The sequence below is a fragment of the Mycoplasmopsis bovigenitalium genome (genome assembly GCF_002356075.1).
Taxonomy (GTDB): Bacteria; Bacillota_I; Bacilli_A; order Mycoplasmatales; family Metamycoplasmataceae; genus Mycoplasmopsis; species Mycoplasmopsis bovigenitalium_A.
In genome coordinates this window covers 519043-634385 of record NZ_AP017902.1, presented here as the reverse complement: position 1 = coordinate 634385, position 115343 = coordinate 519043, and the positions used below count along the sequence as shown (strand labels likewise).

The 115343-nt window shown below is 28.0% G+C and carries 90 protein-coding genes, 3 tRNA genes, 2 rRNA genes and 2 pseudogenes (2 of these 97 only partly in view); 57 read left to right on the top strand and 40 right to left on the bottom strand.

The features are described 5' to 3' along the window. Positions 1-94, bottom strand: a pseudogene (locus MBVG596_RS02765) (ATP-dependent Clp protease ATP-binding subunit) (it extends 2077 nt beyond the left edge of the window). Positions 95-413: 319 nt separating this feature from the next. Between MBVG596_RS02765 and trmB the strand changes: the two are divergent. Then, the gene (trmB, locus tag MBVG596_RS02760) at positions 414-1037 is read left to right on the top strand and encodes a tRNA (guanosine(46)-N7)-methyltransferase TrmB (RefSeq protein WP_096386935.1); all 624 of its coding nucleotides are present in this window, start codon (positions 414-416) and stop codon (positions 1035-1037) included. 34 nt (positions 1038-1071) lie between these two features. Here the strand turns inward: trmB and MBVG596_RS02755 are convergent, their stop codons facing one another. Together MBVG596_RS02755 and MBVG596_RS02750 are read right to left on the bottom strand one after the other, a co-directional pair. Continuing rightward, positions 1072-2910, bottom strand: coding sequence for a ribonuclease J (locus MBVG596_RS02755; RefSeq protein WP_096386933.1), 1839 nt, complete (start codon positions 2908-2910; stop codon positions 1072-1074). A gap of 105 nt (positions 2911-3015) precedes the next feature. After that, a tRNA-Ser gene (locus tag MBVG596_RS02750) sits at positions 3016-3105 on the bottom strand. 136 nt (positions 3106-3241) lie between these two features. Here MBVG596_RS02750 and lgt point away from each other — a divergent pair. The 11 genes from lgt (at position 3242) to MBVG596_RS02690 (ending at position 18021) form a co-directional block, all read left to right on the top strand. Further along, positions 3242-4213 (top strand): prolipoprotein diacylglyceryl transferase, encoded by a 972-nt coding sequence (gene lgt / locus MBVG596_RS02745; RefSeq protein WP_096386930.1) that lies wholly within the window; start codon positions 3242-3244, stop codon positions 4211-4213. 88 nt (positions 4214-4301) lie between these two features. Continuing rightward, positions 4302-4493 carry a 50S ribosomal protein L28 gene (rpmB, locus tag MBVG596_RS02740; RefSeq protein ID WP_004421448.1) on the top strand — a complete coding sequence of 64 codons (192 nt, stop codon included), beginning with the start codon at positions 4302-4304 and terminating at the stop codon, positions 4491-4493. A 287-nt stretch (positions 4494-4780) separates the two neighbouring features. Then, positions 4781-7024, top strand: a complete 2244-nt coding sequence (locus MBVG596_RS02730) for a putative immunoglobulin-blocking virulence protein (protein ID WP_172412431.1) — start codon at positions 4781-4783, stop codon at positions 7022-7024. A gap of 8 nt (positions 7025-7032) precedes the next feature. Further along, positions 7033-9642, top strand: coding sequence for an Ig-specific serine endopeptidase MIP (mip, locus tag MBVG596_RS02725; RefSeq protein WP_096386921.1), 2610 nt, complete (start codon positions 7033-7035; stop codon positions 9640-9642). Between the two features lie 2 nt (positions 9643-9644). Then, a complete protein-coding gene (locus MBVG596_RS02720) occupies positions 9645-11099 on the top strand; it encodes an MSC_0624 family F1-like ATPase-associated membrane protein (RefSeq protein ID WP_096386918.1) in 1455 nt (484 codons plus the stop codon). Then, positions 11092-11619 carry an MSC_0623 family F1-like ATPase-associated protein gene (locus MBVG596_RS02715; protein WP_096386915.1) on the top strand — a complete coding sequence of 176 codons (528 nt, stop codon included), beginning with the start codon at positions 11092-11094 and terminating at the stop codon, positions 11617-11619. Before MBVG596_RS02720 ends, MBVG596_RS02715 begins: the two co-directional genes overlap by 8 nt. A 1-nt stretch (position 11620) precedes the next feature. Then, complete coding sequence (locus tag MBVG596_RS02710) at positions 11621-12526, top strand: MSC_0622 family F1-like ATPase gamma subunit (RefSeq protein WP_096386912.1); 906 nt, start codon at positions 11621-11623, stop codon at positions 12524-12526. Further along, a complete protein-coding gene (locus MBVG596_RS02705; protein WP_096386909.1) occupies positions 12526-13002 on the top strand; it encodes an MSC_0621 family F1-like ATPase epsilon subunit in 477 nt (158 codons plus the stop codon). The genes MBVG596_RS02710 and MBVG596_RS02705 overlap by 1 nt, the downstream gene beginning before the upstream one ends. Continuing rightward, the gene (locus MBVG596_RS02700; RefSeq protein WP_096386906.1) at positions 12995-15085 is read left to right on the top strand and encodes an MSC_0620 family F1-like ATPase-associated subunit; all 2091 of its coding nucleotides are present in this window, start codon (positions 12995-12997) and stop codon (positions 15083-15085) included. Before MBVG596_RS02705 ends, MBVG596_RS02700 begins: the two co-directional genes overlap by 8 nt. A gap of 9 nt (positions 15086-15094) precedes the next feature. After that, the gene (locus tag MBVG596_RS02695) at positions 15095-16645 is read left to right on the top strand and encodes an MSC_0619 family F1-like ATPase alpha subunit (RefSeq protein WP_096386903.1); all 1551 of its coding nucleotides are present in this window, start codon (positions 15095-15097) and stop codon (positions 16643-16645) included. Then, positions 16645-18021: an MSC_0618 family F1-like ATPase beta subunit gene (locus MBVG596_RS02690; protein WP_096386902.1), complete on the top strand. Its 1377-nt coding sequence runs from the start codon at positions 16645-16647 to the stop codon at positions 18019-18021. Before MBVG596_RS02695 ends, MBVG596_RS02690 begins: the two co-directional genes overlap by 1 nt. A gap of 104 nt (positions 18022-18125) precedes the next feature. Here MBVG596_RS02690 and rrf (MBVG596_RS02685) read toward each other — a convergent pair. From rrf (MBVG596_RS02685) to rpsL, 10 genes are all read right to left on the bottom strand, one after another. After that, positions 18126-18231, bottom strand: a 5S ribosomal RNA gene (rrf, locus tag MBVG596_RS02685). A 38-nt stretch (positions 18232-18269) separates the two neighbouring features. Then, positions 18270-18947, bottom strand: coding sequence for a pseudouridine synthase (locus MBVG596_RS02680; RefSeq protein ID WP_225247164.1), 678 nt, complete (start codon positions 18945-18947; stop codon positions 18270-18272). Positions 18948-18949: 2 nt separating this feature from the next. Next, positions 18950-19606, bottom strand: a complete 657-nt coding sequence (locus MBVG596_RS02675; protein ID WP_096386896.1) for a hypothetical protein — start codon at positions 19604-19606, stop codon at positions 18950-18952. 54 nt (positions 19607-19660) lie between these two features. After that, a 5S ribosomal RNA gene (gene rrf, locus MBVG596_RS02670) occupies positions 19661-19766 on the bottom strand. 259 nt (positions 19767-20025) lie between these two features. Continuing rightward, complete coding sequence (locus tag MBVG596_RS02665) at positions 20026-22551, bottom strand: MAG2960 family serine endopeptidase lipoprotein (protein ID WP_172412430.1); 2526 nt, start codon at positions 22549-22551, stop codon at positions 20026-20028. Positions 22552-22633: 82 nt separating this feature from the next. Continuing rightward, a tRNA-Lys gene (locus tag MBVG596_RS02660) sits at positions 22634-22709 on the bottom strand. Between the two features lie 22 nt (positions 22710-22731). Then, positions 22732-22818 (bottom strand) — tRNA-Leu (locus MBVG596_RS02655). A 379-nt stretch (positions 22819-23197) separates the two neighbouring features. Further along, positions 23198-25288, bottom strand: a complete 2091-nt coding sequence (gene fusA, locus MBVG596_RS02650; RefSeq protein WP_096386889.1) for an elongation factor G — start codon at positions 25286-25288, stop codon at positions 23198-23200. Between the two features lie 12 nt (positions 25289-25300). Continuing rightward, positions 25301-25771 carry a 30S ribosomal protein S7 gene (gene rpsG / locus MBVG596_RS02645; RefSeq protein ID WP_004421313.1) on the bottom strand — a complete coding sequence of 157 codons (471 nt, stop codon included), beginning with the start codon at positions 25769-25771 and terminating at the stop codon, positions 25301-25303. 29 nt (positions 25772-25800) lie between these two features. After that, positions 25801-26220, bottom strand: coding sequence for a 30S ribosomal protein S12 (rpsL, locus tag MBVG596_RS02640; protein ID WP_004421309.1), 420 nt, complete (start codon positions 26218-26220; stop codon positions 25801-25803). A 433-nt stretch (positions 26221-26653) separates the two neighbouring features. On the opposite strand from rpsL, the gene MBVG596_RS02635 reads away from it, so the two are divergent. The 8 genes from MBVG596_RS02635 to MBVG596_RS02595 all read left to right on the top strand — a co-directional run bounded on the left by MBVG596_RS02635 (position 26654) and on the right by MBVG596_RS02595 (position 38270). Next, positions 26654-27862: a hypothetical protein gene (locus MBVG596_RS02635; RefSeq protein ID WP_096386886.1), complete on the top strand. Its 1209-nt coding sequence runs from the start codon at positions 26654-26656 to the stop codon at positions 27860-27862. Positions 27863-27914: 52 nt separating this feature from the next. Next, positions 27915-29318: a DNA cytosine methyltransferase gene (locus MBVG596_RS02630; RefSeq protein WP_096386883.1), complete on the top strand. Its 1404-nt coding sequence runs from the start codon at positions 27915-27917 to the stop codon at positions 29316-29318. Between the two features lie 112 nt (positions 29319-29430). After that, positions 29431-30654, top strand: a complete 1224-nt coding sequence (locus MBVG596_RS02625; RefSeq protein WP_096386880.1) for a trigger factor-related chaperone — start codon at positions 29431-29433, stop codon at positions 30652-30654. Between the two features lie 235 nt (positions 30655-30889). Then, positions 30890-31627 carry a hypothetical protein gene (locus MBVG596_RS02620; protein WP_096386875.1) on the top strand — a complete coding sequence of 246 codons (738 nt, stop codon included), beginning with the start codon at positions 30890-30892 and terminating at the stop codon, positions 31625-31627. Beyond that, positions 31618-32979, top strand: coding sequence for an MAG4530 family protein (locus MBVG596_RS02615; protein WP_096386872.1), 1362 nt, complete (start codon positions 31618-31620; stop codon positions 32977-32979). Before MBVG596_RS02620 ends, MBVG596_RS02615 begins: the two co-directional genes overlap by 10 nt. Positions 32980-33742: 763 nt before the next feature. Further along, positions 33743-35134: an MAG4530 family protein gene (locus MBVG596_RS02605; RefSeq protein ID WP_096386866.1), complete on the top strand. Its 1392-nt coding sequence runs from the start codon at positions 33743-33745 to the stop codon at positions 35132-35134. A 678-nt stretch (positions 35135-35812) separates the two neighbouring features. Beyond that, entirely contained in the window at positions 35813-36856 is a 1044-nt protein-coding gene (locus MBVG596_RS02600; RefSeq protein ID WP_096386863.1) for an LLM class flavin-dependent oxidoreductase, read from the top strand. 94 nt (positions 36857-36950) lie between these two features. Then, positions 36951-38270: a glycosyltransferase family 2 protein gene (locus tag MBVG596_RS02595; protein WP_096386860.1), complete on the top strand. Its 1320-nt coding sequence runs from the start codon at positions 36951-36953 to the stop codon at positions 38268-38270. 90 nt (positions 38271-38360) lie between these two features. On the opposite strand, the gene MBVG596_RS02590 is transcribed toward MBVG596_RS02595, so the two are convergent. The 6 genes from MBVG596_RS02590 to gmk all read right to left on the bottom strand — a co-directional run bounded on the left by MBVG596_RS02590 (position 38361) and on the right by gmk (position 43659). Beyond that, a complete protein-coding gene (locus MBVG596_RS02590) occupies positions 38361-39542 on the bottom strand; it encodes a hypothetical protein (protein ID WP_096386857.1) in 1182 nt (393 codons plus the stop codon). Positions 39543-39835: 293 nt separating this feature from the next. Next, complete coding sequence (locus MBVG596_RS02585) at positions 39836-40486, bottom strand: ribulose-phosphate 3-epimerase (RefSeq protein ID WP_096386854.1); 651 nt, start codon at positions 40484-40486, stop codon at positions 39836-39838. Further along, on the bottom strand, positions 40479-41315 hold the full coding sequence (rsgA, locus tag MBVG596_RS02580; protein ID WP_096386851.1) for a ribosome small subunit-dependent GTPase A: 837 nt from the start codon (positions 41313-41315) through the stop codon (positions 40479-40481). Before rsgA ends, MBVG596_RS02585 begins: the two co-directional genes overlap by 8 nt. A 7-nt stretch (positions 41316-41322) precedes the next feature. Beyond that, positions 41323-42306: a serine/threonine-protein kinase gene (locus MBVG596_RS02575; RefSeq protein WP_096386848.1), complete on the bottom strand. Its 984-nt coding sequence runs from the start codon at positions 42304-42306 to the stop codon at positions 41323-41325. Then, positions 42306-43076 (bottom strand): PP2C family protein-serine/threonine phosphatase, encoded by a 771-nt coding sequence (locus tag MBVG596_RS02570; protein WP_096386844.1) that lies wholly within the window; start codon positions 43074-43076, stop codon positions 42306-42308. The genes MBVG596_RS02575 and MBVG596_RS02570 overlap by 1 nt, the downstream gene beginning before the upstream one ends. Beyond that, positions 43069-43659: a guanylate kinase gene (gmk, locus tag MBVG596_RS02565; RefSeq protein WP_096386841.1), complete on the bottom strand. Its 591-nt coding sequence runs from the start codon at positions 43657-43659 to the stop codon at positions 43069-43071. Before gmk ends, MBVG596_RS02570 begins: the two co-directional genes overlap by 8 nt. 231 nt (positions 43660-43890) lie before the next feature. On the opposite strand from gmk, the gene secG reads away from it, so the two are divergent. The 5 genes from secG to MBVG596_RS02540 are packed head-to-tail and all read left to right on the top strand — an operon-like array spanning position 43891 to position 48904. Continuing rightward, entirely contained in the window at positions 43891-44130 is a 240-nt protein-coding gene (secG, locus tag MBVG596_RS02560; RefSeq protein ID WP_004421164.1) for a preprotein translocase subunit SecG, read from the top strand. A 3-nt stretch (positions 44131-44133) separates the two neighbouring features. Next, the gene (rnr, locus tag MBVG596_RS02555) at positions 44134-46308 is read left to right on the top strand and encodes a ribonuclease R (protein ID WP_096386838.1); all 2175 of its coding nucleotides are present in this window, start codon (positions 44134-44136) and stop codon (positions 46306-46308) included. Then, positions 46280-47068, top strand: coding sequence for a tRNA1(Val) (adenine(37)-N6)-methyltransferase (locus MBVG596_RS02550; protein WP_096386835.1), 789 nt, complete (start codon positions 46280-46282; stop codon positions 47066-47068). The genes rnr and MBVG596_RS02550 overlap by 29 nt, the downstream gene beginning before the upstream one ends. Positions 47069-47076: 8 nt before the next feature. Next, positions 47077-48615, top strand: coding sequence for a methionine--tRNA ligase (gene metG / locus MBVG596_RS02545; RefSeq protein WP_096386832.1), 1539 nt, complete (start codon positions 47077-47079; stop codon positions 48613-48615). 7 nt (positions 48616-48622) lie between these two features. Further along, complete coding sequence (locus MBVG596_RS02540; protein WP_096386828.1) at positions 48623-48904, top strand: antibiotic biosynthesis monooxygenase; 282 nt, start codon at positions 48623-48625, stop codon at positions 48902-48904. Positions 48905-49026: 122 nt separating this feature from the next. Here MBVG596_RS02540 and MBVG596_RS02535 read toward each other — a convergent pair whose 3' ends face one another. The 11 genes from MBVG596_RS02535 to MBVG596_RS02485 form a co-directional block, all read right to left on the bottom strand. Then, complete coding sequence (locus MBVG596_RS02535) at positions 49027-49692, bottom strand: chromate transporter (protein ID WP_318024732.1); 666 nt, start codon at positions 49690-49692, stop codon at positions 49027-49029. Then, entirely contained in the window at positions 49692-50309 is a 618-nt protein-coding gene (locus tag MBVG596_RS02530) for a chromate transporter (RefSeq protein ID WP_096386822.1), read from the bottom strand. Before MBVG596_RS02530 ends, MBVG596_RS02535 begins: the two co-directional genes overlap by 1 nt. A gap of 16 nt (positions 50310-50325) precedes the next feature. Next, positions 50326-54675 carry a PolC-type DNA polymerase III gene (locus tag MBVG596_RS02525; RefSeq protein ID WP_096386818.1) on the bottom strand — a complete coding sequence of 1450 codons (4350 nt, stop codon included), beginning with the start codon at positions 54673-54675 and terminating at the stop codon, positions 50326-50328. Between the two features lie 117 nt (positions 54676-54792). Then, entirely contained in the window at positions 54793-55152 is a 360-nt protein-coding gene (locus tag MBVG596_RS02520) for an MG284/MPN403 family protein (protein WP_004421142.1), read from the bottom strand. Between the two features lie 37 nt (positions 55153-55189). Next, a complete protein-coding gene (gene proS / locus MBVG596_RS02515; protein WP_004421137.1) occupies positions 55190-56620 on the bottom strand; it encodes a proline--tRNA ligase in 1431 nt (476 codons plus the stop codon). Positions 56621-56742: 122 nt separating this feature from the next. Further along, positions 56743-57798, bottom strand: a complete 1056-nt coding sequence (locus MBVG596_RS02510; protein ID WP_096386815.1) for an aminopeptidase P family protein — start codon at positions 57796-57798, stop codon at positions 56743-56745. A 9-nt stretch (positions 57799-57807) separates the two neighbouring features. Beyond that, entirely contained in the window at positions 57808-58677 is an 870-nt protein-coding gene (gene era / locus MBVG596_RS02505) for a GTPase Era (protein ID WP_096386812.1), read from the bottom strand. Beyond that, positions 58677-59069: a cytidine deaminase gene (gene cdd, locus MBVG596_RS02500; RefSeq protein ID WP_096386809.1), complete on the bottom strand. Its 393-nt coding sequence runs from the start codon at positions 59067-59069 to the stop codon at positions 58677-58679. Before cdd ends, era begins: the two co-directional genes overlap by 1 nt. Position 59070: 1 nt before the next feature. Further along, on the bottom strand, positions 59071-59526 hold the full coding sequence (gene ybeY, locus MBVG596_RS02495; protein WP_096386806.1) for an rRNA maturation RNase YbeY: 456 nt from the start codon (positions 59524-59526) through the stop codon (positions 59071-59073). 38 nt (positions 59527-59564) lie between these two features. Further along, complete coding sequence (locus MBVG596_RS02490) at positions 59565-59948, bottom strand: MAG1140 family protein (RefSeq protein WP_096386803.1); 384 nt, start codon at positions 59946-59948, stop codon at positions 59565-59567. After that, positions 59932-61980 carry an Mbov_0121 family peptidase domain-containing ABC transporter gene (locus MBVG596_RS02485; protein WP_096386800.1) on the bottom strand — a complete coding sequence of 683 codons (2049 nt, stop codon included), beginning with the start codon at positions 61978-61980 and terminating at the stop codon, positions 59932-59934. Before MBVG596_RS02485 ends, MBVG596_RS02490 begins: the two co-directional genes overlap by 17 nt. Before the next feature lie 111 nt (positions 61981-62091). Here MBVG596_RS02485 and MBVG596_RS02480 point away from each other — a divergent pair, with 111 nt between their 5' ends. The 7 genes from MBVG596_RS02480 to MBVG596_RS02450 all read left to right on the top strand — a co-directional run bounded on the left by MBVG596_RS02480 (position 62092) and on the right by MBVG596_RS02450 (position 67801). Further along, a complete protein-coding gene (locus tag MBVG596_RS02480; RefSeq protein ID WP_096386797.1) occupies positions 62092-62553 on the top strand; it encodes an RpiB/LacA/LacB family sugar-phosphate isomerase in 462 nt (153 codons plus the stop codon). Positions 62554-62668: 115 nt separating this feature from the next. Beyond that, the gene (locus MBVG596_RS02475) at positions 62669-63718 is read left to right on the top strand and encodes a YihY/virulence factor BrkB family protein (protein ID WP_096386794.1); all 1050 of its coding nucleotides are present in this window, start codon (positions 62669-62671) and stop codon (positions 63716-63718) included. 56 nt (positions 63719-63774) lie between these two features. Continuing rightward, positions 63775-64848, top strand: coding sequence for a DnaJ C-terminal domain-containing protein (locus MBVG596_RS02470; protein WP_096386791.1), 1074 nt, complete (start codon positions 63775-63777; stop codon positions 64846-64848). Between the two features lie 62 nt (positions 64849-64910). Next, positions 64911-65390 (top strand): hypothetical protein, encoded by a 480-nt coding sequence (locus tag MBVG596_RS02465; RefSeq protein ID WP_096386788.1) that lies wholly within the window; start codon positions 64911-64913, stop codon positions 65388-65390. 42 nt (positions 65391-65432) lie between these two features. Beyond that, a complete protein-coding gene (gene cmk / locus MBVG596_RS02460) occupies positions 65433-66110 on the top strand; it encodes a (d)CMP kinase (protein WP_096387412.1) in 678 nt (225 codons plus the stop codon). Further along, positions 66100-67410, top strand: coding sequence for a ribosome biogenesis GTPase Der (gene der / locus MBVG596_RS02455; RefSeq protein ID WP_096386783.1), 1311 nt, complete (start codon positions 66100-66102; stop codon positions 67408-67410). Before cmk ends, der begins: the two co-directional genes overlap by 11 nt. Positions 67411-67528: 118 nt before the next feature. Continuing rightward, positions 67529-67801, top strand: coding sequence for an HU family DNA-binding protein (locus MBVG596_RS02450; protein ID WP_096386780.1), 273 nt, complete (start codon positions 67529-67531; stop codon positions 67799-67801). Positions 67802-67870: 69 nt separating this feature from the next. Here the strand turns inward: MBVG596_RS02450 and recU are convergent, their stop codons facing one another. Continuing rightward, a complete protein-coding gene (gene recU, locus MBVG596_RS02445; RefSeq protein WP_096386777.1) occupies positions 67871-68353 on the bottom strand; it encodes a Holliday junction resolvase RecU in 483 nt (160 codons plus the stop codon). A 148-nt stretch (positions 68354-68501) separates the two neighbouring features. Between recU and MBVG596_RS02440 the strand changes: the two genes are divergently transcribed. From MBVG596_RS02440 to MBVG596_RS02365, 16 genes and pseudogenes are all read left to right on the top strand, one after another. Then, complete coding sequence (locus tag MBVG596_RS02440) at positions 68502-68804, top strand: 4'-phosphopantetheinyl transferase superfamily protein (protein ID WP_096386774.1); 303 nt, start codon at positions 68502-68504, stop codon at positions 68802-68804. A gap of 53 nt (positions 68805-68857) precedes the next feature. Continuing rightward, positions 68858-69550, top strand: a complete 693-nt coding sequence (locus MBVG596_RS02435; protein WP_225247163.1) for a lysophospholipid acyltransferase family protein — start codon at positions 68858-68860, stop codon at positions 69548-69550. Then, positions 69543-70298 (top strand): segregation/condensation protein A, encoded by a 756-nt coding sequence (locus tag MBVG596_RS02430; protein WP_096386768.1) that lies wholly within the window; start codon positions 69543-69545, stop codon positions 70296-70298. The genes MBVG596_RS02435 and MBVG596_RS02430 overlap by 8 nt, the downstream gene beginning before the upstream one ends. Next, positions 70288-70866: an SMC-Scp complex subunit ScpB gene (scpB, locus tag MBVG596_RS02425; protein ID WP_096386763.1), complete on the top strand. Its 579-nt coding sequence runs from the start codon at positions 70288-70290 to the stop codon at positions 70864-70866. The genes MBVG596_RS02430 and scpB overlap by 11 nt, the downstream gene beginning before the upstream one ends. A gap of 30 nt (positions 70867-70896) precedes the next feature. Then, positions 70897-71766 (top strand): pseudouridine synthase, encoded by an 870-nt coding sequence (locus MBVG596_RS02420; protein WP_096386760.1) that lies wholly within the window; start codon positions 70897-70899, stop codon positions 71764-71766. Beyond that, on the top strand, positions 71754-72056 hold the full coding sequence (locus MBVG596_RS02415; RefSeq protein WP_096386757.1) for an Asp-tRNA(Asn)/Glu-tRNA(Gln) amidotransferase subunit GatC: 303 nt from the start codon (positions 71754-71756) through the stop codon (positions 72054-72056). Before MBVG596_RS02420 ends, MBVG596_RS02415 begins: the two co-directional genes overlap by 13 nt. Continuing rightward, positions 72056-73384 carry an amidase family protein gene (locus tag MBVG596_RS02410; protein ID WP_096386754.1) on the top strand — a complete coding sequence of 443 codons (1329 nt, stop codon included), beginning with the start codon at positions 72056-72058 and terminating at the stop codon, positions 73382-73384. Before MBVG596_RS02415 ends, MBVG596_RS02410 begins: the two co-directional genes overlap by 1 nt. Then, positions 73377-74795: an Asp-tRNA(Asn)/Glu-tRNA(Gln) amidotransferase subunit GatB gene (gene gatB, locus MBVG596_RS02405; protein ID WP_096386751.1), complete on the top strand. Its 1419-nt coding sequence runs from the start codon at positions 73377-73379 to the stop codon at positions 74793-74795. The genes MBVG596_RS02410 and gatB overlap by 8 nt, the downstream gene beginning before the upstream one ends. Positions 74796-74859: 64 nt before the next feature. Then, positions 74860-75423 (top strand): thermonuclease family protein, encoded by a 564-nt coding sequence (locus MBVG596_RS02400; protein ID WP_096386748.1) that lies wholly within the window; start codon positions 74860-74862, stop codon positions 75421-75423. Between the two features lie 204 nt (positions 75424-75627). Next, positions 75628-76065 (top strand): annotated as a pseudogene (gene rplK, locus MBVG596_RS02395) (50S ribosomal protein L11); the annotation flags it as partial. Positions 76066-76076: 11 nt separating this feature from the next. Then, positions 76077-76769 (top strand): 50S ribosomal protein L1, encoded by a 693-nt coding sequence (rplA, locus tag MBVG596_RS02390; RefSeq protein WP_004420999.1) that lies wholly within the window; start codon positions 76077-76079, stop codon positions 76767-76769. 62 nt (positions 76770-76831) lie between these two features. Next, positions 76832-77767 (top strand): hypothetical protein, encoded by a 936-nt coding sequence (locus MBVG596_RS02385; RefSeq protein ID WP_096386745.1) that lies wholly within the window; start codon positions 76832-76834, stop codon positions 77765-77767. Then, positions 77701-78882, top strand: a complete 1182-nt coding sequence (locus tag MBVG596_RS02380; RefSeq protein ID WP_096385807.1) for an IS3 family transposase — start codon at positions 77701-77703, stop codon at positions 78880-78882. Before MBVG596_RS02385 ends, MBVG596_RS02380 begins: the two co-directional genes overlap by 67 nt. A gap of 123 nt (positions 78883-79005) precedes the next feature. After that, positions 79006-80085, top strand: coding sequence for a peptide chain release factor 1 (gene prfA, locus MBVG596_RS02375; protein ID WP_096386742.1), 1080 nt, complete (start codon positions 79006-79008; stop codon positions 80083-80085). Further along, positions 80085-80795 (top strand): peptide chain release factor N(5)-glutamine methyltransferase, encoded by a 711-nt coding sequence (gene prmC / locus MBVG596_RS02370; RefSeq protein ID WP_096386739.1) that lies wholly within the window; start codon positions 80085-80087, stop codon positions 80793-80795. Before prfA ends, prmC begins: the two co-directional genes overlap by 1 nt. A 7-nt stretch (positions 80796-80802) precedes the next feature. Next, the gene (locus MBVG596_RS02365; RefSeq protein ID WP_096386736.1) at positions 80803-81024 is read left to right on the top strand and encodes a phosphopantetheine-binding protein; all 222 of its coding nucleotides are present in this window, start codon (positions 80803-80805) and stop codon (positions 81022-81024) included. A gap of 53 nt (positions 81025-81077) precedes the next feature. On the opposite strand, the gene MBVG596_RS02360 is transcribed toward MBVG596_RS02365, so the two are convergent. Further along, positions 81078-82802: an ABC transporter permease subunit gene (locus tag MBVG596_RS02360; RefSeq protein ID WP_148664015.1), complete on the bottom strand. Its 1725-nt coding sequence runs from the start codon at positions 82800-82802 to the stop codon at positions 81078-81080. 101 nt (positions 82803-82903) lie between these two features. On the opposite strand from MBVG596_RS02360, the gene MBVG596_RS03770 reads away from it, so the two are divergent. The 6 genes from MBVG596_RS03770 (at position 82904) to MBVG596_RS02330 (ending at position 88161) form a co-directional block, all read left to right on the top strand. Beyond that, complete coding sequence (locus tag MBVG596_RS03770; RefSeq protein ID WP_172412429.1) at positions 82904-83443, top strand: NUDIX hydrolase; 540 nt, start codon at positions 82904-82906, stop codon at positions 83441-83443. Positions 83444-83457: 14 nt separating this feature from the next. Continuing rightward, on the top strand, positions 83458-84909 hold the full coding sequence (locus MBVG596_RS02350; protein WP_096386730.1) for a phosphotransferase: 1452 nt from the start codon (positions 83458-83460) through the stop codon (positions 84907-84909). A gap of 53 nt (positions 84910-84962) precedes the next feature. After that, entirely contained in the window at positions 84963-85694 is a 732-nt protein-coding gene (locus tag MBVG596_RS02345) for a nitroreductase family protein (protein ID WP_096386728.1), read from the top strand. Positions 85695-85798: 104 nt separating this feature from the next. Next, positions 85799-86710, top strand: coding sequence for an RluA family pseudouridine synthase (locus MBVG596_RS02340; protein WP_096386726.1), 912 nt, complete (start codon positions 85799-85801; stop codon positions 86708-86710). 8 nt (positions 86711-86718) lie between these two features. Further along, positions 86719-87531, top strand: coding sequence for a hypothetical protein (locus MBVG596_RS02335; protein ID WP_096386724.1), 813 nt, complete (start codon positions 86719-86721; stop codon positions 87529-87531). Positions 87532-87564: 33 nt separating this feature from the next. Next, a complete protein-coding gene (locus MBVG596_RS02330; RefSeq protein ID WP_096386720.1) occupies positions 87565-88161 on the top strand; it encodes a ribonuclease HII in 597 nt (198 codons plus the stop codon). A 110-nt stretch (positions 88162-88271) separates the two neighbouring features. Here MBVG596_RS02330 and MBVG596_RS02325 read toward each other — a convergent pair whose 3' ends face one another. After that, entirely contained in the window at positions 88272-96962 is an 8691-nt protein-coding gene (locus tag MBVG596_RS02325; protein ID WP_096386716.1) for a hypothetical protein, read from the bottom strand. Further along, positions 96962-101482, bottom strand: a complete 4521-nt coding sequence (locus tag MBVG596_RS02320; protein ID WP_096386711.1) for a hypothetical protein — start codon at positions 101480-101482, stop codon at positions 96962-96964. The genes MBVG596_RS02325 and MBVG596_RS02320 overlap by 1 nt, the downstream gene beginning before the upstream one ends. On the opposite strand from MBVG596_RS02320, the gene MBVG596_RS02315 reads away from it, so the two are divergent. Continuing rightward, positions 101418-102680 carry a hypothetical protein gene (locus MBVG596_RS02315; protein WP_148664014.1) on the top strand — a complete coding sequence of 421 codons (1263 nt, stop codon included), beginning with the start codon at positions 101418-101420 and terminating at the stop codon, positions 102678-102680. The two genes, MBVG596_RS02320 and MBVG596_RS02315, sit on opposite strands and share 65 nt — an antisense overlap. On the opposite strand, the gene MBVG596_RS02310 is transcribed toward MBVG596_RS02315, so the two are convergent. Both MBVG596_RS02310 and MBVG596_RS02305 read right to left on the bottom strand, forming a co-directional pair. Continuing rightward, positions 102619-105624, bottom strand: a complete 3006-nt coding sequence (locus tag MBVG596_RS02310) for a hypothetical protein (RefSeq protein WP_096386704.1) — start codon at positions 105622-105624, stop codon at positions 102619-102621. The genes MBVG596_RS02315 and MBVG596_RS02310 overlap by 62 nt on opposite strands. 17 nt (positions 105625-105641) lie before the next feature. After that, positions 105642-105857 (bottom strand): hypothetical protein, encoded by a 216-nt coding sequence (locus MBVG596_RS02305; RefSeq protein ID WP_004420942.1) that lies wholly within the window; start codon positions 105855-105857, stop codon positions 105642-105644. Between the two features lie 391 nt (positions 105858-106248). Here MBVG596_RS02305 and MBVG596_RS02300 point away from each other — a divergent pair, with 391 nt between their 5' ends. Then, the gene (locus tag MBVG596_RS02300) at positions 106249-107073 is read left to right on the top strand and encodes an HAD-IIB family hydrolase (RefSeq protein ID WP_096386700.1); all 825 of its coding nucleotides are present in this window, start codon (positions 106249-106251) and stop codon (positions 107071-107073) included. A 157-nt stretch (positions 107074-107230) separates the two neighbouring features. Beyond that, positions 107231-108160 carry a glycosyltransferase family A protein gene (locus MBVG596_RS02295; protein WP_096386696.1) on the top strand — a complete coding sequence of 310 codons (930 nt, stop codon included), beginning with the start codon at positions 107231-107233 and terminating at the stop codon, positions 108158-108160. A gap of 309 nt (positions 108161-108469) precedes the next feature. Here the strand turns inward: MBVG596_RS02295 and MBVG596_RS02290 are convergent, their stop codons facing one another. The 4 genes from MBVG596_RS02290 to MBVG596_RS02275 all read right to left on the bottom strand — a co-directional run. Continuing rightward, on the bottom strand, positions 108470-111397 hold the full coding sequence (locus tag MBVG596_RS02290; protein WP_096386692.1) for a lysylphosphatidylglycerol synthase transmembrane domain-containing protein: 2928 nt from the start codon (positions 111395-111397) through the stop codon (positions 108470-108472). Between the two features lie 433 nt (positions 111398-111830). Continuing rightward, the gene (gene mf1 / locus MBVG596_RS02285) at positions 111831-112580 is read right to left on the bottom strand and encodes a diacylglycerol cholinephosphotransferase Mf1 (RefSeq protein WP_096386687.1); all 750 of its coding nucleotides are present in this window, start codon (positions 112578-112580) and stop codon (positions 111831-111833) included. 320 nt (positions 112581-112900) lie between these two features. Further along, entirely contained in the window at positions 112901-113620 is a 720-nt protein-coding gene (locus MBVG596_RS02280; RefSeq protein WP_096386682.1) for an MAGa3780 family membrane protein, read from the bottom strand. 1218 nt (positions 113621-114838) lie between these two features. After that, positions 114839-115343, bottom strand: the final stretch of a protein-coding gene (locus tag MBVG596_RS02275; RefSeq protein WP_096386678.1) for a hypothetical protein. Its footprint extends 956 nt past the window's final position; only the last 505 of its 1461 coding nucleotides appear in the window; its start codon lies off the right edge, out of view; the stop codon is at positions 114839-114841.

Here is a 115343-nt window from a genome sequence, read left to right as displayed (position 1 = left end):
TTAGATTTCTGCCATACTTTTTCAATACATCATCTTCGTCTTTTGGTTTTGTATTATTCAAATTACCAAATAAATCATCTAAATTAAAGTCCATATCCCTCCTTATTTATTTATATTTTAGCACTCTTATTGTTAGACTGCTAAAATTTAATTATTTTTTTGTGATTTTATAAATTGTTGAATCAACTGAATAATATGACTTGTTAAAATAATTTATTATTTGATTATTCAATAAAGAGCTATTGAAAAATATCTACAAAATAATTAATTAAAATATGAATAAAATTCCTAATTTATTCCTTAAATAATTGAATTCCACAATAACTTATTTGATTTGCAATTGAAAAAATATAATTAAAAACTCAACTATTTTATTGTTTTATTTATAAGATACTAATGTAGAATTTTTAAATATGAGACCAAGATTCGATAAAACCGCAGAGCAAAAAATAAAAAATTCAGATTATTTTATTAATGAAACTAACTATCCAATTAAACTTAACAACAAATCAATAGTAGAACTAGGAATGGGAAAGGGCGAAATGATAGTTGAATTAGCCCTTAAAAATCCAAATATTATGTTTTATGGATTTGAAAAATATCCAACAGTAGCTGCAAAAGCGCTTGCAAAAGCAGAAGAATATAATTTAAAAAATTTTAAAATAATATTAGATGACGCAAGCAACCTAGAAAATATTTTTATAGGTACTTTAAATACACTTTGACTGACATTTAGTGACCCGTGACCTAAAGCAAGACATTTTAAACGTAGACTTACATATAAAACATTCTTAGATAAGTACGCAAAAATTATGAATGAAAATTCAATATTAAAATTAAAAACCGATAATGATAATTTCTTTGAGTTTTCATTGGAACAATTTAACGAAAACAATTGAAATATTATTGAATTTGGTCAAGATTTGCATAATTCAAAATTTGCATCTGATAATGTCATGACTGGTTATGAAAAGAAGTGAAGTTCATTAGGTAAAAACATAAATTATTTACACGCAAAATTACCAAGCAAGCAATAATGCTTGTTTTTTAAATAAAAAAATAAGCCTAAGCTTATTCGATTTCATCATCCTCTTCATCTTCGTGAATGTCTTCAATGTCGGAATTATCGCCAAACATTTCAGCTTTGATGTTTTTCAATAATAATTCAGTATTTTTTGAATCACTTTTATCTTTTTTAACGAAATTAAACTTAGAGTTTGAAAGAATTTCTTCATTTTTATCATCATTGTACAAAATGGTGGGAATTATGATTGGTCTACGACGTTTTTTGTTATAGAAAAAGTTTTCTAATCTATCAATAATTAGTTGTTTTAGCTCCATTACATTGAAATTTTCAGTATTTTTTACATAATAAAGCGCAGCACCATGTGCAATTCGTTTTGCTTCATTCACTAAACTTAATGAAGTTTTAACATAAAATGCGCCACGAGAGATTAAAGAAGGTCTACCAATTATATTTTTGTTTTTTCTATCAACAGTTATAGCAATATTAGCAAATCCACTTTCTCCTAAATTTTGACGTTCTTTAATTACAGAAGAGTTTAAATTCAATATGCTGTGACCATCAATATAAATTGGTCCATAATCAATTTTTTCATTAGTTTCAAATACTTTTTGATTGATTATGTGATAAACCCTACCCTTTTCAGGGATAAATATATTTTCAGGTTTAACGCCACTTTTAATAGCACTTTGACTATGCGCAATACACATTCTATATTCACCATGATATGGAATAAAGTATTTTGGTTTAGTTAACTGAAAAATCTTGTAGTGTTCATGTTTATAAGCATGACCTGAAGTATGCAGATAGCCATCAACACCGTTTTCTTTAATGTCGGCGCCAAGTTTTGCAAGTCTATTAATTAGTAGCTCAATTACCATATGATTGCCTGGAATTGGACTTGATGAGAAAATAATTAAGTCTCCCTTTTTAATTTTAACAGTTGGGTGTTTTCCGTGAGACATTCTCGCAAGAGCTGCAAGTTGCTCACCCTGCGAACCAGTTGTCAAAATCACCAATTCATTGTCAGGAATATTTGCTACTTGTTTTTTGTCAACTAAAACTTTACTATCAACATTAATGTAACCTAATTTACGTCCGATTTTTACACCATTTACCATTGAGCGACCAAATGTTGCGACTTTTTTGCCTAATTTTGATGCCAATTCAATAATTGCTTTAACTCTAATTAAGTTCGAAGCAAAGGCAGTTATTATTATTTTGCGTTCAGCTTGTCTCATGTATTTTTCAATGTCTTTTAAAATATCATTTTCAGATGGTGAATGAAGTGGCCGCATTGCATTGGTTGAATCTGATAATAAAACAGTTAAACCTTCTTTACCAATTTGATCCAATCTGGCGAAATCTGTGTAGCTTTCGCCAATTGGATTATAATCAAATCTAAAGTCACCAGTACACATTACTGAACCATTAGGAGTATTCACGCGCACACCAAATGCATCTGGAATTGAGTGTTGTGCAGTTCAAAAATCAACTGAACATTTGCCAAATTTATGAACAGCAGACTTTTCAATTTCAATAAATTGAATTCCTGAAGGTACTTTGTGTTCCTCAAATTTCAGCTTTAAATATTGAATTGCAATTCGTGGTGCAAATATCTTTTTAATTGGCACTTGTTTTACTAAATATACAACTCCACCAATATGATCTTCATGGCCGTGAGTAATAAATAAACCTTTAATTTTTTTATGATTTTCAGCTAAATATGAATAATCTGGAATAATTCCTTTAATCCCGGTCGAAGCAGTATCAGCAAATTTAATTCCAGCATCGATAATAAAAATATTATCACCATATTCAACAAAAAGTGATGACTTTCCAATCTCTTGAACACCACCAATAGCAACTAATTTTGTTGGCTTCATATCCCTCCAAATTTAAATTATTATTAAGAAATTTCATGAATAATTTACTTATGTTTAGTAATTTTATACCATAAAAATTTATAAAACATCAATAAAATAAAAAAATGGCCGGTAGTAAGGGATTTGAACCCTTGAGCCGCTTGCGCGACTATTTGTTTTCGAGACAAACCTCTTCAGCCACTCGAGCAACTACCGGTAATTTTACAAATTCAATTGAAAATATATTGATATTAGTCAAAAAACTAATTTTCAAAATCCTTGTTATGAACTAATTATAAATAATAATTAATTTTTATGGTAAAATTATCTCATAAATATTTTTGGAGGTGCTATGAATACTGATAATAATTATGGCATTGTTGCAGGTATTCAAGCCAATAGTGGGTCAATTTTATTTTCAATTGGTTCATTTCCTATCAGAACTTATTCAATAACTTTAATGATGGGTTTTTTGGCAGCGATATTCACAATAGCTTTTTTCTGACACAGAGAAAAATATAAGTTTGAAATTCTATATACCTTGATTTTTTTAATTGTGCCTTCAACAATTGTTGGTGCTCGTTTATGAGATTTAGTTGAGGTTGCATTGCATGACCCAAGTTTTGATTGAAGGTCATGGTGAAAAATATGAGAGGGTGGTTTAAGTATCCAAGGTGGTGTTATTTTGGGTACAATTGTTGGTGTTATTTATGTATATCATAAGCGCCATGAAATCGACTTCCGCAAAGCGGTTGACATTATAATTCCAACAATTTTAATTGGTCAAGTAATTGGTCGTTGAGGAAACTATGCAAACCACGAATTGTATGGAAAAGTTGACTGAGATGGTTCTTCTGTATTAATTTTTGGTAAAACATTTGCTCAAAACATGTTTATAAGCGACTCAATTAGTGCAGAATTAAATCAACCTGGATTATTTAGATATCCATTATTCTTATATGAGTCACTAGCAAACTTAGTAGGTTATTTAATTTTAGTTTGAATAATTAATTTATTTGGTCTACTAAAACCTGGTATGAATGGTTCTCTATACTTTATTTGATATGGGCTTGTTCGTTTAGCACTAGAACCATTACGCCAAAATGCCTATGAAATGTATACAATTGCATCATTAGTCTTCATTGCAATTGGCGCAATTGGCTTGATATACTTTGGATTTTTCAACCCAGTTCATTACACAAAAATCAAATTGAAATATAGATACATATATAAATATTCTCATCCACAAAAATATTTAGATCACATTAACCGAACAAGATTTTTTGATATTAAAAAACCTTTATATAGCGAACTTAGGGGTTAATAAATAAAAATTAATTAAAAAATATTTTTATAATATAATAAACTTACATTTTTATAAATAATTATTTATCAAATTGAAAGGAGTAAAGATGGCAAGAGTAGATCAATTAACCGGTAAACGCGCGCAAACTGGTAACAGACGTTCACACGCTATGAACGCTACAAAAAGAAAATTTAACCTTAATTTACAAAAAGTAACTATTAATGTTAATGGTAAAAAAACCACTCTAAGAGTTACAGCAAAAACTGCAAAAACACTTAGAAGAAGCGCAATTGCTTAATTAAAAATCCTTTAATAGGCTTCAAAAAGTCTATTTTTTTATTATTTTTAGAAATATTTGTCCCCGCAAAATGGAACATTTCCACAAAATCTAATAGTCAAATTAGTGCTTAAATTGAGTTTTTTAGCAAAAATACCTGTAAAATTCCAAAAAAGGCTCATTTTTTTTTTTTTTTTAGAGCACATAATTAAAAAAATTGTATTTATTTAATAATAAATAATGAAATATGAATAATAATAGATGTATTATATTACAGTAATTAAACCTACCACACGAAGGAGAGTAATATGTTCAAAAAAAATAAAATAATCGCACTATCATTATCTGCAACTGTATTAAGTGCAACTGCAACTGGTGTAATTGTTTATTTAGCTAATAGCGATTCAAGAAATAGTACTGATTATCGAACAACGGCTAGAGCTAGAAATAATTTGGTAGCTAAAGATAATTTAGATTTGACTAATACTTCGCCTTCAAATGCGGATTCAAACTTAAAAGAAAAACCTAAAAAAATCGAACCACCAAAGGTTGAGCCACCAAAAGAAACTAAACCAAAACCAATAGTTAAAGTTGAACCTCCAAAAGAAACTAAACCAGAACCCAAACCGGTTCCAAAACCAGAACCCAAGCCAGAACCAAAACCTCAACCAAAACCCATACTAAAAGAAGAAGAGACTAAACAAACAATAAAAGTTAATGGTGTTGAAGTATATGGTAATGTTAAACCATTAAAACCAAGAGACATTCCATCTTATGACAGTGAAAAAGGATTGTCAAGTGATTATATAAACCACACCGTTCCTGAAGTTTTAAGTATTGAAGTCACAGAAGAATTAATTAAAAAATCAATTAAAGATACAATTGGAACAGGTACAAAAGAGGGATTAAATTCAACTTGAGTTGTAAATATGGTTAGTGATGCATTAACTATACAAGATCCAGATGAACTTAATAAATTCATTAACCAAAATGCGGATTTCTGAAAAGAAAAATTCTATAAATGACAAAGATTGTTTGATTCTCCAAAAATTCGCAATTTCCTAAAAGAAGATAAAAAAACTGAATATGACGAGATGATTTCGCAAGGTAAATTCAAAGGTAAAGAACACAGATATTTATGAATTTATTCAAATCTTGATTGATCTAAATTAAACAAACTTTCTTCAAGTGCTCAAGAACAATTGAAAAAAGGTTATGTTCTTGATCCATCAAACTCATATATCAATGAAAATGGTGAATTAGATTCTCATGCTTATTCACCACCAGAAGGCCACAACGTAGTTATTGCGCGTAGAGTAAATGACAATAAAAATCGCCGTACATTTAGCTATGATAGTCCTTATGGTAGATCGCCAGATGATATAAGAGATGGTGTATATCCTGGATGAAAATCTGAAGATGTTACTTTAAGTGACCAACGCTTTAGCGGAATAGTTGAAGCAAATGATGGCTTTAAACTCGTTAAAATGCAACGAGAAAAGCCAAGTAATGAACCTGGCCAAATAAATGAAGGTCTAGTAGTTGAAATTGATGCTTCAAATTATTCTGGATACAATAAAACAATAAAATTACTTGAAAAAATTAAGTCTGAAAACATCAATGTTACAGCATTCAGAATCAAAAATATGGGTGAAAAAGATTCTGCACAAAGATTCAAACCTATTCTTGAAGCGCTTCCAAATGATATTCAACTACTTGAATTATATTTTAGTGATAAAGGTACAAACACTGGTTCATTAATAGCTCTCGAAAATAAAAACATTAAAGAATTATCACTATACACACTAGGTAACTCACTTAAAGAATCATGATCAATCAACCCTTGAGCAGTATATAAAACTAAATGAGTTAACACAAATGACTATAACGTAAGCTTTGGATATCAAAAAGGTGCGCCAATTGCAACTCGGATTACTTTTAATGCTTTAGCATTTGAAGAATCAGACATCAAAAAAGGCACAGCTAATGAATTTGAACGTATTAATGATGGTTTAAGAATGGCATACTATTCAAGAAATAACTGGCCATTTTTCCAAGGCGGATTTGGCCCTGGGCTAAATCCCGACCACAACGAAGGAAATAATAGTTACCCAACTGACCTTGACTTTAGTAGAGCGCCATCAATTAAAACATTACGTGGTTTAGTATTTCGCGATGCTTACAAATCATCTAACGCTCCAAGAAAAGTATGAACCGTAAAATTCTATAACAATAAATCTACATATGATATTGGTGATAAAGACCTAACCAATGCTGGTTTTGAGAATTTTGCGCCGCCAGCGCCAGGCAAAAATCCAAAAATTGTATTCTCAAACAACACTTCAACTTCTGGATTTAAAATCACAAGCAACGATCTTTCATCATCAGCTATCACTAATTTGCATACATTTATTAGATTAGTAAGAAATGGAAATTCAGGATTTGCAGGCACTGTAACTGTTGTTAATAACCCAACACTAGCTAATAAATTAAGATCTGCCGGCTTTACTGTTATTGAATCATCTGATACTAATGATGAGGAATTTAACTAGGAGGAATTATGAAAAAAACAAAATTAACACTATTTTTAACTAGTTCACTAAGTGCTTTTTCAACACTACTTTTTGCTGCGTCTTGTGTTAATAAAGCAAATCAACCAGAAAATGATCCTAAAAATGGCCAAAGCGGCACAAAGACAGGTAAGGAACAAGGCAGCACAAATCCTAGTTATGACTCAAATGACAAGGAACTAAATAAATTCAAGGAAAAATCATTTGACCAAGCATTTGATCTTAAAATTACTGATGAATACACAAAAGAAGCTAAAAATAAATCAGATGTTACAGCAGATACAATTACAAACAAATATCGCCAAATAGTGCAAATTAATGTTAAAAATGAATTTGCAAATTCCTTTGAAGCTAAATTAGAAAATGTTGAGGCTGAAAATGACCGAAACGCTACTGGAAAAGTAAAATTTATTATTTCAATTAAAAACAAAAAAAATAATAAATCTACTTATCAAACATATGAAATTAGCGGATTCAAAACAACTGAAATGGGCATTCTAGATAACGGACAATTGCCTCCGAGAAATGAGAAAAAAGTATCAGGCTCTGAATTAGACGAATATATTAAATTATCTCAACAACAAAGATATGAAAAAGACAACAAAGCATATGACGAGAGAGTAAAAAGAGCTTGAGAAAATAAACCAATTAGCACAATTCGACCTGATTTAAATTACACTGAAAATGCCGCTAAAAATTTCAATGAAATTGCAAAACAAGTGAATTTACCAACATATGAATCAGCCGCTTATAAAGGTTTTACATTACCAAAACTAAAAGAAAATGGTGAATTTGATGGTTTAACATTGTATAAACGCGGCACTACACCTAACTATAGTTCAGATATCGACTACCTTGGGGGTAGAGATAGATATAAATCAACTGGTTTAGCACGTATGTTGCCAAATGAAATGTATAAGCAAATTGCTTTAGAAACAGTAAGTGTCGATTTTAGTTGAAAAGATGAATTTACAAAAGAAATATCTGAAATTGATGAAGCCGTTAAAAATATCACAAATTGAAAACAATCACAAAATAAAACTGAATTTGATAAATATATTGAATCTTTTGTTGAAAACCAAGAAAAAGCTATCAAAGAATTAAAAATTGAGCAAGAGCGAAGTGTAGCGCGTGCACACCAACATGACAAGCAAGCCACAAAAGAAAAATATGATAGAGAAATAGAAAAACACCAAAAAGAAATTCAAGAATTAAAATCTTTAACATATGACCAGGCTATTGATATTTTGAATAAACAAAAGAAAGAATATGAGGACGAAAAAAAGAAACCTCACGATGAACGCAAAATGGGAAGACATTCATTTGGGACAATGTGAATAATGGACTATGAAATCCCTGAAGGAAACAAAAAATATCCAACAAAATGATATTTTGGTACTAACTCACACGTTGCAAAAATGGTTAAGGAATCCACTCTTGATGCAATGAGTATTACGTTCATCAATAATAAAGATGTTGGGTTAATGACAAAATTTAGAATTACAGGACTTGACAGCAACTTCACTAGAATTGGATGAAGTGGCCAAGAAATAAAAAATGCAGTAAGTAGAATTTTTGATGCAACTGATTATCTAAATTCTAAGCCAGCAAATTTTTTAAGTCCAGAAGATAAAACAAAATATAAAGATGTTGAAGAAATGATTGACTTTGCTGTGATTGAAGTTGATTTTGAGAAATTAGCAAGTCTAAAAACTGGTTCATGATCAAATATGAATGTTCCACCAGTTCCAGCAGATGCACAAGAACTTGCAAAAATGGTAACTAATGATTATTATTCAAGACCTGATGACAAAAAAATCAAATTCTTAAAAGAATCTTATTTAAAAAATCATAAACCTGCTGATTGAAGTTTAAAAGGTAAACAACCCGACCATGTTGATCAACTATTTGCTGTTGGTTATCCTTCATCAAAAGATGACTATTTCCTAAGACGTTATTATGATGATGACCAAATTTCTCAAAAACATTTATGACAAAGTTTATGAGTCAACTCAGATTATAGATTCTATGAGCCAGATGCGGTTCAAGAAGGTGGAAAACCATCATTTTCTGAAGAAAGACTAAAAAGCGGCAATTTTCTATCATATCAAATAGGTTTACGTTCATTTACAGATAAACCCGGAGTAAATGATGCTTTCATAGTAGCACCAATTAGAGGGCAAGATCTTTATGAAACATATGATGATCAAGGAAAACTTAAAAAATATTTCAACACTGGACTACAATACATGTTAAGACACTATACTCCAATTGGAGGGTCGTCAGGTTCAAGTGTTAGAAACCAAAGAAATGAAGTTATAGGAGCACATAGTACAATATATACTTTTGCTGGTACTGACTTTGTCGCCGCTTTAAGATCAGAGGGTTATGATTACAAGGGTGCTTTTGGTAAATATAACTTACCTCAATACGACTTAATTTATGGTGGTGGAAGAGACCAAAAAAACTCATATCTTGATTCATTAATGAAAAAATACAATAATGGCAAAACAATCAAAACTTGATTATTCCAAAACGGTGCAACTAAAGCAAATATTCCTAATGAATTCAAATTCAATAATGGTTCAAATGGGAGTTAATAATGACTAAAGTTGAATTAGAAAATAAGAAAATTTATGATGATTATGAAACTTTAGTTAGCAAACAAAAGCGAAATTGAATTTCGCGAGTTTACCAACTAATTGCTGGAATATGAATTTTTATAGCCGGAATAACACTATTATTTTTGGCAAAAAAAGCAATTTTAATCAACGATAAAGTACCTATTGAATTATTTTTCAATTTCACAGCAGAAAAATATAAAGAAGTAAACTTTGTTATTCTATTGCGTATTGCAATATTGTCAATTTTATTTGTTTATCCAATAAGCAAAATATTTACTGATTTATTTATCAATAAAGAAAAAATAGAATTCTATTTACCTTGATTTATTTGATATTTATTATCATCAATAACTGCTTTTGTTTTGTTTTTAGCATTTAGATCAATTGATGGAAAAAAAGTTATACACTTACTTTATTCATTTATACCTTTATATGTTTTTGACCTAACTTATGCTATTTTCGCCTACTACATTAAACGTAAATCAAGTCCTTTAACATCGGGAACAATTGCAAGTTTAGTAATAACTCAAGTTGCTAGAGCCTTGTTAGTAAGCGCTATATTAGCTATCTTCTTCATTTGAACAAATAGTTCACCAAAAGAAGCACAATTATTTTTACACTTTAACAAATTTAGTGACTGATTTAGGGAATTATTTAAAGTTAAAAAAACAGCGAATTTAGTAATAGTTATTGCACTATTTATTGGAGCTTCACTATTATTATTCTTCTCATATTGAGAAACAATTAACATAATTTCAAACAATAATTTAAATCGAGAATATTTAAAAAGCAAACTTTGATTCTCGTTAATTTTATTAGCTTCAATAGCAATTTGAATAATCCACATTTTTACAATTAAAATCAATAAAAATAGCTACTTTGATGAAAAAGTAGCATATTCGCCAAATTATCTGTATTTACTATTCATAATAGTGCCTCTAGTTGCGTTAGTTATTTATTTAACTATCAATTTAGTGACTATTTTTAGAACAAAAAATACATTAACAAACTCAATAATTTTTGGTTCATTATTAACCATTATTTGAATGTCATTTATGGTTTTAACATTCAATAACGATGATAATGCCATTAATTTAAGTGTGTTATTTATAACTGTTATAACAACAATTTTGTTGTTAGCAATTTATTTGAAAAATAATGCAACAATTTACAGATTTTCATTGATATTTTTAAACCTAATTATCTTGATTTCAATAATCATTATGTCAATTTTAGGTTTCGAAAGAATGATGCAAGCATCTAAAAATTACGCATTTAGTTATTTAAATTCAGATTTAAACTTAGTACAAATTTTTGCAGTTGTTCAATCAGTGCTTTCAATAGCAATTTTGGTTGGAGCATCAATTAAACTAATTATTGTGCTACACAAACTAAACAAAACACAAACAAAAAGGAGCTTAGAATATGAATAAGAGAATATCAAAAAAAGAACTAAAACAATTGAAATTAACAAATGAATTGCAAATTTTCAATATAAATTCTCAATATCAAAAATTAAAATCTAGCTCAAATTTTGTTTCATTTGAACAACTAAGTTCAAGTGTTTTACTAGCAATGGGGTTTGGATTAAATTCTGAACCATATCAAGTTTTTGTACAAGCCATCAATAATGCTGTTAAAGAAAAACACAATTTAGTTTTCAATAACTTCATAATATCTTTCGCACTTGACCCAAAATTTAGCAGTGAATTTTTATCACCATTGATTGTTAAAGAAGAACCTACAACATCTGAGTCATTAAACATGCGCATCAGTGGTAAAAGTGCTGAATTAAGTAGTTTTTTACAACGTTATAATTACGAATTATTTAAATTACTTGACGCAAAATTCTATGTCGAAGTAATCCCGTCAATAATTGTTTATATTTCGCCTGAAACTAAAACTTATAAGCTATTCTTCAACCATGAAATGTTAGCAAGAATCGAGAAATAAAATGCATTTCAAAAAGATTGAAGAAAAGAAAAAAAGCTTAGATAATATTTATTTACGTGTAAATAACGAAAAGAATATTCTATTAATTGAAATTATGAAATTAAGTAAAAAATTACATTTTTATGTCAAAAATGCCCTTAATAATAAACACTTAATTTCCCAATTAAAAACAGAATATAGTGTAAAAAATAAATTTATTCAGAATAGAAATATACTTAACAATGCTTTTTCACAAAAAATTAAATCATTTTTTGTTAAGCCAAAACAACTTTGAATTTATTTAACAGAAGAGCAAAAACACTCAACAGATTCATACACCAGATATGAACAAATGATGTTAAAAAACATCAAAAAAAATGAAGCCGAATTTATCTTAATTGGCGATCGAGCAATTGAATTTGGCAAAAATAATAAGCTTCAAATTATTCGCCAATACACTAGCGAACAACGTAATCAAAATCTAGAAAATGAACTAGCATTTTTAGTTAAATATCTTTATGCTGATGGCAATTATGAAAGTGTTCGTTTTGTAATTAGTTCAAACAAGAACTTTAAAGATGCTTTCACAATATTACCCCTTGAAAAGTTTGATGTCTACAAGTTTACAAACACTAACGAAGCAATTGAAAAGGTAAACATAAAGGATTATTTGATTTTTCCAGATTTACAATCATTTATAGATAGCGAAATCAATATATTTTTAACCAACTCAATTCACGCACTAATGATTGAATCATATTTCTACAACGCAAAAAACAAATTAATAACAACTAATCAAATCATCAAGCAACTTGATGAAGACATATTAAAATTGTCGAAAAAAATTATTAAATTTAAGCGTGAAAAAGAAATTGAAGATATCGTTATGTTTTTTAGAAAAAATAAAAAATCTAGTGAGGATGCCTAATGAATAAAAATGGAATTAATATTGAAATAAACTCAATAACTAACACTCCATTAGTTTTCAAAAATGCTATTCTATACTTCAATATCGAAGAATCAGACAACTGAAAAATGGTGAGTTCAAAATCATTAGCGAGTTATGAAAAAACTGTTCTAAAAATTCAAGATTTTGAAAGCAATAAAACTTATTATATTTTACTAAAAAACACAAATATGAATTGTGATGGTCAAAAAGCTACACTCAATACTTTTTCAAAAATCAAACTTTTTGTTAAGGCAAAAAAATCAGAAATAAAGAACAAATATAAAGCAAAATTAAAAGAAATTAGTCAAGAAATTTCCCACTTAAAAGCACTACAAAATATCGGGTTAAAATTAAACGAAATCGCACATCTTAATCAATTAAAAAATCAAGAATATGAGTTAAAAATCATTCATAATCTTTCTTTAGTTGAGTATGAAGGAGATATGAATGAGTAAAAATAAAATAATTTATTCACTTGGATTAATAACTTCGATAACAACTCCTTTAGCATTCGTTAGTGCACGTTTAGATGACCCTAAACCGCCGGCTGCTCCTGGAAATAATAAACCTGAGGAAAAACCAAAAACTACTGACCCTAATTTCTCTACTTTTAAAGAAAAAAACGACAAGAAAATTGCCGAAACTATTGATAAATCAATTGAGTTAATAACAAGTTTTTTAAAAGACCAAATATTAAAAAACAAATCTGATACAGAAACCGACTATCAAACTAGACTTTCGCGCCAAATTTACCTTGAAAAACTTCTTGAGTTTTACGAATCTAACAAAGAAAATATCAAAAAAGAACCAGATAAATACGGAATGTATATTACTTTCCCATATGTTCTTTCTAGAGAGAAAAATTATATAAATGGTAAAGTTGAATTTAATAACAAACAGTATGAAAACATTATTTACGGTAAGGGTGATGATAAATTAACTAAATATGACAGAGCAATTGACCCTTCAAAAATTAAAAAGGTTGCTGAAGAACTAAATATTGTTGATGAAAAACGTTTTGAATCTGCTATTGAAAAATATACTGGTTCATTACTTGAAGAAATTAAATCAATTGCACTTGACGATTCTGATATCTTAAAAATTGGCAAGGATTATGATTTTGTTAATAAAAAAGCAAATGTAGATGGTAAAGAACAAACTATTTTGACTGTTCAAAATCCTAAAGGATATAAAAATTGAGACGAATATATAATTGATAAGTTCAAAACTCGTTTTATCGAATTTGACCTTAGACAAAATCAAGAATTTATTATTGAGGAGCCTACCCCTACTCAACCACAAGATATTCCATATATTCCACCTCTAGTTCCAAACAAACCAGTTAAAGTGTTGCCAGTTGAAACAAAACTTGAATCACTGCCTATTTTAACACCTTTAGTCAGAGCAGAATATTCGACGAATTCAATTGAAAATCTAAACATTTTAGCAAGTCAAAAATTAAAAGATGTATTCTTTTTTAACAATCCAATCAATACAAAATATCAATATGAAGTTCAAGAAATAACTCAAAATAGCGCAAAAGTTGCTATCTATGACAAAGAAAAACCTAACTTGAAACGTACATATATTACTGATTTTAGTTTAGAAAGCAATCAAGACCCTTACAAACAAGAGATTTTGTATAACCAAATTAAAGCTATTAATGATATTGCACTTAAATTTTATGATTCACTTGGTTTAGATGAAAACTTAAAATATGAAAAATTAGCTAACCAAGTCCTAATCAATACTGTTTTTGGGCTAGTTGATCAATTTACCAAGACAATTTATTCATTAAACTACATCATCTATCAAAATGAACGAATTGAAAAATTAACCAAAGAATATAAAAATAACAAAATTTCAATAGATGAAGCATACAGAGATTCTGCTAATACATTTTTAACTGCCATTGCTTCTTCAAAATTTAATGGTGTAGGTTCTTGAAATGCTGTTCCTAATGCATATAACCACTTAATCAATGTTTATAAAGTTGATGTTTTAAGACAAAATAAAGACGTTATCTTCAAAAATATTGAAAATATGAAGCAATATGCAGAAAAGATTAATTCTGACCAATTACAATATAATTCCAATACAATTGAGCAATTTGTAGATGTTATAAATAAACGTATTCACAAACTTAAAGCTGTGGCTACTGTTAATAATTACACAATCAATGAATGATTCAATGGCTATGTAAAATTAATAGAAAAAATTAAAGAAAATTTCCTAACAATGCGAACATTGGCGCAACCTAAAGAAATAAATGATGACAAATCAGCAATTGAATTTGATTTAGCTTATAAAAAAGCACAAGAAGAAATAAATCAGCAAAACAAGAGCGTTCATAAAGTTCAAGAAATATTTGGTATCTCAATTGCAGTAATTGGTTCACTATTAATTTTATTAACAATAATATTAGCTCTTGTAAACATTAAAAAATCTAAAAAATACAAATTAAAAACCTTATACGCTGTTTTAACTTCATTATCATTATCACTAATCATAATTGGATCTATACTGATCTTTATATAGGAGGAAATTATGAAAAAGACAACTAATAAAATTAGTAAAACCCCAATTGTTTCATCAATATTTGATTATATGATTGAGGTGACTGGAAATTTTAATTATTCGCAAAAACAAATGTTTAGCATAGTTGGTAAACCTCACATTCAATTAATTCTAATTAGCGCAACTACTGAAAAGGCAATCTTGCTATCAAATGACCAAGGTGGCAATATCTCAATTGGCGATCAATTAGAATTATTAAACTCAAACTACAATGTTTATACTTCAGACATTTACTTTGGAAAAGTAATTGATGTCTCAGGAAATGTAATTTTACCAACTCCAACTAAAAAACCTGAATTTGCTCAACACCAACAATCAACACAAATATTTAAATTAGCACACGATTTAATGACAGTTAAAACTCTAAATGAACAGCTTTACACAGGTATAACTTCAATAGACTTATTAATTCCAATTGGTAAGGGTCAACGTGAATTAATTATTGGTGACCGTCAAACCGGAAAAACTCACATCGCATTAAATACAATTATTAACCAAGCAAAAAATAATGTTAAATGTATTTATGTAGCAATTGGTCAAAAAAGAGAACAAATTGCCAATATTTATTCAACTCTTGAAAAATATGATGCATTAAAAAATACAATTATTATTGATGCATTTGCAACATCAACATACGACCAATACTTAGCTCCATATGTAGGAATGGCTCATGCTGAAAATCTTTCATATGAAAATGATGTTCTTATTGTTTTTGATGATTTAACAAAACATGCAAACATAATTAGAGAAATGGCGCTTCTTTCAGATGCGCCAGTTGGTAAAGAGGCCATGCCAGGCGACATATTCTTTGCTCACTCACAATTTCTTGAAAGAGCAGGTAGCTTTGTCGGACGTAAGACTATTACTGCACTGCCAATATTACAAACTATTGATGGCGACATTACTTCACTAATTTCATCAAACGTTATTTCAATTACTGATGGTCAAATTGTTACTAGTGCCGATTTATTCTCTGCTGGTAAATTGCCTGCTATTAATATTGATTTATCAGTATCAAGAACTGGTTCAAGCGTTCAAAACAGAACAATAACTCAAGTTGCTGGTGAAATTGGAAAAATTTACAGAAAATACAAACGTCATTTAAAATTAGCAACACTTGATTATGACTTCAACGCGGAAACTTCTGCACTATTAAACAAAGGGAAAATGATTGATAAATTATTCTCGCAAAGAGGTTATTCATTATATTCACATAGTTTTATAATGCTAAGTTCAAAAATCATTTCATGAAACTTGTTTAAAGGCGTGACCGACCACCAAAAAGCTATGAATTATTTAAATTACATTATCAACACTAATTTTGAAGCTAAAGGTGCTTATGAAAACATTATTAGTGGCAAAGATTATGATGATTCAATTACTAAAAACTTTTTTGCTTTCGCACTGCAACAATACTCAAATTATCTAGGGCTTGATTGAAATATTCAAGTAGAAAATAAATTTATAGAGTTCCCAAAAAACTACTTAGAAAAAGTAGCTATTGAGTTAGGAGATAAATAATGACTGGTAAAATTTTGCAATTTAATTCAGATGTTTTAGATATTGAATTTTCACCTTCTGAATTGCCAAAAGTTAATCAATTATTAACCTTACATGACTCAAAAACGTATCTTTTGGTAAAAAGAGTAGTATCTGATACAGTAGTAAAAGCAATCGTAATTTATACTGCACAGCCTATTGCACTTAATGATAAAGTAACCAACACAAATAAAAGTTTTATGGTTCCTGTTGGCGTTAATTCAAAGAATAATATTTATAGTTTTGAAGGTAAACCGCTACTTAAATCAACAATTACTCCAAAATATGTTGAGATGAACTCTACAATTAATCACAACAAATTTATTAATACAAATACTGAGATAATTCAAACTGGTATTAAAGCTATTGACTTTTTCATTCCAATTGTTAAGGGTTATAAAATCGGTATTTTTGGTGGTGCTGGGGTTGGTAAAACTGTTTTAATGAAAGAAATCATTTTCAACGTAAATAACAACAGTAAGCAAACAAGTAACATTTTCATTGGTTCAGGTGAGCGTTCACGTGAAGGTATTGAACTTTACAATGAATTAAAAGAATCAAATTTATTGCAAAATTCAATTATGTTTATTTCTAAAATGAACGAATCACCTGGGGCTAGAATGTCAATTGTACCAATCGGTATTACAGCTGCTGAATACTTAAGAGACCAAGATAAAGAAGATGTCTTATTATTTATTGACAATATTTATCGTTTTGTTCAAGCAGAAAATGAAGTTAGTTCATCATTAGGTAAAAAACCTTCTGTTGGAGGTTATCAATCAACTCTTGAAAGCGATGTTGCTAATGTTCAACACCGTTTATTCAAAAACGAAAATGGGGCTATTACTTCGTTCCAAACAATGTTCTTACCAATGGATGATTTATCAGACCCATCAGCAGTTGCGGTTTTCAACCACTTAGATGGTAATTTAGTACTTTCTCGTGCACAAACAGCTAAAAATATTTTCCCTGCCTTTGACCCACTTGCTAGTCAATCAAACTCAGTCAATGAAAATATTATTGGTAAGCGTCACTTTGATGCAATAATTGAAACCAAAAAAATTCTTAAAACATATAAAGATCTTGAAGATGTTATTCTAATCTTAGGATTTGACGAACTTGATGATGAAAGTAAAACAATAGTTAAAAAAGCATTACAATTGGAAAACTTCTTTACTCAAAACTTCTTCATGACTGAACACTTTACAAAGTCTCCTGGTCAATTTGTTAAAATTGAGGATACAGTTGAGAGTGTTTGAAAAATTCTTAATGGTGAATACATTAAACAAAGTCCAGAAATCTTTTCATATGTTGGATCAGCATTAGATATTCCAACTGATAAAGAATTAGGTCTATAATTTACCAATATATTCATTTTACTATTCAAAAAGATAAAAAAAATCAAGCCAGAATTATGATAATCGGCTTGATTTTTTAAATTATTTTTTAAAAAAGAAAATAAAAAAAGCAGCTCCCTATTTTCCCATCTCTGGTATCGTCGGCACTACAAGGCTTAACTACTGAGTTCGGAATGGATTCAGGTGATCCCTTGCGCTATAACCACTGGTAATATCTTATCATTATTTTTTAAAACACAAAATATTTTTTAAATTTTTTTTATATCATTTTTATTGATTTCTTTTCACTCACCAATTTTCAAATTTTCAGGCAATAATAAATTACCAAATTCAATTCTTTTTAGGTATATTACATTTAAATTAAAGTGTTTCATCATTCTTTTAACTTGGTGAAATTTGCCTTCATAAATAGTTAAAAAACATTTGTTTTCACCAATATATTCAAATAAATATTTTTTAACTACAAAATCACCAATGTTTATTGGTAGATTATATTTTTCAATATCAAAATCAATGTTTTTATCAACTTCAATATAGTATTTTTTAGCTACGTGTTTTGATGGTTTCAAAACACTGTTACTAAATTCACCATCATTTGTAATAATTAATAATCCTTCAGTATCTTTATCTAATCTTCCAACACTAAAATATTTATTAGGATTTAAGTCTATTAAATCAAAAATAGTTTTATGCTTGGGATCATAATTAGCGCAAATATAACCTGCGGGTTTATTTAGTAAAAAGTATCTATGTTCTTGAAATTCAACAATTTTTCCATCATAAAAAACTTTTTCTTTTTCAATGTCAACATTGATACTTTTAAAAATCAAAGTTCCATTCACACTAATTTTGCCATCTTTAATGTCTTTTTTTATTTCGCTTCGCGATTTATTAATAATGCTTGATAAATATTTCTCTATTCTCATATTTAACTCGTATAAATCTTATTTACAAAGTCTTTAAATGCTTGTGTATGTTTTTTGTTTATAGCAATGTAAAAACCCTTAACAGATGAATGAATATAGTTAATGTGTTTTGGATTGAATTTAAATTCGCGAACTTTTTCAATATTTTTTTCTATGATATTGGCTTGGTCATCATATACAAATTTCCCACTTTCAATTTTAATAGGGAAAAATATTTTAGCATTTTCAACATTATTAATATTGGGGGTTAGTAAATTTGGAATTTCACTAGTGTAAATCAAAATGTTTTCTTTAAAAAAATCTTTGTTAAAAAAGCTAGAAATTTTAAAGATGTGCACATTATTTTTAGTTATTTCTAAATCAGCATCCTCATCAAACCCTGTATCATCAACAGTTTTATATTCTTCGTAAAAAATATAACCATTTAAAATATTAGATGCTTGCAAGTCATTATCAATAAAAATTTGCTTGTTATTAATTTTGCTACTATTATAAAAATCAATAAAATGATAAATTTTTAACTCATCTCGTTTATTATTTGTTTCTACTTCTTTATTTTCTATTTTGTTTTCATCTTCAATGGGTTTTTGATTATTTTTGCACGAAATAGTAATGAAAGGAATTGACAATAACGGAATTAAGTTTAATTTAAATTTCAAAATGGCCTCCATAACATAGTTATTGAATGATTAAAATACAAAAAAAGAAAATAAAAAAAGCAGCTCCCTATTTTCCCATCTCTGGTATCGTCGGCACTACAAGGCTTAACTACTGAGTTCGGAATGGATTCAGGTGATCCCTTGCGCTATAACCACTAGAAATATAATACACTAAATTTAAATGAACGAAAGAAAAAAAATAAATTTATTTTATTCATTTTTAAAGTATACCGAGCCAAGTAAAAAGTCAGTTCATTTTAGCTGCCATCTTCATAAATTAATTATGATTTTTGATAATCACGCGAAATAATAAACAAAAATTTCAATGAACTTTTGAATTGTTTTTAAGCTCTTATTAAATATTGTATGCAAATTAAAATCCACCAATCTATGGCTTGGTGGATATATTTATTATTATTTTATGGATTAAGTTTGACTGTTTTAACATTATCACTTACTAATTTTTTGACAAAATCAGTTCTAATGTTGCCATCAAAGCCATTTTTATAATCACCATGCCCCTCCATTAAGGCAACTGCATTAGAAAATGTATCAGCATATGTAGCATCCTTGGTAAAAAGATAATTTATACCAATCAAATTAAAACTTGAATCAATTACCATTGAACCAGAAGAACCCGGACCTAAAATATTGTGTCTTCGTTCATATGGAGCATATGTGTAAAGCTGTGAATGTTGAGTCAAAATGGTTTTAGCCATTCCGTGTTCGCCTTGAATGAATGGGGAGGTATATTTCTTGTAATTATCTAAATGAGAATTCCAATCTTTGTTTTCATTTTCGTCATATTTAACTCATAATGATTGAAATACGTCTTTATTCACTACACGATTTTGTGTATTAATTACACCACCTGTTGACTTATTATATTTGAATGAGAAAGATGAAGAACCAGTATAGTTTTGATTAAAGTTCTCATCAACATTTATTGGATAACCGCCATAGAATTGAGTTTTAATTGGGTGAAATAATTCATTTTTTCCAAGGCCAATATATCAATCTTTTTCTTTTTCAGGCTCATAATCTAAAATGTATTCTAACTTAGGCAGGATATTTTTCAATGCGGATTTATGAATTTTTAAACGTAAAATAACAAAATCCGCTCCAGCATTTTTTGTTCCGCCAATTCTTGAAGTTTGATCATAAACTTCAAGATGTTTTTTACCTGTTTCAGCATCAATATCTCAAAAACCATCTGCATAATAACGAGGTGTGTAATATGGAGCTATTAAGTATTGTTCATAGGCTTTTGCGATTGGAAAGTATTGGCCATTTTCAGAATTAACAAAGTTATTACCTTTTAAACTTCTAGTTTGATTACCACGGGTACCGTAGAAGTAACCGCCTTGTCTAGGGATCTTATCTTGATTAATTGGGCTGAACCCACCATTTCACTGACTGGCATTTGGTTTATTTGAATCAGCGCTAAAGTACAATGATTTGTCAAAAATTCTTCGCAAACTAAATACGTGAATATTTGTAGCCACTAAAAATTCGTAATAGCCTTCCTTTTCTGCTTCAGGGTTGATAACTCTATCAACAACCCACATAGTGCCGCTTTCATTTTTATATTGAACACCGTTATCTCTTTCAAAGAAGTCTCTATCTCAGCCCATTGCATATCAACTAAACATAAATGATCTATCATAAATATAATTGTAAAAATCATCATTATTTTTAAGATTATTTGCATTCTCTTTATTTATGTTAATTAAAAATTTTTCACCTGTAGAATTTTCAATTAATAAATCAATTGTTCCTTTTTCATCATCGAAATTTGCTCTAATGTTCTTTATATTAGCTATTTGCAAATGTTTAGAAATTGATTCTAAACTTGCATAATAAAGAAATTGACTTAAATTTGACGGTAAAAATCCAAAAGTATTTTTAGCAATTAAATCATTAATTATTTGTGATTTATCAATATTTTTTGCCGATAATTTGTCATTATCAGCAAATGTAGGTAGATAAACTTGCTTTACCATACCATTTATCGATAAAGATCTATTATAAAATTCTACCTTTTGGCGTTCATTTTCACCGTAATTGCCATAAACACCAATTTTATTTGTATAATCTCAAAATTTATCTGACACATTTTTATCAAATGCATTGGTAAAATCTACAGGATTACCATAATTGCCAGATTTTAGGAAATTATTTAGCCCTAAAATTGCATCATTATAGCTTTTAGTCATTTTATAAACTTGATTTGGAGTATTTTTTTGCAAATCTTTAACAGAAAGAAAATGACTGTCTTTATTTGAAATTAAAACACGAGGATTTTCTTTTTTAATAGGTTTTGTAGTTTCATTTGAATTATTGGGCTGAGCAGGTTTGCTTGAATTATTTGAACCAGTATTTGGGATTGTTGGTTCTGGATCTTTTGAATTGTTTGGGTTTTGATTTTTATTATTATCTTGATCTATATTTCCTGAATTATCTTGGTCACCATTTATGTTATTAGTTGGCGGAGTGCCTTCATGAGGGTTTATTCCTGGGGTAGATGGAACTGGATCATTAGTTGAACCAGCACTTTTATTAGGATCATTTAGTGGAGCAATGTCAATATTGCCAACTTTGGGATTTGTTTCTTTGATTTTAAATCCATCAATTTGTATGACTTTTGTATGAACTTTGTTTGGATTTGTTTTTGATACTAATTTAATTGAAATGTTTGCTAAATTTTTTGAATTATCACGCGAAATTGATATTTTTTTAACATTAACTGCATCATTATTTAATTCATAAATAATGTCTTGTTCTTTTAGATCTTCTAAATAAATATTTTGTTTATTTTTAACATTAACCTTTATATCAATATTAGTCCAAATGATGTTGCTCTCTGTCTGTTGTTTTGTACACGATGTTGCAATAATTGCTGGTGAAATAATTGAAAAAGCAAATAACGGTAGTTTTAATTTCATTTTTCCTCCAAATTTATATTTAATATAGCACTTTTTAAAAAATAAAAAAATGACTTGCGTCATTTCGGTCAAATAAATGAAATGGTACGTCCTAGAGGATTCGAACCTCTGACCCAATGGTTAAAAGCCATTTGCTCTACCTGCTGAGCTAAGGACGCATTTTTCGTGGCATAAGCCATATGGTACCCAGAACTGGACTTGAACCAGCACGGTGTTACCACCGAGGGATTTTAAGTCCCTTGCGTCTACCTATTCCGCCACCTGGGCAACTTTAAAATTGCTACTTAATTATAAGGTATTTTAATTTTATGTAAAACATTTTTTTATTTTTTTATATCGGTTGTTTTTTATAAAAATGGAAAAATAAATTGATTTTTGCTAGCAAATTATTGTTTTTTTAATTTATTAAAATTTTAAAGAAATAAAATGTTTTTTCTTTGTAGTATTTGTTTTAATGCTATTATTAATAAGTATCTTTTTCAACAAGATACACAGTGTTATCCTTTTTTAATATCTTAATTTATTTTTTATACGTGTAACAGCCTATTTTAGGTTGTTTTTTATTATTTTGATAAAACTATTCATTAATTTCATTGAAGAATTAGTGGTTTTTTTCAATAAAAAATATGCCTGCGCGGGCATATTTTTAGTCTTCATCATTATTTTGGATATTACGTGTTTTAATAACTTGATCAGCAATATTTTTTGGAGTTTTTTCATAGTGATCAAACTGCATTTGGTAGTTACCACGACCAGCAGTCATACTACGTAAATCAGTTGCATAACCAAACATTTCTTTTAATGGTACGTGTGCTCTAATAATGTGTGCGCCATCGTTTCTTGTTTCGTTATTAACGATTTGCCCTCTTCTACGAGTTAAATCACCCATAACATCACCAAAGTAATCTTCAGGAATAACACAAGCTACATCCATGATTGGTTCAAGTAAAACTGTTCCAAGTTGGTCTTTAGCTTTTGTTAATGCTTTAGACGCAGCAATTTTGTAAGCCATTTCTGAAGAGTCGACATCGTGGTATGAACCATCAAATAAGGTAGCTTTAATATCAATCATTGGATATCCAGCTAAAATACCACTTGCCATTTTGTCTTCAAGACCTTTTTGAATAGATTTAATGTATTCTTTTGGAATTTTACCACCAACAATTTTGTCAACAAATTCAAAACCTTTGTCTTTGTTTGGTTCGAATTTGATTCATACGTGACCATATTGACCTTTACCACCAGATTGTTTAATGTGTTTACCTTCAACCTCAGCTTCTTTTGTAATAGTTTCACGGTATGAAACTTGAGGAGCACCAACTTTTGCTTTAACACCATGTTCACGTTTTAAACGGTCAACAATAATGTCTAGGTGTAGCTCACCCATACCCGCAATAATTGTTTGTCCTGTTTCTTCATCTGTGTAGGTTCTAAATGTAGGGTCTTCAGCAGCTAGTTTTTGTAAACCTAACGCCAATTTTTCCATTGCATCTTTTGATTCTGGTTCAAGTGCTTGTGAAATAACTGGTTCTGGGAAAACCATTCTTTCTAGAATAATTTTTGGTGCCTTTTCAGCAACAAGTGTATCACCAGTTGTTGTTCCTTTAAGACCAACTAATGCACCGATATCACCTGCGTAACATTCATCGATTTCTTCACGTGAGTTAGCATGCATTTTAATAATACGACCAATACGTTCTTTTACATCTTTTGTTGTGTTGTAAACGTATGTACCTTTTTTAAGCACACCTGCATAAGTACGGAAGAATGTTAATGAACCAACAAATGGGTCGGTCATAACTTTGAAAGCTAACGCAACAAAGTCATGATCGTCAGTTGCTGGAACAGAAACTTCTTGTTCACCTAAATACCCTTTAATTGCAGGGATATCAAGTGGTGAAGGTAGATAATCAACTGCAGCTTGAATCATTTTTTTAACACCTTTGTTTTTGAAACTAGTTCCACAAACACAAGGGAAAAATGTTGAAGTTAGAGTAGCTTTACGAATCATTGATTTTAGTTCTTCTTCTGTTGGTTCAATACCTTCAAGAAGTTTCATCATAAATTCATCATCGTAAGTTGAAACAGCATCAATTAGCATTGCTCTTCTTTCTTTAGCAACTTCTAAGTATTCTGCTGGAATATCAGTAATTTCTGGGTTTTCTTCTGGTTTACCATCGTAAATGTATGCTTTCATTTCTACTAGGTCAATAATACCAGTAAAGTTTGATTCAGCTCCAATTGGAACTTGAATAGCAACTGCGTTACCATTTAATCTTGATTTAACAGAGTCAACAGACATAAAGAAGTCTGCGCCCATTTTATCCATTTTATTTACATAAACAATTCTTGGAACTTTGTAGTTTGTAGCTTGTCTTCAAACTGTTTCAGTTTGAGGTTCAACACCACTTTGTGCGTCAAGCACTGTAACAGCACCATCTAAAACACGAAGTGAACGTTCAACCTCAACAGTAAAGTCAACGTGACCAGGGGTGTCAATAATATTAATTCGAGTACCTTTTCAAAATGCTGTTGTAGCAGCTGAAGTAATGGTAATTCCACGTTCTTGTTCTTGAGCCATTCAGTCCATTTGTGAAGCACCATCGTGTGTTTCACCTAATTTGTGAATTTTACCTGTGTGAAGAAGGATTCTTTCAGTTGTGGTAGTTTTACCTGCATCAATGTGAGCCATAATACCGATGTTACGGTAATTTTTTAAATCATATTCTCTTGCCATTTTAAATTCCTATTATCATCTAAAGTGAGCAAAAGCACGGTTGGCTTCAGCCATTTTGTGAGTATCCTCACGTTTTTTGATTGCTCCACCTGTTTTGTTTGATGCATCAATAATTTCGTTTGCTAAACGAACGTCCATTGTTTTTTCGTTTCTTAGGCGTGAATATTGTACTAATCATCTTAGTGATAGTGTTTGTTTTCTACGCGCAGAAACTTCTGTTGGGACTTGGTAGTTTGTACCACCAATTCTTCTTGTTCTAATTTCTAGTTGAGGAGTAATGTTTTCAATGGCAGCTTGGAAAACTTCCATTGGGTCTTTGTTTGTTTTTTCTTTTACAATGTTAAAGGCTGAATAAAGAATGTCTTGTGCTACAGATTTTTTACCATCTAGCATAATTGAGTTAATCAATTTAGTAACTAGAACAGAGTTAAAAATTGGGTCAGCTAGAACTTCTCTAACAGGAGCTTTGTGTTTTCTTGACATAATATTTCTCTCTTTCCTTAATTTATTATTTAGTTACTTGATTTCTCTTTTTTGGTTCCGTATAGACTTCTTCCTTGTTTACGGTTGTTTACACCGGCCAAGTCTTGTGTACCTCTAACGATATGGTATCTAACACCAGGTAGGTCTTTAACTCTACCTCCTCTGATTAGAACAACTGAGTGTTCTTGTAGGTTGTGGCCTTCACCGCCGATGTAGGCAGTAACTTCCATACCATTTGATAATTTAACACGAGCATATTTACGCATAGCTGAGTTAGGTTTTTTAGGAGTCATAGTTGCAACACGTGTACAAACACCACGTTTAAAAGGAGCTGATTCTTTACGGCTTGCCTTTGTAAGTGTGTTGTAGCTTAAGTTCAACGCAGGAGCGTTTTGTTTACGAACTTTTTGCACTCTACCACTGCTAACTAATTGGTTTGTTGTTGGCATTTTATTTTCCTTTCTAATGTTTTTTGCAAAATATTGCTTTTAAAATACTTGCTTATTATATAACAACTCACCCGTGTGTTTATAATTTTTTTAAAAATTTTTTTTGACTAATACAACTATAAAAAAGTTGTTTTAGTAAACAAGAAATAAAAAAGTCAAAAAAATTTTAAGAATAATTATTAAATAACGCAAAAAAATCACTGTCAATATTAGCAATAAATAAAGTCAATAGTTTAAAAAATACTAATCAAATATCACTATAACTTAATAGGGGGTAATGAAAAAATCATTAGTATCAATCATATTTATACCTTACATTTTAAGACTTAAATTTTATGTAATATTCAACGGAATTTATATTTATTTAATTATTTTTAAATTAAAGTTTATTTTGCAATCAATATAATTTAAAAAAATATAAAATAATTTTATTATGCGTAGCAAAACTAGATCATTACAAGTGCAGAGTCCAAATGAATTTGTTTTAGATATTGATCAAACTTTATTTCAAAATGAAATATATAATTTGCTTAAAAACAATTTACTTGCCGATAATTTGTCTCTAATAAAAATTGACTCCAAAAAATATATTGAATATAAATATAAAAATAATAAATATATAATTTTCGCAAAGTCAGTCTCATATCTAGGTCGTCCTCACCCACTCGATAAGAAAAGAATTCAAATATCTAAACATTTTAAATCAATTTATACAGCAAAAAAATATTCAAATTACATTTTTATTATTCTAGGGGTGTATAAATATAATGATAGTGTTGTTTTTAGTGTGTTTGAACCAACTCAATACTTTAAAAGAATGTCAAATAATTCATCAGCTCATGTGAATACAGATGACATAAGCTTTTGCCTCGAAAAAGGTGAGTACTTTAGAAAAGATAAAAATGGTAATGAAATAAGGTTTTATAATCGCACTAATATATTTAAAATTTTTGAACCACATAATATATACACTAAAAATTCAGCAGTAAATTATGAATGATTTGATGAATTATTAATTGATTTACCAATAAAAACTGAAATAAATGTTATGGATGCAGTTAGAGAAATGAAACAAAACAATTTTAAACACTGAAAACAAAGCGAATGACCAGGATTTTACTTAGAATTTTTACTAAAAAAAGAACTATTAAAACGACAATTAAAAGGTTTGAAATATTTAGATGATGATAACATTAATAAAAATCATGATAATTTAGACTTTGATTTTTTCTTTGAAGATGAGCAATTTTTTGCAGACGTTAAATCAAGCGATATTAATGAAACAAAAACAATCGGAAATGATCTTGAAAATGTTAAACGTGCCTTAGAAAAATATAAAAAGTTTTGATATATAATTTTTGAACACAAAACAGTAAAAGATTATAAATTACCTGAAGAGTTTAAACTTGTCAAAGAATGAAACAAATTAAAAAACAAGGAAAAATTAAATTCTTATGAGAAAAAACTTAAAAATTCAGTTACTTATGAAAATGTTTTAATAGTTGAGTATACATTGGATAATTTTGAAGCAAACCATGATATTTACAATCAGGGACACCAACCTGACGGAAGTAAAAGAAAGCCAAAAATCCTGATAAATAAGAAAAATGAAAACATAATAATATTTAAGAAAAAGATATAAATGTCAAACTTTTGTATTACACTTTGATATAATGAATTTATAAGGAGGAAATATGTCAAAAGGTTTTAAATTCATTGATTTATTTTCAGGTATCGGTGGTTTTCACCTTGCTATGTCTCAATTAGGTGGTGAATGTGTATTTTCGGCCGAAATTGACAAAAACTGCGTCGAGGTATATGAAAAAAATTTTAAAATTAACTCTGCAAATGATGTGACCAAAATAAACGCATCAGATATCCCAGCACATGATGTTTTGTGCGCCGGTTTTCCTTGCCAAGCTTTTTCAAAAGCTGGCAAACAAGGGGGAATAAACGATACAAGAGGAACTTTGTTTTATGATATTGCAAGAATTTTGAAACATCATAAAACTAAATACATAATTCTCGAAAATGTTCGAAACTTAGTATCACATGATAAAGGTAATACTTGAAAAACTATCAAAAACACGTTAATATCTCTTGGATATAGATTACCACAACAACCAATTGTCCTTTCTCCGCATCATTTTGGTGTCCCCCAGTTTAGAGAAAGGGTTTATATTTTAGGAATTTACGACCCCGAAAATATAAATTTACCATTAAATATCGATTTACCAAATCTATTAAATAAGGAAGATAATACAATCGATTCTATATTATCATTGTCAGATAAAATAGACAATAAGTACAATATCACCGATACAGAAAATAAAATACTTAATATATGAAATGAATTTTATAAAAATGTAATAAAAAAAACAATTGGTTTTCCCGTGTGAGTTGACTTTTTTAAATTAAATAGTATTGATCCTTCTCTTCCAAAATGAAAACAAAATATTATTGAAAAAAATATTGATTTGTATAAAAAAAATCAGTATTTCATTGATGAATGATTAAAAAAGTACAATAACCTATCAGAATTTTCGAGTACTCAAAGAAAATTTGAATGACAAGCAGGTGATACAATAAATGATATATGGCAGGGAGTTATTCAATTTAGACCATCAGGGATCAGAGTAAAAAAACCAGATGTATTTTCAACATTAGTAGCATTGGTCCAAACTCAAATCATAGGAAAATTTAAAAGAAGGCTTACCCCAAGAGAAGCGGCTAGACTTCAATCATTTCCCGAGAATTATATTTTTAGTTCTAAAGATTCTGTTACCTATAAACAACTCGGAAACAGCGTCAATGTTCGCATACTTTTTGAGTTAGGAATTAGATTATTTGAGAATGTATTTGTAAATGATATTTATATATCAAGTAAAGAACAATTAGTTAATTTTGCATTATCTCTGTTAGAAAAAGTAAAGATTAAGAATAACTATTCAGACGCAACAATAGCTGACCTCTTAGGTATGTCAAGGCAAGCGTTTAAAACAATTAAAGATAGAGGTACTTTTGGGTTAGACTTAATTTTTAAAATATTAACACTTGTGGATGGCACTATAAAATTACAATTATCTTCAAATTTATAAAACAAAACTTGCAAAATATTTTTTTACATTTGGGGCTAATATCAATATAATTTCCACAATAGATCAATGCTTGTTTCTAAATTTATACAAATTACCCGAAAGGTTAGGCAAAATGATTAAATTCACAAGAGAAATATTAACACTAGATATTAGCAAAGAACAATTCAAAAAAGAAAAAAATGATGCTTTAATGTTTGCAATTAAATCAGGACAAGTTATAAAACCTGAAGAATTGAACCAGATGGCAACATCAAAATTAATTAATGAAAAAGTTAGTGAATTTGCTAACCATTTAAGAGAAAATCAAATAAATATCTTGCCAATCGGAAGACCATATGTAAGTATTTTAGAAAACAATGAAAATTTAAAGGCAAATATTCATTTGATTCGCTACGATCTAGAAGAAATTCTAAAATTTGATCTTAAAAGTGTGAAGATTAATTTCAAAGAGAATTTTCCATCAGATCAATTACTGAATGATGTTTGAGAAGATTTCAGAAAAAAACGCCCTGTTTATAAAGATGTTTTAGACAGAGATATTATTGAGCAAGATATTGTTTTAGTCGATTTACTTGCAACTAAGGATGGACAAACCATCCATAAGCAAGACCACATTAAATTGCAAGCTAAAAAAAACGAAAATTTTTCAATAAATAATGAGTTGATAGGCCAAAAAATAGGTCATGAATTTAGTTTTAATGATCCTGAAAATGTGTTTTGAACTGTTAAAATAATTTCAGCACAAATAGTCGAAGTTGAAGAATTAACTGAAGCAAATTTTGAACCAATGATTGAAGAAAATATAAATACAATACAAGAGTTAAGAAATGAATTTGAGTCTAATATTAAAAAAGAATTTGCCGGCAGAGAACTACTGAGATTTTTTGACGAATATGTATATAAATTAATTGAAGAAAATCAAATTGATGTTGCTCAAGAAGTAATTGATGAAACAATTAATAATTTAGCTCAAAGAGAAATGAATCCTAATGGATTACTAGCAAACATTGATTCACTAAAAAATATAGATATGCAAAACCCTATGCATGTTGAATTTATCCAAAGTGCTACATTTTATGCTAAAAGATCGGTAATAACTGAATTTGTTTTTAAAGCAATTAAAGAAGCTGTTGAAATAATGCCAACCCAAGAGATATTGGAAAATGAATTGAAATTTATAAACAAAACAATCAATAATCGTTCTGAAAATGAGATTAAATTTACGCCTGATAAAGTCATGGATATTCTAACTAAACATATGTATGTTATTGAATTAGTAAGAATGTTTAATCCTAATTTAGCGCAACAGTTCGAAACTTTATTAAAATTTAAATAGCGTGAGCTATTTTTATTTTTAGAAAGAAAATAATTTGACTAAAAATATTGAAAATACAATTGAATAAGTAAAATTTCAATACATATTTAAGGGGCGAATGAAGATAGAATTGGATTTTTAACATTTGGAAACAACAATTTTATAAAAATCAATGCTCTATATTTAGGACATATAAATATAGTAGTAATTTGGTATAATATAATTAATAAATTATTAATTATATAAGGTGACAAAAATGATTATTATAAATTCGCAACCACAAATAGAACAAGATAATAAAAACTTTTCTATTGAAGTATTAAAAAATACTCTAAATAATTTGAAAAGTATTTTTGATAAGGAAATTGCCGAAATTAAAACAGAATCTAATAATTTAACTTTGATGTCTTTTTCAAGCGCAAATAAAACAGTAAATGATTTTGTTACAAACGACGATTGAAATACTATAAATCATCGACTTTTTTGAGCTATACAGTCATATTTAGATTTTCATAAAACTGCCAAAAATATTTTAAGCGACTTGCATTCATTCTTATATAAATTAAATTCTTTGTGAGACGCGTCTGCGGCTGCTGCTGATTTCTTTGGCGCCCTTAATGAAAGCGGACAAACAGGTATTCAACCTATTGATACCAGTATTCTTGCTGGTAAAACTATTTTTACAGCACTTGGTTTATTGAAAAGAAGTGAAGAATTTTTAAATTATTCATGTGATTTTATTATTCATATTTTTAATGGAATTATACAAGTTTCTAAAAGTAAAAATATTGAAGAGTTACAAAATGCACTTAGAATTGCTAAAGATACTCTTAATAACATAAATTATAATTTATGAGACTATTTCTTTGTTCTAACTGCAAGAGATAAGGTTAGAAGATCGTCCGACACTATAAATGCTATATATCAAAAAGCAAATACACTTTATAATGATTATTTAAGAGAAGATTACTGGGGCTCATCATCATGATACTAGAAGACAAAATTGATTTAATTCATCGCTTTAAATTAATTAAGGAAAAACTTTATTTTCAATATATTCTCTTGTTTATATCTTTTATCTTTTTACCAATAATAGCTTTTTTTGCACTAGTGGCTATTATTGATCCCTCTTTTTATGGTCGCTCTTTTCCGCAAAATTCCAATAAAAGTAGCGGTTATCTTGTGATATCTATAATATTTATTCTTTTGTTTTGAGCATGCTTTTATGGTTTTAGCAAAAACATGTCTATTATCATGATTAACAAATATTTTCAATTCAATATTTTTAGAGCACTAAAATGATTTAAGATTTATCTTATCATCAATTTTCACTATGATATTTTCAAAATGATCAATGCAAAAAATAGCATAAGTGATAAGTTAAATACAAATTTAATTTCGTTTTTTGATTCTAAAGGTTTAGTTCTCCATGGTAGTGGTTCAATAAATTTTGCTTATAATGACTTTTGAAGAAAAAATAATGATTTAGACTTCGCTTCTGCTTCAAATGAGACAAAATGCATTGATGCTAAGTCGCTTGAAAATCTTGAAGAAAAATTCAAAGATTTTGCTGCTAGCAAATATCAGTACAACAATATAAAAATTGAAGTTTTATACTCAAAATACATTCCTAAAAGGTTTATTACTACAAAAAATAATATTAAGATTCCAAATATAAATTTCATGATTGCTATGAAAATACACCAAATACTTCAATTATATTTAGTAAATAATGACGATAAAATATCCAAATTAGAATACGAAGTCAAAATTAAGAATTCTTATATTGATTTAGCATTTTTGTTAAGCAAAAACAATTATTGAAACTATAAAAAAATTACAGAAGCGTTTTCGCATTTGTATTTGTCTAATTATTTCTTACAATTTTATTTGAATAAAAATATTTTTGATTTTTCAAAACCACAAAACACTGAAAAATTTTTGGAATTTGTCAAGTTAAACAATTCAAAAAACATTAATTTTTCAGAAGTGTATTTATTCATTAGAAATTTTGTTAAGTTAATAGATAAAAATATTTTTGTAAAAAGTATTGGCAATGGAATTAATAAGATCCTTGAAAATAAATATTCTTTATATAATAAATTTATTAATGAACCTAAATTAAACAAAAACAATTTTTCATCTCTAAAATGAACTTTTGCTAATGAGTATGAAAAGAATGTTTTTTTAAATAAGTACTACAAAAATATAGATGTACAAAATCCAATAGTTAATTGCTTTTTGAATGAATTGAATAGCACAGACAACAATATGCTCGATGTTAGAAAAATTTTATTATATGAACTGACTCAAAAAATGGAGCTAGTTTATGAATCGAAAAAATAAAATAATCTTTTCTCAACTATGCGTGCTTATTTCAATTGTTCTTTGTTTGTTTATTCTTACGATTTATCCAATATTAGATAGATTTAATCAACTATGTCGCATATTCAGTATTAAATCATTTGAATTTTCATCTGCAATAAATTTGTCTCTAACCTTTATATTTATAGCATTGCTATTATCTTTTGTTGTTTATTTTTCACTTGACTCATCTGTTTATATACATATCTTTAAATACAAAATTTTGGTTATAGTATCTTGTTTATTATTAGCAGTTATGATGTTTATAGCCGTTTTCATTTCATATGCTTTAAATGTTGTTGATAATAAGAATCACATTACTATATCAATAATTCTATATTTTGCTAATTTTCTATTAATTGTATTCTCGTTGTCTTGTATTATTACAACATTAATATTAATTAAGAAGGCTTAAATAAATAATTGTTAATTTATACTTGCAAAATAAAAGCAACTTTAAATTGTAAAAAAAGAAAGTCGCTTGATTATAAGTTCAAGTGCAACATGCGCACTTGAACTTACTATTTAGGAATGCATCTAGATTTTATCTAGGTGCATTTTACTTTTGGAATTTACAGATTTTTTTGTGTGCGTGAAAATGTATTTTAGGACATTTCCTTTTTTTCATGTTTTATAAATAGTATATTTATAAAGTATAATATATGTATATATACAAATAAAAATAAGAAATAAGTAAGAAATGAGGCTTTTAATTATATTAGATAAACTTTTTTGGGGGTAATTAATGATATTAAAAGAAAAATTAGATGCTCTGCAAAGTTCCAAACTAATTAAAAAAACATTAGTGTATCAATATTTGTTCTTAATAATTTCGCTTTTATTCTCTATTTTTATTTTAATGCTAGTTGTTTTATTTTGTATTAGCCCTTCTAAATATGTAAGTTTTTGGTTTAGTAATGTTGAAAACAGTAAAAATAAAATTTCTGTATATGAATTCGTAATTGTTTCCACTATATTACTTTTTTGAGCCGGAGTTTTTGGAATTGTTAAGTCAATTTCTATAATTATGATAAATACTTATTATAAATTTAATATTTTCCGAGCTTTGAAATGATTTAATGTTTATCTCATTATTAGGATGAAATATAACATGTTCAAAAAAATCAATTTAATAAACCGTAATGCTACGCAAGATATTGAACTAATTAATTATATGAATAGCAAAAATCTTATATTGCATGGTAGCGCTTCTATTAATTTTGCTTACAACGATTATTGAAGATTGTCCAATGATTATGATTTTGCTTCAAAATCATTAGCACCACAGTTTGCTAAACCCAAAGAAGTGGAAAATTTAAAATTATTATTTAATGATTTTGTTGCCAGCAAATATGAATATAAAAACATTAATGTTGAAATATTATATGGAAAATATATACCAGCTAGATTTCTTAGAAAAAAACATAATATTGATATACCTAATATTCATTTAATGATTGGCATGAAAATACACCAACTTTTGCATTTATATCTAGCTTCGCAAAATAAAATTGATTCTATTGAGTTATTTAACCAAAAGGCAAAAAATACGTTTATTGATTTATGTTTTTTATTAAATAAAAGTAAATATTGGAATTTTAATAAATTAAAAAATACATTTAATTTCTTATATTTATCTAATTATTTAGTTCAGTTTTTCCTAAATAGACAAGTTTTTGAATTTACTGATAATGACGAAATAAACAAGTTCATTTTGTTTGTAAGAGAAATCAGTTTAATGAATGAATACTATGCTGAAGGCTATCAATTTATAAAATTATTTATTGAATCAGTTGAAAAAGATATTTTCATTAAGCATATTGGCAAAGAAATAAATAGTAATATAAAGAATAGAAGTCAATTTTACAATAGACTTATTGAAAATTCAAAATCAAGTAATAGAAACGTTCAATCATTTCAATGAACATTTATAACACAAAGCGAAAAAGAGATTTTTTTACATAAGTTTTATGAAAAATTAAATAATGAAAACAAGCACCTTCTTAATGAAATGATTAGTGATTTTCAAGAAGGCGAACAAGAAAAATCAATTGATATAAGACTGTTGCTTTTATATGAATTAAGTAAAAATATGGAGAAGTATTGTGCAAAAGCAAAACAAGATGAATGTAATTAAACTATCAATAATTTGCTCATTATTAATTCTAGTCGCATTGTTTTATTTGATGCCATTTCTTGTTAAATATACAGATTTTGCCTTTTCAATAGTTACCGGTATTCTTTTAATTTTTGTTTTAGTATTATCAATTTTATTTTCATTTAGTTTTGCAATCTACCCTTTAATGCATAAATATCGCATTTCATTTATATGCTTTATTATTATTTTATGTTTTTTATGGGCTGCTTCTTTCTTAGTGATACTTCTTTATGGACATTTTAATAAATTGCCTCTATTAGTATTTACCTTACCATTAAACCTATTTATTATTTTCTGGATTACTTGCATTATATTTATTTCCATAAAAATGATTTTATTTATTAAAAAAATGTCTAACCTTTTAATGCAAAATATTGCATCTTTTTATTATTAATCAAAGCCTTGTATAAATAATTTGTTTTACTCGCTTAATATACCCTTTAAATTTAAAAAAATCAATGCTCTATTCATTCTTAAAGTAAAATGCACCAAGCAATAAATCTTGGTGCATTTTAAATAGTAAGTGCAACATAAGCACTTGAACTTACTATTTAGAATAGCATACGCTATTTTTATTATATAATGCGAATAATTGAATCAATAATATTGAAAAAACAATTGAATAAGTAAAATTTGGATATATATTTAAGGAGTAAAGTGAAAATAGAATTAGGAATTTCAACATTCGGAGAAACAACCATTTTAGAAAAATCAAAAGAAACATTTACTCATCAGCAAAGAATTCAACAAATGATCGAAGAGATCAAACTTGCTGACAAAGTTGGTTTAGATATTTATGCCGTTGGTGAGCACCATAGAGAGGATTTTGCAGTTTCGAGTCCTGAAATGATACTTGCAGCAGGGGCTGCGGTGAGCAAAAATATCAAACTTTCAAGCGCAGTGACTGTTCTTTCGTCAAATGACCCTGTTAGGGTGTATCAAAATTTTGCTCACGTAGATGCTATTTCAAATGGTAGAGCAGAAATAATGGTTGGAAGAGGTTCTTTTACAGAATCATTCCCGCTTTTTGGTTATGATTTGAATGATTATGATGAACTTTTCAAGGGAAAACTTGAAATGCTAATCAAAATTAAGGAAAATAAAATTTTAAATTGAAAAGGCAAATTTACACAGAGTATTAACAATAAGGGTATATATCCAAGAGCATTAGATATGCCAATTTGAGTTGCAACTGGCGGAAACATTGAATCTACAATTGAAATCGCAAAAAAAGGATTGCCAATAACCTATGCAATTATTGGCGGCAATCCGCTTGCTTTCAAAAGAATAATTGAATTTTACAGAGCCGTTGGTCAACAATTTGGGCATAAAATTGATGATTTAAAAGTTGGCGCTCATTTTTGAGGATATGTAAATGAAAACAAACAAAAAGCACAAGATGATTACTTTTTTCCAACAAAACAATTAGTTGACAATGTTGCTAAAACCAGAAAATCTTGAAAAGAACTAGATAGAGACGCTTACAATAACATGATTTCAGACCAAGGAGCAATGATTGTTGGGGATGTTGAACTAGTGGCGGAAAAAATTATTAAAATAATTGAAGAATTACAATTAAATCGTTTTTTGCTTCACTTGCCAACTGGTTCAATGCCTCACGATGATATAATGAACGCTATTAAAATATATGGTGAGCAAGTTGCACCAATAGTTAGAAATTACTTTTTGAATAAGAAATAAACTGATTTGGTAATTTTTAATTCTGTATATATAAAGCTAACCAATTTAAATAAATAATGTATTATTTATAAAAAATAAAACAATGGAGAGATTTATGGATAATCTAGTTTTAATCACTAAAATATTTTTTTGACTAACATTTTCAGTTGGGCTTTGCTTCTTTATTTTATACTCGTTTGATTGATTAAATTTCTTTAATTCTTTAAGAAAGAAACAAAATTTATCAAATTATTCTCCTAAAAAATTAAGATCTTTTGCGATTGTTATTCCTGCCAGAGATGAAAGTAATGTTGTTAAAGACCTTATTGCTTCAATTCAAAGACAAAAATATTATGGTTTAATTGATATTTATCTTGTCGCCGATAATTGCACAGATAATAGAGCTACATATAACGTTGGCAAGAAACTTGGAGTCAATGTTCTTGAAAGATTTAATAATATAAACAGGGGGGGGAACTTTGCAATTCAACATGCGCTTAGATATATAAGGGATAATAACTTATTAGATAAGTATGATTGCTATTGTTCATTTGATGCAGATAATTTACTTGATGAAAACTGGGTATCTGAAGTCAACAAAACCTATGATTACTACGAATGTAGTGTAGTTACCTCATATCGAAATTCAATTAATTTCAAAGATAATTGAATTTCGAGTTCATATGCTATTCAATTCATCAAAGAATCAGACATAAATAATAAATCACGTTCACTTTTCAATGCACCACAATACATAAATGGCACTGGGTTTTCATTCACAAGGGAAATTTTGCAACAAACTAATTTCTGAGATTTTAATAGTTTAAGCCACGACGTAGAATTTTCCCAATGATTATTGATCAATAATATAAAAACAAATTACGCAGAAAATGCGATCTTTTATGATGAGCAGCCAATTGTTTATAAAGACTCAATTAAACAAAGAACACGATGATCTGTTGGATTTAATCAAGTCTTTAAAATGTATGGTGGTAGTGTATTTTGTTCATTATTCAAACCAAAACGCAGTAAATTTTCTGCGTATAGCAATTATTTAATGATTTTTCCTGCAATAATAACTTTTTTAACTAACATATTACTTTATCTTATAACATCAAGTTTATATTTAGCTAGCTTTTTATTAATCAAAAACAATGGTCTAGAGCATGTATATTCTGAATTTAACTTAGCAAGTACATTAATATATATTTTATCTACGCCATTAATTATTTTATTCACAATTTGAATCAACTTATTTTTACAAGGGATTTTTGTTGTTGTTAAAAATAAAAAGAGAATAAAAGCAAACAAATGGCAAAAATTTATTTCAATATTAGCTTACCCGACTTTTATGCTGACTTATATACCAATTTCACTAAAAGCATTATTCATCAAAAAATTTTCAACAAAACCTATTCAAAGAAAAGCGCGATAGTAGCAAATTATGCAAAATAAACCAGGAATGCCTGGCTTATTTTTACTAATTTCAATATAAATTCAATTGAATTGGTTATTTTTAAACAAACTAAGAAGTAAACACAATAATATCTTCATTAGAGTTTGTTTGCTTATTGTGTTGCTCAATTAATTTTCCTATGTTAATAATATTGAAATCATCAATCGCATGAAGTAATCTTGCATCTGTTGCATAAACATAAAATCATTTTTTGTAATTTGGATACATATTAGTAATGCTGTAACCTAAATTAAACGAAAATTTTTTTGTTGTAGCGTTTTCAACCCTATTATTTGCCAACATTTCGATGAATTTATCATATGTCATTGGTTTAATGTTTTTAACAATTTTTAATTCGTAACCAACCCTATTCTCAAAACCAAATTCAGATTTATTAACATATAATTGATATTCAGTAAATTCATTAAATACATCAGTTATTTCTAAATTAAGTTGCTTATACTCGGTTTCATCGCCAATGTGAATATTTTTAACTTTATAAGGGTATCTACTTTCCTTAAATGATTGTTCATCAAATTTTGGTGTCCGTATTTGTTTAGGATCGTTTTTAGGTTTATTTGGAATTTCTCAAGTGCCAAAAGGTCTTAAATATTGGATTAATAGTTCTGAGTACGATTTAACAAAATAGTTATTTATATGTTCAAGGTACCTATGAAAATGATCAGTTGGCGAAAAATATTCACGCGTAATAATTTTTTGGTCATAAGGGTGTTTTTTTCGTCAATAATAAGGTGAATAATATAACTTTGCTTTTTCATGAACACTAATTGCTTTTATCGGGTTAGTTGTTTGCTCGTGATTTTTACTATTTGCAGTTATCCTAAAAAGATTGTTTTTTTGTGACTTAAAATAATTCTCGGGATAATATGAATTATGTTGGTCATAGTACTTATCTTCGAAAAAATTCAAATCAATACGCGGGTTATTGATTGTATACAAAAAAGATAAGTAATCTAAATCTACTTTAGAAAAGTTTTTAACAGTGTTAATAAAATAATCTTTAACATATTTTTCCACGGATAAATTAATGTTATTAAACAACAAATTTTGAATTAATAATTGTGTAAAATCGGGATGTTTTGTTGAATTAAATTCAATATTAAATTTTTCTTTTAAAGCATTCTCAAGAAATGTGTTTTTTGTATATTGATTGGTTTTATTTTGCGTACAACTAATAGGTAATAGTGGTAATAAAATTGTGGGAAAAATAAATTTTGCAACTGGCTTCACTTAAAACTCCATATTATTAATATCTATATTTTAATTTTTGCATAAATAACAAACATAATTTAAAAATGATGTTTATCAAACCAATAAAAATACTTTATCACAAAATATTCCACTTTTTTATCGTAAATTTTTTAGTGTAATTAAAGCTTTAGAAATATTTAGTAATTGAATTTGTCCAAAAAATGATTTTTTAATTTCCACTATGATAATCTATTGTAAATTAAAAAAACTAGGAATAAATACCTAGTTAATATTTACTAATTCCAATATAAATTCAATTGAAATGGTTATTTTTAACCTAGAATCGAATCAATTCTTGCTTTTGTTGGTTCTTTAATTAAAAATGTACCAGCAACGCACGCATCCGCACCCGCTTTAAAGCATTGAGGCCCTGTTGTTTCATTTATTCCGCCATCAACTTGAATTAAATATGTGTATTGTTTATTAGTTCTTAACTCTTTTAAAAGTTTTATCTTATCTAAAGCATTAGGCATGAATTTTTGCCCGCCTGCTCCAGGCTCAACAGACATAACAAGAACAAGAGCTAAATACGGTAGGAATTTTTCAATTTCTTTTACCTCAGTATTTGGTTTAATTGCTAAACCTATTTTATAATCATGGTGTTTTGATTTAAGAAAATCCAATAGTTCTTTTTTATTAATAGCTTCGAAATGAATTGTAATAACATCAACAACATCTTTGTAATATTCTATATAAGTTAGGGGATTTTCAACCATTAAGTGAGCATCCATAAAGTGTTTTGTTGTCGATTGCTTTATTTGTTTTATTTCTTCAAGTTCAATAGCTAAATTTGGTACAAATTTACCATCCATAACATCATAATGAATTCATTTAATACCTTCATTAATCAATGTTTGTGCCATTTGCGCTCTTTTACCATACTCAACATTTAATAAAGAAGGTGTAACATTTTTTCTATTCATTTTTAGCCTCTTTCATCATTTTTAAATAATTTTTATATCTAAATTCAGGAATAGTTCCATCTTTAAGATGCAATTTTACATTACACCAAGATTCAGGCTCATCAACATGCAAACACGACTTAAATTTACACATTTTTGACAATTCTTTAAACTGTTTGAATGAATTTGCGAGCTTAATTGGTTCTAAATTTATGTCCAGCGAACTAAAACCAGGAGTGTCAATTAATTCGCCACCTAATGTTTCAATAATTTGAACTACTCGTGTTGTATGCTTGCCACGGTTTGCAAATTTTGAAATCTCTTGAGTTTCAAAATTTGTGCCAGCAACAGCATTTATAAATGTTGTTTTGCCAACACCACTTTGCCCCATTAAAGATATAACTTTTCCCTCAAAAATACAACGTAAATCTTGTTTTAAATTCCCGTTTTTATAATCAATTTCATAAACAGGATAGCCCATTGATTTATAAACATCTTTTCAATTCGAAAGTGCTAGGTCAATTTTAGTTATAAATAATAGCGGTTCAATATCGTGCGATTCAACAAATGCTAAATATTTATCAACTAAGTAAGATTGAAAATCCGGTTCAACAACAGACATAACTACAATAATTGTGTCAATATTAGCAACTTTAGGTCTAATAAAAGAATTTTTTCGCTCATATATTTCGCTAATAAATTTTTGTGGTTCAAATTCAACAATATCTCCAACAATTGGTGTTATATTTTTGTGTCTAAAAATTCCAGCAGCAGGCAAAAAATGCATATTGCCTTGCAAATCTTTAATATGGTATTTTCCGCCAGTTAAAGAATAAATTTTTCCTCTCACATTACTCCTAAATCAATGCAACTAGTAAAATTACACCAATAATCAACAATAGTAATAAAAATATTAAACAAGAATATAAGAATGTTTTTGAATTTATGACATCTTGAATATTTTTCTTAGCCCTTGCTTTTTTTGCATTATATGGCTTTTCATAATAACGTTCTGATGAGGCTGATGTTTTGATGTCTTCTCTAAATTCTCACATTGATTGGTGTCTGTATTCTGGTTTTTTATTGGTTGCCTTATAAATAACATTGGCTAGTGCTTGCAAATCAATGTATCTCATGATATCAGGCATTTGAGCAAATTTTTGTTTGCGAATTGTTTCCTCTGGATTTGCACCCTTAAAAGGATATTGGCCAGTTAGCATCTCATAAACCATTATTCCAAGAGCATAAATATCAGATTGGATTGTGGGCGTATTACCAGATTCACACAATTCAGGTGCTAAATAGTATAAAGAACCTATTATTTTGGCATCTTGGGTTAGTCTTTGTGAGTCATCTCCCAAAGACAAACCAAAGTCAATTAATTTTATATTTCTATCTTTTGTAACAATAATGTTGCTACTTTTAACATCTCTGTGAATAATTTTACTATTGTGTAATTCGCCCAAACCCTCTGCAATTTGCATTGCGTATTTTATGGCCGTTCTTGGTATTAATTTCCCGTTTTTAGCAATATGCTGAGTTAAATTATCACCTTCAACATATTCCATGACTAAAAATTGCTCTTCGTCGTCTGTGTATGCATCTATAAATTTAGCCACCATATTTGAATTAATTTTCTTGTAAATTTCAATCTCTTGTTTGAATCTTTTTATTGTATTTTCTTTGTCGCTATTTTCTTTTATTTGAAAATATTTCAACGCAAAAATTTCATGTGGCGGGTTTATTTCTTGGACTTTAAAAACTACACTAAACCCGCCATTTCCTAAGGTGCTTAAAATTTTGTATTTTTCATATACTTTACTCGTGCTTGCTGGTAACATTATTTACTCCATTTTGGTGAATTTATTATTGAATAGGCAACAGAAGCATTATCTGTAGAGCGATTTTCTAGGGCTAATTTAACAAGTTCTTCTGCAGTTTTTTGCGCATTTTTTTCTCTTTTTAGGGTTAATTCAATTGAAGGTTTATCAACAAAGCCATGAACTCCGTCACTAGTGCATAAAACACTATAAATTTTGTCAATATCATTACTGATATCAAAAACTTCAATTTTTGTTTTCTTTTGAGGGCCTAGTGCAGAAGTTAAAGCTGTATTATGCTTAATTTTTTTTGCTTTGGCTTCAGGCATTCCTTCTTCTCTTATTAATCTATTTAGCAAGTTATGGTCGATACTTATTTGCACTAAATCGCCATTAACTGTCAAAATATAAGTACGTGAATCACCAATATTAAAAACATAAAAGAATTTTTTCTCTGTATCAAATATTGCAGCAGCAACTGTTGTTCCCATATCAAGTTGTGCCTCATCATGCTCACCTAATTTTTTCATTTCAGCGCGCGCTTTATCAATATTTTGTTTAAATCAATTAGCATATTCTTCAATTGAATCATTTTTCAACGGAATTTGCGAATTGAATGCGTTTTTCAATATATTCACTGTTATTGAAGATGCATAAGAACCACCAAAATGACCACCCATACCATCGCAAATTATAAGCATTGATGTTGTATTTTTGTTTAATGCGGCCGCACGATCTTCATTTTCCATTCGAACATTACCAACTACACTTAATTCTGCTAAATTATTCATATAACTCTTTCATTAATAATTCAGTAATTTCATTTGCTGCACGATAAGGTTCATCATTAACAACTTTATATTTAAAAATATCTTGCTCTGCAAGTTCTTCATTAGCTTTAATCATTCGCTTAGTGATTGACTCTTCGGTTTCAGTGTTTCTGCCAATAATTCTTTGTTCTAGTTCCTCAAATGTTGGCGGCAGAATAAACACTGTAATTATGTTGTATTTCTTTGAAATTGAAGTATTTTCAAGAATTTTTTTCGCACCTTTTGTTTCAATTTCTAAAAATGGTACATAACCCTCATTGTGAATACGATCAATTTCAGTGAATAAAGTTCCATAGTAATTATCAAAGTGGAAATTGTATTCAATAAGTTCATTATTATTGATTTTTGAAGTAAATTCATCTTTTGAAATGAAAAAATAATGCTGACCATTTACTTCGCCAGAACGTGGTTGTCTTGTAGTTGCTGATATTGAGAGTTTAAGTTTTAAAAGTTCATTTTTGAATAGTATTTGTTCAATAGTCCCTTTTCCCACTCCACTAGGTCCAACAAAAATAATAATAGCATTTTTAGCATTCTTTTTCATATTCATAGTTGTTATATTATAAATTAAAGTAAATATTTATATAATTAATTTTAATATTAATATGATCAAACAAAAATGACATTTTTTTAAGTAAATTATTTTATTTTATTTTTTGACTTTTTCTTTTGATTTTTCAATTCAAAAAGTAAAAAAATAAAGAGTGAAAATATTATTTAGTATAGAAATTATTTATCTAATATATAATATAGAATATTAATATTAAGGAGTAGCATGCTAACACTAATTGTTTCTATAATAATCCTTGTGGTCGCAGTAATAATTATTATTGTGTCATTGATAATGTCTCCTGATTCAAATGGTTTTTCGGGAGCACTTGTAGGGTCAAGTGACTTACAACTTTTTAAAACTTCAAAGGAAAGGGGTACAAAAAAATTCTTAAAATGAGCAATGTTATCTCTTGGTGTGGGATTGATAATTCTTGCTCTTTTACTGAAAATATTTGTTAAATAATATATGACACTAATTGAAAAAATTCACAACTATGTTAAAGCTAAACCAAATTGTAATTTTTTGTCAATAGCAAAAGGATTACAAATACCTTTCAATAAAAATCATGAATTAACTTCATCAATTAATAAAATGTTGGATGAAAACTTACTTGTTAAAACTAGAGATCAAACATTTGTTGCAGTCGTTTTTAAATGCGAAATTGAGGGACAAATTCGCTTTGCGCAAGATGGCAAATTTGGATTTATAAACATTCAAACAGAGGACGAAGAAGAAAAAATATCATATTTTGTTCCTTCAAATAATTTCAATAATTCACTTTCTGGAGATATTGTCAAAGCCGCAGTTTATAAACAATTAGATGGTTCTGAAAAGACATTTGCCTCAGTCTTGGCAGTTATAGAAAGAAATGCTACTAAAATTTCAGGTGTTTTAGAGCTAAACAACTCATATTTATCATTTAAACCCCTTAAAAAAGAATTTGCTGGACATAAATTTATTATTAATGAATTCAAACAAGACGCAAGAATTAATGATGTAGTAATAGCTAAAATAAAATCAATAAAAGACAAAATTATTGAAATCGATATTATTGAAAAAGTGTCAAATGTTGAAGATCCACTTTGTTATGTTAAAACATTACTTTCTGAACGTGAATTACCAAAAGGTTTTGAAAAAAATGTTTTAGATGAAGCAAATAAAATTCCGGACAAAGTCCAAACTAAAGATTTAAAAAATAGATTTGATTTTAGAAATGATTTAGTTGTTACCATCGATGGTGAATATACCAAGGATTTTGATGACGCAATTAATGTCAAAAAAATAGACAATAAATTTTATGAACTTGCTGTTCATATTGCAGATGTTAGTTACTACGTTCAAGAAAATAGTGAAATTGATAAAGAGGCTTTAAAAAGAGGGACTTCAACATACCTCGCAAACCAAGTTATCCCAATGCTACCTGAAAAACTTTCAAATGGAATATGTTCTCTAAACCCAAATGAAGATCGATTAACAATGAGTATAATTATAAAAATTGACAATTACGGACAAACTGTTGATGCAAAATTAGTTCCTGGAATTATCAATTCAAAATACCGCTTAACTTATACCAGAGTTAACGAATTCATTCAAAATAATAAGAAATTCGACAATAATGAATTAAATAAAATGCTTTCTTTATGCTATGAATTAACTCAAAAATTACGTAAAGTAAAAAATGAAGAAGGCTATATTGATTTTGAAATTGAAGAACCAAAAATAATATTTGATAAAGACAATAATATTGTTGATGTTGTCTGTGATAAATCTGGTGAAAGTGAAAAAATGATTGAAGATTTCATGGTCAGAGCCAATGAAGAAACAGCTAAAATTTTATCAAAACATAAAATACCAATTTTGTATCGTGTTCATGAATCACCTAGCGATGAGAAACTAAATTATTTTAAAAATGTAATGAATGTTTTAAATATAAAAGTTGACATAGATTCAAACAATATTTCGCCCAAATCATTCCAAAATACAATTGAAAAAATAAAACAACAACGCTTTGATAGCTTCCTACAAATAATGTTTTTAAGAGCAATGTCAAAAGCAATTTATGATCCAAACAATATTGGTCACTTTGGTTTAGCCTCGGAATTTTATTGCCATTTTACAAGCCCTATACGTAGATATCCTGACTTAATGGTGCATAGAGCAATAAGAGACGTTTTATTCAATAATGATCGTACAAAGATTGAACATTTAAATAAAATTCTTCCTGTTATTGCTAAACAAAATAGCGACTCAGAAACAAGTGCTATGCAAGTAGAACGAGACACAAATGATTTGCTTTACGCATCATATTTTAGGGATAAAATTGGCCAAAGTTTCAATTGTCAAATAGTTAGTGTTGTTAAATTTGGTGTTTTTGTTGAATTCGACAACAAAACGAATGCCCTAGTTCACGTTTCAACAATGAGTGATGACAATTATCAAGCCAACTTTGAGTTAACTGAATTAGTTGGCGAAAAAACCAAAAATAAATATCGTTTAGGCGATAAAGTATCAGTTGTAATCACTAAGACTGACCCAATAAATGGTAAAGTTGATGCATGTTTTGTTAAAAACTACGCTGACTATTATTCGAATATTAAAAAGAGATTTAATAATGACAAAAAAGGCAGATTTTTCAAATAGAAATATTGTTAAAAATTCTTTAGGATTTGATTCAAATTTATATATTTATCAAGACAAAGATATGTTTAACTATTCTGTTGACACTATTTTGCTTGGTAATTTTGTATTTTTAAATAAAAAAATTACACACATATTGGAAATTGGCACTAATAATGGGGCATTGTCTATATTTATTGCTGACAGAAACCCGAAAATTAAAATAGATGCAATAGAAATTCAACAAAAAGCAGCAACACTAGCTCAGCATAATGTTGAAATAAATAATAAAGAAAAACAGATAAATGTAATTTGCGAAGATTTCAATAATTTTTATGCAAATCATGCCAAGCAATCTTTAAAAAAATATCAAAGTATTGTTATTAATCCTCCATTTTACACAGTTCAAAGTACAAAAATTGGTAAAAAAATTACCGAGGAAATGAAGATTGCAACTTTTGAAGTTACCCTAAATTTAGAGCAAATATTTATTGGCTGTTCTAAAATAATTGAACAAAAGGGTTATTTGACAATGGTTGTGCCAGTTGAGCGAATGGTTGATTGTTTTGAACACTCACGTAAATACAATTTTGAGCCAAAAAGAATTCAATTTATAATACCAAGAGTAAATGACAAGCCTAAACTTGTCTTAATTGAATATAGATATCAAGCAGGTTGAGGAGTTCACTTTTTACCAAATCTATATTTACACTCTCTTGAAGATAAAAATAATCACGATTATTTGCCAGAAATTAAAGAATTATATAAGCCAATAAAAGTTTAGGAGTAATTATGAAAAAAACTTTTTATATAACAACACCTATTTATTATGCATCAGGGTCTTTGCACATTGGCCACTTATATTCAACAATTATGGCAAGAACTATAGCTAACTATAAAGAAATTATGGGTTACGATGTGAAATTTTTGACCGGTTCAGATGAACATGGTCAAAAAATTGAAAATAAAGCAAAAAAAATAAATAAAAATCCAAAAGAATTTGTTGATTCTCTTGTTGAAGAATATATTGCAACATGAAAAAAATGATTTATTAAAGTTGATTATTTTTCAAGAACCACTTCAAAAAATCATGAAAAAGCAGTTAAAAACATTTTTAGTTGATTTCTTGAAAAGGGCTTCATTTATAAGGGCCAATATGAAGGATTATATTCAGTTGAAGACGAAGAATTCTTAACAAAATCGCAAGCAAATTTAGTTGATGGCGAATATTTTCACCCTACATCAGGACACAAATTAGTTTCAATGGCTGAAGAAAGTTATTTCTTTGAAATTTCAGCATTTGAAAAATGGTGGATTGAATATGTAAAAAATAATCCTGAATTTTTATTACCAGACAAAACTTTATTTGAAATCAAAAATAATTTTGTGAATATTGGTCTTGAAGACCTATCAGTTACAAGAACCAATGTTAATTGAGCTATTCCAATTAATGAGGATACTAAACATACTTTATATGTATGGTTAGACGCTTTATTTAATTATGTTACTGCCTTAGGTTTCGATGTTGAAAATCAAGGTGAAGATTTTAAAAAATATTGAGAGAATGGCGATGAAATAGTACACGTTTTAGGTAAAGAAATAACAAGATTCCACTTTATTTATTGACCTATATTTTTAAAAGCAATCAATATAAAACAGCCTACACACATATTAAGCCATGGATTATTAAGAGATAAAGATGGTAGAAAAATGTCTAAATCTTTAGGAAACGCAATTGATCCGGAATATTTATACGAAAATTATCACCATGAAATGATTAAATATTATTTTGCAAGTCAAATTATTTTTGGTGAAGATGGCAATTTTAGTGAAGAAAAATTGCGTGAAACAATAAATTCTGACCTTGTAAATAACTTTGGAAACTTAATATCAAGAACATTAAAGATGATTTCAAATTCATTTACAAATGGGGTGAAATATGTTGCGTCAAATGATAATTTACATCAAGAAATAGAAAATGCAATTTTGACCTTTATCAATGAATTTACAATTCAAATGGATAAATTCAAAATTGATAAAGGTATAAGAAAAATAATGGACTTATCTTCAAGATTAAATAAATATATTGATGAAACTATGCCTTGAAAATTAACGGAAAATAAAGAAGAATTGAATTTAATCTTGAATAGATTATTAAATGGTATTTATGCAGCTGCTTGAGCTTTACAAGTTTCAATGCCAGAAAAAATAAAAGAAGTTGCTAAAGCACTAAATATCAATGGATTTGAACTTGACAAAATAAATGATTTTAGTAAATTTGACAATGTAATTCCAACTGAAAAATTCGCATTTTTTGCAAGACTTAAATAGGAGAAATATGATTTACTTAGTTTTAAAAGAATTAAAAATCAAAAAAGAAAACAAAGAAGAGTTTTCTAAATATATTGAAGATTGAATTTACAGAAATAAACAACAAGAGTTGAATTTATCAATTGATGGTTACTGAATAGCAAATAAATTTTTCATTTTTGAACGTTGAAGTTCAGAAGAAAGTTTTAATAAATTCACTAGATTGGATGAATACATTAATTTTATCAAAAAGGTTGAATCTTATTCACTTGAGCCCCTTAAAATCAAAAAAGTAAAAACTGTTAACTAATTAGTTAACTTTTTATTTACCCTTAAATTTAACTAAATGTAAATTTACCTAATCAATAGTAAAATGAATTAATAAGTGAAATTTTGGTTCAAAATTTGTACAAAAAAATGCACAAATGTACATTATTTTAACCAAGGTTGAAATATCACTAAAGCAACCAAAACATTTGCAAGAATAAGGCCCAACATTGGTATTTTTTTATTGTATAAATATAAACTTATTGCAATACCACTTGGAACATAACATCATAATGCATACAATCTTCAACCTGAAAAGAATATTGATTTAGGTGAAGAGTTTGTTATAGAAATATACTCTTGTGCAGATTTATTAAAGACTAAATTAGGTGCAATAAGTCCAATAAATAGTTGAATTACTAATGCAAAAATGATTGCTGTAACAACTGGGTTCATTATTCTAATTAAATTTTTGAAATATTTAGCATCGTGAAACTTATCTGAATATTTTAGAGCTAACTTCATCATGAAAATAGCAGGAAGCACAAATGCTAAATATGTTATAAACATTGCTATGAATCCTCATCATTGACCCTCAGCAACCATATAACCAGTAATTGTCGCGAACTTTGGACTCAAAATTCCGGGTGTTGAATTAGAAATAGCAAAAACATTATTGATTAATTCTTCTGGTATTTTTATACCAAATCATGAGCCAAGGGATGTTCATAATCAATTAAAAATTGGCATGAATATTTGGCCGCCACCAAAAACCGAAAGAGAAACAAATGCAATCAATGGGATGCAAACTAATAAAGCTACAAAATGCATTATTTTTCCTCCTCTTTTTTAATTGGAGTTGCTTTTAATTTTCTTTCTTGTTTGCGTTTTACAAGAAATATTATTGAATAAATTGCGATTATTAAAAACATTATTGCAACTGGGATGTTGTAGGGTGTAGGAACAAAAACCGAAAAAGCAAGGGTTATTAAAAATAATATTATTCACAAACTAATTTTTGTTTCTTTTATTCCTTTTTTAAAGTAGTTTCAAGCAAAGCCAATCAAACTTCCTGTAATAGCAACTAAAACTCCAGTTTGAATAACAATTAAGTAATCACACGGAACTAAGTTTGCTACGAAAATCAATGAAATTGTCAGTGCAACGTGTGGCATTGAAGCAAAAACTACTGCTAAAATACCTTTAAAAGTTCCCAATGCCCTTATCGCGATATATGTAAGCGATTGAATAGCCATAGGTCCTGGCAACATATTTGTAACAACTACATTTCGGTCAAATTCATCATTATCTAATCATTGATATTTGTCAACTACATAACGTTTGATAACTGGCATCATAGCATTTCCGCCACCAAAACCAATAAAAGTTACCATTATGATAAGTAGACAAACATTTCAGAATGTTGGTTTTTTTGTATAGTTATTCATATTCTCCTTTTTGAATTTAAAATAAGCGCATTTGGTCAGTTTCATCAAGCTCTTTAAAAGCGCCAATATCTTGTAATTTTTCAACTAATGTTTTGTTAACTTTGCCTCTTAATGCAAAATCTTGTATTGAACTGAAAGGTTTAATTGATCTTGCACAAACAATTGATTCAGCAACAGCATCTCCTAAACCATCAAGCGATTTAAATGGTGGAATTAAGCATTTTCTTTGTTCATCAATTAATCATTCATGAGCTAGTGAACGTTGTAAATTAATGTTGTCAATGTATAATCCGCGGGCATAAAGCTCTCGAGTTATTTCAAGAGTTGGAATTAGATCAGTTTCTTTGGTACTCAATTCATTTTTAGGGGTGGATTGAATTTTTACTAATTTGTTAGCTGAACGATTGCCGAATTGAACATCAACCATGCTTTCAATATCAACTGCTTTAGCATGGGTTGCATAATACGAAGCATAAAACGCAAGTGGTTTGTGTATTTTGTATCAAGCAATTCATCAAGCCATTAAAACATACGCAACAGCATGAGCTTTAGGGAACATATATTTGATTTTTTTCATTGATTCAATTTGCCAATCTTTGACATTATATTTAATCAACTCTTCCTCTTCTTGCTTAGAAACCCCTTTTCCTTTTCTTACTTTTTCCATTATGTCAAAAGCAAATTTATTTGGCACACCTTGCTCAACTAATTTTGACAAAATATCATCCCTGCAACTAAATATTTCAGGAAGAGTCAACCCATGATCCATTATTAAATCTTGGTTATTTTGAAGTCAAACGTCTGTTCCATGACTTAATCCTGATACAGAAACTAAATCTTGAAATGTTTTAGGTTGTGTTTGCTGTAACATTTGACGAACGAAGCTTGTTCCAAATTCAGGAAGTCCAATTCCACCAGTAGTTTCGCCACCAATATCACTAGGTTTAATACCCATTGGCTCTGTTGATGAAAATATTTTTATAACATCTGCATCATTTTTTGGTAATTCGCTTATTTTGATACCGGTATATTGTTCAAGCATTTTAATAATTGTTGGATTATCATGTCCAAGTAAATCAAGTTTTAAAACATTGTCGTGGATTGCTTTATATTCAAAATGAGTAGTGAATCAAGTAGAATCAGTATCATCAGCAGGGTAATTAATTGGAGTAAAATCTAAAACATCGTATTCTTTAGGAATTATAATAACTCCACCTGCGTGCTGGCCAGTTGTTCTTTTAACTCCGTCCAGTTGTCTAGATAAATAATCCATAAAGTTTGTTGAATATTCTATTTTTGTTTCCTCGCAGAAGCTTTTTACATAACCATAACCAGTTTTAGGTTTTACAGTTAATATTGTTCCGGCTCTAAAGGTATGAGTATCACCAAATATTTTTTTAGCTTCGTTATGAACAACAGATTGAAATTCTCCCGAAAAGTTTAAATCAATATCAGGAACTTTATCAGCATTAAATCCTAGGAATGTTTCAAACGCAATTGAATGTCCATCTCTATCCATTTCAATGTCACAATTTTCGCATTTTTTTGAAGGCAAATCGTAGCACGATTTTACACCATCAATATTTGCTAGTTCAAATTTTTTACATTTATTACACAAATAATGAGGATCTAATGGGTTAACTTCGGAAATACTTGATAGTGTAGCAACAAGTGAAGAACCTACCGATCCCCTTGAACCAACTACATATCCTTCATCAAGAGATTTTTTTACCAATTTGTGTGATATTCAATAGATTACATCAAATCCGTACTTAATAATTGGGGTTAGTTCGGCTTCAATTCTATTTTCAATGTATTTAGGTAAATTTTCACCGTATTTTAGCTTTGCATTATTGTAAACTAAATCTTTAAGTTTTGTTGCGGAATCATCAAAATTAGGTGTGTAAAGATCTTTTTTAATAACCTCAACATCTTCACACATGTTGGCTATTTTATGTGTGTTATTTATAACAACATCTTCTAATAATTTTTTATCTTCTAAAAAACTAAATTGATCTAACATTTGATCAGTAGTTAATAAAGTTAAATTTGGAATTCAATCTCATTGGTCTCTTAATTTGTCAAATTTATGTAAATAGTGTCTAGTTCCACCAATACCTTTTGCACTTACTAGTATTTCATAAACATTCTTTTGATGGTTATCTAAATATTTTGCATCAGATATTGCAACAGGTATTTTTCCGTATTCAATTGAAGTTTCAATAATATCAGTCAAAGCAAATTCTAATTGTTCTCTAGTTATAAAATCATTTTTTATCCAATGTTCTAAACATTGCGGAGCTGGTATTTCAATATAATCATATCTTTGAATTTCTTCAATAAAACTCTCACGTGTTGAATAAAAATAATTATCCAAAAGTTTTGACCTTAATGACCCAGAACCAAGCAAAATATCTGGATCGCTTTTTAAATCCTCAAAATAGGTTTTCGGTCCATAATTAAAATTTTTTGTTAAACAATTGCTGATCATTGCAAATTGTTTTTTTAGACCATTTTGATTTTTTACAAGTGTACTAACAGTATACGCAAAACGTTCTTTATATTTAATTTCTGGCTCATAAGAATCTAAATCTTCAAACGTTTTAATTCCTTTAATGTTCATTTGATGCATTAACTCAACTCAAATTGAACCCAAAACAGCAGCATCATAATCTGCTCGGTGAGCTACATTTGTATCATAATTAACACCTAAATTAGCAGCCAAATCACCTAATGAATGTTTTTTTCGCTCAGGAAAAATTAATCTCGAAAGAACCAACGTATCAATGACTGTAACATTTGGAAATTCCATATTATTTAATCTAAACTGTTCTTTTATAAAATTAAAGTCAAATTTAGCATTGTGAGCAATAGCAATTTTGTTATTTAAATCATCATAAATTTTTAAAAGAGCAACTCTATAATCTAAACCTTTTGAATCAATGTCAAATTGTCTAATGCCAGTTAATCTAGTTGTTGAAGGTTTAATTTTTTCAGTTGGCTTAATTAAAAACTGAACTTGATTTGAATCAATTGAGCTGGGCTTAACAGTGTGTGAACCATACTCAATTAGTTCATGAAAACGAGGGCTTAATCCGGTTGTTTCAATGTCAAATGCTACAACTTCTGAATCAGAAATTTTACCAGTTGCTTTTTTTCCTAAAAACAAATTAGGTTTTTTTGTAAATGTTGAAAAACTGGCACCAAAAAGCGGTTTTACACTTGATTTTTGTGCAGTTTGATAAAACTTAGGAAAACCTTGAACAGCATCTAAGTCGCTTATAGCGATTGCGGGCATACCATACTTTTCAGCTCGTTTGATCAAGTCTTCTGGATCAATTAAACCATCCATTGTGCTTAATTTTGAGCATGCATGAAGTTCGATTCGTTTTTTTTCTGCAGGACTTTTATCAATCGTTTCTTCAACTAGTGGAGAAATTGGACTTATTGAATCAACAAATATAAATGCCTCAGCATTGTTAAACATTGACTTAGAAATTGAACCCGAAACACTAATTCAAGAGCCTATTTTCAATGTTTGAAGAGCATTTTCATCTAAAATTTCATCTCTATACCATTTAACATTTGTTGCATCGTTGTAGTCTGTCAAACTAATTAAATAAACATGTTTATTTTTTGATAGAGAATATTCATAATTGTATATTTTTCCTTGAATTACAACTTTGTCTTTATTCTCTTTATTTTTTAATTCAGCAATTAAACACTTCATGTAATTTCTTTGTGATCAATTACTTTTGGGAGTAAATTTTTGAGTAGTGTTTATTGGATTTGATTGATTGGCTTTATGTTTATTTAAAAGTTCTTGAAATTTCAGTTGATTTTGTTTTAATTGTTCTTCATTTTCGAAAGTTAATTCAGCATATTCAACCTTGTTAAGTGTGGCTTTAATTTCAATTTTTTTAAAACCATATTCATGTAAATCGTTGACAAGATTTTTAACACAATTTTCAAGATCTAAAAAAGAGTTTTGATCTTGAAAAATTATTTCATTTTCAAAATCGTTTACTGTTTTTAACTCTTTTGCTCAATTAATTTTTTGTAGCTTAATATACTTATTTTTTGTCATTAAATATGATATAAAATTTACCAAATTATTCTTTTTATATTGAAGTAGGTCAAAAGTGTAAGTTGCTTTAATGTTATATAATTTTTCATTTAATATGGCATTGTAAAGAGCAAAATACGAAGATACGGAAACTTCATCTTTAAAAATAATATCAATGTCCATTAAGTCAGTTTTCTTATCAATTGAATTGATAATTAACTCAGTTTGTTGCAAATCTTTTGGAATAGGAAAATTAATTGATTGACAAAATACTTTAAAACGCTTATTACAAATATCCATAATCCTCCAACACCAAAATTGCTACATTTAAAATAATACTAAATTTATTAATAATTTATTGTTAATAACAGAAATTACTAATTACGAATTAAAATGGCCGCTTTTCAGCGGCTGTTTTTAGTCAAAATAATAAAAAATAAATTCATTTATCATTTGTGTTCTGCGTTTGTAATAAGTGGTTTTTGAACAGATATCTTCTCATCATTCTTTGTCTGATTCAGGTTTAAGAATATCTTTTTCTAAAATTTCCTTATTAGCATCACTCATACAAGTTAAAACTCTTTGTAAGTTTTCTGAAACATAATCATAAAGATGTTTATTATTTAATTTTTCTTTAAAACTTTGAGATATTTTTTTATTGAAAGCTAGTTGCTTTTTGCGCTTTGCGCGCGCAATTTCTATTAAACACAATTCCTTGATAGCTTTATATTTAGCCAACGGAGAAAGTGACGGACAAGTTAAATCGAATGCAAACATATTTTACTCCCATAAAAAAACCTAGCGAACTAGGTGGTTAATATGCTCTTGCAAAAACAACAAATCTTTTCGTAACTCTATTACATGTAATGCAAGGAGCATTTTTTGTTGGTTTAATAACTGTTTTAGGAATACAACGAGTTGTTGCTCCTGTTTGTTCCTTGATTAATTCTTCTTGTTCATCATGGCAACAAAATGGTGCAAGAACGAATTTTTGTTGCTTAATTTGATTTTTAAACTCGTCGTAATTTAAAACTACAACTGTGTTTTCATTCAAACGATATTTTGCTTGCATGTATAAGTTGTTGTGTATATCAACCAACAATTGTTTTACCGTTTGTTTAACTTTATCAACTGGTAAAACAATTTTTTCAAGGGTGTCTCTTCTCACAATTGTTACTTGATTATTTTCAAGATCTCTTGGACCAACCTCTATTCTTAGTGGTGTACCTTGAATTTCAGAATTTGAAGCTTTAAAACCTGGATTTTTGTCGGTATCGTCAAGACGAACTCTAAATGTTCTAGATAGCTGCTTTTTAAGATCATTTGCAACTTTTTTAACTTTTTCGTTTTTATTGCCAAATAATTCTAAAATATCAATTTGAACAGGAGCAACACGAGGCGGAATAATTATCCCTCTATTATCACCATGAGTCATTATAATCGCACCTAACAAACGAGTTGAAACACCCCAAGATGTTTGGTAGACAAATTCGCGATCATTATTTTCATTTTTAAACGAAATGTCAAATGTTTTTGAAAAATTTTGTGCTAAATAATGACTGGTTCCAGATTGAAGTGCTCGCCCATCCTTCATCATAGCTTCAACAGTATAAGTTGTACATGCACCCGCAAACTTTTCTTTTGGAGTCTTTTTGCCAATAATAACAGGAATAGCTAAGAAGTTTTTCATGAACTTAGCATATAAAGAGATCATGCTTCTTGTGTATTGTCTAGCTTCCATAGCATTATTGTGACAGGTGTGGCCTTCTTGTCATAAAAATTCTCTGCTTCTTAAAAATGGGTTAGTGGTTTTTTCTCATCTAACAACATTTGCTCATTGATTATAAATAATTGGTAGGTCTTTGTATGATTCAATTGAATTTTTGAATAAATCAGCAAATAAAACTTCTGAGGTTGGGCGAATAAATACTTTTTCATCAAGATCTGCATCTCCAACTTTAGTTATAGTTGCCAATTCTGGATTAAAACCTTCAATATGTTCTTTTTCTTTATTGAATAATCTTTCAGGAATCAAAAGTGGTAAGTAAACATTTTGAACACCATATTCTTTAAAATATTCATTCAACTCTTTTTGAATTATTTCTCATATTCCATAAGCATTTGGTTTAAATACCAATGTGCCTTTTAACGGTCCATAAGCAATTAAATTTCCTTGCTTAACAACGTCTGTATATCATTTACTAAAATCTTTTTCTAAGGGGGTAATTTTATCTAATTCTTTCATAAGTTTTATTATATACATTTTTTAGAAAATGGTACATACTACAACAAAAAATCAATTTTTTAACCATTTTTTAGCCTTTTAAAATAAAAAAAGCCTTTTATAAAAAGGCTAAAATTGATTTTTTATTCATCTGGGTTTGAGAATACAAAACGTCCTGTTTCAGTAACTAAAACGTCATCTTCGTTTCTAGCTCCACCAAGCCCTTCAATATAAATACCTGGCTCAACAGTAATAACCATTCCTGGTTCAAGAACATAATCTCTAGCTTTTGAACTAACTGATGGAAGCTCATGTACATCAATACCTAAACCATGGCCTGTGCCATGAGTGAAATATTGTCCATACCCTGCTTTTTCAATATAATCGCGGCATATTTTGTCAATTTCACTTGCTTTAATTCCGGGGCGAACTGCATCTCTACCTGCTTTGGCAGCAGCGTGAACAATGTCTAAAATTTCTTTCATTTTAGGGTCATTAGGTGTGTCGTTACCTCTTTCATCTCACAAGATAAATGTTCTAGTTATGTCAGCTGAATAACCTTGGTATAAAGAACCAAAGTCAATTTTTAATAAATCTCCAGCCTTTAATGGTTTATCTGTTGGGTGGTGGTGAGGTTCTGCAGAAGAACTACCAGTAGCAACAATTTCGTCAAAACTTTCTTTATCAGAACCATTCAGTTTTAATAAATAGTTAAGTTTTGCAGCAACTTGTTTTTCAGTAAACCCTGGTGTGATTCATCTTTTTAATTGTCATAAAGTTTTAAGCGAAATATCAACCGCTTTTTGAATTTTTTGAATTTCTTCTTCTGATTTTAAAATACGTAATTCTTGACCCAAAATGAATACTTCATTCTCGCTTTTAACAATTGATCTTAAAAATTCAAGTGTTTGAATATTCAAGTAATCTTTTTCGTATGCGACTGTTTTATATTGTTTTTGGGCAAAAAATTCTTTTAGTGTACCGCCTTGAAGTAATTTAACTTCAACATTTTTAGCATTATTTGTTGCATACTCAATATATCTGCCATCAACAAATAAATAAGCTTTGTCTTTTTCAATTACTAAATAACCATCGGTTGTTTTAACTCCTGAGTATCAAAGTCTAGTTTGAAAAGCCTCAGAAACAATTGCATCAACTTTATGTTCTGCAAAAACTTTGTCTAAATACTTTCTATTCATAATTTCTCCTTAGTAACCAAATTTTTTCAAAAATTTAGCATCATTTATTCATTTATTTGCAACTTTGACTTTTATTTTTAAGTCAACCTTGATATCAAACAAATTCATTAGTTGTTTGCGGGCATTAATACCAATTTGCTTAATCATATTAGCGTCTTTGCCAATAACCATACCCTTTTGCGAGTTCTTTTTAACAAAAATTATTGAATCTATCGTAATTTTTTCATCTTCCTCGATAAATTCATTAACTTCAACTGCAATTGAGTGAGGTAATTCATCTCTTAGCAATTTCATTGCAGAAACCCTAATCACTTCTTTAGCAATAAAACGCATTGATTTATCAGTTATATAATCTTCATCATAATAAGGTTCGCCAACTTCTGTATATTTTTTTAATTCAGAAATTAGCATACTTATTGAATCTGAGGAAGATGTAGAAACAGATAAAATTTTTGTAAAACCAAGTTCTTTTAATTCTTCAATTCTTGCCGCTAAAATTGCTGGATCTTTAGCAAGATCGATTTTAGAAATAATGGCAATTTTATTGTCAAAATTAGCTATTTTTTCAATGATTGCTCGATCTCCGCCGCCAATTGGTTCATTAATTGGTGTTAAAAATAAAACACAATCAACTTCTTGTAAAGCTTCATAAGCATTTTTGTTTAGTGCCTCGCCCAACTTATTCAATGGTTTATGAATGCCAGGGGTATCAACAAAAACAATTTGGTAGCCCGGTTCATTATAAATTCCACTAATTTGGTCTCTTGTTGTTTGTGGGATATTTGAAACAATTGCTAAATCATATTTCAAAATTTGATTTAGCAATGACGATTTACCAACATTGGGTCTACCAATAATTGTTACTATTCCAACTTGCATTATTTAATTTGTTCACTTCTAATTGGTAATGGTACCAATTCAACAAGTTTGTATGTTTTAAGAACATCGCCTTTGCCATTATATAAGTGTACAAGTGCATCGTCAGCCATAAATTCAGTCATAACTTGTCTGCAACCCGCACAAGGTGAGATTACTGCTTCACCAGATGATATAACATAAATTTCTTTAAATGTGCCAACTTTTGCACCGTGTGCCACAGAGCCAAATAATGCTGATCTTTCCGCACATAGTCCTGATGGAAAAGCCGCATTTTCAACATTAACACCTGGTCACTCTTTGCCATTTTCGTCAATAGCTATTGCAGCAACCTTAAAATTTGATCAAGGACTATATGAATATTGCAATAATGATTTTAGTTTTTCTACAAACATTTTATTCCTCTCTTTTGATACCTAAAGGATCAAAAATTTTATCAACTATTTTATTCATTTTAATTCTTTCATTTTCTTCCTCATGGTCATACCCCATTAAATGAACTAGACCGTGAGCAAACAAATAACAATATTCTCTTTTTAGTGAATGGTTAAATTCAACAGCTTGCTGCTCAACTTTTTCATGACTTATAACCAGTTCACCAATTGGCAGAAAAGGCAAACTGTCATAAAGACTTGAATCACCAAAATCGAACGAAAGAATGTCGGTTGGATAATTTTTTCCTCTATGTTCCTTATTTAGTTTTTGTATTTTTTTGTTATTTACAATTGAAACATCTAAAATTATTTGCTTTTTAATATCAAAATAGACGGCTAAATTTTCAAGAATTTGTTTAAATTCTTCTTCATATTTAAAGCTATTTCCATTTTCAATATTAATATTAATTTCAATCATAGTTTTATTATATTATTAAATTAAATATTCATATTAATTTATGGTAGGATTAGCGACAATATTTTTGTTTGACCATAATAAAGAATTGCATCCAAATTAGTATTTTTTACAAGTTTTAAATTTTTTGGTATTGAACCAAAATTTATTGCTAAAGTTCCATTGATATTTGCAAAATCTTTGATGACTAAATCATAAAACTTTTGGTCATGTTTTATTGTTGTTTTTTTACCTTTTTCAATATAAAATGAATACTTTTCGGGTGCTAACAATATCATTTTTTTATTTTCATCAACATGTAAATTTATATTGAAAGTTTTTTCAATTTCATAATTTAAAACAAAATACAATAACCCAATGGTACCTATAATTAATAAGCAACATACAACTCAAATTCAAGGGCTTATACTAGTTAGTTTTTTCAATTTTAACCTCCACTGCATTTGAAATTATTTTTGCATTATGACTTATCTCAATAAATAATGCTGAATCTTGATAATTATTAATTGCTTTTTTTAATTTTTTATAAACTCTATTTTCAATGTTTTCAAATGCCTCATCCAGCATTATAAGTTGAAATTTTTGCGTAAAAAGTTTAAGCAAAATAACAAATTGCCTTTGACCCGATGATAAATTTGAAGCATTATTCATCATGGTTGTAGAAAGGTCTAAATTTAAATTTTCGAGTATTTCATTTAGTTTAAATTTCTCTAAATTTTCATATAAAGTTTTTGTTTTTTCTATTTTTTGACTGGTCAGAAAATTAATAATTGTATCATTTGGCATATATATCTGATTGTTTAAAAGAATTGAGTTATTTAACAAGTCATTTTTATCAATTATTTCGCATGCATTATTGTTAAAAAAGAGCTTTCCTGAGAAATTGTAAAACCGCAAGTTTAATAATTTTAAAAGAGTGCTCTTTCCTGAACCATTTTCACCAACTAAACGCGCATTTTTGTCAATGAGCATGTTTAATTTTTTAAAAATTGGTTTGCTATTTTCATAACCAAAATCAATATTATTTAATTGAATTGAGTCAATTTTGCTTAACTTTATGCCTTGATTATCAAATTCTTTATGGTCAATGTTTAGCAAGAAATTAATCATATTAACATGTTTATCAATGATGTTTTTCGTCATTATTATTGCACTTAATGAAAGTGTTGGACTCACAAAAAAGTTTGATATAGTCAGAATCATTACAATTGTTCCAATGCTTATTTCATTTTTATAAAACAATAATGTACCTGCAAATACAATTATTTGAGTTAAATTTGCCAAAATGCAATCAACAACAAAGTCGTTAAAATATTTGTTCTTTTTTAGAGAAAAATCTTGTTTTTTAAAATTCACAAATGAATTATTTCTAACAAGCTCTAAATAGTTTTTATCCAATGAATTGTTGAATGATTCAAGGCAATAAATACTATCAAATTCTTTTTGTGCATAATCGTGACTTGCCTCAATTTGTTTACTATAACTTTTATCAAAATATAATTTGAATAATAAGTTTAGACCACTCGCAATTAAACAAATTGTTGATATTATTAAAAATAACTTTAAACTAATTCATATTAACATTGAGCAGCTTAAAATGATTGTTATCAAATCAGTAGAAAATGAGTAAATAAAATTGGCCTTATATTCAGAAATTAATCTTATATACCCTATTCTTTTTAAAATTTCAATGTTTGTTAGTTTTGATTTTTGATCACTTTGAAGTTTAAGTAATTTTTCGAAAACAATCGATTTTAAATTAAATTCAATTTTATTTGCAATTTTTTCAACGATTATGTTTTTAATTAGGCTACTAATAAATCTAATTATGTTGAGCCATATAAAAGCAACAAAAGTTATTACTAATGCTTTGTGTATTTTGTTGGGCAAAATATTGTCAAAAACAATTTTGACAAAAAATGATGTAGAGAAACATAAAATAATTGAAATTAGTGAAATCAATATAAGTCAAATATCATTTTTTGTCGGTACAAAATAGGACTTAATTTTGTTTTCGATTTTTTCTAACTTTGAGTTAATTTTACGAGTTGATTTATACACAAAACTGCAAATTCCGGCGTAAATTTGTTTAAATTTTTCAAAGGATAATTTGGTTTTTTTACCAGTTGAAGAATCCTGCACATATATTGATGAATTAGTTATTTTTTCAACAACTAGATAGTGTGCAGACCCTTTATTATCCACAAGCACAACAAATGGCAATTCGTCATTTTTAAAAGTTATTATTTTTTCAAATTCAACCTCATATGAATCTAATTTAACTCCAAACTTATCACCAATATGAGTCAAATTAGCTAAACTTATTCCTTGCTCGCCATATTGAGCCATCAATTTCAAGTTTTCTATTTCTATATATTCATTGTTAATTTTTTGTATTAAATATTGCAAGACATGTAGTCCACAATCTTTTGTGTCATATTGCTTTGTTATTTTCATACAAATAAATAATGTATTTTTAAAGTTTTGCTAATAAAAGGAAAAAATTATGATTTTTATATGTTTTTTACAAATATAATTTAAATAAATATTTCAATGAAAAGGAGAAACATGACAAAAAAAATAGTTGCATTTGCAAGCGACCATGCGGCAGTTGAATTAAAAAATAAACTTGTTGAATATATAGAATCATTGGGCTATCAAGCAGTTGATTTTGGACCAAAAGACGAAACACAAAAAGAATCTTATTCTCTACAAGGTCACAAATTAGCAAACTATGTTAAAAATAATGAAGTTGAATTTGGAATTGGATTGTGCGGAACTGGTTTAGGTATTTCATATGCATTGAATCGCCACCACGGAATAAGAGCCGCAAGAATTGCCAGTGTAGAAGACGCAATGTTAGCAAAACAACATAACAATGCTAATGTTTTGGTGCTAGGAGGCAGACAAGTTTCATTTGAATTAGCTAAACAAATGGTTAATGAATATATAAAAACTCAATTTGAAGGCGGAAGACACCAACAAAGAATAGAAGATATTGAATTATCTGAAGAAAACTGCGAATGTTAATTTACTAAATGAATTGGTTTTTCAATTAATTTAGTAAAAAATAATAATATAAATGAGCATTAGTAAAATTAATTTACTAACGCTTTTTTTATAAACTTTTATAATTCTATTAATAATGAAGAATACAAATAAGGAAAAAATTTATACGGGTTTAGAACTTAAAAAACTTAAAAAAGCCTACCGAAAAAGTAATAAAAAATCATTAATTTCAAAAAATATAATACCTAACGAATCAAAAGGTTGGGTTATTGTAGAAACAATAATTAAATGATTTATAAAAATAATATTGCTTGTTTCCACACCAAAAGACAGTTGAAAAAACAAAAATAAAAGTCGCGAACTCATAGATAGAACTTATTCAAAATTCATTTCTTCAGATTCAGTATTTATTCCTATTTCCTTGTCATTTTATTTCTTGGTATCATTTGTGCCAATTTTAACTGTTTTAGTGTTGCTACTTTCATTTATTTCTGATTATTCAACTATATTTATTGATGTTATTTTAGATAGAATAATTCCTGGCTTAAAACAAGTTATAAAAATGCCGCAAGTGGGTCCTAGCACTGGATTTCAATATACAACAATAACACTGCTGCTACTAACATCGACTTGAATTGGTTCAAATGGATGAGGAAGATTTATATATCTACAAAATTACATTTATGGACATGAATCATTAGGTAACTTTTTTATAAATAGAATTAAGGGTTTCTTAATTGTTCTTTCGATAACGCTTTACCTTTTTATTATGTCTGTAATTTACATTTATTTTTATAAAATTTTTAGCCTTGAATTTGATTCAACATCAGAAAAAACATTTTTCTATATCACATTTTATATCTATTTAATTTTTGTTGTATACATTGGTTTTACACTATTATTCAAATTTTCTCCTTCGTTTAAACTTACTTGAAATTCAGTATTACCAGGCGTGCTTATTGCTGCTATACCTAACATTTTATTCATCTCATCTTTTGGATTTTTATCTACTCAAATTGATTATAAAAAATACGGCACAATTGGCACTTTTATGTATATTGCATTGTTTGTTTCGTCTATTGCATATTTCTTATTTTTAGGCTTAATAGTGAATGAATCATATTATAAAACTTACTATTCTTCATTCACTATTGCAAAGAATCAATTATTTAGAAAGAGGGTTTAACTCTTTTTTTTAATTTAATTTAGCACTCTTACATTCTTTGTGCTAAAATAATAAACATGAGTAAAAAAGACTATTACAAAATATTAGGTGTTTCAAAAAATGCGACTGACAAAGAAATAAAAACAGCATATCGAAAACTAGCAATGATGTATCACCCAGACAAACTTAAAGATGGTACAAGTGATGCTAAAATGCAAGAACTTAACGAAGCATATGAAGTTTTAAGTGATAAGCAAAAACGCGAAAATTACGACCGTTACGGAAGCGAAGATGGCCCGCAAGGTTTTGAAGGTTTTGGTGGATTTGGTGGATTTGGTGATATTTTTTCAAGTTTTTTTGGCGGTGGATTTGGCTCACAAAGAAATACTGGTCCAATCAGAGGTGATGATCAATTAGCCTCATTAACAATAAGCTTCAATGACGCAATTAAAGGTATTGAAATAACACAACTTCTTTACAAATGGGAACAATGTTCAATTTGCCACGGAAAAGGATCACAAAACGCAAGCGATATTATTACTTGCTCAATGTGTAATGGATCAGGACACCGTCAAATTCAACAAAGAACACCTTTTGGAATAATTAATTCAACAACAACTTGCAACAGTTGTGGTGGACAAGGAAAAATAAACAAAAACCCTTGTTCTGGTTGCAAGGGTAATCTAACAAATAAGGTTCAAAAACAAGTTAAATTTAATATAGCTCCTGGAACTGATAATGGTGAAAGAATTAAAATAACTGGCTACGGTAGCAGAGGGGAAAATGGCGGACCTAATGGTGATTTATACATTGAAATCAAGGTTCAAAAACATAAACACTTTGAAAGAGATGGTTTAAATCTATACCTAGAATATCCAGTTTCATTCATTGACATAATTAAGGAAAATAATGTTCTAGTACCAACTCCATATGGAAATGAAACCATTAAACTTAAAAAATCATATCAAAACGGAAAAACTCTAATTTTAAACGGCAAGGGTGTTAGAAAATCCAATCGTGCAGGTGACTTAAAAATATTATTAAAGGTAGTAATTCCTGACCTATCCAATAGTGAAATGAATAGATTGGCAAAATCTCTTGAAGAATTTAATGATACAACAAACACAGATTACATAAAGTCTTTTAACTAATAGCGCAAGCTATTTTTTTTATTAATATTAACATCTAATTATTAAATTGCTAAAATAATTGTATGAAAACCAAAAATGTCAATAAAAACAATGAATGATTACAAGTTGAAAAAGGAAATGAATATTCACAAGAGTCAATGTTAAAAAGCCTTTTAAAGTTGGATCCTGAATTAAACAAAAATGTTAATTGATATTTAGAAAAAACTGGGGATTTTCAAATTATTAAAGAATTGGACGATTCTTTCGTTGAAAAATTTGAATCAAAATACCAATCTGAAGTTTCACCAATTGATACTGCCAAATTACTTGAGTTGCAATCAGAATTGTTCATATTTGAAACAAAACAACAATCTTCGCCAATTAATATTTTTAAATCAGTATCATTCCAAGACAAAGAAATTGAGGAATTAATTAATACACATATTGAACAAATTCAAGTTGATTCTGACTATGATATTGGCTTAGATTCAAGATTCAACAATAAAGACACATTGGTAATAGATGAATCCGCAGAAATTGTTATCAATAAAATTCAACTTTAGTATATTATTAATTAATATAAATATTTAGGAGTCGTTATGAGTATGAGGAAGATTAATATAGCAATCGACGGGCCATCTGGTGCTGGCAAGTCAACAGTTTCGCAGGAAGTGGCAAGGAGATTAGGTTACACTTTTATAAGTTCAGGTAGTGTTTATAGAGCTATCGCTTTTGTTATCCACGAGTTAAACATTGATCACAAAAATGAGCAAGAAGTTAATAAATGTTTAGACGATAAAATTTTAAATATCCATTTAGCGGAAGGACAAAGAATTTTTGCGGGCTCAAAAGATATAACTCAACTAATTAGAGCTGATCACATTTCAAAAATTTCGTCTGATATTGCTATATACAAAGATGTTCGTAAATATGTTGTTGACTACATACAAAGAATAACAAAAGCAAGCAAGGGTTACATTATGGATGGTAGAGATACCACTTACAGAATTATGCCTTATGCTGAAATTAAAATCTTTTTGACAGCCACCCCTGAAGAAAGAGCTAATCGAAGAATTCTTCAAAATAAAGAATTAGGATATGAAACAAATTTCGATGACGTGCTAAAAGCAGTCATCGAGCGAGACTACCAAGATACAACCAGAAAAAACGACCCCTTAATGAAAGTTGAAGATGCAAAATTAATCGATTGTACCGACATGAACTTTGAAAAAGTTGTTTCAACAATTATTGAAATGATTAAGGAAGCAGTAAATGAGAAATAATGTAATTGCAATAATTGGCAAACCAAATGTTGGTAAAAGTACTTTATTTAATCGTTTAATTGGCAAACGTAGTTCTATTACTTATGATGAACCAGGTGTTACTCGTGACCGTTTATATGAAACTTTTGATTGAAATGGCAAAGAAATTAAAATAATTGACACAGGCGGAATCGAAATTGAAAATAGACCTTTTCAAGAACAAATCAGAGTTCAAGCCCAAATTGCTATTGATGAAGCTAATGTAATAATTTTTATGGTTGATGGATCAAGTGAAATTACAAATGATGACCAAATGATATTAAGCATTCTAAGAAAAAGCGGTAAACCAATAATTGTTGTTGCTAATAAACTAGACAATATTGACATGTTTAATTGATCGTGGTATTCACTTGGTGTTGAGAATATTTTTAGAATTAGTGCACAACATGGTCATGGGATTGGTGATGTACTTGATGAATGTTTGAAAAATTTAAATTTAGATGATTTAAAAACTGAGAAAAATTTCAAACTATCCATCATTGGTCGGCCAAACTCAGGGAAAAGTTCTCTATTAAATTTATTGGCTGGCGAAGAGCGCTCAATTGTTAGTGATATTGCCGGAACAACTCGTGATGCAGTTAAAACTTTTATAACAATAAAAAATCAAAATTTCGAAGTTGTTGACACTGCGGGAATTACTAAAAAAAGCAAAATCGTCGATATGATTGATAAATATGCATTAATGCGTGCAATCAGTGCTCTTGATGAATCTGATTTATCAATCATAATGATTGATTCTACAAAAGAATTGAGTCATTTTGACTTAAGAATTATTGGTTACGCACTTGAAAATTCAAAACCAATAATTATTGTTGTAAACAAGTGAGATTTAATTGAAAAAGAAACAAACACAATGGCAAATTTTGAAAAAAATATGCGCAATAAATTTCATTTTGTTCCTTGAGTTCCATTTTGCTTCGTCTCAGTATTGCACAATAAAAGAATAGACAAACTTTTAGACACAATTATTAAAGTTAAAGAAAACCTTGAACGCGATATTAAACCTTCATTGCTTTCTAACCTAATTAGAGAAACTCAACTTATTCAACCCGCAGCACCTTATAATGGCGGACGTTTAAATATTTATTTTGCACGTAAATTCATTGATTCAAGAATTCCTACATTTGTTTTTTATGTTAATAACAAAAAATTCTTGCATTGAAGCTACGAAAGATATCTTGAAAAACAAATACGTCAAATGATTGATTTTACTGGATGTCCATTAAAGTTAATATTTAAAAATAAATCAGGTTTAGAATAAATATGGAATAATGGCCATATTTTTTCTTTTTACATTGAAAATTCAATCTTTATAAAAATTAATGAATATTTTTTAAAAAATTAAATAAAATTAAATAAATACATAATGAAAGGAAAATATGACAAAAAAAGAATTCATAATTGAAGTTGCGGAAAAAATGGACGTGCCAGTTAGAATTGTAAATGAGTTTTTGGATAAATTTGTTTTAGTTCTTAAAGACCGCTTAGTTGAAGGAGAAAAAGTTCAACTAAGTGCTCTAGGCACTTTTGAAACAACTGAAAGAGCCGGCAGAACTTCAATAAACCCATTCACAAAAGAAACAGTTAAAATCGAACCTAAAAAAGTTGTTAAATTCAAACCTTCTAAATTCCTTAAGGAAACAGTTAAATAATTCTTAATAAAACATCCGAAGCGATGTTTTATTTTTTTACCAAACATACTACAAAAACTATTCAAAAAGTTAAATTGAATGAAGATATGGTAAAAAATCAATAATGCCTGGAAAAGTTAATTCAATATAGAATCCAGCTTGCTTTATTTCCTCATATGACCAAGATTTTTTTCAATGTTCCGCAAAATACCTTGCAGGTATTAAATAAAACTCATCAACATTTGAAAAAAGAACTATAAAAAACGCAATACCATTCATTTCATTAACTTTTTTAAGATACTCTATTTGGTGTTTTAATATATTTGATGCTGGGAGTCTATTTTCGTTAGTTGTTTTTGCTTCAAAAGCAATAAAACTACCTTTGTAACAGCCTATATAATCGACTGTACTCTTTTTAAATACATATGCGCCCGTAAGTTTGTTATTCTCATTTACTTTAGCAAATTTAATTGGTAAAGTCTTTTTTTCAATGAGCGCCTCATTATGTTGTTCATAATGATTTATTGTTTGATTGATAATTTTTTCTAGTAGCATTCCTCTGTTTTTGTTCATAAAATACAATTAATTATTTTTTGGAAAAAGCAATAAAAAGGAATTTTTTATTAAAATAATTCAATAATTACAATGAATTTACAAAAATTATTAAACTATATTAATATTAATATATATGTAAATATTAAATTTTAATTATAATTACAATATGAAAATTGGAGTTGATATTACCAGTATTTCAAGGTTTAAACAGTTAACACCTGGATTTGAAAAACGATTTTGTCATATTGATGAATTAAAGAGGCTAGAAACGCAAGTTGATAAGGCTCATTATCTAGCAAGTTTATGAGCAATTAAGGAAGCACTTTTTAAAGCCGATAATTCATTGTGTTTTTTTGACAAAATAAATATCCAAAAAAATAACGGCGTGTGAGTATATAAAGATTGAAAAATATTAACCTCTAATGAACAAGATTTAGTTGTTGCATTTGTAGCAACAGATAAGGAGTAACAATGAGCTTTAATTTAAAGATGATATTTCTTTGATGACATTTTTTATGATGCATGTGAAGTCTTAAATCTCTTGCAAACAGATACAAAAGAATGCCTGAAGACACACCTCCACAGCTACGAAATGACCAAGTATTAAAAAGAGCTAAACAATTATTGTGATATTTCAATGTAAATATTGAAGTAAAAGGTTATGAAAACTTGCCAAAAGGACCTTCATTGTTATTGCCAAATCATAAGTCGAAAATTGACCCATTCATTGTTTTAGCAGCACTTGAACATAAAGACAAAAAATTAATCGGCAAAAACAGAATTCCTACATTTATTGCCAAAATTGAATTAAAAAGAAAGAAATTTATAAAATCAATTCTTGAAATATTAGACACATTTTTCATTAATCGTAGCAATATTCGCCAGTCAATAAAAACATTGGATGAGTTTGGCGAATTTGTAAAAACCAATAAAACATCAGGAGTTATTTTCCCAGAAGGCACAAGAGTTGACCAAAAGTCATTAGGCGAATTTAAAGCAGGCGCACTAAGAGTTGCTAAAAAATATTATTTACCAATAGTTCCAGTAGCAATAAGTGACACAAGAAAAGTTTTAAACAAAAACAGATGTAAAAAAATAAAAGTTAAAATCGAATTTTTAAAACCTATTAAACAAAATGAATTTATAACAATGGACAACCATGTTGTTTTAAATAAAGTTAAAAAGCAAATTGAAGAGAGATTATTAAATGGATAATTTATACATTAATGACAATAAAAAATTCGACATAAAAATTGAAAACTTTGATGGTCCTCTTGATTTACTTTTAAGCCTTGTTCAAGATAAACACAAGGATATCATGGATATTGATGTTGCTCAATTAGCTAGTGCATATTTATCAATTATTCAGGATTTGCAAGATCATGAAATTGATTTAGCAAGTGAATATTTAGTCATGGCAGCAACCTTACTTGCTTTAAAAACCAAAATGATTCTTTATACACCTGATGAAAAACCAGAAATTGAAGAAGACAAAAGAGAAATTTTAAGAAGACTTTATGAATATCAACAATTTAAAGAAGTTTCTAAAGCTTTGCGTGAACGCGAAGAATCCAGAAAAGAAATTTTCATTAAATCTCCGAGCGATATTGAAGAATTTTTAATTGATGATGACAAAACACAACTTGATGGTCATTCAAACCCATTGAAATTAATAACAATTTTAAGAAAAATGTTTGAGCGAACTTATGCTCAAAAGTTAAGAAAAACCAAATTAGATCACTTTCAATTAACACCACAAGATCAAATACCTTTTATACTCGATCTATTCAAAAAATACAATGAAGTTACATTCGAAATGATTTTTTCACAACCTTCAATGGATCACTTTGTAATTACTTTTATCGCAATTTTAGTATTAGTTAAATCTCAAAAAATTGTTCTAGAACAAAAAGAACAGTTCGGCACAATATCATTCAAAAAAGGACCTGATTATGAAAAATAATATCTTAGAAGCTTTACTTTATGTTCAAGGCGATGAAGGATTGAATCTTGAACAAGTTAAAGAAATTTTCAATCTAAATACAGTTCAAGAAGCCAAAAAAGTTATGAATGACTTCACAAAAGTCTACAATAATCAAGATGGTGCTTTAAAAGTTGTAATTTTCAATGAAGTTTACAAGCTAGCAACAAGAGAAACATACAAAGACTACATAACAAAACTAGTTCAAGTTGTTAAAAAACATCGTTTATCTAACGCTGCGATTGAGGTGGCTGGTATTGTTGCATACAAACAACCAGTTACTCGTTCAATGGTTAATAATATTCGTGGAGTTGCCAGTGAACAAGTTATGAACACTCTTCTGGCAAAAGGAGTTATTGAGGAAGTTGGAATTAGCCCCACCCCTGGAAACCCTGTTTTATACGGAATAACAAACAAATTTTATGACTATTTCAGAATTAGAACAATGGGTGATTTACCTAAACTAACAGAGTTTAACTATATTGATGGTGTTGAATCAGAAAACGAAGATGAATTTAACTTCTTCGACTCACAAAGATCAGATAATTAATAGTGGTTTTTACCACTATTTTGCATTATTATGACCAAAAATACATATATTGCAACAGAAAATGATGAGGGTCGCAAACTAATAAAATTCATAACTTCTATCTATAAAAAAACACCAAACTCAATCATTTACAAAACATTTCGCAAAGGCAACATAAAAATAAACTCCAAAAAAACCAAGGATCCAAACTACCTTATAAAAAATGGTGACGTTGTCGATGTATATGGCATTGACCAAAATGACATATTTTTAATTGAAAAAGTAAAAAACACTTACTCATTTGACATTATTTATGAGGATGAAAATATACTTTTAATCAATAAAGAAGAAGGTGTACAAGTTCATTCTTCACAGGACTCATTAGATAACCAAGTTTATTCATATTTAAATTTTAACCAAATAAACGCATTTAAACCTAGCCATGTTGGCAGACTAGACAAGTTAACAAGCGGTTTAATTATTTATGCTAAAAACTACAAAACATTAAAAATGTTGAATGAAAAACAAAAATATTTAACCAAAATATATAAGTTTATTCCGCAAAATTTCATTGCAGATAATTTATACCAATTCAATTTAAAAAAGAATGAATACGATAAAAAAATGTTTGTTTCAAAAGACGAAGATTCTAAAATATCATCAACAAAAATATGATCAGAAAATAACCAATATTTTGCCCAAATTTTAACTGGAAGAAAGCACCAAATTCGCGTTACTTGTGCTTCATTAAATGCACCAATATTGGGCGATACTAAATATGGTGGCAAACCTGCAAAAAGAATGTATCTACATTCATTTAAACTTATCTTCAACAACTTAACCGACCACCTTGAATACCTAAATAGAAAAGAATTTATTGCACTGCCAAAAAATTGAAAGGATAGCCCATGAAGTCAATAGATAAAGAAAAATTGTTCAGCATAGTTAAACGTCTAATGATTGAACCTAGCGAACAAGTAATAGACCAAATATTGCTTGAATGAGAACAAATTCAACAACAAATGAAAATTATGAATAAAATTGATACATCAAATATTGAGCCTCTTACTCACATTAATGAAACTCCATTAATTGATTTTTTGCGCGAAGATGTTGAAGATAATTCATTTTCAATTTCCAAACAACAAATACTTGAAAATGCTCCTGAAAAAGATGATAATTACATAATTACAACAAGGGTGGTTAAATAATGAATCTAATTGTTAAAGGAAATTTTGAAAACGCAAAAAATGAATTGAAAAATGATAAAAATAATTCAGTTGCATTTGTTTATGAACAAGCAAAAAGAGTTGGCGATGGATTGTTAAATAATGCAGTTTTTACAATAAAAGACATTTTTGCAACAAACGATGCAGCAACAACTGCATCTAGCTTAATTTTAGAGGGATTTAAGCCAGGTTATAATGCAACTTGTGTTCAAAAATTAATTGACGCTGGCGCGTTGCCAGTGGCAAAAGTTTATAATGATGAACTTGCTCTTGGAGGAACAGGTACTTTTAGTGCTTTTGGATTAATAAGAAATGTTAACGATAATGAAAGATTGGCTGGGGGTTCATCTTCGGGTTCAACAACAACACTAACCAAAAATATTTCTTTTGCCTTGGCATCTGATACAGGTGATTCAGTAAGGCTGCCTGCTTCATACAATTCACAAGTTGGCTTTAAACCTAGTTATGGTGCAATTAGTAGATATGGTATGTTTGCGTATGCATCAAGTTTAGACACAGTAAGTTATTTTGCTCATAATGTTAATGATATTGCTGTAATTTCGCAAGTGCTTTATGGGAAGGATTCAAAAGATTTCACATCTTTAGACATTGAAATAAGCAATATTAGCAAAGTAAAACCAAACAAAATTGCTTTCCTTGATATTGACAGTAATTTATTAGAAAAACAAGTTAGTGAGAAGTACAACGAGTTGATTAAAAAAATCCAAAATACTGATATTACAATTGAAATGGTAAAAGTTAATAAAGATTTACTGATGGCTGTAAAACCAGTATATGACATTATTTCTTATTCAGAAGCATCATCAAATTTAGCTAATTTAAATGGAATTGCCTTTGGTCAACGAAAACAAGGTGACAATTGAGAACAAATAATGACTAACACCCGTAGTCAAGGATTTGGAACAATGGTTCAACGCCGTTTAACTTTAGGTAGCTTCTTTCTTTTTTCAGAAAATCAAAAAGAACTATTTATTAAGGCTCAAAAAGTAAGAAGAGTAATCAAGCAATACTGAGATGAATTAAACTCAAAATATGATTTAGTTATTTATCCAGCAAGCGCAAATATTGCGCCATTTATTGACTCAAGCAAAAATAATTCATATGGATATATGGACTACATTTTGACTGCTTCAAACCTAGCAGGAAATCCATCAATAACAATTCCTTGAATTAAAATAAAAGAAAATTTAGGTGTAAATATTGCTCTTCAATCATCAATTTATGAGGACCAAAAACTCCTTTCACACGCCCTATGACTTGAAGAATTTTTAGGAGGCAATCATGAATAATTATGAAACAATAATTGGAATTGAAATACACCTAGAATTGAATACAAAAACAAAAATGTTTTCACCTGCAAAAATAGATTTTAATGCAGAACCAAACACAACTGCTAATCAAATTGACTTAGGTTATCCCGGAACTTTGCCATTATTGAACAAAGAAGCCGTTATTAGTGGTATTAAATTGGCTAAAGCACTAAAAATGGATATTGATACAGAGCTTCATTTTGATAGAAAAAATTACTTTTATTCAGATTTGCCAAAAGGATTTCAAATTACACAATTTTTTAGACCAATTGGCTCAAATGGTAAATTATTAATTGACCAAAACACTGGTTTTAGTGTTGAAATAGAAAGAATTCACCTTGAAGAAGATACTGCTCGTCAGCATCATGGAGAGGTAACAAAACTTGATTATAATAGGGCAGGAGTTCCGTTAATTGAAATAGTTACTACCCCTTGCATTAGAAATGCTCAACAAGCAGTTGCGTATGTTTCACAAATTAGACAAATCGCATTAGCACTTGGTATTTCCGATGCAAAAATGGAAGAAGGTTCTTTAAGAGCAGATATAAACATATCAATTAGACCAAAAGGCATTGAAAAATACGGAACAAAAGTCGAGATAAAAAACATTAATACTTTCAGAGGTATAGCAAAAGCAATCGAAAACGAAATTTCTGAGCAAACAAAAAAATTAAGAACTGGAGAAGTTATTCTTCAACAAACAAAACGTTTTGACCCGGAAAATCAAACAAATATTACAATGAGAACTAAAACAGGTGAAGTTGATTATAAATACTTCCCAGAGCCAAATATCCCAATTATCAAATTAAGTGATAAATTTATTAATTCAATAAAATTAAACGAACTACCTTGAGAAAAAACCACTAGATACGAATCTTATGGAATTCAAAAAATATATATTGACTCACTTGTTAATGATTTAGAACTGGCTCAATATTTTGATTCTATAAACTACGAAGATAAAGATAAGTTGTCTAAATTATTTTTTGCCGAACTAGTTTCGCTAGCTAATTCAAAGCAGTGTCACGTTATTGACTTAAATATCCAAGCAAAATTACTAGAACAAGCCATTGATTTAATGGATAAAGAAATAATTAGCGGTCGCTCATTTAAAAAATTAATACCACTTTTAGTAAATTTCAAAGGCGATATAAATACACTAGTTAAAGAGCATTCATTGGAACAAATTTCTGATACCAATACAATTGAAAAATGAGTAAATCAGATAATTTTAGAGAATGAAAAGGTTATTAATGAATACCCAGAAAGACCTGAAAGAGTTCTAAAAATGGTTCAAGGTTCATTAATGAAAATATCGGGTGGCCAAGTAAACCCAACTAAAGCAATTAAAATTGTTGAGGAACTTTTAAACAAAAAGTTCAACAATTAAATTGCTTTTTTTATTAAAAAAGTTTTTTTCTTAAAACAAAATCATAATAAATCATATAAAAAGTATGAACAAAATATTTAAACTATTATCAATTGCTTTTATCCCATTAGTTGCAAATTCGTGCGTAGTTTCATTTGCTAGAAAATCTAATCAATTGACCATTGAAAATTACACTATAATTGACGGAGATACAATTAGATATTTTGACAAAAAGAGCAACCAATTTAATTCAATAAGAATACTTGGAATTGATACCCCTGAAACCTTAAAAAAATATAATAAGGTTGCTAAACTTGAAAATATTTATGCTAATAAAGCAAAAAACTATTTATATTCAATTTGTTCCAAAAAGCCAATTCATATAGAAATACACTCTAAGGATAAATACAATAGGTTGGTTGCAATTGTCAAAAATTTTAAGAATAAGGATGTTGCAAAAGAACTAATTTCTGAGGGTTTAGCAAGAGTCAAATATATTTCTAAAACAAGAAATAAATTAACATATTGAAATAATAAAAATGAAATAATGAATTATTATGATGAATTAATTGCCATACAGTCAATTGCCAAAAAATCTAAAAAAGGACTTTGACAATTCAATGAAAATTTAGTTTTTGCAAAAAAATAATTTTAAAATCAAAAATATTTTAATTTACTTTTTTACTAATTTATTCATTTTGCTATTCAAATAGTAAAATTAATTGGATAAAATTATTTTTTTGCTCAATTTAATTTATATATATATAATTAAAAAGCAATTTATATTAAGTTGCCTCTAAACTAGTGGGAGATTTATATCGCTAGAACCACAATTATCGAAAGGATAAATATTATGGCAAAATCAAAAGCTGATATTGTTCGTGTTCGTAAATTACAATTTAAAGCCGGACAAGCAAAACCAGGTCCAGCACTAGCTGGTGTTGGTATCAACATGCCTGATTTTACACGTGCATTTAACGATGCTACACGTGATAGAGGGGACGAACCAGTTCCTGTACAAATTACTGTTTACAATGACAAGTCATTTGAGTTTAAAGTTTTCACAGCTCCTGCAAGTTACAAACTAATTCAAGCTGCTAAATTACCAAAAGGTAGTTCAAATGCTAAAACTACAAAAGTTGGTTCAATTACTGTTGATCAATTAAGAGAAATAGCTCAATACAAATTAGTTGACTTAAACACAGACGACATTGAGGCTGCTATGAGAACAATTGCTGGTACAGCAAGAAATATGGGTATTTCAATTGAAGGTTATGAAGAAGCTTCTAAAGGAGACAAATAATGGCTAAAGTTGGTAAAAAAATTAGAGCAGCTAGAGAATCATTTGATAGAACAGTTGCTTACGATTTAACAGAAGCTATTGAATTGGCAAAAAGAACTTCATACACAAAATTTGACGGATCAATTGAATTAGTATTCAAATTAAACTTAGACGTTCGTAAAGCAGACCAACAATTACGTGGTGCGGTTTTACTACCAAACGGTACTGGTAAAACTGTTAGAGTTTTAGTTGTAACAAATAATGCAGAAAAACAAAAATTAGCTAAAGCTGCTGGTGCTGACCAAGTAGTTGACGCATCAGCATTAGAACAAAAAATTAAAGAAGACGATTTTGACTTCGATGTTATGGTTGCTGACCCAACAATGATGCCAGTTTTAGGTAAATATGGTAAAAAACTTGGACCTAAAGGTCTAATGCCTAACCCAAAAACTGGAACAGTTACACCAACTCCTGAAAAAGCAGTTGAAGAACTTAAAAAAGGTAAAGCAAACTATAGAACTGACAAAGCTGGTATTGTTCATACACAAATTGGTAAAGTTTCAATGGAGACAACCAAACTTGTTGAAAACGCACAAACAGTAATTTCATTAATCAAAAAACTTAAACCATCAGCCGTTAAGGGTGCTTACATGCAAAACTTAGTTGTTTCACCTACAATGGGTCCTGGAATTAAAGTTAAAATTGAGAAATAATAATATCAAGCAATTTTTTTGCTTGATTTTTTATAAAGATTAATATACATTTAAGGAGCTTTATGCATTTTTTTAATATTTTATCAAATTCAAATTCAATAGATATTCCCAATAATATTCCAAGTAGACAAATGCCTTCATCAATTATTTGACTTGATTGCGTGTTTTTAATATTGCTGTATGTATTATTGATTTTTAAAAAGAGATATTTCACTGCACTATTTAGTTTATTTGGCGGAATTCTTTACTTTATAGTTGATTGAGGAATTTTCTATAAATTATTGGGATCGAGAGTTGTGCTTAATACAAATCCAGAAGCATTCTTATTTTGACTATCTATGAGTTATGGAACTACTAACTTTTTATTCATTTGACTAGCAATTAAAAAAGACAAATATTTATTGCATTTTTCGCTTTTAATATTAATTTGATGAATTTGTTCTGCAATGATTGCAAAAGGCTTACCGCATAAAGAAATCATAATTTGAAGAACAACAGGCAAGTACCACTGAGTAATGGCAATAATGCTAATAGTTGGTTACTTTGCAATCATTATTTATAATATTTTTACTAAAAAATCTCAATTACCAATATTAAGAATGCTTTTCATCGGCATCATTGTTCAATTTGCTTGAGAATTTGCGCTTTTAATTAATGGAATTAGAAAACCGCAATGAGGACCAATTTTAATAGATTCACTTATTGAAACTAATCTTGGTATTCCATATATTTACCTAATTTACAAGTTTATCTCTTCAAAAATAAATGATGATTTAACAAAGGTTAAAAAAGTTGAAAATCAGCCATATAAACCAGGACAAAAAAAGTTAACACTGAGGTGTTGGCTTTTTTGTCCGAGTTTAAGGGGGAGGCTAACACCAAAAGTGTTAGCTTTTTTAAATTTTCAAATGCAACAAAAAGGAGAATACAAATGTCAAGACACTTTATCAAAGAAGAGTTTGATATGATTTATAAAATCTACAATGAATTTGGGTTAAAACAAACAATAAATTATATAAATGATATTTCGCCAGACACAAATTTTATAACGAGAAAACATCTACTTGAAAGAATCAGAAAAATTATAAGATACTATAATAATGGTATGCAAGATCAATTATTAGATAAAAAGGGTGCGAACAGAAAGCCAGGTAGTGGTAGACCTAAAAAACCAATCGAACCCGATTGAAACGAATTCACAAAAGAAGAATTAATAGAAATAGCTAAGAGATATTACGAGATCAATAAAAATAAATCAAAATCAGGAAAACTTAGTGAAGCTAAAAAACTAAATATTCCCTACAGTAAATCTGCAAAAATTTTTAATGTATGCAGACAAGCAGTAGCAAAATTTAAAACTAGAGTTATAAAAGTAAAGGAACACAAAAACGATGCAATAATTAGAAAATCCTTTCTTGATAACAAAGGTAGATATGGTCGCTTAAGGTTGAGTGCTTATATTTCTATGAAATATAATATTTACATTAACCCTCGAAGTCTTGGAAGAGATTTAAAAAGATTGAATTTAATATGCAAAATTAGAAAACAAAGAAGAAAGAGCGAAATTAAGAACACTAAATTCGCTTTGCCAGATATTGTTAAACGCGATTACAATGACAAATTAAACAGAAATATTTTCGCTACCGATGTTTCATATGTAAAAGCGCCAAGAGATGTTAAGGATAACCATGTATTTTTGTCTGTAATAATTGAGCATAAAACTAAAAAAATCAGAGATTTTAAATTATCTGTAAACAATGATATTGATTTAGTTATGGATAATATAAATACATTTATGTCTATCGATAAAGATTTTATTATTCATTCAGACCATGGATTTCAATACACTTCAAAAATCTATATTGACAAAATAAATAAAATGGGAGGAACTGTTTCATTATCCCGTGTAGGAAATTCTTTGGATAATAGGGAGGTTGAATACTGATTTTCTATTATAAAAAGCGAATGTTTAAATGAATTAGATTACAGTAAAATAACTTTAGAAGATCTGAAAAAAATAATTGCTGATTATATATTTTGATACAACAACTATAGAATTCAATCAATTTTAAATTGAAAAACACCACAGCAATATGCTATGATGTTAAAATAATATTAAACTGTTAACTTTTTTTGTCCTAGTTTAATAAAGACTGATTTTTTATTGATTTTGGGAAAAATCACAATGTTTAAAAAAAATGTAGTTTAAATTGTCTATGGTTTATAATTTAAAACTATGGAACAAACAATGTATAAATCACTTGTCGGAATTAAGTCAAAATATGATGAATTCGCAACAAAACTTAATGATGAAGCAGTAATAAACAACATAAAAGAATATACAAAAATCAATAGAGAAATGGGCAAAATTAAGGATATTGCAAGTACTTTTGCGACCTATTTAAACCTTGAAAAAGACCTATTATCAGCAAAAGAGATGCTTTCTTCAAAAGATGAAGAAGAAATTTTATTCGCCAAATCAATAATTGAGGAAAACGAATCAAAATTAATTGAACTTGAAGCTGAATTGAAAATATTAATTTTACCTAAAGATGAAAATGATGACCGCAATGTTATTATTGAAATTCGAGGAGCAGCTGGCGGCGACGAAGCCAATATTTTTGCTGGTGATTTGTTTAGAATGTATACAAAATATGCTGACGAACTAGGCTTTAAATATAAAACAATTTCTTCATCTGTTGCAAGTGCAGGTGGATTTAGTCAAATTGTTTTCATGGTAAAAGGTGAAAAGGCATATTCAAAATTAAAATTTGAAACTGGCGTACATAGAGTTCAAAGAATACCCGCAACTGAAAGTTCGGGGAGAGTCCACACTTCAACTGCAACAGTTACAGTTATGCCAGAGTTAGATGATAGTATCGAAATTGAAATTAAAGCTTCAGATATAACTGTTGATACATTCCGTTCATCAGGGGCAGGTGGGCAAAGTGTTAACACAACCGACTCCGCTGTTAGAATTACACATATTCCAACAGGAATAGTTGTAACTTCTCAAGATGAGAGAAGTCAAATAGCCAATAGAGAAGCGGCAATGAATGTTTTAAGATCTAAAATTTACGATTTAGAAATGCAAAAGAAACAAGATGAAGAAGCCGGTTATAGAAAATTAGCAGGCCATGGTGATAGAAGTGAAAAAATCAGGACCTATAACTATCCGCAAGATAGGGTTACTGACCATAGAATTGGTTTTTCTACTTCTTTAAAACAAGTTATTGAAGGAAAACTTGAACCAATTACTCAAAGTTTACTAACAGAAGAACAAAATCAAAAAATTGCTGCAAGTGGTCTTAAATAATGCCAACAATTGAGAATTTATTACAAGAAAAACGCAGATATGGACTTGAATTATCTGTCAATGAACAAGAAAAAAAATTATTAAAAAGTGGTATGCCAATTCAATATATCATGGGATTTATTGAGTTTTCAAATACTAAAATTTTACTTAATAAAAATGTTCTAATTCCTCGCTATGAAACAGAGGAATTAGTTTGAATTATTTTGAATAAATTTATCCAAAACAATTCAAATTTCAGTGTTTTGGACTTATGTTGCGGTTCAGGATTTATTGGCTTATCAATCAAAAAAAATGCTAATAATATTAAATTAACAATGGCTGATATAGATACAAACGCTATTGAACAAACTAAAGAAAATTTAAAAGTAAACAATATTGATGCAAATGATGTTGAAATTGTCCAAAGTGACTTGTTTACTAATGTAAAAGGCAAATTTGACCTTATTATTTGCAATCCACCATACTTAGATAAAGATGTTTTATTAGAAAATAATAAACAATTATTGTTTGAGCCTCAACACGCTCTGTATGCTCCAGAAAAAGGTTTTTATTTTTACCGTAAAATACTTAAAGAATATAAAAAATATTTAAAAGATAATGGCAAATTAATTTTTGAAATTAATCCATTACACGAAGACATTTGAAAAAATATCGAGGGAGTTTCAATGATAAAAGATATTAATAATAAGTATCGTTTTGTTATTGTATAATAATCTTATGAATATTAAAGATTTAGTAATTTCTCGAATTCAAAAGCACACAAAAACACAAGTGCACATGGATTCATTATTAAAAGAATTAAAAATTGATTCATTAACTTTGGCGGAACTAGTTTTTGAACTTGAAGAAGAGTTAAAAATTAGAGTAAGCGACGATGAATTAATTAATTTACAATCAATTAGCGATGTAGTCGCATTGATCGAAAAAACAATAAAATAATCTGGTTCTCCAGATTTTTTATTGTTTTGAAGCATAAATTAAAACTGGCTTTTTTAAGCCAGCATTTTTTTAATTTTTTGATTTACTTTTTCATCTCATTTTCTTAGCGCAAAATATTTTAATGAGCTAAAGAATGCAACTAAGATTATCATAACTGTGCAACATTCGTATGATGTTAAAAGTGTCCCGGGTTCTTTACTTAAGAACGCTTGCATCATTCTTGTAGTTAGCGTCATCTCTGAATAAAACAAAGAAAATCTATCACTATTGTGTGTACCAGTTGTTATTAATAGAGCCGAAGTCTCAGCTAAAAACATCATAAATACAGTAACAATTGAAGTTATTATCATAACAACGATGTATTTAATTTTAATTTCCTTGCGAATTATTTGGTAATCTATCCCTTTATTAAAAGCAACTTTTACGTATTTTTTATCAAGTTTTTTCAATTGAGTTGCAAAAAACGAATAAATAACTGGCATAAACATAATTGAAACACTGATTACCCCAGCTAAAAGCGAAGCTTTTTCCGTTGCATCAAGAGTTAGATTTAAAACATCAATGATGAAGAAATAAGAAAACAAACCATAAGCCACAGAAGGAACACCACGAGTAAATTTAAGTAGCGAATTTACAAAATTCGAAATAACGCTATTTTTATGTTTTTTATTAAAATAAATAGCGGCAAAATAACAAAGTGGAATAACAAGAATTGATACAAAAATTGAGGCATAAAGAGTTGTTGCAGCGCTTCATATTGTAGAATCTGGCTCAAATGTTCAAATTGTTTGATGCTTAAATAATGTAATTAAACCCTTGATGAATAGTGCTAATATCATAATTATTAGTATGGAAGTTAGAAATACAAATGTTACCAATTCAATTGAAAAATGAATCTTTTCATATGTTTTAAGTTTATTATTAACTTCATATTTATGAACTAATTTATCCGCTGTGATTTCGCGGCGAATTGGTTTATTTAAAAGGTGGAATATAACATTTACAATTGTAATAAACAATAATAAAAGCAGTGTAAGTGCATATGAAAAGTCCTTAATGTTGGCAACATCTTTGTTTGCAACAAAGCTTGTAGTTATAAGTGTTGCAGCTGGTCTAGGATTTGAAGTTAAAAAACCTCAAAAACCATTTGTAAAACCACTGAAACTATTGTTGCTTTGTAGAATAAATCCTGCCGCTGATGCTTCAGCAACAACCTTAAAAAAGGCTATAAAGGCTATATCTATTATTTCTTTTCGATAATTTTTAAAAATAATTTTATGAACTATAAAACTTGTTTTAAAACCATGAGTATTTAAATATCTTAAATCGTGGACTTTTACGCCTTGGAATAATTTATTAAGCAAATTGGTAACAGTAGCAGAATTAAGAAGTATAAACATAAGAACTGCAGTAATAATGTTAAAGCCGTTTTCTAGTCTAAAAACTATTTTTGTAAACTCGGAAATGAATTGATGAGCAAAAAGAGCAAAAATTAATGATGAAAGTCCGCCAATAATCTTATAAAAGAACCTTGTATACATTTTAAGAGTTGATGGTAATCGAAAATTAATAAATACAGCACAATTAATTGAAATAAATAAACTAAATGGCAATGTAAAAACAGCTAAGACAAGAGAAATAAATAAACTTCCAAAAAGTCCACCTTTTACACTAAAAACACTATTATCTAAATTGATATTATCGACAAATAAAGCTCTTGTAAATTTATCTCAACCAATGAACGCACAAACACCAATTAAAATAACAAAAATTATCAAAAATATATAACCCGCAATTTTATAGGTTATATTCAACGGTTTTTTTGTATAAAATTTCCAGTTTACATTATTTTTCACTATTATAAGTATAATAGATTATTATGAGTATTCGAGAAATTTTAGACATTTATGATGACAATCGACAAGTAACGGGAAAAACAAATATTAGAGGTGAAAAGCTAGATTATAATGAAAATAATTTATATGTTTTTCTTTGTATTTTCAATTCAAAAGGTAAATTATTGATTCAAAAACGCTCTAAAAATAAAAAATATTATCCAGGTATTTGAGACTTAAGTGTGGGCGGAGCTGCTTTAAGTAAAGAATCTCCTTATCAAGCAATAATTCGTGAAACAAAAGAAGAGTTGAATATGGATTTAGTTTTAGAAAATAAAAAGCCATTTTTCTCAATAAATGTAAATAATTTTATCTGTGATTATTTTGTGACTAATCAAGATATCAAGATTGAAAATATAGAAATAAATGAAGAGATTGAGCAAATAAAATTTGTGGATAAACAAGAATTATTTTCGATGATTGATAGCAATGAATTTTTACCTTATCATAAATCTTTAATTAATTTTATTTTTGAAACGCACAAAACACCAAACACAAGAATGTCTGATACAAATATTATTTAGTTATAATTAAAAATATGAATAAATATTTAGATTTATTGAATCATAAAGTTGATAAAGATATTTTGCAAGATTTAAGTGATATTGAATTCAAATATGAGGGTTTTCACAATGTTACATTTAAAGCAAAATATAAAAATATTTTTTGCCAACTACGTGTCCCTACTTCCAATTTAGTTAATCATGAATTTGAATCAGATTTCTTAACAAATTTACCCGATGTTTATTATTATAAAAAAGGCGTTTTAATTAGAAAATGATTCGAAGGAAGCACAATTGAAAATATTGAGTTAAATGACGAATTACAAAGAAAAATAATTCAAAAAGTTAAGGAATTTCATGCTCAAAATATTAAATTACCAACTATTGATTTATTTTATTATGGAAAATATTCTTGCAAATATAAAAGATTAGTAGAAAAATATTCAGACCCTAAATATTTTGTAACAGCACATTGCGATTTAAATTTAAAAAACATATTAGTCGATAGTAAAGGCAATGTTGAATTAATAGACTTTGAATGAGTTAGAAAAGCTCACCCCCTTTTCGATGTAATCAGTCTGTCTAAAATTGGTTTTGATAAACAATTATTAAAAGAATTGTTTATCATTACGGATAAAGAATTTGACGAATTTCAATATATTTGCAATTCATTTGATAAAATGGCTTATGCAAAAAAATACAAAAAAATGCTCTTGAACAACGATTTAGAGCAAATATCAAAAGGATATACAAATAAGTCTTATAAATTAAATAATTTATTTATTCAACATAAACGCAACAATAGTTTTAATCATTTAAATAAACTTGAAATCTTTAATAATCTAGATATAGTTGAAAAGGTCATATATGAAGATAAAGATGTAATTATCCGTAATTTTATTAAGAATAAAGATATTGATTGAGGTTTAAAAAAGAATAGATTAATGCTTGCTCAAACCATCGCAAAACTTCATACATCAAAAATTAAGTTAAAAAACAATCAAATTTACAGCAGAATACAATTTTATGTTGAAGAGTTAAAAGAACATAAAAAATTCAACGAAGTTTTTGACCAAAACACTCAAAATTTAATTCAGGAAGCATCAAAATTTCTTAAAAATGAAGTCCCTAGTCACAATGATTTAAATAGGGAAAATATATTGTTGACAATTAACAATAAAATTAAATTAATCGACCTAGAATACTCATCAATGAATTCTAAATATTTTGACTTAGCATACCATTGTTCAGATATTGATTATGACGAACAAACGGAAAAAGAATTCATTTTGAACTATGCAAAAAATACAAATTTTTCAATAGATTTTGATGAGTATTTTGCAATAAAAGCAATTGTGAATTTTTATGGAATAGCATGGTCGCTAACTTTCAACAAAGACTTCAATTTTGATTGACTAACAAAACACGTATTCAATAATCTTGGTAAACTTAAAAACTTTTATGAAAAAAATCTTAAAAATTCATAGACTTTCAATTGATAAATATAAATAAAATATAATTTTTTTATAAGGAGTTGCAAATGGATTTTATTAATAAATTAAAACAAAGATATTCTGTTAGAGAATATGACACTGAAAACAATATAACCGATGAACAATATAAACAAATAATTGAAGCAATTAACTCAGCACCAACTTCATCAAATTGACATGCATCAAGTGTTATTGTAGTAAGAGACAAAAAAATATTAGCTCAACTTGGTGAAGTAAACAAATATACTGGTGCGATTAAAAGTTGCGATATATTCTTGGTATTTTTAGCTGATTATAACCGCGTAAATATAGCAAAAAACACATATACTGAATATCAATACAATAACCATTCATCAGAATCATATACTGTTGCGGTTGGCGACGCATTTATTCAAGCAACAACCGCTCAAGATGCAGCTATTTCTTTAGGATTAGGAACATGTTTTTTAGGACTAACAAGAACTATGGTCAAAGAATTAAATGAAATCTTGAATATAAAAGGTCAAGCTGTTCCTATTATTGGATTAACAATAGGCAATATTAAAAACAATGGTCTAGTTAAACCAAAAATGAATCGTGTGTTTGAAAATAAATATGATTTTGACCGATTGAATTCAGATATCAATGAATATGACAAATCTCTAATCGCTCATTTCCGAAAATTAAATCCTGATAAAAAAGCTTGAAGTTATAAAGAAGCAACAATTAAATCGGCTTCAAGTTACAGAATGGATACAAAATTAATTGAAGAAATTTGAGAATTAGAACTATCTAAGTAATGCAGTAAAAACTGCATTTTTCATTGAAAAATTTACTCAAAATTTCAACTATTCTATATCAAATATCAATTTTTGATATTAAGATTTAATATATAATTTTAAATATGCTTAAATTAGATGTAAATTATAAGGAAAGAATTGATAAATATATTTCTGATAATTCTGAAATATCTCGTAATGATGCTAAGCAACTTATTTTACAAGGAGCTGTATTTTTGAACAACAATTCTATCCCAGTTAATAAACCTAATTATATTGTCCAAGAGGGCTGAAATATCACAATTACAAAGTTGATTGAAAAAGAAACAAATATTGTTCCAACAAAAATGGATTTAAACATTGTTTATGAAGATGAAGATATTGTAATTTTAGATAAACCAACAAATCTGGTGGTTCACCCAGCGCCCGGTCACTATGAAGATACATTAGTCAATGGTTTGTTGCATCATTTTAAAACGCTTTCAAACGAAAATGGTTTATTAAGACCAGGTATTGTTCATCGAATTGATAAGGAGACAAGTGGGCTTTTAATAATTGCTAAAAATAATGAAACTCATATAAAACTTGCAGAAATGCTTAAAAAACATGAAATTAAGCGTAGTTATATCGCTATTTGCGATGGATTAATTGAAAATAAAATAACAAAAATCAATTTACCAATTAATCGACATGTTAATGACCGCAAAAAAATGACAGTTAACAAAGACGGCAAGGAATCAATAACAACTGTTTACCTATTGAAACATTTTTATATTGATAAACAACCAAAATCACTTGTTAAATGTGAATTGCAAACAGGTAGAACACACCAAATAAGAGTTCACTTAAAATATATTGGACACCCTGTTTATGGAGATAGTGTTTATAATAAAAAAGTTGATGAATTTAATCAGCGTTTGCATGCCTATAAACTAGAATTTATTCACCCAAACACACAACAAAACATTAAAGTTTTTGCAGCTATACCAAACGAATTTAATGTAGCTGACTTTGATTTTCAACTTATTAAGGATTAGGAGAATTAATGAAATTAAATGATTTTTTTAAAATACATGACGAAAGTAAACTTTGAGGTTATGAAAAATCGAAGTTTAGAAACTTTATCATTGGTTCATGTTCAGTTATAGCTCTATTACTTTGCTTAATATTGGCTCAAAAAGGTATTGAATTGTATTCTTATCTTAAAAAACCTGATAGTAGGGCTCTTATTAGTTGAATTCCATTTTCTCTTTTAATAATTGGTCTTCATACTTATGTATCAGTAACATTTTATTTAGGTGTCACAAAAAGTTATAAACATAAATCATTTGCAAATCTTAGTGGCGGCTCGATGATGTTTTATGGGTTTATGGCATTTATTTGTGCTATTGAATTAGTTTTTACCTTATCATCTAGATTAAATAAATCAAACACAGAGCTTTCAGCAATGGATATTACAACCTTAGTATTAAATATTGTTATAAATCTTTCATTTTTTGTTTCATATTGAGCTGTAATTCGACCAACACGTACAATATATTCAATTTTTGTGAATGCTAAAAAAATGACCGAACTAAACCAACTATTAAGCAACAACACAGAAATGTCAAATATGTTCAATATGATGGGAATGAATATTCAGCCTAAAGAAGAAAACTCAACAAATACAAATGAAGAAAAAGCCCAAATAATTGACACAAAAAATGAAGCTCGCAAAGCTAATGTTGATAAATTATTAAATTTACCAAACAACCAATTATTTAAAATTGCACAACATCTTTCAATTAGCGGCTATGACAAAATGTCAAAAGAAGAATTAGCAAACTTAATTGTTGATATAACTGAAAAATCAAAATAATTGTGGTCATCCACAATTTTTTATAAGGAAAATATGTTCAAATTAAATATCGAAGATACACTTACACAATATAACAAGATCTTAGGCATTGATGAAGCAGGTCGCGGTTGCTGCGCTGGACCGCTTGTTGTTGCTGGAGTAGTTTTACCTAAAAACTTTAAAAGTGATTTAATAAATGATTCTAAAAAGCTTACAGAAGCAAAAAGAAAAAAAGCTTATCAAATAATAATTGATAATGCTATTGAATACAAAATTGAATTTGCTAATGCAAAATATGTTGACAAATTTAACCCAAAGCAAGCTACACGCAACTTAATGAATAAAATTGTTGAAAGTATGAACAATATTGACTTAATAATCACTGACTTTGAACCAGTTACTAGCACAAATATCAAACAACTAAATTTAATTAAAGGTGATTCTCAATCATTAAATGTTGCCGCTGCCTCAATATTAGCTAAAGTAGCAAGAGATGAATATATGCTCAAAATCGATAAACTATATCCGCAATATCAATTTGCAAAACATAAAGGTTATTGCACTCAATTGCATCAAGATGCAATTGTCAAATATTGGACTTGTCCTGAACATAGATTAAGTTATAAGAATATTAAATCATTGAATAATTAGTTAGAAATCTTACTTAAACATAGTATTCATAGGTTATACATACAATTGATTGCCTATAGGGTATTAGCGCATAAAAAATCTCAAGCTGCCTTGAGATTTTTTACTATTAATTATTCTTTGATATCTTCAAATTCAAATGCTTCAATACCCGAGGTGTAAAGATACATTAATTCTGCACCATTTTTTGACATTTGATTATTATTATCACCTTGTCAAATATATGCTTCCATATAACGGGCATTTTTGATTATGAATTTCTCATCAACTGCTTTTCCTGTATGACTGTTACTACGAGCTGAATTTGTTGTAACACTGTATTTTAAAGGAGATTCATCCTTGTTACCTTCAGGCGATTTTCAGTCTGAATTATTTTTAATTAACCATTTTGCAAAATCATCTGCTGTTCATACAGTGGCAGTGAATTTATTACCTCCATTTCCTTGTGGAGATTCATATGTGATAACTGCATTAACACTACTGTCGGTTAATTTTTTGTGTTTTGTTACATGGTATGTTTCATATTTTGCAATATGCATTTCAATGTCTTTTTTGCTTTGATCTCAATTAAATTCAAATTTTAAAGTAGTTAATAATGCAGAAGGCATTGTGTATTCTGGTTTAGGAGCACCATTCACTAATTCAATAGTATCACCATTAGTATTATAGTTTAGAGCACCAACCACAAGTTGAGCTGGAGATGCAACCTCTACAACCAATCGATTGTTATTTTCAAATCTTAATCTAATAAATTGTTTACTTGTATCACCTTTAACTTGAGTAGATTGTTGATAAATAAATGATTCAGGAAGAATGAATTTAAGATTAATTTTATTGGTTAACTCATGCTCAGTGATGTTATTATTATTCACTCTATACAATTTATTATTTACTGTATCAAGAATAACTTCTTGAGCGCCGTCAAAACCTGCTGCTTTTTTGATTTTTTCAAACAGTTTTTTAACAGCTTCTTCTTTAGAGCTTACGCTTCAACCTAATCTATCAGTATTAGCAATAACTTGTTTAGAATTCACTCCAAATTGACCTGCATCATAATTTTTGTAAAAAATATCTCTTGATTTTTTTGGTAAACCAATCATTTTGTCAGTAGAAAATGCTATATCTCTATCTATTTCTTTAGTAAATCCTTGATAGTTAGTGAATTTTAATAAGTTATTAGGTTTATATTCATAACGCAATTTAAGCTTAATTGTTTTTTGAGATTCATTTGAGCTACTTAATGAATAAAAACTACTTGTTGAATCTTTCACAATATAAACACGTACATAAACAGGGTTAAATTTATTTGCTAAGTCAATTTGTGTATTACCAAATTGTTCAAATAATGGTAGTAACTTAACATTATTTGTAACATCAATTTTGTCTTCACCATTTGCTGTTTTAGCAATTTCATCAATTTCTTTTTTGAAGTCTTCTAGTGTGTATTTATCATGTGGTTTTGGCGGAACTGTACCCGCAAAATCTTTAAAGAATTTATTGAATTCTTCTTGATTTACATAATCAAAGAAAGTATCAATATTAGTTAATAATTCTGTGGTGTGAGCTTTATCACTATTCATAAAGCGCTCAGCTACAAATCCATTTGGTTTGGATTTTTGCAATCTATCATATAGACTTTTTGCTGAATTATATTTCTCTTGATATTTAGCAGCAATACCATTTTTATCATTGCCATTAGGATTTGCTAAAACATTATTTAGTATTTCGCTAATATCTTTACGTTCTTCAAGTAATGTATTGATGTTGTCTTTTAATTTAATAATAAAGCTATCAAAATCAACAATGTGTTTGTAAACTTTATTGATATTTTCAGAAACTTTTACTGACTTTTTACTTTCGTTTTGTTCTAGTGACTCTAGTATTTTGTTGGTTTCAGTATTTGATGTTTGAAGTGCTTCAAAAATACCTTTAAGTTCTGAGAACTGTAGTTTATCAAATAGGTTATTTGAGTTCGAAGAACCACTTGCTTGTTTTTCAACAACATCTTTAATTGCTTTTAGAGTTGCTGTAACTGTTCCACTGTTTGTGTCTAATACTGATTTAATATCATTTGAAATTGAAGCAATAAATGTATTTCTTGCTTTTGTTGCTTTTGCTTCAAGTGCTTGAGCTGGTGTTAAGTATTTATTTGAATAATTTTCATCGCGAATAACGTCTGCGAATTTTGAAAAATCATCTTCAAAGTAAGTGTGAGATTTTTTGAATTCTTCAATTTCTTTAATTACTGAATTTATAGCCTCGAAATCTTGAATTGATTTTGTTGTTCAAATATTAGCTTTAACAATATTTAAGGCAAAATCATTTAATTCATTTAGTATTTTGTCTAATTTGTCAGATTGTTTTTCATGAACTTTTTTAATAGTTTCAAGGTGTTTATCTCTTGCAGCAACTATTAATTTATCAATGTTTTCAATAATCTCTTTTTTGTGTTCTAAAATTGGTAAAACGTGTTCATTTAGAGCATCAATCGATGCCTTTTTAAAGTCTGAATAATTAGTTTGCGAATCAGTAGGAATCAATCCGTAAAGTTCGTTTGCTTTAATTTTCAAATCATTCATTGCTTGTTTTTTAGCATTAATGATTTGAGTACCATGAGTTTCAAAGTTTTGAATTAATTCTTTGCGTTTTTGAATTGTTGCGTTTGAAGCATTTTGAATTAGCGCTTCAGCTTCAGAAATATCTTTTGCAAGAAGTTCATATGCTTTAGAAATCTCATCAGAAGTAACAATTTTACCATCTGCTGGCGAAGAAGTTAGTCTCACAGTTTTTGCCTTATTCAATTCATTTTGTAATGTTTGCGCCAAGTTTAATAAATAAGGAATTGAATTTTCGCTTTCACCTTTTAATCATTTATCGGCAATTGTGTTGAATTGTTGTGCAGTAGTTTGGTCATTGATTTCAACGCTATTAAGCTCATTAGCAAAACTTTCCATTTTAGCATTTAATGCTTCTTTTTCTTTTAACTGAATAGTAGCATTATTATCAATTTGTTGTTTTAATTCAGTTCATTGTTTTAGAACATCTAAACGAGCTTTGTGCAAGTCTAATTTTGCAATTTCTTTATCAATATCTGATTTTCTAGTTTCTAATTCACTTGATTTTGGAGTTGGTTTGCTTAATTGATTATTAGCTTGTGCAATTTCAGCAACAAACTCATTTTTCTTAGTTGTAATATTTTCATTAAGTGGTGTAAGTTGGTTAGCATATTCTTTTGCTTGTTTGATTTTTTCTGCTAATTCAATTTCTTTTGGTAAAAGAGAAATTAATGAATCTACTTCTGAGCCCACTTCATTGATTTTAGCAATCTCGGTAGCTTGTTCAACGTTTCTTTGTAGATTTCTAATTCTACTATTTACTATATTTAATAATGTAGGGTTTTGTTCAAGCGATTTATATTCAGGGGTTTTATTGATTCCATCAATTTTGTTTAGGGTTTCAACTCTTTTGTTTCTAATTTGTGCAATACCTTTAAATTTAGCTTCTAAATCAGATACTTTTTGCAATATTGCTTGCGCATCTGAAGCATCATTTGTTGTAGGAACAAATGTTCACATTGCATTTGTTAATAATTCTTCGTCTTTTTCAGTTAATGCTAATAAGGTTGAATTTAAATTACGCTCAGATTTTCATTTAGTAACTTCATTAGATACTTCTTTTAGTTTTTCAACTAATTTTTTAGCTGCATCAATACGTTTTTTGGCATTATCAAGTGATTGTTCAGTATTTGTAGCATTATCGACACCGAAAATGGCTGACGAAGCTATTGAATCTAGTCATTTGTCAACTTTATCTTTGTTCGCTTCACCAGAAACGCCACTTACAGAGTGATAATTAATATCAGCATTAATTTGTTTTGCTTCAACTAAAGTTTGTTTAATATCTTTAGCTTTTTGAACATTTTCTTTCGCTTTTTCAATGCGAGCAATTTGTTGTTTAATTTCTTCTTTTGTTTTTGAAGCGATTGCATCAACATTTTCGCCGTCATCAGCTTTTATGTAAAGCTCACGAGCTTTAACAACTAAACCTTCCAATTCTTTATCAATAAATGAACGAATTAGTGGGTCTTGGTCAGATTTATTGTTATTAATAATTTTTAGTGCAGAACCAACTTCAAGCGCTAAAGCATTAATATATGGTTTAATTTTGTTAATTGCCTCAAGTTTTTCACCAATTTTAGTAGCTTCTTCAATTGTCGCTGCTGTTTTGTTTTTCTCTTTTACAGCATCAAGATTATCTTTAATAACTTTTGTTAATTGAGGGTCAATTGAGTCGCCAAGAGCAACTTTTTTGCCTAAGGTTTCTTCAAGTGCTTTGTCAGCGTCGACACGAGCTTTGTTTTGACCATCCATTAATTCAGGCTGAGCTCTAAAGTTGTCAAAACCATCAAAAAGTTCGTTTGCTAAAATTTTATTTTCAGTTCTTTTAGCTTCTTTAGCTTCAACTTTTCTAAATTCTTCTAGTAGAGTTTTTCTCTTATTATCAATATCAGCCTTATTAAATGGTTTAATTGGCATGTATTGTTGTTCAAATAATTTAGTTGCTTCTTGAACTGCTTTTTGCGCTTCTACATCATTTGGAGTATTTTGATGTGCATCTTTTAGTTTTTTAATGAAATCTGCAATATCCTTTTGAAGATCATTGTAGTTTTTCATTGATTGAGTAAGTTCAATGAATTCTCTTGTTTCTTTTGAATCGAAAGGAGTTTTTAAACGTTCTTCTATTTGCGATTTAAATTCGTTTGCTAAATCTTTGATTGGTTTATAGTTAGAATTTGTTGATTCTTGAGATGTGATTTCGTTCTCAACATATTTTTTATATTTAGCGGCAGCATTTGAAGCTAAATCTTTATGGTATGCATCTTTTAAAGCTTGTTGTTTTGCTTTTAGAGATTCAATAGTTGAGTTTGCAGCATCTTTAAGTTCATTTTGATATTCTTGTTTAGCTTTTTCAAAGTTATCAAACTTGTCTTCTGCGTTTTGTTGTTTAGCGGTTGCTACTTTAGTTTCTAAGTCAGCTAGAATTTCATCGGTTTGATTTTTAACTTCATTATATTCATTGATTAATTTTTGTTTTTTCTCTTTTAATTTTTCAATGGTTTGTTTAAGTTCTTCTTGCGCTGCTTGAATTTGTTCAGCAGAATAAGTGCCAGGAGCAGCTTTAACTATTGACTCATTTTTCTGAATTGCTGCATCAAGTTCATTTTTAACTGATTCAAGAGCTTTGTTTGTTGTTTCATTATCTGAAAGAACCTTTTTCAATTCATTTTCAATGATTTTCGACAATTCGTGTTTTTCTTTTGCTTCCGCAACAGCTTTGTTGACTTTAGCAATTTTACTTGCAATTAACTCAGTTGTATCAATTGGGTCAACTGTAAGATTTGGCATATTTTCGGCAATAACTTTATCAAGTGCAGCAACATTTTCGCCACTTACTTTTTTGTCTAATGAACTATCTTTTTCGATTTGTTCTTTTTCATTGATTGCTTTTGTTAAAGCATCAATTAATTCATTTTCTTTTAGAACTAAGTTTTTTGCTTCAACTAAATCATTTAATGATTCAGAATCAAGTTTTTTGTTTACAAATTCTTGAATATTTTCAATAGCTTTATTGAATTTAGCTTTTGTTCCATCAGCTGCGTCATCATTGATGGAGAATTTTTTAGGAGTTAATCTATCCGAAATTGCTTCAAGTTTATCTTTATTGAATGAAATTTCAAGATGTTGGTCTCTTTGTTCTAATTCTTTTAATTTGTTATGTAATTCAGCAGCAGTTGGCAGTTCTTCTGAAATTGCAATATCGTTAACAAGCGCAGTCAATGAATCAAGTGTTTTAGTTGTTTCGCTAATTGAATCTGGAACTCTTTTTCTAATATCAGGGTCTTTTGATAACTCAGCAGATTTATCTTTAAAGCTTGCAATTTTTTGGTCAACTTCAATAACTTTTTCAATCAATGAGTCAAGCCCTGCGGCTTGGTCAGTTAAAATTAGCTTTCTATCTTTAGTTAATTTAGGGTTTTGCGCTTCTTTTTTAAGTTTATCTAAACGGCTTCGTAATTGAATTTCACCATTTGTTTTATTTTCGCCAGAATTTTTGAATAATTCATCAAGTTTTTGCTCAATGTTTTTAATTTTAAGGTTTAGCGAACCTTCTTTTCTTTTCTCAGCAACAGTTTTTAAAATATCATTTGCATTTTGAGTAAGTTGAGCTATTTTTTCAGGGTCAGCATTGCCAGCTAATTCATCTTTAATTGCTTGTTTTATTTTTTCAAATTCTGCAGTTTCTAGTTCAAAGTTTTTTAAATTGCCATATTCATTTGCAACATCTTTCAATAATTTATCTAAATTATTAATTGAAGAATCGGCACTAGCAATAGCTTGAGTGATTTTTTGGTTACCTTTAACAAGTTCATTTGCTTTGTTGAAAATATTTAAGCTTTCGTCACTATTTAATGATTGTGAGTTGGCTATTTTTTCTTTATCAGCGTCAGAAATAGAACTAGGATTTAGTGCTAAATTCAATAAATTATTGATATTTTGAGCATTATTTGTCAATTCATTTTGACTTTGAGTAATTTTATTTAAATGTGAACGTGCATTTTCACTGTATTTTGGTGGTTGCTCATTAGTTGGATTGAATGCAGTTTCTGCATATTGTTTTGATTTAGCAAGAGATAAAATTGATTCATTGTGTTTTTGAGCAGCACTTAATACATTAACTACAAATTTATATTTCTTAATTTGTTCAATTAACTCTTTTGAAGTAATTGGGTTGAATTTTATTGAAGTTATTGAGTTAGTTTCTTTGTTTAAATCATTAACGATTTTACTTAGTGCTTCAATATTTATATATTTATTTTGTAGTTCATCACGAACATTTTGCGGCAATGATAAAAACTCAATATTGTGGGCAATATTTAATTTTTCTAATTCTGAATTTGTAGTTTTTTCTAAGTGTTCTAGAACTTGTTTTTCAATTACACGTAGTTTTTCATTGAATAAATGTTTGTTTTCGACAATGTTTTTGATTTCGAATTTATCTTTGCTACTAAATATTGAAACTTCATTTAATAAATCAGTCGCAAGTTGTTGAGCATTTTTGCTTAAATAACGCTCTAAAATTTGCTTGTTGTAATCATTTAATTCTAGAATTTCGTGTTCTAGTTCATTAATTGTATCTTTAAGTTCAATTCTTGCACCAATAATTGATTCAAGAGCATTTTGTTTGCCTTTTAATTTTTCAACAAGTTGACTTACGTCTTTTGAATCATTAAATATTTCGTGAATTTGGTCTTCAAATTGTTTTTCTTCAGGTAATGAAATTAATTTTGTAACTTTGTGAGCTTTTTGTGCTTCATTTATTAAGTTTTGTGCGTTTTTATCCGCTGTTTTAAGTGTGTTAATTTCATTTCTAAATTTAATTATGTTAGCAATTAGTGTTGATTTATTTAATTTATCAGGTTCATTTGCATTAACTATTGCATTAAAATCTTTATTATTTTTAATTTTGTTGAATATATTTTGAGCAAAATTAAACTCTTTTTGTGAATCAACAAATGATTTGAATTCATTAATAATATCAGCATTAGTTTTAGTTCTATCTTGCAACATTTTCTTAAATGTTTTAAGGTTAGCTAAAACATTATCAAAATCTTCAACTGTTTGTGAAACATCTAATTTATAAGCACTAATTGTTAAATAGTATTCAGATAATTTGTTGTAAACTTGAATTTCATGTTTTGCAAGGATTCTGTCAAATTCTTGGTTTGCAACAATTTGGTTATCCAATGTAAATTTAATTAGATTGTCAAATACATTTCGATTGTAACTAACTGGTTGCTCTAAGTCAATTGATTTTTTAAATTCTTTTAAATCATTAACATAAATTGAATCTGCACTGATGTTATTCAATAATTCATTAGCAATTGTGTTAACAACGTTTTGAACATCAGCATTAACAATTTCATTCATTTCATGCGAAACTGCTTTAAATTTAGCAAGTATTTGTGAGTTATCTACTGATTTAGCATCATTAATAACTCCTTCAATGAATTCTTTTGTTCTTGCAATATCATTAATTCTAAATGAAGGCTCAAAAAGCATTAATTCAATTTGATGAGCATTAGAATCAAAACTATTTCTTAATGCTTTTGTTGGCATTAATTCTCATGCTTGCTTGATATTGTCATCTAGAGAATTATTTGCTTGCATTAAGTATTTTTCAACAAGTTTATATTGAGCAGCGATTTTTTGTTCAAAAAATTCTTTATATGACTTAATAAATTCTTGTTGTTTTTGTTTTGGAATATCTAAGAAGTTGCCAAGTGCTAATTTAAGGTCAGAAATTTTATTATGGCTAAATTGAGAAGCAAGGTCTTTTTCTTGTAAACGTTTTGCCTGAGGTTCTAATAGTTCTTTTAATTTCTTAACTTCACTTATGCTTAACCCATCGTTAGCAATTAAAGCATTAGCTCAATTAAAGATAACGTCTTTTTGTATGTTACCAATTTGATTAAGTGTTTTTCATTTTTCTAAATAAGAAGTAGAAGGAGCAAACAAAATATGCTCTAAACTTTGTAGTTGTTTTCTTATAACATTATTTTCAGGTGAATCCGGCAATAATGAGTTAGAGTATTTTTTAAATGAATCATTAAAATCTTGATATCTATTAATAACTTGATTTTTGCTTCTTTTTTGGAATGACGAAACAACTGCTAACGTAGCAGCTGTACTAGCAATACTTGTAAGAGCCAAAAATCCAGCTATTGTACCCGGGGTTTTAGTCATTATTCTACCTCCTTATTTTCTTCTCTTATTCTAATAAACATTCCAAACTTATCAACTTGGTTTCAGAAATTGGTATCTGGATGTCCTTTGCCATCACTATTTTCACTGCGTCTAACTTTTCACTCTTTTTCTTTATCTCTCTCATTCAAATAATCTTTATTTGTATAATAAATAGCCATTTGTTGAGCATATATATGAGCTTTTATATGGTTTAATTGTTTCCCTGTAAGCTGTGTTACTTTTGAGACTTCAGCATCAGCTGCTTTTTTAACTTTATCAACTATTTTGTTTATTTTAACAAGTGACCAAACAGGGTCTTTCATTTTAATTTTGTATTTATATGAACTAGCATTTCAAGGAATATCTAATATTTCCTCATAATTTAAGTGCAAAATAGTAAATTGATTTTCGTCTTCTGAAACTAATGGAATATAAATAAAGTAAGGAATTCACATTTTAATAATATTACCGTTAACAACCATGTCTGTGTCTGCTTGAGCCCAATACATAAATTGCTTTCCACCAAATGTTGCCACCTTGTATTTTTTACCGTTGAAAGTTAATACACCGTCTTTTAATTTAAATTTGTATTTCATTATTGGCGCACTAGTAGATAGATCCATTTTTGATAATTCATCATTGTTATTTGTTATTTGTTGAAGTAATTGTTTATTGTCTCAACTAAATAAATCATCTGGTTGTTTAATTTTACTATTTAAGGCATTTTTTCACTCATCATCGGCGCTAAAAGTAATGTCTTCTCTAAAGAATTCTAATTTTTTCTCTTTTTTATAATCTGCGGCAGCGGCAAAAGTACTTAAAAACCCTGAAGCAAATGTTTTATTATTTCAACCTGCTTTATAAGCATCAAATATTTCAGTACTTTCCAAAATATTAAAAGTATTATTTCCAACTTTTTCTCGTTTCAAGTTTACATTAACGTGATCTTTAGTAGCAATGAAGGTAGTTTGCGTATTAAAAGTAACTCATACATCTTTAAATTCCAATTCATATGATTTAACATCTTTATAGTTTGGATCATTACTTGCTTGGTTATATTGAATTTTGAAATTCAATTTAGTTTTCTTAATCGAAGTATCAGCTTGCACAAATTCAGGTGCGAATTTATCTGATGTAGAATTTCTTGTTAAAGAAACACTAACATTATTTAGATTAAATGGCATATTTGTATTTTTCAAAAATGTAAATCTCTTGAATAAGTCCATTATTTCAGGTTTGTTTGTTATATCAAGTTCTAAAGCACCATTATTCGAAGTATCATTCACCAATTGAGCAAAATCTTCATAAAGTTTATTGTGCAATGGCACAATATCTTTCATATTTTGATTATCGTTTGCAAATAGATAATCAAATACTAATTGTTTGTTTTCTTGTTTATTAAATCAATCTAATAATGACACAGCCGGTTTATACACACCATTTAGAACCTCAAGTTTTGTTTCAATATCACTTGCAACATTATTTAAAACATTATCAGCAGCAACTTTGCTTGATTGATTTAGTGAATCATATAATGGTTTATATGCACTAATGAAAGTAGAAAAAGCTTTATTTTGTGTTGCATCATCAGATCTAAATTGATCTGATGCAACTATATTAAGGAAGTTAGTAATAGTTCTATTTTTGATAAATGTAGTATAAATACCTTTTAGACTATCTTCATCATTTTGAGAATTATTATCACCTTTAATTAATGTATTAATACTTTGTAAGCCTTTTAGTAATTTATCAATTGTTGAGTGATATGTAGTGAACTCAGATTTTGCACTTTGATCAACACTTGTTTCATTATCTTTGTAATTTTGATTGTTAAAGTTAACTGCAGATGCACCACTATTACCATTTGCAACAGAAGATAATTCAGTTGTTTTTGTGTTTACATCATTAATTCTTGTTAGTAGAGTTGAAGAATTAATGTCATTAACACCCTTATTTATTTTGTATATTTTCTCAATTAATTTATAAAGACTATTTTCACCAGCATCTTTTTTAACTTGATCATTAAATTTACTAATACTATCTTTAATTAGTTTAAATGCAGTTGATGATTTTTCTTTTAGTTCTTTGTATTTATCTTCAATATTTCTAAAGTGTAGATTCATATTTCTTGCATCTTGAATATATGATTCTTCTTTAAATGAACTTGAATTTAGATATTGATTAACTTTTTCAATTTCTGCTTTATAAGTATTAATTTCAGTAGAAATACCTATGTAACTTAATAAACTTGTACTGTCGTTTTCGGTAATTTTTTGTAATGAATTTACACTGAAATCTTGCGCTGTAAGTAATTTAACATATTTATCAAATCAACTATTCATAGCAGTTAGACGGTTTTTATTAAAGTTATAGATAGCTTGTTTTTGCTCTTTAATTTTCTCTTTAGCAGTGTTAATTAATCCAGTTACTGATTTAATTGTTGCAAGGTCAGCAAATTGTTCATTATCTTTTTGTCTTACTTCTAGATTATCAAAAGTATCAATTTTTGGACTATTAGATTCGTAATTATTTTTAATATATTCATCAATATCTTTAAGTTCTCTAATAATTGCATTGGTTTCACGTTTTTTCTCAGCTTTAAGTTTGCTAATTACACCATATGAATTATTTTCAATACCTTCAATTAAAGTGGATCTTTTTGAACGTAAATCTGCATCACCTGACATATCTTCTGTATTTAATAATTTTTCTGCTTCTTTTATTTTTTCATCTAATTCATCATAAAGTTTTTTCATTAAAGCAGATTCTTTATTGTAGTATTCCGCTTCTTTTGATTTAGCATCAAATTCTTTTGCTTTTTTAATAGTCTCTTGAAGTTTTTGTGATGATTCAAATACTTGATTGAATGCTAATACACCATCATCTAGATATATAGACTCAATGTCTTTAATTTTTTGCTCTGCAGAACTATCTAATTGTTCAATGGCAGTGGCAAAACGCGCCAATATAGCAGCTGGGATTTTTTTAGCTTCTTGCTCTAAATTTGAAGAATCGAGTTTAGATTTTGCTTCAGCGTGTTTAATTAATAATTCTAATTTAGCAATATGAATTTTTGCATCTTCCAAGCGTTTTTGTAAGCTAAACTCATTTAAATCAGCAAAGTAAACATTTTTCGATGACTCTTGCTCATTTATTTTTTCTATATCAGCAACAATTTGGTCTGTTTTTGTAATTGCAGTAGTTAGTTCATTAGTTTTTTGAGCAACTTTTTCACCCTCTGCTTTTTTATCTTTTAAGTCTTTAACAATTTGTGCTAAAGATATGAATTTTTCAGTTAAAGAGTGTGCTAAGTCTATGTTTGCACTATGGTTATCAATTTCAGAAAGTTTTTCGAAATCGTGTACATTTTGGATTTTGGTCAAAATGTCTTTATAGAAAATTAATTGATCTTTTTTAAGTTCTTCGAAGATTGATTCATTATTTTTGGTTTTGATCATTTCTAATTCTTTTTCAAAATTAGATTTTGCTTTGTCAAAAACATTTTTGCGAGAGTTATATAAAACATCTGCTTTTGATTTTTTGTCAAGCGCAGTATCTTGTAGTTTTTTAAGTTCGGCAGTTAATGTAACAGGATCAAATGTTGAAGGAACTGTTGGAACAGTTGATAAAACACATTCGCCAATATTTTTTTGATCTCAATCATAGCCATATTTTTCATTTTGGAATTTAAACTCAGCTAAATCATATTTTTCAAGAATTGACTTATGAGTTTCAAGCAATGTTTTTGTTGCAGAAATAACAGAACTTAGTAACTGAATTCTGCTTATATCTTTTTTAACATTTTCATCATTTGCAAATTCTTTTAATTTAGCAATAAAATCTTCGAATTGTTTATGTTTTTCACTTGATTTATCTTGTGCATCAAGACCAGGTTTGTAAGTAATTGCTTTTAATGTATCTTCTAAAGCACCAAACTGATCATTAACTTTATTAGCTTCATTAATTAAAGCGGTTAAGTTTTTAATTTTCTCTTTAATTGATTCATATTGGTCGAATTTAGTGTAATTTTTACGTGCATTTTCAACTTCTTTAGCAAGTTCAGCCTTTAATGATTTTAAAACTTCACTAATTGAACCAGACGCTTCAGGTTTTGCAAGATCATCTGCATTTTTAACGATTTTTGCAAAATCAGTAATATTTTCAAGTTGATTTTTAATTGCATCAGCTTGTTCTTCAATTTTTGATGCTTCTGTTTTTGCTGGTTTTGGATTAGCATTATCGGGTTGAATTTTCTCAAGATTAGAATTATACTCATCTAATAATTTTAGTATTTCTTCTTTTGCTTTTTTGTCAATACCAGGTTTTGATAGTTGAGATTCCGTTTCAGATTTTACTGATTTAATTTTTGCTTTAGCAGACTCAGATAATTCACTAAATTCTTGTGCATCGTTGAATTTTTCAGTAATTTCGTGGGTTTTATTGATTATTTCTATATTGCTTGGGTGTGTAGCTGAAATATTTTCAGTTTTAGGCGCTGAATCTTTAAGAATATCAACCAAGTTTTTCTTAACAGTTTCTGTTACATTGTCAGATTTAGCTTTGTTAATTATTTTCTCTTGTTTTTCAAGAAGATTTTCAAGTGAACCTAGTTTTTCATATTGTTTGATAATGTCTGAAGTTTGTGTTGGGTTATCTTTTGAATCAACATCTGTTTTAAGAACACTTAATAATTCAGATAGTTTGTCGAATGGAGTTTTTCCATCATCACCTTGAATAGACAGGCTTGCATCATTAGCTTGCTTTTTAAGCTCATCAATTTTCTTTTGAACTTCTTGTTGTTTGTGAGCAAATTTATCTTTATTAAATGCTAAATCTAGTTTATTTCTTAGCTCTTTAATTTCATTTGGAGTTGTTGTATCAAGTTTGATAATTCTGTCAGATTCTGCTTTTAATTTTTGAACTTCAGAACCCTCCGCATCATTACCTTCTTTATATCCAACAAAATTACCATCTTTTTCAACAGCAATTAATTCTTTAGATTTATCCTCAAAATCTTTTTTAGCAGCTTCAAATTCTTTATTAATTAAATCTTTAGCAAGTTTATATCTACTAATAGCACTTTCGATTTTAGCTTTTGCTGTATTAATTTGTGCTAATGTAGAAGCTGAATTAGAAATAACTTTTGATTCTGAATCAATAACTTCTTGAATTTTTGTATCAACTTCTTCAAAAATCTTTCTTTGAGCAGTGTTATTATCTTTTTTATATTGATTAACTTTTACTTCTTGAAGTTCATTTAAACTATCTTTAGCACTCTTAGATGATTCAATTTTTGCAATTGCTTCATCTAATTTTCTTAGTTTTTCATTAACTTTACCCGCATCATCGGCAGCACTTAATCTATTTGCTTCAATAATATCTTGTAGGTTTTTTGCTAATTCAGGGTATTTTTGTGCGTCAATGCCTTTTAATGCTTTAGCGGCTTCATTAACTTTTTTAGCTAAATCTTGTAATTTGTCAAAATTAGTTGATTGTGTTTCAACTCTAGTTTTAGCTTCACTTAATTTGTGTTGTAATTGTTTATTTATCTCTGCAATTTGTTTTTCAAGTTCATGAATCTCTTCTTCATTTTTTGGTAATTGAGATTTATCAGTTATATTGATTCTTTGTTTTCATAATTCTTGAATTTTTTGGTCTAGAGTATCTTTTTGTTTTTTAGTTCTTTTGCTTGTTGTTCAAGGGTTTCTGCTTCTTTAATTGCATCAGTTTTTGCTTTTTGAAGCACTTCAAAATCAGATTTAACTAAATCATAAGGGTGTTTAGTTAAAACATCTTTAAATTCATTTGCATCAAGATCACTTTGAGCCATTATTAAGCTTTCTTTTTCAAGTTGAGCTTTAATAACGTTTGTGGCCATTTGTTTTCTTAATGATTCGATTTCGCTATTGATATTGTCAATATATGACTTGTTATGAATTTCTGGTTTAAATAATTCTGCAAGAGTTTTTTCGAATTTGCTTATTTCTTGGGTAATTTTTGCATTTTCATTTTCAAGTTTATCAGTAATTTTTGCAAACTCAACTTTACTTTTTTCATTAAGTTCTTGAACTTCTTCTTTTAACTCGGCAGTAGCTTTTTTAGCTTGATCAAATTCTTGTTTTGCAGCTTCTAAATCAGTTTCAAAGTCACTTAAAGATGGAATTGCTCTACGTAAAACATCCATTTTGTTTTGAGTAATTCTGTTTTTATTTGCTTTTTCAACTTCATTAGTAATTTTTTTGTTTGCATCTGCTTCGTCTTTAAGATCACTCAGGCCAACAAGCAATGTTCTTTCAACCGGAGTAAATTGTTGGTTTGCTTTACGTTGTCCAGCAAAAGTATCTTTAATTTGCGATTCAATTTTGTTAGCAATACTTGCACCATCAACTGATTCAACATTTTCAACAAGTTGGTCTAGTGCATCTTTCAAGTTCTTTTGTAAAGTATGCAAATCAATTGATTTATCAGTCGGATTATTAAGCGCTTTTTCAATTAGTTCTTTGTATTCATTAATTTTTTTAATGTCATCTGCAAAGTAAATTTTGGCATTATCATTGTCTTTATAGCCATCAAGAATTTTGATTGCTGAGTGTTTAGTTTTAGCAGATTGCACTAAAATATCAAGATCTTTTTCAAGTTGTTCTTGAGTTTGTCTGATTTTATTTAGTTTTTCAATTTTTTCTTCGTGTGAAAGTTTTTTATCACTGTAAATAAGTTGAGATTCAGCCTCGAGCTCTTTTACTTTTTCTAAAATAACTTGTTTTTCAGCAGAAATTTCACTATCAGTAAATTTTTCATTGATAAGTTTGTTTAAATCTTGATTTTTTGAATTAATTGTGTTAACAATATTAGCTAATCTAGCATTAGCTAATAATTTAATTGCGTTAGTTACATCACTATTATTTGGTTTAATTTGTGCATTAAGCTCTTGTCTAGTTGCTGTTGAAAATTCGCTAGTGTAAGCGACTAACACTGGTTTTAAGTCAGCTCAAATTTTAATTAATTGAGCAGAAGGTTTAATTGATTCTTTAGCGAATTCTTCTTCTAGTGAGCTTGTGATGTGTTTTAGTTCTGATTTATTGATTAAACGTTCTTCATTAATAAGTCTTTCGAATTCAGAAACAAATTCTTCTAATGGGACATTGTTTTGTTTTAAATTATTGATTTTTTCGATACTTTGTTGTATTTTTTGAATTTGTTCTTGAGTTAGAGAAGTGTTTTGAGCATTAGTGTGTGAAAACTCGAATTGAGTTTTAAGGTTATCTAATTTTTCAAAAATAAATTGTTTAATTAGGTTTTGTGATTCAACTTCTGACATTATTGCATTAGATTTTTCAAAATAAACTAGTGCATTTGAGTATGGTTGTTTGTTTAATTCGGTAGCAAAATGAACCTTAGTATCTTGGTCTAAGGTTGTTTCGTTAATTCTTTTAACATTTTCTTTAAGTAATGTTTGGGCAACGCTAATTAGTGAGGTTTGTCTAATGAAATTTGAATATAATTCATGAATTTTTGTCGATTCAATGTTTGATGAAATTGCTGATTTTGTTGAATTAATGATGTTTTGTAGTTCAATTCTAAATTGAGGGTCAAGAGAATTTATTGATTTTTCTTTTTCGCTGATTAGATTTTGTAAATCTTGTTTAACTTCTTGTTGATTTTTAAAATATTGAGCAGTTTTATCAAAGAATGTTGATATGTAATCTGTGATGATTTTTTTTGCTGAAACACTTTCTGAACTTGGGCTAATAACTTTAAAACTTAAGTTACCTTTAATGGTTTGAACAAAGTTTTTTAATCCACTTAACTCAGCAACAAGTTGTTCTCTAACATGGTTTTCAATTTGTAATTCACCAATTTTCAATATTGCTTGGTCAATTTGTCCATAAATTTCTTTAACTTCTGCTGTGTTGTTTTGTGACTCAATGTTGTATAGCTCATTTGAAGCTTTTTCAAAGAAAATTTGATATTCATTTATTGCATCACGTGATGAATAACGAGATAATCTAGTTTCAATAAAGTCAACAACTTTGTTTAAAGCGCTTGCTTTTGCCACAATATTCAAGTCATCAATTTTGTTTAAGATTATGAATCTAAAAATATTAATGTCGCGCTCAACATTATTTGTAATTTCTCTTTGTTTATTGTTTAGTTCAACAACTTTAGCAACAAATGTGTTTTTATCAATTGTTTTGTTTTTGAAATTTTGAACACTATCATTAAAATCAGCTAATAAATCGTGGGCAAAAATATTCTCTTTTGATTTAGCAATTGCATCATTGAATAATGCTTCGTTTTGTTCATTAGTTTCTTTTAGTAAAACAGTTGCTAAAAGTAAATTTAGTTTATGTTTTGCATCCAACATACTTTCAACAACAGATTTAGCATCTCTTGAGTTTGAATTTAATTTAATACTACCAACTTGTTTTGCATACTTAATTGCATTTTCAATTTCTAATCTATTGTCAGATTTAATATTTGAGTGCGTGTTTAAAAAATCAGTAGCTTTATCAGTTGAATCTTTAAGTTTATTAAATACACCTAATTTTTCCTTTGTACTTAACTCAGATTTTGAATGCAGAAATGGTAATGTAATAGCAAGTGCGGCCGCCGGAATACCCGTAATTAGCAGCGCAGCTGTTAATTTAGATTTTTTTGACATATATTTCTCCTATACAATTATTTTTTTCAAAAATTAAATAACCCGTGTTCTCTTTGGGAAGCTGTTCATAACAAACCATCTTCAGTAGAACCGTTATATCTAATAAAGTCAGCTAGATAGGCAATTGACACTGCTAAAATAGCTAAAAATAAAATAACAAATAATATTGCAAAGAATGTTGATGTCTTTGACATATTGTCAAATTTATTTTCTTTATTACTTACTTTTTTCATATTTAGTCCCTTATTTAATTATTAATATACATTTAATAATTATTAATATTATAATAATTTCAAAAAAACACGATACAATATTTTTTTGACTTTTACATTAGCAAAATCAATTTAAAAAGTAAATTTTCTTCAAAATTATCATCAATAAACACAAGCATTTTTAATTTTTTAAAAGCGAAATTATTTCAATAAAAAACATTTAAAATTACTCATTTTAAGAGAATTTTGTTTAAGAAAAATCTTTAAGTATGGAATTTTAATTTGCGTATTTTATTGAAAAAAACACAAAATTTTCATTACAAAAATCAGTAATTTTTTAAATTTTAAAATGGAATTTTCCATAAATATTGCTATTAAATAATGAAAATATTTAGTATATAATACTAACGCAATGAACAAATTAACATATTTTATTGACCTTGATGGGACACTATTTGATACCAATGGAGTTAACAAAGTTTCTCCAAAAAATCAGTATGCAATTTTGATCATGAAAAACTTTGCAAATGTTGTTTTATCAACCGGAAGAAGTTATCAAGATTTAAGAGTAAAACAAGTCATGAATCAATTAGCAATAAATGATGTAATTTGTTCTTCAGGTGCTGAATTATACATTGATAATAAATTAGTTTTTTCAACGAAAATTGAACTAGAAACAGTCTTAAAAATCATAGAATTTGCCAATAAAAATAAAATAAGTTTTATGGTCTATGATGAAAACGGTGATCACTTGTTTTTAAACAATAATTTTGTTTGATGATTAGCTAACAAATTTTTACGTAAATGAATAAAAACAATTGATATTAGTCAAAATTTTGATATCAACAATTTTGCAAATATCAATAAATTTTCTTTTGGTTTTTTATCTATTTTTAAAACAAAGAAAATATTGAAAAAATTACAAGCATTTCTTGGGGATAAAATTAATGCATACATTTCAACCCGCGGCCATGTAATTGAAATAACAGATAAAAAAGCTAATAAAGCTTTAGCTACTGAACAATATTTATCAATAAAACAAATTGAATTGCAAAATACAATTCACATTGGTGATTCAATGACCGATGCTTGCTTAAAAGGTTATGTTGGAAAATTGGTTGCTATGGGCAACTCTCCTGCTGGATTTAAAAGGATTGCTGATGAAGTCGCACCAAAAAACAAAAGAGCTGGCATTCACAAATATTTAATCAAAAAGCAAATTAAAAAACGTAATTAGCATAATTGCTAATTTTTTTGTTTAATTCGCATATATTTGCAAATACAAAAAGTACATTTAATGGTCGTCATCAGGTATTTATTTGTTAAATTTGATTATTTATATAAAATTAATAAATAAATTTAAGTAATAAACTAAGTGTTTATCAGGAGAAAAAATGAACGAGTCAAAACTGTGTACAATTTTAATCCCAACATATAACATGGAAAAATATATTGATAGAACATTGAATTCTGTGTTCAAGAATAAAGAATGATTTAAATATGCCAATATTCTAGTTATCGATGACGGATCTACTGATAATACAGTTGAATTGGTAAAAAAATATCTAAAAGAATACCCAAATAATATTGAATTATTTCAAAAACCAAATGGCAATTGAGGGTCAGTTATAAACTATGCAAAAAATAATAAATTGATTAAAACTAAATATATGTCAATTTTAGATGCTGACGATTTAATAGCACCAAAATTCATTAAATACTTAAATTATTATGCAGATAAAGAAGATTTTGATATCGGATTTTACAAAACTCAAGTAATTTGAAGACGCAATTTTTCAGTAGTTATTCACCCAAAAATGTTTTTAAAAAATTTAAATGATGATTTTTATCCCGTTTTAATTCCTTGTTCAACAGTATTTAAAACAGAAGTCTTTTATCAAATTGATGACCTAGTTGAAAAAGTTTCATATCAAGATTACGCAATGTTTTATAAAATTATTACTAAATCTAAAAAACACTTATTAATCCCTAAATTAGGCGCGACCTATTGATATTCACGCCCAAATAACACAATGACTAGCTCATGAGATGATAAACGTTTTAATGGTGAAAAAGTTTTACTTAATGAATTAAAAAAACTTGACAAAGAATATCTTTTTGCCGCCAGAGTAATCCTTCCAGGTTATGTTGCGGGGATTTCTTCAATTAATGGATGTATTAATGTTAATAAAGAGCATTATAATATGATAATGAATCAATCTTCAAAGTTCTTTAAATGATTGCTAAAATTAAATATAAAAAGAGCACAAGCACACAATTCAATTAATATCACAGACGGCGACACTGAATTAGTTCTTTTATAAATTTGCGTAAATATGAATAATTTTTTCAATAAAAAAACGTGTTTGCTTAATTGGGGCCACGTTTTTTTATTGAAAAAAGAAAAGACATTTTAATTAAATATGCTCTTACCAAAAATTGTAATTAAAAAATAACACAAAAATAACGAAAAGCACAATGAATAAGGCTTATTCGTTATTTTTATTATTTGAAACCGGGAAACTTGAAAATGAATTATTTTGCAGACAATGTGGCAAAATAAACAAAATTCCACGCCTTAAGCATGGAATTTAATATTATCTAAATGATTCTCAATTTTCAATTTATTTGAACTAATGTGCAAAAATGAAAGCAACTGTTAAAATAAATAAAACTATATAGAAAAGAGAAAGAGAAATTTTGTAGTAATTTGTTGATAATTTTACATTCTTGGTTGTGATATTGCTTGATAATAATCTATGATTTTTAGCTTTTTTTCTATAAAAATCAACTCTTCGCTCACCAATATAAACTATCATTAGTAAGATTGCAGAAATGGTAGATGCCATTAAAACTGAACCCAATGTAGTCATAGCAGTTATCAATGATGCATTTGATTCGATATTTTGAGCATCATAGATTGTGTCTTGCAATGAACCGTGAACTATTGATTTATATAAAACATCGCTAGTTCCAGTTCCACCGGGAGTAAGTGATACTGAGTTCGCTACTCTAGTAATCGCTGCTTGTACTGTCATATTTATGTAATAGCCATATTTAATATCTGGTTTTACCATGTCTAATGATTTAGCAAGTAAGGCATTTGGCAACACAAATATTGGAACCATTTTAATTATTACTAATTCAATGAAATTTCACGGATTTTTAAATATTTTTTTCATACACTGTCGAATGTTAAAAAACTCATATTTAAATTTGGCTTTAACTGCAAATGAATCATAAATGTTTATAAACGGAAATCATTCAATAAGTGCCATCACTAATTTAATTATGAAATTTTGTACTTTAATACTAATAGTCATAATTAAAGAAATAATTGCTAAACCTGTATCAAATATTAAGCCTAAAGCCAGCATAAGAATAAAAAATTTTACTGCTGGATTATCTGATTTAAAGAAATTCTCAAAAGCAACAATACCCATAGGTACAAATATAATTGTAGAAATAATATTAGTCAATTGCCATATGCAAGTATTAATAATAATAGAAGACATCATTATAGGTCTAGCAACGTCTCTTCTACGAAGAAATCAATATGTTGCTAAATCGCCCCCAATTGATTTAGGAGTCAATGTTTGAACAATTAAACCAATTACTGTCCCAGTATATACGTCATTTCATTTAACGTAGCCACCTTGTAATTTTATTAATTTTTTAAATACCCATGCATGAATAATTGACGTTGCTAGAAAACTTAAACACATAAATGCAAAAGCACTTCTGACTAAATACCCTTGACTCTCGGGTCGCGTGCTGCCTGCTATATCAAAACGAGTGTAAAGTTTTTTAATAATAGCCGAAACAACTGCAATTGGTCCGCTATCGCTTCCATCATCAATGTTATAAACTGTATAAAATAAGAAGCAAATTATGGCCGCGAAAACAGCAAAATACAACCCAAATTTAATAACAGATTTTTTTGAAATTTTACTTTCTTGATTATCTTCTTTTAAATCAATAAGCCCATTCAAAATCTCATGATTACGCACAACCATTGTTAATTCTTGGTCATTTTCTGATTTGTTTTCAAGTGTTTCGCAATATATTTTTAATAAATTAGTACTTTGCTCATACTTGATATATGTTGATTCCTTGTTTTGAAATGATAATTGATAAAGGTTTTCTAAATCGTTTGAATTTGTCAATTCTTGGAATCTGACAATTTTGTATTTATCGCCAATTTTCTTTGATTGCTTCAATCTTTCAATAAATCTAGCTGCGCTTTCGGCATTTAAATCATAAGATTTTGTAGTTAGTTGATGGCGACCATATGTTTTATAAATTTCTTCAAGAATTTCAAATAAATTTTTATTCTTTTGTGTGCTATAAAAATTAATCATTCTTAAAATCTCAAATAAAAATTGGTATGCATCAAAATCATTTGTGATTGAATTATGCGATAAAAATTCATAGTTTGAAGTGAATGCAAAAAGAAGTTTTTTATTTGTTTTTTCAATCGTTTTATAAATTAGTGATTTATCAATGAAATCTATTGTTTGAATCCCATTTATTTCAGCAATTTTTTTAGTTAAAGTTCCAACATGGTTATTTTTAGCAATAACAAACTTGCTTAATTCTTCTTTTGTTATATTTTGATCTTCATTCAATAAAAAATGTAAATAAATCGCGGCTAATTCATCGGGTTTAAAAAATTTAAACAACGACTTGTGTTTTATACATAAATTAATTGCGCTGGAATCATCATTAATAACAAAATTCGCTTTTACAGCATTAAATAAGCCTTTTCAGTAAATTGGTTTTAAATATTTTTTATTTTCTAAATTAAAATATTTAGCGTCTTTTTTTCTAGTTTTATAAAAAACATTTAATTTTAATTTTTCTAATCCTTGCTTAAAGAAACTAGAGGTAGAATAATTTGAAAAATCAAGTCCAAATTTCAATGATTTTTTGCCTAAATATTCATAATTTTTGTATAGATTAGCAATTTCATTTAGATAATCTTTGTAAGATTCCACATATTCAATTTTAGATATTGCTTCTTGATAATTTTGTTTTTCAAAATTTGGATGTGGTATTTCATTTATTATTTGTTGTATTTTTTGGTTTTCAAGTAAGAAGCCAGCTGAATCATAGAATATAATGTGTATTTTATTGTTTTGTGTTTTAAACAATATTGTATTTTCGCAGTTATTTTTGATTGCTGAATATTTTTGAATTTGTAATGGAGTATATTGTGAATTTTCTATTGAGATAACCTTATAGTTGTTTTGGGTTAAAACATTTGCGAAAGTATTAAAACAATTTTGTGAATTAATTTTTGCATCTGATGCTAAAAATATTTTATTATTGCCATTTTTACTAATACTATTGATTTTACAAAACGATTGGGCTAAATTATAAGAAAATTGTTCTAACGAATATGTGCTTTCATTAGCGTAAAAAACAATTTCACTTTTTGCAAGATCTAAATGATATTTCTCAAATTGATTTGTCACTAAAGAGCTAGTAATCTCACCCATTTTTGTATCATTTTGGTCATTATTTGGATCAAGCTTATTGAATAATGAACTTTTAGACATCTTTTACACTCCACAATAAATAATATATAAAATTATATCAAAGAATTATTCTATATATTCCTATGTAAGGTGAGACTCAATTTAACATAATATGTTATAAAATTTATTTAAATTTTGCTTCATATTCAAAATATTAAGCATAATAATAAACCAAGACAAAGAAAGCAACACCTCGGTGTTAACTTTTTTGTCCTGGTTTAAAAAATCGCATATTTTTTATTTCTAACAAGCCTTTTGAAACCTTAAAGTTAGTGGGGTTGATCTTAACCCTAATCTAGCAGCTAGAATAATTACATTCTTCATATAAATCCTTTTAGTTAGTTTATTGAAAAATTTCAATAAAAAAACAAGTGAAAAAACAATAATTTGTACTAAATCACATATAAATTGGTAAGCACAGGTATTTATATGTTGTTACAACAAAATATTCAATTTATTTTTTCTTTTTAAACATAAACATTTGTAAATCATACAGACCAAAATGCTCGCAATTTTTATATTTAATAGGTGTTTTTCAATTTTCACCATATGTTTGAACAAGAATTTCTTCTCAATTGCTTGGAATTTTAACATTTAAGTCATGGAATTTGGCTTCCATACACGAATCATAATCAAGGCGCGAATAAGTGTTTTTATATGTTTCTTTATTAAAAAGTGTGTATAAAACTAACGCTTTATCGCCGTTTTCAACATATAAATCATCATATGCATTATTAATTTTAAGTTTTTTAAACATTCATGTTCATATACATAAAAATTTAAGTAAATTCATTCCTCATAAACGCTTAAAAATTTTACGATGGGTAAAAGTATGTAAAAATCTAATTTTGTTTTTAAGACTTAAAAACTTTTTAACTTTTTTCAAAGTTGTTGGTATCGAAAGAAAAAGATCTATAAAAACAGCATCTTCATTGTCTGGGCTATCATTTGTAAACTTTGGAATCAACAATGGACTATTACCATTTTCAGGTGTATATACTTTAGATGGATAATGTTCAATAAGAAAATCTAAAGTTTCTTTCGGTATAACTAAGTCTATATCGTCATCTCAAGGAATAAAACCATTGTGTCTTTTAATCCCAATCAATGATCCATACATCATCATATATTTTAAGTTGTGTTTCTCAGCAATATTGATAAATTCTTTTAATAATTCATATACTCGTGCTTGTTTTTCGTTCATAATAAACCTCAATAAAAATACTAAAATAATAACATATTAAGGTAAAATGCCAAATTATAGCATTATTAATGTATTCTGAGCGCTTTCTTGCGTTATAAACAAAATATTTGAACTATGCAAATATGATTTACTAGAAGCAACAATTAAGCATAAATGCCTTGAACTTTTTCAATACTTTTTCAATAATTTGCAGCATTTAACTAATTAATTTAAAATTATATTGAATTTATAAATTTTACTAATGTACACAAAAATATATTGAAAACAAAAAAATAACCAATGTTATGCAAAGGGTATTTTTGTTAATTGTTTTTCTTAATTTAAATGTTTTTAATTCTGTAAACCGCTTTTCAGAAATAAACCAGGCCAATAGGTAATGCAAAAGCAATAATAATAATTGTTGCATTTAATAACAATACAATTAAAGGGTTGCCAGCTTTATAAAATAAAGGATATGCAAAATCAAGAAATGAATAAATAACAACTCCACGATATTCAACAAAGCGCGAATATGTCGATAAATAAACAATAAAAGCAAAAATTAAATAACTAATTACGATAATTATTGCCGTTTTAATTGTTTTACTTGAAATTGAAACCTCTTTTCTGATCAATCCAAGAATAATAAAGCCAATAATTGGGTGAATTGCATGCGTTAATATTGATTTAATTGCTTCATAGTAAGGTTTTTCTCATGTAGATTGTTTGTAAGAAATTAATGCTCAGTAAACAATAAATGTTACAGTGATTAATGCTACCGATAAAAAGAATAATCTTTTGACAGTCATTGATTGCCTTTTTACCCCAAGAACTATTAGCATTATTCCAAGAAAAATATTTGATAAATATGTAAAATAAAATACGGTGGTAAATTGCTTGAAAATCGCCTGTAATTGAGGTACATTATTATATATTGAGTCATTTTCTTTGTAAAAGTAAGTGCCATTTAGAATAATAAATAAGAATGTTATTAATAAAACAATAATTCCCATTGTAATTGGAACGCTATTATGTAATTTATATTTTGATTTATTTTTCATAGGGAAGATTATAGACAATTTTGAAGTTTTTACTTTTAATAATTTGTTGAATCTATTGAAAATCCAATTCAATAAGCAAAACACGATACATTTTTATAGCTTGCACTACGTTTAGGGGCAAAAATTTAATATTGTGTATGCATATAAAACTAAAAATATAAATTAATATTATTTTAGATCTTTAAAAGAATTTTATCTATTCAAACATATTTAGTTATTTGTATTAGTGTTAAATACTTGAATGTGAGACAAAAAATCGAACTAAAGTTTGAAAATTAATTTTAAAATTGTAATTAAGATTCACAATGAAATTTACCAATATGCATATAAATAAATCGTTTTGGTAATTTTTATATATACAAACTGGGAAAAATAAACGATTTTTCTATTACTTTTTTATTCTACTTTCCCACTTAAGTATAAAAATATGCCCCGTTGTAGAAAATAAATTTGTTTTATTGAAATACAAATTTTAACTTTTTAGCTATGCACATTAAACCAAAGCTTATTTTAAATTTCAAGATTATTTATAATTGTTATATTTGAAAATGTAATTAATACGTAATGGGAAATTAACTAAAATTACTATAAATAAGCATTATTAGTGATTTTTACTGTTTAAAAGTGGGAAACTTTATATATAAATATTTTATTTAATTTTATCCCGCCTTTCCCACTTAAGTATAAAAATTTCAATTATGATAAACATTAATATTTATTCAAAAAATGTAATTAATTTTAGTACCAAAAAATTTGTAAACAGCTATAAATAAGAGTAATTTGTAAATTCGTTATTTCGAAACCGGGAAACAAATCTATAAAAAAACTATATAAAATATAAATTTTATTTTAGTATAAGTATGTTAGTTTCCCATTTAAGTATAAAATTTGCTATATATCAAAATATGTGTTTACCGATCAATAAATTTTTCATTGGCCAATATGGTTGAAATGTTGTATTACAAAATAAATAATTTGCAAAATATAATGCAAAAATTGTAATTAATATCCACAATGAAATTTACCAATATGCATATAAATAAATCGTTTTGGTAATTTTTATATATACAAAATGGGAAAAATAAACGATTATTTTATTGCCTTTCTTATTCTACTTTCCCACTTAAGTATAAAAATATATACGTAAGTAGAAACTAATAGAGAACTAAAATAAGCGCATCCGCGCTTATTATTGATGAATTTTATTATCTAGTATTATTAAATTTTACGAAATGCTTCGTCATCTATTCTAATATTTGGATCTAGTTTTTCCAAGTTAAAACTAGATGGTTGGTCTAATATAGTCCACATATCTCGATAATTTGATTTGCGCATATCGTAGAATGTTTTATAAGAGTCTCAAATAATGGTTCCATTTGGATTTCAAAACGATCTACTTTGTTTATCGAATTCTTCATAATATCCCATTTCTTTTGGAAAGAAAAAATTGTGAAAATTCTTTCAGTACGTTAATGATTTTACTTGAATAATATTTCCATGCCATTTAGGGTCTATATGATATGCCTTAAACAAATCATCAAGAGATATAGAATAGTAATCAGTTTCAGGTTTAGGTCTTTTAGCATAAAATAATGTATTTTTTTGTCATTCAATAAACTTTTTAAAGTCCATTAATTTCGGGCGATGGTAAATAGTAATTTTATAGTTTCTTCCATTAGTTATATTTTCCCGATAATCTGAATACTCTTTGTATTTTTCAGCC